A 108970-nucleotide genomic window follows, 5' to 3' on the forward strand; every position below is an offset into this window, starting at 1 on the left:
AATGGTGCTGGTGGACGACTGGGTGAGCGTTGGCTCGTGCAATTTCGACCACTGGAATTTGCGCTTTAACCTGGAGGCCAACCTGGAAGCGCTCGACCCAGAATTGACGGCAGCGGTGGTGGGCAGTTTCGAGGGTGATTTTGCCAAGAGCCAGGCGGTGAGCCTGGCGGCCTGGAAGGCGCGGCCACTGTGGCGGCGGGTGAAGCAGCGGGTGTGGGGCTGGATTGATCGGTTGGTGGTCAACCTGCTGGATCGGCGGGGGTAGGACACCCCCGCCTGCTGCTTAAAACTGCAGTGAATATTGCGCGGTGATGCTTTGGTCTCGCGTGCGCTCACCACGCTGCTGGGCAAAGCCCAGGTCGATCGCACTGTTAGGCGTCAGGTGCGCGGTGGCGCCCAGTTCCAGCCGGGTACTGAGTCGATCCAGCGGCGCGCCGCTGACACTCATGACTCGCCCGCCGTCCCAGGCAGCCTGGGTAGAAGGTTGCAGGTCACCGCTGGCACGGGTGTAAGCCAGGCCGCCGCGCACACTCAACCACGACGGGCCGATCTGCGCCTTGCCCAGGTCGAGGTTCACCCGCACACCGCCGGTGGCCAGGTTCACGCTTTCTTTCGAACGTTTGCCGCGCAGTGCCGTAATGCCGCCCCGCTCGGTGTAGCCTTCGCTGCGCTGTTGCACATTGGCCAGTTGCAGGTACGGCTGCCAATCCCAGAAGTCATGGCTGAACTTATAGTTGGCCTCGGCAAATGCCTGCACGGTGCGGCTGGCGTATTTGCCGGACAAGCGGTTTTCTACACCGGGAAAGCTGACGCGGCGTTTGGTCTCAATCTCATGTTGCGCATAGGCGATGCCGCCATACAGGCCAAAAGCATCCCACGTGTGACCCGCGTGCAGGCCCAACTGGTAGGTGTCGACACTTGCCTTTCCACGCGGTCCCGCCTTGACCTCGCTGCTACCGCTGCCGGCGACTACGCCAAGGCGTGTGCCTTGTTCCAGTTGGTGATCGAAGCCGACCAAAATCCCCGTGCTGCTGTGGGAGGTGCGCGAGGTGCCGTTATCACCCGCCAGTAGCCCGGACTGACGCGGCAGTTGTACCCATATGCCACGGTTCTCTGTGTGTGGCCCGGTAGCGCGATTGTCTTGTGCAAGGCGTTGACGGTCGAACACGGCCTGACGCAACACGCGGCTGTTCTCGATCAGCACCGCTTGGGTGCTGGCATGCAGTTCGCCGCTCAACTGGTCCAGGGCCGAAGGCGCCTGCTCGGGGAACAGCGAAGTCAGGCGTTGCAGCAGTGGGGAGGTCAAAGCGTCCGTGTCGGCGACGTTGGCGACGGCCCGCTGGTTGGCCGTTTCTGCCGCCGAAGCCAGTGAGCGGCCACGGCCGAATTCCACCAGCAGGCTATTGGCTTCTTTGACTTGCGACACGTTGAGGAAGGGCGAAAATTCGCGACGGTCAATCGCAGCAAATTCGCCGCTCAAGGCCGCGTTGGCCTGCAGGATGCTGTGGCGCTGGCCCAGGTAGTAGGTGTTGGGTTGTGCGCTGAGGTACAGCGTGCCGCCGTCGATTCTGGCTTGGTTGCTCACCTGCAGTTTTGCCGGCGCCGTTGGGGTTGTGAGGCCCGTCATCAGGGTTGAACCGGCGGCTTGCTGGTAGTCACCCTGCACGTTCAGGGCGCCGTTCAGACGCAGCGTGCCACCGTCGACTATGACATCGCCCTTGAGGTTGTTAGTGCCGTCCAGCTCCAGAATGCCTTGTTTAAGCGTGGCGCCGGCGAAGCTGTTATTGCCGCTCAGGCGCAGCCAACCGATACCGCTTTTTTCCAGGCGCCCGGGGCCGCTGATATCGTTGCGCCAATCGTCCCAGGCACCGCCTTGCCAGACAATTGCACCGCCGGCGGGTCGGTCCATGTTCACCAGGGTGTCGACGCGCAGCTGGCCGGGACCGTCTATGGCTTTTTTGAGGTTCATCAGGCCCCAGCCGTAGACGTCGTCCACGCCTGGTTCGCCAAGGTCGGTGGCGGTTGTGAGCAGCACGTCGCGGATTTGCGGGTTGTTGAGGTAGGGAAAGCGCTCCATCAGCAGTGCCAGGCCGCCGGTGACGTGGGGGGCGGCCATGGAGGTGCCGGAGCTTAGCGCATAACCTGAATCGGGTTTGTCACCGGTTACTGTGAAGCCGATGACATCACCGTCTGGGCCGTAGTGGTTTTCGGTTTGTATCGAACCGCTGACCCAGGACGAGTTGATATCTGTTCCGGGCGCGGCCAGGCACCAGTCTTTGCTGAAGCCGCAGCGCCTGGAATAATCGCTCAAGGTGAGCTCTTTAGTTAAGTTGACGACGGTCAACCAATAAGGCTCCAGCTCTGCAATGGCACGTGGCAGGTTGGGATGAAGCCCGGAGTTTGGCGCTTTTTGAGGTGATTCGTTGGCTGTGGTGACGTTGCCCGCTGACCATACTTGCAGGATCCCATACTTGATAGCGTTGTCTGCGATGGCCCTGAGTTCTGCATAAACCGGGGTTTGTGTGCCGCTTAATGCAATGTCCAGCTCTGCTGCATTTGCGGGCGAAAATGCGCTCCCCCAACTGTTATTGACAACACGTACATTCTGCTTGTGCAATTGGGCATAGACGGCGTCAACCGCGGCAACTGTCGGAAGGGGAAGCCTCAAAGCGCTTGTTATGGCAATCGGGCCTCCCAGATAGGTATTGCCGAACTTACGCACGGCACTCAAGTTGGCCGCGTAAGCTACACCATGGACCCCGGAGCCATCGCGATTGGCGAGTGCTGTACCGGCAACGTGAGTGCCATGCGCGTCGTAGGTCGTTCCAACAAATCCGAGATATTCATCAAGTTGCTCTCGGGTCAGGGTGCCATCGGCTATAGACTCTTCCAGGCCTGCTAATGCTTCAGGTGGCAATGAGTCTATAACGGTTACTGCGGCGCGATCACCTTCGGTGTAGAAGCAGCCATTTTCCAGCACGCTCCCGCTCATGCAGCCCGGGTCGGCCATCAGCACGCCGACAACTGGTTTCCCGGCAAACTCGCCATGGCGCAGGTCGGTTCCAGAGTCATAAATCCCCATTTGCACCCCTGCACCACTTAACCCTCGTGCATAAGCGTAATCGGCACCCACTGCGCCCAACCCCCAGTTACTCTTGAACTCTTCGCTGCGCCAACTGGCGGCGTTGTGCAGCCGGCCTTGTTCGGTGTAGCTGGCGGCTTCAACCGGCATTGCTGACAAGCACCCAAGCACACAGAGGGCGATAGCATTATGCTTGAATGATGATTGAGCGGGCGCTTTTGCGGCTGCCGCTCGGGCGTTTTTCGTGGGCAACATAGTCCACACACCTGCACATAAAATTGGGCTGACAGGGTGTGCGAGTACGCAGAGTGATTAATGTAGGAGTTGGCTTAGAGGGAAGGAGAAAGTTAACTGGTTGCTGATAAACGCGGGTTACTGCGATGCCCCCTCTTCACTCAAAGAGGGGGCCGTCGCTATTACAACAACTCGAACGTCTGCTGCTGCACATCCTGGGAGTCCAACCCGATCTGCACATTGAACTCGCCCGGTTCCGCCGCGAACTTGAGTTGAGTGTTGTAGAACTTCAAGTCTTCCTCGCTGATGGTGAAGTGCAAAGTGCGCTCTTCACCGGCCTTGAGCATGACTTTCTGGAAGTTCTTCAGCTCTTTAACCGGGCGGATCATCGAGCCGGCCACGTCCTGGATGTACAACTGCACTACGGTTTCGCCATCGACTTTACCGGTGTTCTTCACGGTGACGCTGGCATCAAGCTTGCCGGTCTTGTTCAGGGTGGTGGACGACAGCGCCATGTCCGACAGGCTGAACGTGGTGTAGCTCAAGCCATAACCGAACGGGAACAGCGGCCCGGTAACGTCATCGAAGTACTGCGAGGTGTAGTTGCCCGGCTTGCCTGGGGTGAACGGCCGGCCGATGCTCAGGTGGTTGTAGTAGGTCGGAATCTGCCCCACCGACCGTGGGAAGGTGATCGGCAGCTTGCCCGATGGGTTGTAGTCACCGAACAGCACGTCGGCGATGGCGTTGCCGCCTTCAGTGCCGGCAAACCAGGTTTCCAGGATCGCGTCAGCCTCTTTGTTTTCATCCACAATCGACAGCGGGCGGCCGTTCATCAGCACCAAGACCAGCGGTTTGCCGGTGGCTTTGAGCGCCTTGATCAGGTCGCGCTGGCTTTGCGGGATGTTCAGGTCGGTGCGGCTGGAAGACTCGTGGGACATGCCACGGGACTCGCCCACGGCGGCGACCACTACGTCGGCTGCCTTGGCGGCCTTGACCGCTTCGTCGATCATCACCTGGGCTGGGCGGGTGTCATCGACCACTTCCGGCGCATCGAAGTTGAGGAAGTTGAGGTAGTCGACCACGGCCTTGTCATTGGTGATGTTGGCGCCACGGGCGTAGATGATTTTGCCTTTGTCGCCGATTACAGCGTTCATGCCGTCCAGCAGCGTGACGGATTGTTCAGGCTTACCGGCGGCGGCCCAACTGCCCATCATGTCGATCGGTGCCTTGGCCAGCGGGCCTACCAGCGCGATGGTCGCGGATTTTTTCAGCGGCAGGGTGTCGTTGTGGTTTTTCAGCAAGACCTGGCTGCGGCGTGCAATATCGCGCGCATCGCTGCGGTGCAGGCGGCTGTCGGCATAGGTGTCGGCCGGGTCATCTTCGGCCTTGCCGATGCGCAGGTACGGGTCTTTGAACAGGCCCATGTCGTACTTGGCGCCGAGCACTTCGCGCACCGCATTGTCGATGTCGCTTTGCTCGATTTCGCCGGATTTGAGCAGGCCGGGCAATTCCTTGCCGTACAGCGAGTCGTTCATGCTCATGTCGATGCCGGCCTTGATCGCCAGCTTGGCAGCCTCACGCCCGTCCTTGGCCACGCCGTGCTTGATCAGCTCGAAGATCGCGCCATGGTCGCTCACGGCCAAACCTTTGAAGCCCCAGTCCTTGCGCAACAGGTCGTTCATCAGCCAGGTGTTGGCGGTGGCCGGTACGCCGTTGATCGAGTTGAGCGCCACCATCACGCCGCCGGAACCGGCCTTGATCGCCGCGTGGTACGGCGGCAGGTAGTCCTGGTACATCTTGACCGGGCTCATGTCGACCACGTTGTAGTCGCGACCGCCTTCCACCGCGCCATACAGGGCGAAGTGCTTGACGCTGGCCATGATGCTGTCGGCATTAGCCGGGCTTACGCCCTGGAAGGCCTTGACCATCACTTCGGCAATGCGTGAGACCAGGTAGGTGTCTTCACCAAAACCTTCGGAGGTGCGGCCCCAGCGCGGGTCGCGGGAAATGTCGACCATCGGCGCAAAGGTGATGTCGAGGCTGTCGGCAGCGGCTTCCTGGGCGGCGATGCGCCCGGAGCGGCCGATGGCGTCCATGTCCCAGCTGGAGGCCAGGGCCAGGCTGATCGGGAAGATGGTGCGGTGGCCGTGGATCACGTCATAGGCGAAGAACATCGGGATCTTCAACCGGCTGCGCATGGCCGCGTCCTGCATCGGACGGTTTTCCGGGCGGGTGATCGAGTTGAACGTGCCGCCGATGCGGCCGGCGGCGATTTCCTTGCGGATCAGCTCGCGGGGCATTTCCGGGCCGATGCTGATCAGGCGCAATTGGCCGATCTTTTCATCCAGAGTCATCTGCTTGAGCAGGTCGCTGACGAAGGCGTCCTTGTCTTTAAGCGCAGCAGGCTTTGTTTCTGCCCAGACGGGGTGGGTGGCCAGAGTGGCAACAAGGCCGAGCAAACACAGCTTTTTCATGAATATCCTTTTTCGGCTACTGCACAGCGAAAATGCGCTGGTCTGCCAAAATGTGGGGGAACCTATGTTGTTGTTCGAGTGTTATTGCAGTAAATGCACCACACTTGTGAACTCTTATTCGCGCTGGGCATCTTTTTAGCTGATTGGCTCGACGCAATCCAGTGGTGGCGGATTATGCCCCAAGCGCGCGGTTTATAGGGTTAGTCGTCACATTCCATCCAGATTGGGCAGGAGAAACACTATGCAAGCAGCACAACATTACCGCTGGGGCTTCAAGGCCGCGGCTTTGCTACTGATCAGCACGGTGCTGAGCGGTTGCGGCATCAACACCATTCCGACCCTGGACGAACAGGCCAAGGCGGCCTGGGGCCAGGTGCAGAACCAATACCAACGCCGCGCCGACCTGATTCCCAACCTGGTGGAAGTGGTCAAGGGCTATGCGGCCCATGAGCAAGACACCCTCACCGCTGTGATTGAGGCGCGGGCCAAGGCCACCTCGATCCAAGTGGATGCCAGCACCCTCGACAACCCCGAGAAGCTCAAGCAGTTCCAACAGGCTCAAGACGGTTTGAGCGGCGCACTCAGCCGTCTGATGGTGGTGTCCGAGCGTTACCCGGACCTCAAAGCCAACCAGAACTTCCTGGCGTTGCAGTCTCAGCTTGAAGGCACCGAAAACCGTATTGCCGTGGCCCGTCGCGACTTTATCCAGGCGGTGCAGGCTTACAACACCGAGATCCGCACCTTCCCCGGCCGCCTGTGGCATAGCGTGATGTACAGCGACTTGCCGATCCGCGCCACGTTTGAAGCCACCAGTGCCGACGCCGATAAAGCGCCGCAAGTGAAGTTCAAATAAGGCTTCTCTGAGGTGTCGATGCGTTTATTACGGATAGGCTTGGCGCTGTGGCTGCTGGCCTGCGTGGGCGTGGCCCAGGCGGCGCTGACCTTCCCGGCCTTGACCGGGCGGGTGGTGGACACCGCACAGATGATCGACCCGGCGGTACGTGCGCAGCTGACCCAGCAATTGCAGGCGCTGGAGCAAACTTCGGGTGACCAGATCGTGGTGGTCACTGTGCCTGACCTGCAGGGCGTGCCCATTGAGGACTACGGTTATCAATTGGGCCGCCAGTGGGGCATCGGCCAAAAGGGCAAGGACAACGGCGCGCTGTTGATCGTCGCCCGCGATGAGCGCAAATTGCGCATCGAAGTCGGCTATGGCCTCGAAGGCGTGCTGACCGATGCGCAGTCGTGGGTGATCATCAACCAGGTGATCGCGCCCAAGTTCAAGGCCGGTAATTACAGCCAGGGCATCAGCGACGGCGTTGCGGCCATGATTCAGGTGGTGGGCGGCGAGCCGCTGGCCGTGCCGGCGCATGTGGCGGATGCGAATTTTGCCAAGGATAATCCGGGGTTTTCCATCGGTTTGTTCATCCTGCTGATCGGCGTGTTGTGGCTGTGTAATCGGCTGGGGCTGCCCGTTGGCGCTATCCTGCTGGCGATTCTCAGCAGCAGTGGACGCGGCGGCGGTGGCGGGGGCGGCGGTGGTGGCTTCAGAGGCGGCGGCGGTGGTTTTGGCGGCGGTGGTGCCTCAGGTGGCTGGTAATGACAATAACTAGAACAGAGCATCTACAACCATGGCATTACTGACTGAACACGAGCAGCGCCAAGTCGCCGAAGCGATCGCACGCGTCGAAAAAACCACCGACGCCGAGCTGGTCACCGTGCTGGCCGCGCGCGCGGATGATTACGCCTATATCCCGCTGCTGTGGGCCAGCCTGGTCGCCTTGGTGGTACCTGGCATCGTGCACTACCTGTCGGGCTACCTGACCATGTACACCTTGCTGTTGGCGCAATGGGCGACCTTCATTGTGTTGTGCCTGGTGTTTCGCCTGCCCAAGGTCACCACCCGCCTGATTCCGCGTTCGGTACGCCACTGGCGTGCATCGAACCTGGCCCGTCGACAGTTCCTGGAGCAAAACCTGCACCACACGCTGGGCAGCACCGGCGTGCTGATTTTTGTCAGCGAGGCGGAGCGGTATGTGGAGATTCTGGTGGACGATGGTATTTCCAGGCACCTGGATGACAGCAGTTGGGATGAGATCGTCAAGGCATTCACCCAGCAGGTGAAGCAGGGGCAGACGCTGGCGGGGTTTATTGCCTGCATCGAAGCGTGTGGTGAATTGCTGAAGGTGCATGTGCCGGTGACGCAGACGCGTAATGAGCTGCCTAACCGCCTGATAGTGCTGGAATAGCTGCTTTTCTGTGGGAGCCGGGCTTGTGTGGGAGCTGGCTTGCCCTCCACATAAGTCAGTTTCCAGAGAAAAGTGATTCCCGCATTTGATTTGCGGCGGCTGAGCGACCGTTGATCAAATAACCCCGTGCCCTAAACCTTCATCCCCCCTAAAATGCCCGGCATTCTTTGCCCGAGGCGTTTTTGTTCATGTCTGTCACCGCTCAACCTGCCAGCCCTGCGCCGGATCATCACGCCCAGTTCATCGAACTGCTGAGCGCAAGCCTCGCGCAGAACGCGTTTATCAAGCTGGTGCTGGCCAAGTACGTCGGCGAAGAAGCCGAGTTGCAGCGGCTGATCATCAAGCAGGTCGTGGTCAAGGAGCAGGCGTGCCTGTCCTTTGTTTATCGCTACAAGACCCGCGACATTACCAAGAACTTCCCGCTGGCCGAAGGCGTGGCGGCAATTGCCGCGCTGCTGCCGGCGTCGTTCAAGAATGCGCACCTGTTGTCGATGACCGACGAAGCCCAGCTGGAATACAGCAAAAAGAACAAAAGCTCGCTGTTCAAAAGCAAGCCGCAGCAACTGCGCGAGGCGCCTTCTGCTGAGCATAACCGCGAGAAAAACCGCTTCCTCGACTTGAGCCGACCCTTCCTCGCGGACCTGGGCGTCACCGACGCCAAGCAGGCGCTGATCCCATCGATGTCGCGCAAATGGAAGCAGATCAACAAGTTCATCGAAGTGTTCAGCCATGCGCTGACCTCATCGCCGTTGAAGCTTGACCAGCCGGTGCGCGTGGCGGATTTCGGTTCGGGCAAGGGCTACCTGACGTTCGCCATTCACGATTACCTGCGCAACACCCTCAAGGCCGAGGGCGAAGTGACGGGTGTGGAATTGCGTGAAGACATGGTAACCCTGTGCAACACCGCCGCCGCACGCCTGGAGCATCCGGGGCTGGTGTTCAAGTGTGGTGATGTGCGCAGTGTGGCGCCCAGCGAACTGGATGTGATGATCGCCCTGCATGCCTGCGATATCGCCACCGACTACGCGATCCACACCGGCATCCGTTCCGGTGCGTCGATCATCATGTGCTCGCCGTGCTGCCACAAACAGATCCGCCTGCAGATCCAGAGCCCGGTGCTGCTCAAGCCGATGCTGCAGTACGGCCTGCACCTGGGCCAGCAAGCGGAAATGGTCACCGACAGCTTGCGTGCGTTGTTCCTGGAAGCCTGTGGCTACGAGACCAAGGTGTTCGAGTTCATCTCGCTGGAACACACCAACAAGAACAAGATGATTCTGGCGGTCAAGCGCACCGAGCCTGTGGACAATGCGCAACTGTTGGAAAAAATCCAGGAGCTGAAGGCGTTCTACCACATCAGCGAACACTGCCTGGAAACCCTGCTGCGCGCGGATGGCTTCTTGAACTGAATGCGGTCTCCTGTGGGAGCTGGCTTGCCTGCGATGGCATCACCTGGGTTTGCTGATAGACCGAGGTGTCTGCATCGCAGCGGTGCGACGATTCGACAAGCCAGCTCCCACACAAGCCGGTGCAGGCTGCACCGCCGTCTTGCGCCCGAGCATCACCGTAATGATCACGCCACACGCAAACACCCAGGTAATCGGCTCGATATGTTCACCAAAGAACAACGCCGAAAACGCGATGGTAAAGAAGATCTGCAACAGCTGAATCTGGCTGACCCGCGCAATGCCGCCCATGGCCAGCCCGGCGTACCAGGCGAAGAACCCCAAAAACTGCGAGAACAGCGATACATACCCAAACGCCCACCAGGTGCGCATGGAAATCGCGCCTTGATGCTGCGCCGCCAAGTACCACACCGGGCCGATCAATACTGGTGTCGACAGCACCAGCGCCCAGCAGATCACCTGCCAGCCGCCCATTTCCTTGGCCAACCGGCCGCCTTCGGCATACCCCAGGCCGCCCACGGCAATCGCGCCGAGCATCAGCAAATCGCCGGCCTGGATACTGCCCGCGCCAGTGATCAACGCATAACTCAGCACCAACGCACTGCCCAGCGCTGCGCAGGCCCAGAAGGCTTTTGACGGCCGCTCATGTGACAGCCACGCCGCATACAGTGCCACGCACAGCGGTTGCAAACCGTTGACCAGCGCGCCATGGGACGCCGGCAAGGTTTGCATGGCCCAGGCCGACAACACCGGGAAACCCAGGATCACCCCGGCAATCACCAGGCACAGACCGCGCACCTGGCGCCAGGTTGGCCAGCGCTCGCGTCGCCACAACAACAGCGCTGCTGCCGGGATCGCCGCGAACAAGGCGCGCCCGAGGCCATTGAGCAAGGGATGGATTTCCTGCACCACGATACGGGTGAAGGGCAAAGTCAGGCTGAAGATGACGACGCCCAGCAGGCCGAGGGCCATGCCGGTGTTTTCGCGCGAGCTCATGAGTGGGGACCAGAATCTGGAGGGCTTCAAGGGAAGCCCATCTAGCCACAACCCTCGCTGATTAAGGGCCTACAGCTGGTCGCAGATTTATCCGTACAGTTCCAATCGCTCTGTAGGCAGTGCCGCCGCCATCGCGGGCAAGCCCGGCTCCCACATTGGATCTCTATTGTCTGGCGGACCGAGATCTCCTGTGGGAGCTGGCTTGCCTGGGGTTGATCTCTATTGCCTGGTTGACCGAGATCTTCTGTGGGAGCTGGCTTGCCTGCGATGGCGTCACCCTGGTCTTTAGAAGAACCGCGTAATGCTGACCTTCGCATCGCGGCCCTTGGTGTAGGCACGATCACCGCTCAAGGCCGGGCGGAAGTTGTTGTTGAACAGGTTGTCCACGGTGAAGTTCACCTCGGTGCCTTTGAGGTAGGCCTGTTGCGGTTTCCATTTGGCGAACAGGCCTTGGGTGTTGTAGGCCTTGTTGCCGTACTGGTCGTAGAACAGGTCGCCCAAACTGCTGCCCGGGCCGCCGGAATATTTGTCACTCGGCAAGCGATCGGTCGCGCCAATGAACTGGCCCATCCAGCCCACCTGGGCATCCCAGGCCGGGATGTTGGTGCCCACTACCAGCACCCATTTGGTCGGTGGAATGTCACGTGCCGGTACATCCGGCCCCCACGGGTTGGTGTACGCGCCTTCGTGTTCACCCTTGGCGTAGGCGAACGACACCGAGCCGAACAGGTAGGTGGAGTTGTAGAAAGACTCCAGCTCAAAACCCTTGATGGTCAGGCCGCCGATGTTGCGGTAGTTGGACATCGCCCCAGGCGGGCAAGCGTTGGCAATGGTGCCGCCGTTGATGGCCTGGTTTTGGCAACCAACACCAGTGGCCTTGAAGATTTCGTCTTCGACTTTGTTGTGGAACAGTGTGGCGCGCACTTGCAGGTTGTCGTTCTGGGCGATCAGGTGGTCGAAGCTGGTGACGCCGCCCAACGTGATCGAGGTGATGCGTTCCGGGTCGAGGTCGACACTGGTGGCGGTGCGGCTGCCCAGGCCTTGCACTTCATATTGCTCGTCGATCACCGGCGCACGCCAAGTCTTGCTCCAGTTGGCGAACAGCCCCAGGTTCGGCGTGACGTTCCAGAACAGCGCCAGGCGCGGCGACCAGCCGGTGTAAGTGCGGTCGCTGTAATCGTGGCCGAAGGACGGATTCGGGTTGTTGTAGTACGGCGCGTCATTGCCTTCGCCACGGTTGCGCACATGGTCGTAGCGCAGCGACGGGGTGATGGTCACATCGCCCACGGTGACTGCGTCCTGGACAAAGAAACTGTTGGTGTCGACCTTGCCGTGGGGCATGAAACCCGGCTGGAAGTGCCCGTAGTTGTAGCGCGCGGTGTTGTAGGTGGTGCCGGGCATCCACATTTCGGTTTCGCGGATGTGCTTGCGGATTTGCCCGCCGACGGTCACCGCATGCTGCAAGGGGCCGGTGTCAAACAGGCTGACGTTGCGGATGTCGAGGTTCTTGTCGGTGTAGGCGGTGTCCATCTTGCGCCCGCCGGTGGCCAGTTGGAAAAACGCGGTGGCGTCGCGTTCGTCGGTCTGGTCGGTATTGGACTGGGAATATTTGACGGTCAGGTCGATCAGCGGGTTATTCACCGGCGTGTATTCGTACTTGCCTGACCAGGTGGTGTCAGTGGTGTCACGCTGGGCTAAAAAACGCTTCAGCGCGTTTTCGTAACCGTAGCGGTCGATGTTGGCCTGGGTCGGCGGCGTCGGGTAGCTGGCGGCGGAGAATGGTGTCCAGCGGTTGCTGTGGGAGCGCGAGTAAGACAGACCAACGCTGTGCTCCTCGGTGAAGTGGGCGTTGACCTTGAAGAGTTTGCCGTCCACATCCTGGGCACTGTTGGGCAGGCGCTGAGGGTTGACCGGGTATTCGTTGTTGTCGTTGGGCAGTTTGGCGGCCACCTTCATGTCGCCGCCGTCGCGCTGGGTCAGGTAGGCCAGCGCGTCGAAACGCCCGTCGTCGGTGCGGCCGTACACGGCACTGCTGTAGATCTGTTCGTGGTCATTGCTGGAGTAACCGTATTTGAGCATCGCGCCGCTGTTGCGACCGTCTTGCAGCAGGTCCGGGGCGTCCTTGGTGGTCATGTTGACCGTACCGCCAAAACCGCCGTTGCCGGTGAACGGTGAGTTGGGGCCTTTCTCGACCTCGATGCTCTTGATCAGCTCCGGCTCGATAAACACGGTGCCTTGCTGGTAGCGCTCAAAGCCGGTTTTGGTGGCGCCGTCGACGGTCATCGGCACGTCTTCGGCATCGCCGAAACCTCGAATATTGATGGTCTGGCCACCAGGTTTCAGTGAGCCGCCCTGGCTCACGCCGGGCAAGGTCTGCAACAGGCTGGGGATGTTGTTGGACTGGTAGCGGTCAATGTCGGCCTGGGTCATGGTCGAGCGGTTGACGGTGCTGGAGTCGACTTCGTTACCGGTGCCGATCACGCTGAGGGCATCCAGCTGGATGGCGCCGCTGTGGGTGGTCTTGCCCTCGTCGGGGCGCACCACGTAGGTGCTGCCGACTTTGATCAGGGTGAACTCGCCGTTTTTCAGCAGGCTGCGAATCGCCACTTCCGGGCTGAATTCACCATTGAGCGCCGGCGCCTGCACATGTTTGAGCAGTGTCTCATCGAACAACAGCTGGATTTTCGCCTGCTGCGCGACAAAGCTCAGGGACGTGGCCAGCGATTGGGCGGGCAGTTGCAGCCTGAGCGACTCGGCCTGGGCGTTGAGGCTCAAGGCCATGCAGCTGGCAATAAGGGTCGGTCGAAGAAACAGGTGCGGAGCGTGGCAAGGCGCGCGAAACATGAAATCCCCCGGGGTGGCTAAATAGCCAAAAGGTGTGCGTATCCAACACAGTCGGGAGGAAGACGGGGCAGCTGCAAAAAACCACACATGCGAATGCAAAATATTCTCAAGTGTGATGCTTGCAGGCCTTACTTGAGTGGTTCGATGCGGACAATGCCATCGGCCGAGGCCACGGTTTTAACCGGCAGCAGCGCGGGCAGGGCGCTGAGCAGGGCATCCGGGTCATTCACATCCAGATTGCCCGAGACCTTCAGTTGCGCCACGGCTTTGTTGACCTGCAAGGGCGCTTGAGGCCGGTAGAGGCTCAGTTCATCGATCAGGCTGGCCAACTCCCGATTGCGAAACGACAGGTGCCCACTGCGCCAGTCGGCCACTTCTTCGGTGGTGAGTGTCTGTTGCTGCACGGTGCCCTTGGCGTAGCTGTACGTGGCACGTTGCTGGGCGCTAAGCAACGCCACCGGGCTTTTGGCGTCCGGCTCGAAGGCGACCTGGCCGTGGGCGACGCTGACCACCAGTTGTTGCTGGCTGCGTCGCACGTCAAACCCGGTGCCGACCACCCGCACATTGGCCTCGCCGGCTTGCACGTAGAGCGGGCGCTCTTTGTCGGCGGCAACTTCGATAAAGACCTGGCCCTTGTCCAGGTGCAGGATGCGTTGATGCGCATTGAAGTCCACGCGCAGGTGGGTGTTGGCATTCACATACAGCGTGCTGCCGTCGGGCAAGGCGAGGGTGCGCATGCCTTTGGCGTGCCCGGCAATCTGGCTGTGGAACAGCGCGCGGGGTGCACCGATATTTGTCGTCAGCACGGCGCAGACCAGTGCGGCGGCCACGGCCAGAGCCGGGCGCATTATCGAGGGTTTACGCTTGGGCAGCGGTACGGGTTTATTCAGTTGCTGCAACTGGGCGAGGTCGTCCCACAGTTGTTCGAATTCGGCATAGGCACGGGCGTGGGCGGGCGTTGCCTGCCAGGCGGCAAAGGCTTTGCGCTCGGCCCGTGCTGCGCCATTACGGTTGCGGGCAAACCAGCTGGCGGCTTGGGCATCGATGGAGTCGCTCGCTTCGATGTCCAGGGCGTCGATGTCGCTCAGGCGGTTCATTCTGGCTGCTCCGTGCCGGGTTCTGATTGAAGGCGTCGCTTGCAATGCAGCAGGGCAAAAGCGATGTGCTTTTCTACCATGCTGGTCGAAATACCCATGCGCTCGGCGATCTGCGCCTGGCTCAAGCCTTCGAAGCGGTGCAGCATAAGGGCTTCTCGCCTGCGGGGCGAGAGTTCGGCGAGGACTTCTTTCAACCGTTCCAGGCGTTGCAGGCGCTGCGCGGCGGCCATGGGGTCGTTTTGTGCGTCGGTGACCGGCTCCGTGTCAGCGTTGGCCGGGTCGGAGTGAGCGCTTTGGCGTACCTTCTGTTTACGCCAGTGATCGCGCAACAGGTTGCGCGCCATTTGGAACAGAAACGCCCGTGGCTGCTCGACCTTGGCGCGGTCGCGGTAGTCCAGCCACTGGGTGAAGACATCCTGGGTCATGTCCGCCGCGTCGTTGGCGTTGTCCGTGCGCTTGCGCAGGAAATGCAGGATATCTGCATAAAACCCGCGAAAGGCATCGGCCGACAACGGGTCGGGCTTGGGACGAGACATGGATATCCTTCTTGAGGAAGCACGACGTAGATAAGTCGCGAATGATATCGAGAACTATTGTCATTTGTCTCTATGTAACGGGTTCATGGGTTCAAAAATGTGGGAGCTGGCTTGCCTGCGATAGCGACGATTCGACAAGCCAGCTCCCACAGGAGGCCGCGGTTTTAGCGCAGTAATGCTTTGAGCTGTTCGATCCCTGCCTCACCCAACGGGAACACCGGCAAGCGTGGATCGCCCACCTCCAGCCCGGTCAGCCGCAACCCGGCCTTGATCGTCGCGGGCAAACCGCCTTTGAGGATGAACTCCAGCAACGGCAACTGGCGATAGAACAGCTCCCGCGCCAGTGTCAGGTCATTGGCCAGCACCGCGTCATACAACTCCAGGTTCAGCTGCGGGATCAGGTTCGGCGCGGCCGTGCACCACCCCTTGGCACCCGCCGCGAAGGCTTCCAGCGCCAGCGGGTTGCAGCCGTTGTAGAACGGCACGTCGCTGTGGCGGCGCAACTGGTGCATGCGCTGAATATCGCCAGTGCTCTCCTTGACCATGGTCACGTTCGCCACCTGCTTGACGATGCGCAGGATCAAGTCCACCGACATGTCCGTGCCGCTGGTGGCCGGGTTGTTGTAAAGCATGATCGGCACGCCGATGCTGTCGCCAATCGCAGCGTAGTGGGCGAGGATTTCCGCTTCGCTGAGTTTCCAGTATGAGGCCGGCAGCACCATCACCACATCGGCGCCATTGGCTTCGGCATAACGGGCGCGACGCACGGCCTTGGCGGTGGTCAAGTCAGACACGCTGACAACAGTGGGTACGCGCCTGGCGATTTTCGCAAGGCTGTAGGCGCTGACCTCATCCCACTCCGCATCGCTCAAATACGCGCCTTCACCGGTACTGCCCAAAGGCGCGATGGCGTGTACGCCGCTGTCGATCAGACGGTCGATGGAGCGGCCGAGGGCGTCGAGGTCAATGCGCTGGCCGTCGGCGCTGAACGGGGTGATGGTGTAGCCGATGATGCCGTGAATAGTGGGGTTGGACATGGGAGGTCTCCGCTTGAAAAAGGGCAATCAGTTCAGGCAATCGGCGTGTTTGCGCAGGTTCTGCCGGGCGTAGTAGTTGAATGCGGCGCCATGGCGCTTGGGCTTGGAGATCCAGTCATGGGCCTCGCGACCCAGTTCCGGCAGGATCGGCTTGATAGTGCCCGCCGACATTGCCAGCAACTGCAACTTGGCCGCGCGCTCGATCAACTGCGCGATGACGCAGGCTTCCTCGATGCTTGCGCCGGTGGACAGCTGACCGTGGTGCGAGAGCAGGATTGCGCGCTTGTCGCCCAAAGCTCCTGTGATGATTTCGCCTTCTTCATTGCCCACCGGCACGCCCGGCCAGGCTTCCAGGAAGGCGCAATCTTCGTACAGCGGGCACAGGTCCATATGCGACACCTGCAGCGGCACTTCAAGCATCGACAGCGCGGCAATATGCGTGGGGTGCGTATGGATGATGCAGTTCACATCCGGCCGTCCACGGTAGACCCAGGTGTGAAAACGGTTGGCCGGGTTGGGAATGCCATGCCCCTCGAGTACTTCAAGGTCTTCGTTGACCAGTAACAGATTGCTGGCGGTGATTTCATCGAAACCCAGGCCCAGTTGCTGAGTGTAATAGGTGCCAGGCGTTGGTCCACGTGCGGTGATCTGCCCGGCCAGGCCGGAGTCGTGTCCGTGTTCGAACAGGATGCGGCAAGTGAGCGCCAGCTTTTGCCGGTCGGTCCACGTATTATCCGCCAGGCTGTTTTGCATCTGGATCAGTGCTTGCTTGACCAGTTGGTCTTTGGGAAGTGCTAATGTCTTGGCCATATCGGTGTCCTTTGGGTTAGAGCAAATGACACTAAAGATGCTGTATGACACTTTGTGTCATTGGCAAGCGTGATTCTGCCTTTTCTGCAGGGATTAACCGCAGCACATGTCTATCCGTTTGAAATTATTGAGAAAAAAACTTGGCGTAACCCTGGAGTCGCTGGCCGAAAAGTCCGGGATGACCAAGAGTTATCTGTCCAAGGTCGAGCGTGGGCTCAACACACCGTCGATTGCTGCCGCGCTGAAACTGGCCAAGGCGTTGAACGTGAAGGTCGAAGAACTGTTCAGCGAAGACAACGTCAGCCTCGACAGCTACAGCCTGGTGCGCAGCCACGAACGTCCGGACACCGCGCCGGGTTATGCCGTGTTGGCCCATCAGGTCAGCGAGCGCAGCCTGCTGCCGTTCATCATTTACCCGCCGGCAGAATTCACTGACAAGACCTTCAAGGAGCATCTGGGGGAGGAGTTTTTGTTTGTGCACGAAGGCCAGGTGGAAGTGGACTTCATGAACGAGCGGGTGATTCTGGAGCGGGGCGACGCGCTGCACTTCAATGCACAGAAACCTCACCGAATTCGCTCGGTGGGGCAGGTGCAGGCGCAGTTGCTGGTGGTGGTGCACAGCAGCGACGAGTGACTGTGTTCCCAGGTTGGAACACAGTCACTGTGGGAGCTGGCTTGCCTGCGATAGCGGTGGGCCAGTCAGTACTGTCTTAACTGACACACCGCTATCGCAGGCAAGCCAGCCCCCACAGTTGATCTTCGTTGTTCAGTGGATCAGCGTTCGACCGGCACGGACAACGCGGCATTACCCAACGGATGCGTACGCGCCGCAAAGAACTTCAGCTCCACGCCACTGCCGTCAAACAACTGCGAATACCGGCGCTTCTGCTGGCGGATAAACCCGTCACTGCGGCCCGACACCGAAATTGCCAGTGTCGTCAGTCTGGCCTGGCGAATCGCGTCCACCAAGTGGCTGTCCTGAGCCCCCAAGTCATGGCCGAAGATGCACAACGCGCCTTCATGACTCAGCAACTGCTCGTAGCAGAACGACAAGTAATCCGAACTGCGAATGGTCTTGAGCTTCTCCTCCACCTTGCCCTCGCTGACAAACAACGGCACATCGTCCAACGTCTTGATCGTGTTGTTTATTGCAAAGCTGCTGAGCAAGGTGCTCTCGGTGGTCGGCAATTTGCGCGCGGTGCCGTCGAGGTTGCGCACCAGGTGCAGGCCGCCGTGCAGGTAGAGGATGCGCGTGGCGTCGGTGCGGGTGTTGCGCAGGTCGAAGCTGGCGTCGGCGCTGCGGAACAGGTCATCAATGCCCGGCGTGTGCAAAATCGCCCAGTAGTTGAGCAAATCGTAATTGCTGGTGAACACCGTCGCGTAGCGCTTCAGTTCAGTGTTGATCGTCGCCAGTGTCGACGGCTGCACCAGGCGCCACGGAATATGCACGGCGTGGATGGTGTTGATCAGCGCTTCCTTGATTGCGTAGTAGCGGTTGCGCGGCGCCGCCGAGCTGACCGCCAGTGCCTTGTTGACCCGGCTGGTGGTCTTCAAGGCGCCCAGCGCTTGCTCGAAACTGCGGGTTTGCAGGGCGTCGAACACGCTGAGTTCGGATGGGCTCAGGGGCTTTTCTTCGACGGTGCGGGCGTTTTCGAACAGCGAGTCGTAGGCAAAGTCTTCCCAAATCGCACGGCTGGCGCCATTGCCGATCAGAATCCCATTGAAGTCGATGGCGCTGCGCAGTGCGCTCCAGTCTTCAAGGTGGGCGTCAATATCCTGGAAATCCTTCATTGCGGCGGGTCTACTCGAAATCGGCTGGGTGGTGACTTTATCATGAGCGGGCGTTGATCCTGATCAAGATGCGCCACGCGTTAGCGGTTGATTCTGTCGGCATACCGCCTCCGAGGATTGACCATGAGCAGCACCTTTTTTATTCCCGCCGTCAACATCATGGGCACCGACTGCCTCGACGAAGCCATGACAGCCATCCGCAACTACGGTTTTCGCAAGGCGCTGATCGTCACCGACGCCGGGCTGGCCAAGGCCGGCGTGGCCAGCATGATCGCCGAAAAGCTGGCGATGCAGGACATTGACTCGGTGATCTACGACGGCGCCAAGCCTAACCCCAATGTGGAGAACGTCGAGAAAGGCCTGGCGATGCTGGAGGCCACCGCCTGTGATTTTGTGGTGTCCCTGGGCGGCGGTTCGCCCCATGACTGCGCCAAGGGCATCGCGTTGTGCGCCACCAACGGCGGGCACATCGGCGACTATGAAGGTGTCGATCAGTCGAGCAAGCCGCAGTTACCGCTGGTGGCGATCAACACCACCGCCGGCACGGCCAGCGAGATGACCCGTTTTTGCATCATCACCGATGAAACCCGCCATGTGAAAATGGCCATCGTCGACCGCAATGTCACGCCGCTGCTGTCGGTCAACGACCCGACGCTGATGGTCGGCATGCCCAAGGGGCTGACGGCGGCCACTGGCATGGATGCGCTGACCCATGCGATCGAAGCCTATGTGTCGACGGCCGCCACGCCAATCACCGATGCCTGTGCGATCAAGGCCATGGAGCTGATCAGCGCCAACCTGCGTCTGGCGGTACGTGATGGCAGCGACAAAGCCGCGCGGGAAAACATGGCGTATGCGCAGTTCCTCGCCGGGATGGCCTTCAACAATGCCTCGCTGGGGTTTGTGCACGCCATGGCCCACCAACTCGGCGGCCTCTACGACCTGCCCCACGGCGTGTGCAACGCGGTGTTGCTGCCCCATGTGCAAAGCTTCAACGCCAGCGTGTGCGCCAAACGCTTGAGCGACGTGGCGCGCGCCTTGGGCGCCGATATCAAGGGTATTACTCCGGAAGAGGGCGCCCAGGCGGCCATCGTCGCTATTCGCGCCTTGGCCCATGACGTTGAGATCCCGGCCGGTTTGCGCGAATTGGGCGCCAAGTTGCAGGACATTCCGCTGCTGGCCACCAATGCGTTGAAGGATGCCTGCGGTCTGACCAACCCGCGCCGGGCGGATCAGCGACAAATTGAGGAGATATTTCGCAGCGCGTTCTAAAGGCGGCAGCTGCACGCCGCAAGCGTTAAGCTACAAGTTGAACGGTATTTAACTTGAGCATGAAGCTTGCGGCTTGCCGCTGAGGTCACCTGATGAGAGTTCTATTATTCGGCGCCACCGGCATGGTCGGCCAAGGCGTGCTGCGCGAGTGCCTGCTGGCCGCTGACGTGCAGGAAGTGGTCGCCGTGGGCCGCACGCCGCTGACCCAGGAACACGGCAAGCTGCACCAGGTGTTGCACAGCGACATGCTGGACTTCCAGCCGCTGGAAAACCTGCTGCAAGGCTTTGATGCATGCTTCTTCTGCCTCGGCGTGTCGTCGGCGGGCATGAATGAAGCCAAGTACACCCACCTCACCTATGACCTCACCCTGGTCGCCGCCAGCACCTTGGCGCGGCTCAATCCGCAGATGACCTTTATCTATGTGTCCGGCGCCGGCACCAACAGCTCCGAGGCGGGCAAGTCGATGTGGGCGCGGGTCAAGGGCAAGACCGAAAACGCCTTGCTGCGCTTGCCGTTCAAGGCGGTGTACCTGTTTCGGCCCGGGGTGATTCAGCCGTTGCATGGCGTGCGCTCGAAAACGCCGCTGTATCAATCGTTCTATACCGTGCTCGGGCCGCTGTTGTCGTTTTTTCGTCGGGTCAAACCGAGCTGGGTGGTGAGCACCGAGACCGTCGGCCTGGCGATGTTGGCGGCGGCGCGTCATGGCGCGCCGCAAGCCGTGGTGGAGCAGGCCGAGATCAATCGCCTGGCCAGCGAGCTGCGCTGATGCTGCACAAAAGCCTGGTGCGTCGCCTTGACCTGATCACTCTGCAACTGTTCGTTGCAGTGTTTGAAGAAGGCACGCTGACCCGCGCTGCGGCCCGTGAAGCCATCGCCGTGTCGGCAGCCAGCAAGCGCCTGATGGAGCTGGAGCAGGTATTGGGCGTGAGCCTGTTCGTGCGCCGTGCCAAGGGCATGGACCTGACTGCGGCGGGCGAAACATTGCTGCACCATGCGCGGCAGATGCTGTTCAACGTCGAGAAAATGGGCCTTGAACTGGGCGAACACAGCCACGGTGTGCGCGGTTATGTGCGCATGCTGGCGAATCTGTCGGCGATCATTCAGTTCCTTCCGGAAGACCTGCGCGACTTTTCCCAACGGCACCCCGAGGTCAAGACTGATCTGGAAGAGCGCCCCAGCAACGGCGTGGTCCAGGGCGTGCTGGACGGGGTGGCAGACCTGGGCATCTGCTCCAGCGACACTGATACCAAAGGCTTGCCCAGTGTGCTGTATCGCCATGACAAGCTGGTGGTGTTGATGCCGGCGGAGCATCCCTTGGCCGCACGCCAAACCCTGGCCTTCGAGGAAACCCTGGGCAGCGATTACGTGGGCCTGCACGCCGCCAGTTCGATCAACATGCGTACCCATGCCGCTGCGCGTGAGGCCGGCAAGATGCTGCGCCTGCGTATCCATGTGCCGGGGTTTGATGCGATGTGCCGGATGGTCCAGGCGAATATGGGCATCGGTATTTTGCCGCAAAAAGCCTATGAGCTGTTTGGTCGCGCGCTGGGGTTGCATGCGGTGCCGCTGACCGACACGTGGTCGGATCGCAGCTTGATTGTGGTGGTGCGTGATGAAGCGCAGTTGTCGCCGGTGAGCCGGTTGTTGTTTGACTACCTGCGCACGCCACTGACGTGAGGAAACCCTGTGGGCCTCATCGCGGGCAAGCCCGGCTCCCACAAGGGGCCGCATTCCTCCTGTGGGAGCCGGGCTTGCCCGCGATAGCGATCTGACTGACGCCGGCACCCAATAGCCGTTCGCATTTCGCGAACGCTCCTTGCCAACTGACGGTTGGATTTATCTTCCCTCTGTCCTCTAGCCTTGGCTGCGTATTCCAAGAACAAGAGGACCATCCCATGACAGCGCCATTGAGCGGTATCAAGGTGATTGAAATCGGCACGCTGATTGCCGCGCCGTTCGCTGCGCGGATGCTGGCCGAGTTCGGCGCCGAGGTGATCAAGATCGAAGCCATGGGCCAGGGCGACCCGCTTCGTAAATGGCGAAAGCTGCACGAAGGCACGTCGCTGTGGTGGTACCTGCAATCGCGTAACAAAAAGTCGCTCGCCCTGGACCTCAAGTCCCCGGAAGGCCTGGGGTTGATCAAGCAATTGCTGGGCGACGCCGACGTGCTGATCGAAAACCTGCGCCCTGGCGGCCTGGAGAAACTCGGCCTGGGTTGGGACGTGCTGCATGCGCTGAACCCCAAGCTGACTCTGGTGCGTATCTCCGGCTACGGCCAGACCGGGCCTTACCGCGATCGCCCAGGGTTTGGTGCGATCGGTGAGGCCATGGGCGGCATTCGCTACACCACCGGCAACCCCGACTCTCCGCCGGCGCGGGTTGGCGTCAGCCTGGGTGACTCTCTCGCCTCGTTGCACGCGGTGATCGGCGCGCTGATGTCGCTGCTGCGGGTCAAGACCGGGCAGGGCGAGGGGCAGGTTGTCGATGTGTCACTGGCCGAAAGTGTGTTCAACCTGATGGAAAGCCTGGTGCCCGAATACGACATGCTCGGCCATGTGCGTGAGCGCAGCGGCGGCGCCTTGCCGGGTATTGCGCCGTCCAACACCTACCTGACTGCCGACGGCGCCTATGTGGTGATCGCCGGCAACAGTGACCCGATCTACAAGCGCCTGATGCACACCATCGGCCGTGCCGACCTGGCTGAAGCGCCGGAGTTTGCCCACAACGACGGCCGCGCCGCCAACAGTGGCCTGCTCGATGCGGCCATTACCCACTGGACCAGCAGCCTGCCTATCGACCAGGTGCTCAGCGCGCTCGAAGCCGCCGAGGTGCCGGCCGGGCGCATTTACTCGGTGGCCGATATCGTCAGCGACCCGCACTACCAGGCGCGTGACATGCTGCTCAATGCCCAATTGCCCGGCGGCGTGTCGGTGAAGATGCCCGGCATTGTGCCCAAACTTTCTGAAACCCCCGGTGGTGTGAACTGGCAAGGCCCGACCCTGGGCCAGCACACCGATGACATCCTTGGCAGCCTGGGCCTTACCGGCGCCGATATCCAACGCCTGAAAACCGCGGGAGTGGTGCAATGATCACTGATTATTCTGACGCGCTGATCGTGCAGGAAGTGTCCCCGCGCGATGGCTTGCAGATCGAACCGACGTGGGTTGAAACCGCCGACAAGATCACGCTGATCAACGCGCTGGCGCAGGCCGGTTTTTCGCGAATCGAGGCGGGCTCGTTCGTGTCGCCCAAGGCCATTCCCGCGTTGCGTGATGGCGAGCAGGTGTTCCAGGGCATTGAGCGCCGGGCCGGTGTGATTTATGTGGCGCTGATCCCCAACCTCAAGGGCGCCCAGCGCGCCATCGAGTCGCGCGCCGATGAGCTGAACCTGGTGATGTCCGCCAGCCAGACCCACAACCTGGCGAATATGCGCATGCGTTGCGAGGCATCGTTGGCGGCGTTTGGCGATATCGTCAGCTTTGCCGCCGACCACCCGGTGCGGCTCAACGGCAGCATTGCCACCACCTTTGGCTGCCCGTTCGAAGGCAAGATCGATGAAGACCGCGTGCTGCAAATAGTCGACGCCTATCGCGAGTTGGGCATTCAGGGCATCACGTTGGCCGACACCACCGGCATGGCCAATCCGCGACAGGTCGAACGTTTGGTCAAGCGCGTGCTGCAACAGGTGCCGGCCAGCGATCTGACCCTGCATTTTCACAATACCCGTGGCCTGGGTTTGTGCAATGTGCTGGCCGCTTACGAGGCTGGAGCCCGCCGGTTTGACGCGGCATTGGGTGGCCTCGGCGGTTGCCCGTTTGCACCGGGCGCGTCAGGCAATATCTGCACCGAAGATTTGGTCAACCTCTGCGAAGAGGTCGGCATTCACACCGGCATCGACCTGCCGCACCTGTTGCAAATGTCCCGTCGCTTGCCGGCCTTGCTTGGGCATGAACTGCCCGGCCAAGTGGCCAAGGCCGGGCGCAATGGCGACCTGCACCCGCCACCGGCTTACATCGCCACGCTGTAACGCGCTACCAGACAACAAAAACAATCGGGCGCCTGTGAGCAGCCCGCTGGAGAGAAACCATGAGCACTAATACGTTAGAGGCCGGCGTGCGCCCGGCCGCTGAAATCGATGCCGAAAAAGCCCTGGTCAGCAAGGTCGCCTGGCGCCTGATGCCGCTGATCATGGTGTGCTACCTGTTCGCGTTTTTTGACCGCATCAACATCAGCTTCGCCAAGTTCCAGCTGCAAACCGACCTGAGCCTGAGCGACACCGCCTATGGCCTGGGCGCCGGCTTTTTTGTGGTGGGTTATGTGCTGTTCGAAGTGCCGAGCAACATGATGCTCTACAAGGTCGGTGCCCGCCGTTGGATCGCGCGCATCATGATGTCGTGGGGCCTGGCCACGGCGGCCATGGTGTTTGTCACCGCCGAATGGCAGTTCTATGGCCTGCGCTTCATCATCGGCGCAATGGAGGCGGGGTTTGCGCCTGGCGTGCTGTATTACCTGACGCTGTGGTTCCCGCAGCACTTTCGTGGGCGCATCACCTCGATGCTGTTCCTGGCCTCGGCCTTCGCCGGTTTAGTCGGCGCGCCATTTTCCGGCCTGGTGCTGGAACACCTCGACGGCGTACTGCAAATGCGCGGCTGGCACTGGCTGTTCCTGCTCGGCGGCTTGCCCTGCATCGGCCTGGGTTTTCTGGTGCTGACCTTGCTCAAGGACCGCATTGAAGACGCGCATTGGCTGACGCCTGCCGAGAAAACCCTGCTGTCGAGCCGCATCGCCAAGCATGAGCCGAACGCGCACGGTGGCTCGTTGCTCTCGGCGATCCGCATTCCAGGGTTTTTGATGCTTGGGTTTATCTACTTTCTGATCCAGGTGGCGTCTTACGGCCTCAACTTCTGGGCGCCACAGTTGATCCGCAGTGCCGGCACCCAGAGCCCGGTGATGATCGGCCTGCTCACCGCCATTCCCTATGTGTGCGGGGCGATCAGCATGGTGGTGATCGGGCGACTGTCGGACGCCACCGGTGAGCGCCGCAAGTTTGTCTGCGGCCTGGTGGTACTGGGCGCCATTGGCTTCTTCTGCGCCGGGATCTTTGCCGACCACACCACCTTCCTGATCATCGCCCTGGGCCTGTTGGGCGCGGGCATTATTGCCGCGATCCCGACCTTCTGGACGCTGCCGCCCAAGTTGCTGGCTGGCGCCGGTGCGGGTGCGGCCGGTGGCATTGCGGTGATCAACACCCTCGGGCAGTTCGGCGGTATTGTCAGCCCGGTGATGGTGGGGCGCATCAAGGACCTCACCGGCAGCACCACGCCGGCGCTGTATGTGATCGGCGTGTGTGCGCTGTTGGCGGCGGCGCTGCTGCTGTGGGGCTTGCCACAAAAACTGCGCACGCTCGACAGGGGCTGATCAGCCTGCCGTGGCAAGGGCGCGGGCCGGTGTGGCGCTGAACTGAATCAACACCACCCCGCCAATCAACAACAACGCCCCCAGCACGCGGGGCGTTGTCAGTTGGCGTTCCATCAGGCCGAACAGGCCAAAGTGATCGAGCAGCAGCGAAGCGAGAATCTGCCCGGCCATGGCCAGCGCAATAAACCCTGACGCGCCGAGCTTGGGCAGCAACATCAGCGCCAGCGAAATAAAGCACACGCCAAACGCGCCTCCGGCCCATATCCACAGCGGCGCCTTGGTGATAAAGGCCAGGCTCGGCAAGGGCAGGCGCAGCGCGATGATGACCGGCAGCAACACAATAATGCTCACCAGCAGTGACGCCAGCGTGGCCCACAACGGGTGCCCCAGCCCGCGCCCGAGGCTTGCGTTGATCGCACTCTGAAACGGCACCACCGCGCCGGCGATCACCGCCAGTGCCAACAGACCTACCCAATGCAACGTCGTCATCTCAGTTCTCCCAGAGGTTTTGCTGGACTCTAGGCTATTCGTCGCGCAAATTTAAATTCCAAGTTCTTATGCTGAGCATGCAGCTGATGAATGACCTGCGTCGCATCGACCTCAACCTGCTGGTGATCCTCGACGCCTTGCTCAGCGAGCAACACGTCACCCGCGCCGCCGAGCGCCTGCACCTGAGCCAGCCGGCGGTCAGCCATGCGCTGGCGCGCTTGCGTGATCTGCTTGGTGACCCATTGCTGGTGCGCCAGGGCGGTGCCTTGGTGCCGACCGCCCGCGCCCTGGAGCTGGCCGCGCCACTGGCCGAAGCCCTGGCCCAAGTGCAGGCGCTGCTGGCGCCCAACCGGTTTGATCCAGCATCGGCCAAGCGCCGGTTTCGTGTGGCGATGTCGGACTACAGCGCGGCGATTTTCCTGCCGGGGCTGGTCCGCACCTTGCGCCGTGAAGCGCCTGGCATCGACCTGCAAATCGTCCAGGCCAGCCGCGAAGGCATGGTCGATGGCGTGCTCAATGGTGACCTCGACCTGGCCGCCGGGGTGTTCCCCGACATGCCCGCCGAACTGCGCACCACGCCGTTATTCGAAGAGCATTACACCTGCCTGATTGACCGCGAAAGCCTGCCGAAAAACGGCGTGCTCGATCTGCCCGCTTACCTGTCGCGTCCGCATGTGTTGCTGGAAATGCGCGGCAGTGGCACCCCGGAGATCGAACGGGCGTTGACGGCAATTCGTGAGCGCCGGCATGTGGCGATCAGCCTGCCGCACTGGGGCGTGGCACCGCAGTTGATCCAGGGCACAGACCTGATTTTGACGGTGTCATCCAGAGGCTTGCTCAACATCGATCAGCAGCACCTGCTGGCTGTGCCGCCGCCGTTTCATATCCCTTCGTTTGCGTTTGAGTTGGCGTGGCATGCGCGGCGGGGCGGGGATTCGGGGTTGCAGTGGTTGATTGGGCAGGTGCAGGGTGTATTGTCCGTCTGAACCGTGGCTACCAGGAAGCGGGTGGCTGGCGGCGTGTATGAAAAATTCGCATCACCTGTAACCGGCCATCTCGAATACGGTAGGGAACGATATAGGGCCATCGGGGCACTACCCATTCGCGTGTGCCGGGCACTCTGCCTTCTTTGCCCATTGCCGGAAATTCAGCGACATGTTCAAGCCCGGTCAAGATCGCCTGCACGAACTCATGGGCAGCTTTCGGGTTTTCTTCGGCAATGTAGGCCGCTTCATCGTCAAGATTCCTGAGGGCAGCCCTCAGCCAATCAACCTGCATTGTTACGCCATTTATCGGCGACTGCTTTTACTTCGGCCGCTGTCGCAAAGTCGCCCGCATCAGCTTCTTTCAATGCTTTTTGAATTTCCTCTATTTGCCAGGCCTCACGCGTCAGGTATTCGCGTAATGCATCTACGGCTAGAAAGGATTTGCTGCGCCCTGTCGCCTTGGCGAGACTGGCAAGCGTGTCGGCGACGTCTTCCGGTATGCGTAGAGACATAACAGACATAAGAGCCTCGATGTAGTGATGTGTAGTGCAACATACTACATCGTCATCGCAAAAACGGTTTGCCCCGTTCGTCACTGGGTGAATAGATAAAAGGACATTCCATGCTCTGCGGCCTTAACCACCTGACCCTTGCCGTCACCGACCTGAACCGCAGCATCGGCTTCTACCATCAATTGTTGCAACTTCGGCTCGATGCGACCTGGGACGGCGGCGCCTATTTGTCCCTACCCGGTTTATGGCTGTGCTTGTCCCTCGACCCATTGCGCTCGCCAGAGCCTGCGGCTGAATACACGCACTACGCGTTTACCGCCGATACCGGTGATTTTGCGGCGCTGGTGGCGCGCCTGCGCGCTGCGCAGGTGCGGGAATGGCGCGACAACCGCAGTGAAGGCGCGTCGTTCTACTTTCTCGACCCCGATGGCCACAAGCTCGAAGCCCACGTCGGCGATCTGGCCTCACGTTTGCAGGCCTGTCGCGCCAAGCCTTATGCAGGAATGAAGTTTTACCCGTAGCGGCGGAACGTGCAGAATCGATCCACCTCATCACCGTCTATCAGAGTCGCGCCCATGACCCTATCCCTGCTGTTCGCCGTGCTTGCTTCGGGTTTTATCTATGGCATTACGCCCGGTCCGGGCGTGCTCGCCGTATTCGGTATCGGCGCTGCCCGTGGTCGCCGTGCCGGGGCGGGTTTTTTGTGCGGGCATTTGCTGGGTGACGTGGTGTGGTGCAGCACGGCGCTGATTGCCATCGTGGGCGCGCGGGAAGTGGGCAGCACAGCCTTTGATGCACTGGGCGTGCTCAGCGGTTTATACCTGTTCTGGCTCGGCTGGCGTGCGATCCGTACCCAGCGGCGCAGCAGCGATGCACCTCAGGACGCGGCGCGGCACCCGTTCTGGCACGGCATTGTGTTCGGTCTCACCAACCCCAAGGCTTACCCGGTGGCCGTGGCGACCTTCACCGCGTTGTTGTCCAGCCGTGCCGAGTTGCTGACGTGGGCGATGCTGCCGTCTTTGATCTTCCTGAGCTTTATCGGTGGCCTGCTGGCCTATGCCATTCTGATCGGCGTGGTCGGCGCCCAACGTGTGCGCACCGTGTATCAGCGCCATGAAATCCTTATCACCAAACTCTGTGGCGTGATGTTTATCGGCTTCGCCATCAATGCCCTGGCGCATGCGTTGCCGGGCCTGTTTGGCAGCAAACCGGCCTGATACAGCGACGACCGTTCGTCGCACTGGCGAGTTTTTTCTAAACCTTTGCCGCCCTGAAAATTCGAATTCAGGGCGGGGCGTCTGTTCCCGCACCTATTTTTGACCTGGAGGAACCCATCATGAGCCGCATGGCTATCCGGTTACGCACCGCCAGTTTCGCGATGCTGCTGGGCCTCGGCGCCAGCAATGCTTTCGCCCAGTCGCCTGCTGAATTCATCGAGCAGGCTTCGGCCAAAGGGATGGCCGATATTGAAACCAGTCGCATGGCCCACGCCAGAACCTCGTCCCAGGAAATCAAGGACTACACCATCGAGGTGATCAACGAACGCACCCAGGCCAACCAGCACCTGGCAGCCATCGCCAAGAAACTCGACTTGCCGGTGGCCCCGCGCGAGAAGATCGTCGATAAAGCCGAAACCTTGATGCCCGAACTCAAGGACGGCGACTCCTTCGACGCGGCCTACACCGCGCAACAGGTCAAGGAAAACGAAGACGCCATTGCCCTGTTCAAACAGGAAGGTGCGGCGTCGGATGTGCCGGAAATCAAAGCGCTGGTGGATGAAACGCTGCCCAAGTTGGAGGAGCGCCTGCAAAAGGCCCGTGCCTTGGCGTCGACCTATGGCAAAGGTCATCAAGGCGACGGTTGAGTCCGTCACTTGAGATAGAAAACGGCGGTTGGACTTTCTCCAACCGCCGTTTTTTTATGCCTGGTTCAGATCGGTTTTGTTGGTCACCGCATCGTCGACTACTTCGCCGCAACTGCTGTTGAGGCTGACATTGCCTGCGGCGCCGATGCTGCGGTATTCGCTGCGCAGTTTTTCCAGTTCCTTACGGTCCAGGCCATCGAGGCTCAGCACGGCGTTTTGCGCATCCTTGGAGACGCGCAGCAACTCGTCGATCTTGATATGCAGGATGTCGTTGTCGCGGTTTTGCGTGTTCTGGATCAGGAACACCATCAGGAAGGTGATGATGGTGGTCGAGGTATTGATGATCAGTTGCCAGGTGTCGTTGTAGTGGAAATATGGCCCGCTGAGGCTCCACAGGAAAATCAGTGCGACAGCCACGTAGAACGTGCGGGCACTGCCTGCCCAACGGGACAGAGATTGGGAGACTGCAGAGAATTTCATGACCGTTTTTCCTTGACCGGAGGGTGATGAAATTATGGACCGCAGGCCCGCTTCGAAATTTCTTTTTACATTTTAGGGTTAGAACAATGTCGTGCTTTTTCCTCCGGCTATCTTAGGAATTGGCCTACTGCGCCTTTGAATGGCGGGAGCAAGACTGGTTTTTTTATCCGGATGTTCTCCCATGCACGCTAACGCCGCCTGCGATTTGCCCACGCTCTACGGTAAAACCGAAGAGCATTTTTTTGCCGCGGTGTGCCCAACGCATCGTCGATACAGCGGCGGCATCAATGCTTACTTCACGGATGAGTATTTCAGCCCGTTCAATTTGTTGTTTATCCGGGTTGGCAGCACTTTGCTGGATAACGCTTTGGCCGCACCGCTGGAGCTTATCCGGCGTACCACGCAGGCAATACGCGTGGTGATCCATGAGGAACAGGTCGAAGCGTTGGGTGAGGTGTTTTTGGCACACGGCTTTAAGCCGGTCGAAAAGACCACCGCGATGGTGGGTGACCTGGCGTGCCTGGCGCCATGGGTGGGCGAGAGCGGTGTGCAGGTCCAGCTCACGCGGAACATGAACGATTGGGCTGAGCCCTTTGGCAGTGCGTTCATGAGGCTGCCCGAGGAGGTTGCGCGTTATCAGGTCCGCCACCAGCGGGCCCTGGACGCGGGTGAGGCGCTTTATCACTTCACCTTGTCCGATGAGGGGCAGGTAAGGTCTTCGCTGGTGCTGTCCCTGTGTGATGGCGAGGCCCGGCTTAGCGATATCGGCACACTCATGGGCTTGCGTGGCAGAGGGTACGCCACTCGATTGATCCATGCCGCTCTGCTGCACGCGTCGAGCCTCGGGGCCCTGCGATGCTTTCTAGAAGCCTCGCAGGGTGCCTTCGCGCTGTACCGGCAACTAGGTTTCGAACCTTTGTACGAGTGCCAGGCCTTTACCCGTGACGCCCTTGCAGACGCGTAATCAGAGGGCCAGCTTTGCCTGGCCGCGATCCTCAAGCGCCAGCAAATACTGCTTGGCCTCAAGCCCACCGGCAAACCCGGTCAGCCCGCCCGAAGCACCGATCACCCGGTGGCAGGGCGCGACGATCGAGATGGGGTTGCGGCCATTGGCTGCGCCTACCGCGCGCACGGCCTTGGGGTTGCCGATCTGCTGGGCAATCTGGCTGTAGCTGCGGGTTTCGCCGAAGGGGATGGTCAGCAGTGCCTGCCAGACTTGTTTTTGGAAATCGGTGCCGTCGAAGTCCAACGCCAGATCGAACTGATTGCGGGTGCCGGTAAAGTATTCCCGTAGCTGGCGCTCGGCTTCCAATAACACCGGGCTGTCGTCGGCTAGATGCAACTCGCCCAGACGCACGCGATTGGCGCGTTCTTTTTCCCACAGGATGGCGCTGAGTTTGCCGTTGCGCGCCACCAGGGTGAGCTGGCCGACGGGGGAAGGCATGAGCTTGTATTGGTAGGGCATGAGCGGGCTCCTTGACGATGTAGGGGGCCACTATCCACCTTGTGGGCGGTTGGGAAACCCAGTTTCTTGCGGTCAAATTCTACTGGGACTAAATGCTCCAGTGAATCCAGTTACCGGAACCATAGGCCCAAGCGACGAAATAGATGAACCAGACGATCGAGGGCGTCGACAGTGCTACCCATGAACCGAGGTTAAGTAGCGCAAGTGCGGTTGCGCAGAGTGTGATGCCTCGGCTGGCGTTCTGCCTTGAATACCAGACGCCATAGATGGATCCCGCCAGAGCCGCTATCGACGCCAGGCTCCTCAGGCCGAAAGGGATTGGCGTCAGCGGTAACAGCAGTGGAATGATCAATACCAGCCCCACCACCTTTCTAACGACTTGGCTCTCAGTTTTTTGTACAGGCACGCGCATTGGCTCTGCTCATGGGTAAGATATGTGCGCATTTTTAACGAAGGTCGTCTTCGTCGCTTTAGGAATTTGCTTAAGTCAATGTTCCTGTTGCAGAACCTTTAGTGCTGCCGATGCCAGAAAGCCGGAACGGCTTTTTTCTTCAGGATGATGCAACACGTATTCATCAATTCGATTCAGCAGGTAACCCGGCAGGGTGATATTGAGCTTCTGCGCTTTGCCCAGATATTTAGTGACATCAATATCAACCACGGCCCAAATGCAGCCGGCATATGCCTGGTTGGCCGCGTGCAGGGTGACTTTCTGAGCGGTGGGAATCGGCGCGCCATCCTCTGCAAGGATTTCAAAGTGCCCTTCGATCGCTTCGCGGGCCATGGCCATGGCGTCGTCCAGGTCGTCGCCGGCGGAGTAGCAGCCAGGAATATCCGGCACTTCCACACCCCAGGCGTGGTCCTCGTCACCGGTTGAAATTGCGATGGGGTAAAGCATGTCTATTGCTCTCCAGGGGCGCTCAGCTCAGCAGCGCCTGTTTCAAAATGCTCTTGGCGGTCTTGTCCAACAGGTCTTTCTTTGGATGAGGAATCGTCACCAACCCCGGTTTGGTCGGGTGTTTGAAGTGGTGGTGACTGCCTCGGGTGCGTACCAGGTACCAGCCATCCGCAACAATGTGACCTATCAAATATCGGCTATCCACAGCACCTCCTTGTGGTGTGTGTTGGTGGTGACTATAACCACTGAAAATAAATTATCAACACTCTACCTACCGACGGCTGACGACCGGCGTTTCGGTAAGTGCTGAATGAAGTGTATGAGCCTTTGAAAACGGCGTCTTAGAGAGGTATTGCGGGGATTTTCGAAGTGTTACTCGTTGTTTAAGACATGGGCGAGAACGGCGAGAAATGCGTCAGCCAACAGGCTTTTTCTGGTCGCAGGCGTCAGCACCAACAGCTGCGCACAGGCATCCACCTCGACCATGGGCTTATAGGTGATACCCTTGTTCATCAAGCTCTGCGTACATTCGGGCACCAATGCCACGCCTTGCCCGGCGGCCACCAACGCAATGATCGAAGTGATCTGCCGCCCGGTCGGCCCCGCACGCAGGGGCACGCCGTGGTGTCGGTACAACTGCTCGATCGACTGGTTCAACCCCGACCCGTAATCGGGCGGAAACAGAATCAGCGGGTAAGCACTGAGCTGCGCCAGGCTCACCTGCGTTTGGCCGGCTAACGGACTTTCACTGGAAACCGCCGCCCACAAGCGCTCCTCACCCAGCGACAGCGCTTGCACGGCCTGGCTTTGCGGCAGCAGACGACTCAGGCCGACATCCAGGCGCCCATCTGCCACCTGTGCCCCCAGGCTGCCGGAAGCGCACTCCACCAAGGTCAACTGCACATCGGGAAAACCCTGGGCGAAGGCCTGGATCGCCTGGCTGAACAGGTCCGACAGCGCGATCGAACTGACGTAACCCAAGGTCAGTTGCCCGGCGGTCCCGGCGGCCAATTTACCGGCGATTACCTGTGCCAGCTCCACCTGTTCCAACACGCTACGCGCATAGGGCAAGAACGAACGGCCCTGAGCGGTGAGGGAAACCGTGCGGCTGGTGCGATCAAACAACTTGAAGCCCAACTCCGTTTCCAGCGCCGAGATCTGCCGGGTCAACGGCGGCTGGGCCAGATGCAGGCGAAGGGCTGCGCGACCGAAGTGCAGTTCTTCGGCGACCGTCAGAAAGTAACGCAGCTTGCGTAGGTCGAGCATCCTGATCCCTGGGTATTGATCGGTTCGAATTCGGTATTGGTTTAAGACCCGCTGGCCATTCTATAAAGACCTCACAAAATAAAACGAGAGGTTTCATGAAACCGCGCCTGCATTGTGCCCGTCTTGCCCTGTTCCTGTGTGGCTGCGCGGCGTTTCTAAACCTGTATGCCACCCAGAGCATCCTGACCACGTTCGCCGAGCAGTTTCATATCAGCGCCAGGGCGGCGGGCTGGAGTATCACGGTCACCACCCTGGCGGTGGCAGTGACCGCGCCATTTGTCGGCCGGCTGACCGGGCGTTTCCAGCAGCGTACGGTCATCGCTGTGACCGCGCTGTTACTGGCCGTGCCCGCGCTGATGACCGCCTACGCCGGCAGCTTTGTCGAAGTGTTGGTGTGGCGCTTTGTGGAAGGCATGTTGATCCCGGTGGTGTTTGCCACCAGCGTGGCTTACATCGGCGACCGCTGGCACGGCGCCACGGTGACCGAAGTCACCAGCCTCTATGTGGCGGGCACCGTACTGGGCGGGTTCGCCGGGCGCTTCGTCACCGGCGTGATGACCGAATATGTCGGCTGGCGCGAGGCCTTTGAATTGTTGGCCGTATTGAGTCTGATGGTCGGTGGGTTCATTCAGTTTTTGCTGCCCGATAACCCGCCGCGAGTCGCACCGGTCAAGGCTGCTTCGTCAGGCGTTTTTCGCAAGCCATTGGTAGCTGCCTACGCCGTAGGGTTTTGTGTGTTGTTCTCCCAGGTTGCGGCATTTACCTACGCGGGACTCTACCTTGGCCTACCGCCTTTCAACCTCGGGCCTGCGGCCTTGGGCACGCTGTACATGGTGTTTCTGCTGGCCTTGATCGTGATCCCTATCGCCGGCCGCCTCAGCAAAGCGCGGCCCCACGCCGAGCTGCTAGCTGTGGCTGCCGTGCTGGGTATCAGTGGCTCGGCACTGACCCTGGCGCCGTCGCTGGGGTGCATCGTGGCGGGCCTGGCGCTCAGTTCGACCGGTGTCTTTCTCGCCCAGGCCGCCGCCAACGCGTTCATCAGTGCCACCGCGCAGGCCAACAAGGCAGGCGCCGTGGGCGTTTACCTCACCTGTTATTACCTGGGCGGCAGTTGTGGTGCCATCGTCCCCGCCTTGATGTGGGAGCGCTGGGGCTGGGCTGGGTGTGTAGCGCTGATTATCGGCTTTCAACTGCTGACGTTGCTGATCGCCCTGACGGGCTGGAAGCCCCTTAAACCTGAGTTGATCCAAGCATCATGACCGACACCAGCGCTGTGCCTGCCCGCGAAACCTCAAACCGCCGCCGCTCGCTGATCGCCGGGTGCGGCGCCCATGCCGTACACGATGGCCTCACGGATGTGATCTACGTGCTGCTGCCGATCTGGCAGGCACAGTTCGCTCTTTCCTACGCGCAGATCGGGCTGTTGCGCGGTGCCTATTCCGGGATGATGGCCGTGTTTCAGCTGATGGCCAGCCGCGCCGCCCGACGATGGGGGCGCATGCCGATGCTGGTGGGCGGCACGGCGCTTGCTGGCGTCGCTTATTTGTTGGTGGGGCAGGCCACTGGGCTGATCATGCTGCTATTGGCGTTGCTGTTAGGCGGTTTGGGCGCCAGCACCCAACACCCATTAGCCTCTTCGATGATTGCTGATGCTTATGAGGACGGCGGCGGGGTCAAGCAAGCCCTGTCCCAATACAACTTTTCCGGCGATATCGGCAAAACCCTGATCCCGGGGTTGGTCGGCTTGCTGCTCACCGTCATCAGTTGGCGCGCCAGTGCCACACTGTTGGGCTTGCTCGGCGTGGCGGCGGCGGGGTTGTTGTGGTGGCTAGTGCCTGCGCAAATGTCCGAAACCGCTTCTGTAAAAAAAGCCAAACCCCTCAGCGGAACCGGTTCCATTACCGGCCTGCGCGCCCTGATGCTTACCGGCACGCTCGACAGCGCCGTGCGCATGGGCTTTCTCACCTTCCTGCCGTTTCTGCTGCAAGCCAAGGGCGCGGGAACTGCCGGCATCGGCCTGGCGTTGACGCTGCTGTTTATCGGTGGCGCGTTCGGCAAATTGCTCTGCGGCTACCTCGGTGCCCGCATCGGCATGATGAAAACCGTATGGCTGACGGAAACCAGCACGGCGCTGCTGATCATAGCCGCCGTGTACCTGCCGCTGAATGGACTGATGGTGATGCTGCCGCTGCTGGGCCTGATGCTCAATGGCACTTCTTCAGTGCTGTACGGCGCCGTGCCGGACCTGGCGGCGGCGGGAAAACGCGAGCAAGCATTTGCGGTGTTCTACACCGGCACAATCGGCGGCGGCGCGCTGGCACCCGTGGTATTCGGTGGGGTGGGCGACGCGCTGGGTGTACCGGTGGCGGTGATGGTACTGGCGGGCATGTTGTTGGTGACGTTGCCGCTGGCGTGGGTGGTGCAGCGGGGGTGTGCGCCTCAAACAATCGAATAATTGCTGGTATGCCCAGGCCGAGCCAACAGATCAATGCCCAGTGAGTGAAGCACCTTCAGAACCGTTTCAAAACGCGGTTTTGCGCCCGGGGCAAATGCCTTGTACAAGCTCTCGCGTCCTACACCCGCATCAGTGGCGATTTTTGTCATGCCACGGGCTTTGGCGACGTAGCCTACGGCGCGAAGGAACTCTTCGTTGTCACCGTCAGCCAGCACCTGAGAAAGGTATTCGCTGATGGCCTCATCACTGTCGAGCAGCTCGGCCATATCAAATGTCGTCAGTGTTTGAGTCATGCTCAAATCTCCTTTGCTAATTTTTTTGCTCGCCGGATATCGGCTTCTTGTGAAGACTTGTCGCCACCTGCCAGCAAGATGACGACCTCCCTGCCGCGCAGGGTGAAATAAACGCGATAACCCGTACCCACGTCTATCCGCATCTCTGAAATACCGCCGCCCAGCATCTTGAAATCACCCAGATTTCCCACACTGGCTCGCTCGATACGTCGAGCAATAGTGATTTTGGCTCGCAGATCGCGGATTGCCGAGCACCATTGAGTGAAGGCTTGGGTTTGCTGGATCGAATAACGCACGGGGCCTCACAGAATCTCACTGTATCTACTTGGATACGGGTTGGCAAGAGACACGTCAGTGTCGAAGGCTGGGGAGAGTGATGCGAGGGCGTGCCGGTTTCAAACGTTCTTCAGGGTTTTCCTATTGCCAGAATTTACAGTCTGAAAGAGAACGGTACAGCGGTCCTGAATGTTGCGTTATTGCCTACACAACACACAGAATCGTCTGAGTTGTACGCCTTGGACGAGCGCTTTAAGGTTCGTCTGCCGCTGCCCATCAGCGGTCGGGTTTAGTAGCCCGATTTGATCAACGGCGTATGGCTGTCCTATCAGTCAGGCATCTCGATGTCTGTCCTCAATGGTGGCTGTACGCAGGGCACTTTCGGGTGCGCCGGTTTCGTTGATCCGCCGGTCTACTAACCTGCATACAGCCGCCACCCATTGTTTAGTAGCTCTGGAAGGTGGTCCTTACCGAGGATCAACAGATGTGTACTGACTCCTGTAACCCCACCGCGACCCTGTTCAGCGTCCGCCCCGAAGCCAACACTGAAGCCTTGCTCGCCAACGCCTACGAAACCATTGCCGGCGCGGGTGCCATGACCAACGAGTTCGCCGAAAGCCTGCCTTCTCAACATCGCTACCTGGCCTTGGCCATTCAGCAAATGATCGAACTGGGGCTGATGCTGGTAGAAGCGGCGCAAGACCGCGTGGACCGCGCCGCGTAGGTTTTTCACGCCCTGCAACAGGCTTGCCTTCCCAGGCCGCACATACCAAGGGGAAGGGGAGCCAGATACCCTGCATCGGAACCGGTCGCTCACGCATGAAGCCAAATTTAGAACATAAAAAAACCGGCCACCAAGGGCCGGTTTTTTGGTGCATCTCCCGCCAGAACCAACCTGACGCAAGACCAAAATCTGAGTGGAGCGGGTAGAGGGAATCGAACCCTCAACTAAAGCTTGGGAAGCTTTCGTTTTGCCACTAAACTATACCCGCTCAAAGCGGCTGACTTTGTACCAGATGTTCGCCGGGATTTGAAGTTTTTCTTCGAAAAATGTGTAAGTTGGGTTCATCAAGCTTGTGTGGGAGCTGGCTTGCCTGCGATTGCATCACCTGAGTGTGACTGGCACACCGCAGCGCCTGCATCGCGGGCAAGCCCGGCTCCCACATAAGCCGCCTTTCAGATAGCAAACGCATGCTGCGTCTGGCCCTGGTGATAACGCAACCGACTCACCTGGCGTTCTGGTTTCAAAAAGCCCACCACCGCATCCCGGCTGTCCCTGCAGGCCGCCTTGTGCTCCATGTCCAGAAAATGCCCGGTCGCCTGGATGGTGCTGAAGCTGCTGTTGGCCACGTGCTGGCCAAACAGCTTGGCATCCTCGGCGCTGGTGTATTCATCCCATTCGCCATTCAAAAACAGCACCGGAATGTCGATCTGCCTGGCGGCTTTTAGGTAGCACAGCCGGTCGCTGTTGAGCACGTGGCTGATGTGGAAGTGCATCTGCCCGTATTCATGCTCGGCCAGGCCGCTCACATGCTTGTAGTTGAAGCGCTTGAACAGTGACGGCAGGTGTTTGCCGATGGTGCTGTTGACCAGGTGGCCGACGCCGTGGCGGTCGAGGTTGCCGAGGTAGTCGACACCGCGTTCGAGGTAGTCGCGCATGGGGGTGTTGATCACCGGCGAGAACGAGCTGATCACGGCCTTTTCCACCCGGCGCGGGCGGTGGGCGAGGGCGACCAGGGCAGCGGCGCCGCCCCAGGAGAACGACAGCACGTGTTCGGCGCCGAAGTGTTCGATGAGTTCCAGCAGGATCTGGCCTTCGACTTCCTTGGTCAGCATGTGCTCATGACGGTTATGGATTTTGGAGCGGCCAGCGTAGGGCTGGTCGTACAAAACCATATTGAATTGCGGGTACAGGCTTTTCACGGTTTGAGCGAAGGATGCCGTGGTGGCCATGGAGCCGTTGACCAGGATGATGGTCTTTGCAGCAACGTCCGCGCAATAGAACTCCGTGTAAACCCGATACTGACCCTGTATATCCAACACAGCGATTTCTGGCCTCATGTCGTAAGACTCCTGGCAAGCGGGTAGGGCGCGCAGATCACTCTGCACGAGCTTTATGACAGGTAGGCATACGCCTGGAAGATGAGGCCCATGTCGGTCCGATAACGGCTGGCCGACGGGTGTTGTTATGGCGGGCTGTTTGCCTGGAACGCCCATAGATCAAGCGCGGGCGGGGCAAGGTGTTTCTTGGAGGTTATGGGGCGACTCGCCAGTCATAATTTGGCTGACGTCTTGATTCAAGCAGCACAGGCGCCAGCTCGCAAGGCGCCAAGCTGGTTTTTTGCCATCACCGGCTGAACGGTCGTCAGACCTGTCGGATCTCGTCGTCAGTCAGCGGCCGATAGTGGCCCGGCGCAAGGGCGTTATCCAGCACCAAAGGCCCCATCCGCTCACGGTGCAGGCCAATCACTTTATTATCAAAGTGCCCGAACATGCGCTTCACCTGGTGATAACGGCCTTCGATGATGCTCAGACGTGCGGTCCTGGGGCTGAGTAGCTCAAGTTCGGCGGGTTGAGTGGTGAGATCTTCAAAGGCGAAATACAGGCCAGCGGCAAAGGTGGCTGCATACTCAGGACCAATGTCCTGCTCGGTTTCAACGAGGTAAACCTTGGGCAGTTTGGTCTGGGGCTGTGTCAGGCGCCGCGACCATTGGCCGTCGTTGGTGATCAGCATCAGCCCGGTGGTGTTGAAGTCCAGACGGCCGGCGATGTGCAGCTCATGCGTGTCCGGTTCACTCAGCCAATCAAGCACGGTGGGATGCACCGGGTCGGCGGTAGCGCTCACGCAGCCTTGGGGTTTGTGCAGCATGAAATAACGCGCCGGTTTGCCGGCTTGCAGTACCTCATCATCGACACAGACGCGGCTGAATGCTCGCACTTCATGGTGTGGGTCGCTGACGGCCACGCCATCAACTGTCACCCGTCGCTCAACCAGCAGCACACGCACTTGTTGGCGATTGAAACGCGGCAGGTTGCTGAGGAAACGATCAACGCGCATTACGGCTGTTCAGCCCCACGCAATTGCGCATCTACCTGCGCACAGCGTGGGCACAGGCAGGCCTTATTGCGCAGTTCATCGGGCAGCGCTTCGAGTACCGCCGGGTCGATGGTGACGCTGTAGCACCAACAGGCTTGGTCGGCGGTGCGTGGGTCGGCCAGGGTGCAGTCGTTGCGGGCACCGCAGGCAGGGCAAAGGGTGGGTGTGGTCATGTCGGTTCGGGCTGTATCGCGCAGTTCCCTGCACGATACAGCCCCGCCCTACTATTGCAAGCTGCGCAGGTAGCCGCGCCAGCCGCCGAAGTGGCTGATGTCCACGGCGCCGGTCAAGCCGTAGGGCTCGCAGATGAAGCCGGTTTCCCAACGCCCGTCGGCCAGTTGCACCTTGCCCAGGCCCAAGGGGGCGGGGATACCGGTGAGGAAGGAGCCCAATTCGCGGCTCGGCAGCTCCCACACTTCCACCTCAATGGCCACGCCGCCTTCACTCACCCGCAACATGCCGGGGCGACAGGGTGGCCCACCGGCCAGCGCGAACAACTGATAGTCGGCCGAGCTGTGGGTGCGCTCCAGCAGACGCGCGCCACGCCGCACTAATTGGCCGTTAAGCGCCAGCCCCTGCAGGTGCGCGCCGCACACCACCAGCCGGGTAAAGTCATGACCTGCGCTGCCGACAGGCACAGGCAGCGACGTATCGTGCTGGCGCTGCAACGCATCCGCCACGCCCAACAGGTATTGGTCGGTGAACGCTCGGCCAAACAGCGTCACACCCCAAGGCAAACCGTTGTGCATAAAGCCGCTGGGCACGGCGACGGCGGCGTAATCCAGCAGGTTCATGAAGTTGGTGTAGTAGCCCAGCTCGGCGTTGCGCAGCACCGGTTCGGCGCGCAGTTCTTCCAGCGTCACCGGGCGGCCTATGGTCGGCGTCAGTACGCAGTCGAGGCCTTCAAGCATGCCATCGCACTGCGCTTTCAAGGCTTGCAGGCGGTACTGCGCACGGAAGGTCTGTACGCCGTTTACCGCTGGCGCTTTGGCCAGCACCGCACGAATCACCGGCAGCACGGCCTCGGGGTTCTGCTCCATCAGTTCACCGGCCACGCTGTAGCGTTCAGCCACCCACGGCCCTTCGTAGAGCAGGCGCGCGGCTTCCAGGAAGGGCGACAGGTCCAGCGTCACCGGCTCGCCACCCAGTGCAATCAAGCGGTCGATGGCCTGCGCAAACAACTGCGGGCCTTGCTCGCAGCCGAAGTACTCCAGGTCCTGCTCGCGCGGTACGCCAAAACGAAACGCGCGGGGTGCGCCAAACGCCGATGCATCATTCCACGCCGGGTTCGCTCGGCTGTACGCATCCAACGGATCGAGTTTGGCAGTCAGCGCCAGTAACTGGCTGGCCTCGCGCGCGGTGCGGGTAAAGGTGGTGACGCAATCCAGCGTGCGGCACGCCGGCACCACGCCGGCTGTGGAGATCAAGCCTTTGCTCGCCTTGAGCCCCACCAGGTTATTCAGCGCCGCCGGCACCCGCCCGGAACCGGCCGTGTCGGTGCCCAGGGCAAAACTCGCGACACCCAACGCGACGGCCAGTGACGACCCGGCGCTGGAACCGCCCGACGGATATTCCGGCAATACGCTGTTGGGGCACGCGCCATACGGCGAGCGGCTGCCATTGAGCCCGGTGGCGAACTGGTCGAGGTTGGTCTTGCCCACTGGCACCGCGCCCAAGGCGATCAACTGCTCGACAATGCTCGCGTTGCGCTGCGGCACATAGACGAACGCCGGGCACGCGGCGGTGGTGGGAATGCCAGCCAAGTCGATGTTGTCTTTGATCGCAAACGGTACGCCGAATAACGGCAACTCAGCCGGTTCGCGCGCGTCCAATGCGGCCAGGTACGGCTCCAGCTCCGCTTCGGTAAGCAAGTGGATAAACAGGTGATAATCGGGGTTCAAGTGCGCGGCTTTTTCGCGCAGGTGCAGCAGCACTTCACGGGGCGTGGTGTCGCCGCTCAGGTAGGCATTGCGCAGGTTGTCCAGTTGCAGATTCATGGCTTGTCCGCCTGTAGAAATAGAAGAGTCAGTCACGTTCGAGCACCACCACCCGTTGCCCGGCGCCGATGCCGCTGCCGGGTTGCACGGGGATCTCGCGCACGGTGCCGGCGAACGGCGCCACTACCGGGATTTCCATTTTCATCGACTCCAGAATCACCAGCACATCGCCAGCCGACACGCGCTCGCCGTTAGCCACCTGGACTTGCCAGAGGTTGCCGGCGATCGGGCTGTCGACACTGATTTGGTCGGCCTGCAACGGCGTGTCTGCACCTTGTGGTGCCGCGAGTTCTTCACTGTCGAAATGCGCTTGGCCACTGGCAATCCAGCGTTCACGCTCGGCATTGAAGGCGTGCTGCTGATGCTCACGAAACGCGCCAATGCTTGCGGCTTCGCGCGCGAGGAAATCCTGATACTGCGCGAGGTTCAACTGGCTGTGCTCGATGCTCAATTCAAAGCGCCCCAGCGGAAAGTCGCGCCGGATCTGCACCAGCTCATCAGCCGTCACCGGGTAAAAACGGATCTGGTCAAAGAACCGCAATAACCACGGCTTGCCATCAAACGCCGAGACCTCCCGGTAGCGGTTCCACATCTGCAAGGTGCGGCCCACAAACTGATAACCGCCCGGGCCTTCCATGCCGTACACGCACAAATAAGCGCCGCCAATGCCCACCGAATTCTCGGCGGTCCAGGTGCGCGCCGGGTTGTATTTGGTGGTCACCAGACGGTGGCGCGGGTCCAGCGGCGTGGCCACCGGAGCGCCGAGGTAGACGTCACCCAAGCCCATCACCAAGTAGCTGGCATCGAACACCGTGTGGCGCACCTCGTCGAGGTTGGCGAGGTCGTTGATGCGGCGAATGAACTCCAGGTTGCTCGGGCACCACGGCGCGTCCTTGCGCACGGTGGTCATGTATTTTTCGATCGCCAGCTGGCACGCCGGGTCGTCCCACGACAGCGGCAAGTGCACGATGCGCGAGGGCACTTGCAGGTTGGGGGTGGCGCACACGGCGGCCCATTGCGTGGTGATCAACGCCAGTAAACCAGCCAGCGGCAGTTGTTCGGGCTGGTAGTGGATTTGCAGGGAACGGATGCCTGGGGTCAGGTCGATGACACCTGGCAGGGCGAGAGTTTCCAGGGCTTGCATGAGTGCATGAGCACGAAAGCGCAGCACCAGGTCCAGCTCGGGGGCGCCGATTTCCAGCAGCAGGTGAGTGTCGCCGGCGAGGCGGGCGACGAGGCGGGTGTCGCCTTCACCCAACTCCAGCACCACAGGCGATCCGATCGTAAGTGGGCCACGGTCGATGTGGGAGCCGGGCTTGCCCGCGATGGCATCAATGTGGTCTGCCTGAGGTACCGAGTTGTCTGGATCGCAGGCAAGCCAGCTCCCACATTGATCCCATTTCAGGGCGAGGTCGCGGGCGGTTTTCAGGTTCACCGGTTCGAACCGCAGTTTGTCCCCGGCCTTGAGTTGCCCCAACTGCCAAAGGTCCGCCTCGATCACCGTCACCGGGCACACAAACCCGCCAAGGCTCGGCCCATCCGGCCCCAGGATCACCGGCATGTCCCCGGTGAAATCCACCGCGCCGATGGCATAGGGGTTGTCATGGATATTCGACGGATGCAGCCCCGCTTCGCCACCGTCCGTGCGCGCCCATAAAGGTTTTGGCCCGATCAGTCGCACGCCGGTGCGGCTGGAGTTGAAGTGCACTTCCCATTGGGTGGCGAAGAAGGTGTCGATGTATTCAGGCTTGAAGTATTCCGGCGCGCCGTGCGGGCCATAAATCACCCGCAGCGTGCGCACCGCAGGCAGGGGTTCAGCGATCAATTGCTGGCCGGCGTCGGCGTCTGTCAGTGGCAGCAAATGCAACACATCGCCAGCCCGTAAAGCGCGCCCGGCGTGCCCGCCGAACTGGCCGAGGGTGAAGGTGCTTTTGCTGCCCAGGTAATCTGGCACTTGCAACCCGCCGCGCAGGCACAGATAGCTGCGCGCACCGACACCTATGATGCTGCCAAGGCTCAACACCGCGCCTGCTTCAATCCGCAACGCGGTGTTCATCGGCACTGGTTGGTCATTCAGCAACAGCGTGATGGCTGCGCCGGTAACAGCGACGACCGCCGTGCAATTAAAGCGCAACAGCGGCCCATTCATGGTGATTTCCAGCGCCGCCGCGCCGTCGTCATTGCCCAGCAGGCGATTGCCCAGGCGCAGTGCGCGGCTGTCCATCGGCCCGGAGGGCGGCACACCGACGGCCCAGTAGCCGAGGCGGCCGGGGTAGTCCTGCACACTGGTTTGGGTGCCGGCGCTGAGCACTTCGAAGGTGCTGGCGCTGTAGACCAGGCCTTCCAGGCAACGCGTCCACGGGCGGCCGCTGGCAAACGGCGTGGCCAGCAGGATTTGGCGCAGGTAGTCGCGGTTGGTTTCCACGCCGTAGAGCTGGCTGTCGCTCAATGCCTGATGCAGATTCAGACGCGCCTGTTCGCGGGTCGGCGCCCACGTGATGAGCTTGGCGATCATCGGGTCGAAGTAGGGCGGTATCTCGCAACCGGCTTGCACCCAGGTGTCGATCCGCAAACCTTCAGCCGTCGGGAAATCCACACGGGTTAACAGGCCTGGGCTCGGCTGGAAATCCTTGCCTGGATCTTCCGCATACAGCCGCGCCTGAATCGCGTGGCCCTGAGGGTGCAGCTTCAATTCGCTCAACGCAGGTAGTTCACCCGCCGCCAATTGCACCATCCAGCGAACAAGGTCGACGCCCCAGACTTGTTCGGTGACGCCGTGTTCTACCTGCAGGCGCGTGTTCACTTCGAGGAAGTAGAAGCGGCCGTCAGCGCTGTCAAAGATGAACTCTACGGTGCCGGCGCTGCGGTAATTGACCGCCCTGGCCAGGGTGATGGCCGCCGTGCACAAGGCTTCGGCCATGCCGTCGGGCAGGTTCGGCGCGGGTGTTTCTTCGAGGACTTTCTGGTTGCGCCGTTGCACGGAACAGTCGCGCACGCCAAGGGCGATGACGTCGCCCAAACCGTCGCCGAACACCTGCACTTCCAGGTGGCGGGCGTGCTCGATGTATTTCTCGATAAACACACCGGCATCGCTGAAGTTGTTTTGCCCCAGGCGTTTGACCGCTTCAAAGGACTCACTCAGCTCTGTCGCATTGCGGCACACACGCATGCCGATGCCACCGCCGCCTGCGGTGCTTTTGAGCATGACTGGATAGCTCACGGTTTCGGCCGCCAGCAACGCTGTATCGAGGCTGTCGAGCAGCTCGGTGCCTTCCAATAATGGAATTTGATGGTGTTTGGCCAAGGCCCGCGCCGTGTGCTTGAGGCCGAATACGCGCAGCTGTTCGGGTGTCGGACCGACGAAGGCTATCCCCGCATTTTCACAGGCTTGGGCAAAGGCGGCGTTCTCTGAGAGAAAACCGTAGCCAGGATGAATCGCCTTGGCGCCACAGGCCTTGGCGGTGGCGAGGATTTTTTCGACTGCCAGGTAGGTGGCCGCCGCCGCGCCTTCGCCGAGGCTGTAGGCCTCGTCGGCTTGCTGGATATGCAGGCTGGCTGCGTCGGCTTCGGCGTATACGGCGATGCCTTTGACCTGCAGCTCGCGCAAGGTGCGCAGGATGCGGCAGGCGATGGCGCCACGGTTGGCGATCAAGAGTTTTTCGAACATGGCAAAACCCTGCGGGCCGTCCCGCAAAGTGAGGGAGCACTGCGGTCGTCCGCAGTGCCTGTGGTCAGTGTGGGAGCCGGGCTTGCCCGCGATGGCGGTAGGGCAGTCAGCTTATCGGTTGGCTGATGGACCGCTATCGCAGGCAAGCCAGCTCCCACAGTTGATCGCTAGTGTTTTCGGATGCATTGCCCGGCTCGGGACTGGCACAGGGCGAATAACCACTTACGCAGGCGTTTTATTTTCAGTTCCATACCAGTAACTCCGCAGCCGTCGGGTTGTAGCCATTGCATGGATTGTTCAGTTGCGGGCAGTTGGAGATCAGCACGATCACGTCCATCTGCGCACGCAGGTCGACGTACTTGCCGGGCGCGGAAATGCCGTCTTCAAAGGTCAGCCCGCCGTCGGCGGTGACCGGCACATTCATGAAGAAATTGATGTTCGGCCCGATGTCACCTTTACCCAGCCGACCGTCGTGGGCGCAGGCGCGCAGGTAGTTGTCGCGGCAGCTGTGCATGTAGCGTTTTTCCAGGGCGTAGCGCACGGTGTTGCTCTCTTGGGCACAGGCACCGCCGAGGGTGTCGTGGCGCCCGCAGGTGTCATCGACGATGGTCAGCATCGGCTGGCCAAGGTTGGAATACAGCACGCTGCCGGTGCTCAGGTACACGCGGTTTTGCCGGCGTAATGTGCGCTGTACGTCGTAGCGTTCCTTGGGGTTTTTGCGGCTGTAGAACAGCGTGTCGACGGCCTGGTTGCCCTCCAGGTCGAGGATGCGCAGGGTCTGCCCGGCCTTGACCTCCATCAGCCATGGCTCGCCAGCAGGAATGGTGGCGCGGTACACGGCTGCCTCGGGTTGTTTCAGTGCGATAGACATGGCAGTTCCTCAGGCGAACAGGCGGTCGGTGTTGATAAAGCCGCGCTCGTTTTCCGGGCGCGAAGTGCGGCAGTGTTCGGCGACACTGGAATCGGCGTTCATCCAGCTGAGTTTCAGCGGTTGCGGCGCGTAGTTCGGGTTGGGGTCCATCGGGTGTTGCAGCGCGGTCAGCACCACGAGTGTGTCCATCGGCGCGTAGAGTTCGATGTAGTCGCCGGCTTTGGAATTGCCCGGCACAAAGTGCAGGCCGCCGCCTTCGTCAACGCTGACCCGGCTGAACAGGTTGAGGGTCATCAGCAGGTCGCTAAGCCCCAACCCCCACTTGCCCAATTCCACCAGCAGGTTGTCGGTGCCGTTGCGAAAGAAGCCGTTGCGCAGCTCCTGATAACGGCCCTGGCCGTACTTTTCAGCGACCTCGGCGGCGCACAGCACGCCGCCGATGCTGTCGCTCCAGCCGCAGGTGTCGGCGGTGATGGCGGCCAGCACGCGGCCCATGTCCGAGTACAGGCAGTGGCCGCGGGTGAGTTTGGCGGTGTGTTGGCATTTGAGGCTGTCGGGCAGGTTCAGACGCTCGGTTTTTTCATTGGCATTGAGCAGGGTCAGGCTGACGTTGGCACCACCGCGAATATCCGTGAGGCGCAGCAGTTGGCCGCGCTTGAGCACAAAGGAGCGGTGGCCGCCGCCGGGTAGCATTTCTTCGGCGAAGGGTGGGAACAGTTGAATGGAATCGGTCATTTGCAAGTCGCTCCAAGTTCGGCGGCCAGCGCTTTGCGGCGCTCGCTGTTCAAAGGGATGTCGTAGGTGATGCGCGCGCCATAGGCGCCGGGGGCGTGGGGGTCGACACGGACTTTGTCGAACACCAGCAAGCGTGTGCCGAGGCTGAAACCTTCGCTGAGGTCGTGGGTGACCATGAACACCGTCAGCCGGGTTTCGCGCCATAGCGCCAGCAACAGCTGATGCATGTCTTTGCGAATGCCCGGGTCGAGGGCGCCGAAGGGTTCGTCCAGCAGCAACACGCGGGGTTTCATGATCAGGGCTTGGGCGATGGCCAGGCGTTGCTGCATGCCGCCGGAGAGCTGCGCCGGGTATTTGTCCAGTGCGTGGCCGAGGCCGACTTTTTGCAGCAGGGCGGCGGCCTGTTCCCGTGCGTCTTGTTTGGCTTTGCCGAACAGCCGTCCCAGCAGCGGCGAGCGCGGTAGCTCAAGGCCAAGCGCAACGTTGTCCAGCACCGTCAAATGCGGGAACACCGAGTAACGCTGGAACACCACGCCACGGCTGGCATCCGGCTCGCCGGCAAGTGGTTGGCCGTCCAGCAGGATCTGGCCTTTGCTCGCGGTTTCCTGGCCCAGTAACAAGCGCAGGAAGGTCGATTTGCCGCAGCCGGACGTGCCGACCAGGGTGCAAAACTCACCCTCATTGACGTGCAGGTTGAGCCCTTCCAACACCACCTGTTCGCCATAGCGCTGCCACACATTGTTGACGCTGATAAAACTCATGGCCGCGCTCCTTCGTACCAGGGGAACGCACGCCGTGTGAGGGTTTTGAGGCCCCAGTCCATCAGCCAGGCGAGCAGGGTGATCCACACCACGTAGGGCAAGATCACGTCCATCGCCAGGTAGCGGCGCACCAGGAAGATCCGGTAGCCGAGGCCGTCGGTGGAGGCGATGGCTTCGGCGGCGATCAGGAACAACCACGCCGAGCCGAGCATCAGCCGCAGCGAGATCAGCAGACGTGGCAGCAGTTGCGGTAGCACCACACGCAGCATCAGGGTCCAGGTGGAGGCGCCGAGGGTCTGTGCCTTGACCAGCAACTCGACGGGTATTTCCCGGGCGCGCTGTTCCAGGTCGCGCGCCAGGCACGGTGTTACACCGATGACGATCAGCATGACTTTGGACAACTCTCCCAGCCCAAACACGATGAACAGAATCGGCAGGATCGCCAGTGGCGGCACCATTGACAGCACCGTGAGCAGTGGCGACAACGGCGCGCCAAACAACGGCAGTGTGCCGGCGGCGATGCCCAGGCACAGGCCGGCGAGGGCGCTGATGCCCAAGCCGATCGCCAGGCGGCGCAGGCTGGAGGCGCTGTCTTGCCACAGCACATATTCACCGGTGCGCGTATCGGCGCTGAACGCCAGGCGTTTCACCGCGTCGCCCATTTGCGCGGCGCTGGGCAGCAGTTTGTCGTTGGGGTTATCCGCCAGGCGCTCGGCCGAGCCTACAAAGTAGGCGAACAGCAGCAGGGCGAACGGCAGCAGCACCAACAGCAGGCGGCTGGAGCGTTCCGGGTGACGGTTGATCAGGCGCATGGCCGGGTCCTCTTACAGCGTGCCGTCGGCGGCCATCTGCACGTAGCTGGGGTCGAAATGCAGCTTGAGGTTGGCGGTGTCGCCGCTGGTGATGCCATTGGCGAAGCTCATGCCCACGGCGCTGGCGTCCCTGGCCCCTTCGCCGAGCAGGCCGTGTTCAAACGAGAACTCGGCGACCTTGCGCAGGGTGGCGGGCAGTTGCGCGCTGGTGGCGAACGCCAGCGCTTCCTTGGGCGTGGCGAACAGCTTGGTGGTGTCCAGTTGCGCCTGGAAACCCTTGAGGTCGGTGCCGGAGGCCTTGGCCATATGTTCAAGCGCCGCGGTGCTGGCAGCGTTTTTGGCGTTCATCAGCGCGACCACTTCAAACCAGGCGCCGGTCAGCGCTTTGCCCAGGGCCGGGTTGTCTTTGAGGGTTTGGGTGTTGACCACCATCATGTCCATGATTTCGCCGGGCACTTTGCTGGAGTCGAACACTTGGGTGACGCCCGGTTTAGCCTTGATCTCGGAGAGCATCGGGTTCCAGGTGGTCACGGCTTGCACCTGGTCGGTGTTGAAGGCCGCGGCGATGTCGGCGTCGGAGGTGTTGACGACTTTGAGGTCTTTTTCGGTGAGATCAGCGGATTCCAGGGCGCGGGCGAGCAGGTAGTGAGACACCGAGAGTTCCACCAGGTTGACGTTCATGCCCTTGAGGTCGGCCACGGTCTTGCCGGTGCCCTTGATCACCACGCCATCATTGCCGTTGGAAAAGTCGCTGACCACCAGCGCGGTGCTGTCCACACCACCGGCGGCGGGAATGGTCAGGGCGTCCATGTTGGTCATGGTGCAGCCGTCGAACTGGCCAGCGGTGTATTGGTTGATGGACTCGACATAGTCATTGAGCTGCACCATGTCGATCTTGATGCCGTACTTCTTGGCCCACTTGTCGAGGATGCCTTGGCTGCCGGCGTATTCCCACGGCATCCAGCCGGCATAGATAGTCCAGCACACACTGAAGTGGTCTTTGGTCGCGGCTTGGGTTTGAAAGCTCAGCACGGCGGCGAAGGCGGCGGCGAGCAGGGCGGGTAAACGGATTGTGGGCATGGGGCTTCTCCAGTTGAACATGGGCGAGCAGGAGCAACGCGGCACCGTGAACGGTGGCTTGTCTCCCGGGCTTTTATCCCGCCGTGTAACCTCAACTGGAGGTCGCCAACTCTCGGACCAGCCACTCGCTTTTCAAGCGAGCCGGAACCCTAGTCGGCCATTGCAAATTGTGGTGCCGCGAACCTGTGATGAATCCTGCACGGGAGAGGCAAAGCGAGAGTCGTGCCAACTGGGCCAGAGGCCCGGTTTACGGCCGGGCGTGGCGGGGAAGAGGGGTATGCGTGCGCCACTCGGGTGCGTTGGCGCACTGCAATGAGGCGGTTACAACCGGAACTTGCTGACCAGCACGTTGAATGAGGTGGCCAAGCGGGACAGGTCCTGGCTGGAGGCGTTGGTCTGGTTGGCACCGGCAGCGGTCTGGGTCGACAGGTCCTGGATGTTGAGGAGGTTGCGGTCCACTTCGCGGGCTACCTGCGCCTGCTCTTCCGACGCGGAGGCGATCACCAGGTTGCGTTCGTTGATCTTCGCCACGCTGGCGGTGATGCGTTCCAGGGCTTCGCCGGCGTTTTGCGCCAGGGTTTGGGTGTTGTTGGCCCAGGTCAGGCTTTTGTTCATGGCTGCCACGGCGTCATCGGCGCCGACCTGCACTTCGCCGATCATTTTTTCGATATCGACGGTGGAGGTCTGGGTGCGATGGGCCAGCGCGCGGACTTCATCGGCCACCACCGCAAAACCACGGCCTTGCTCACCCGCGCGTGCGGCTTCGATGGCGGCGTTAAGGGCCAGCAGGTTGGTCTGGTCGGCGATACCGCGGATCACGTCGATCACCTTGCCGATCTCGCGCACCTGGCTGGCCAGGTCGGCCACCGATTGTGTCGAATCGTTGATCTCGACCACCATCGAACTCATACCGGACACGGCCTGCGCCACCTGCTCACGGCCTTCCTCCGCTTCAGTGGTGGCCTGGCGCGAGGCTTCGGAGGTCGACACCGCATTGCTTGCCACTTCATCCACCGCCGCCGTCATCTGGTTGACGGCAGTGGCGGCTTGCTGGATTTCGTCATTCTGGCGCGTGAGGCCACGGCTGCTTTCGTCGGTGACCGCACTGAGTTCTTCAGCGGCGGAGGCGAGCTGGTCGGCGGCGTTGGCGATTTCCACCAGCGTGCTTTTCAGCCCGCCCTGCATGTCGGCCAATGCCATCAACAATTTTCCGGCTTCGTCAGTACGGTCGGTGATGATGGCTTGGGTCAGGTCACCCTTGGCAATGCGTTGGGCGCTCTCGACGGCCTGGGCGATAGGGCGGGTGATCAGGCGGGTGATCAGCACGCCAATGATGAGGGCGATGATGAAGGCCAGCACGATGCCGCTGATCATCCAGGTCAACGCGCTGCTGCGTAGGTCGGCGGCGGCGGCGGCGCCTTCCTGGATCTGGCGGTTGTTGGAATCGATAATCACACGGATCAGCTCGCGCGCCTGACGGAACAGCTCATTGTTGGTGCTGTTGAGCTGAGCGCGCGCCTGCTCGAGCTGGCCGCCGTTCATCATCGCGACGATGCGCTCGGAGTTGCTGATGTAGGTGGGCCAGATCTGGTCGAGCTTGTCACCGGCTGCCCGTTCGTCGTCTGCCAGCGGCGTGGCGCGGTAGGTGGCGTAGGCGCTCTGGCTGCGTTTGAGTTCGTTGGCGATGTCCTGGGTCACGCGGTCGCGGTCCTGGGCGGAGACGTCGCCCTTGCTGGCGTCCAGCAAACGGTACAGACCACGGTTGTGGGCGACCAGACCATTGAGCGTACTTGCCGTGTTGCTGACGGAAACCAGGTTGTTGGAGAACGTGAGTTCCAATGCGCTGGAAAGGCGCACGACGCTTTTGATACCCAGCAGGCCAACCCCGAGGGTGACCAGTGCGCACAGTAGGAATGAAAGCAGCAGCTTGGTTGAAATTTTCATGACTCTAATCCGGCGATATTGGCGAGGGGCGCACGATAGAGCCTCCCTGGCCATGTGCGATGTCATAGTGGCATCATCGCAATCGACAAGGTTCCGGGCCAGCAAAATTTACTGAATCGATAAAGTAACTTGATAGTTACCGGGATGCGCAACGGATCGTATCGACCGCCTACGGTCATGTATCAAGTTGTTACCAAAACGCACCAGATCTGGTTTTCGATGTCCGATACTGTGTCATTCGGCGAAAGCCGGGTGCCGCCCTCCCGCGTCGCTGGAGGTGCTCTTCCGCGGTCCAGGAGGCCGCCATGTATCGACGACTGCTGCTCAGCGCTTTACTCGGTCTTACCCTTTCTGCTTGTGTGCCCTACTACGATGGAGGCGGTAGCTACTATCGATCCGAGGTCTACACCGCGCCGGCGCCGGCGTATTACTACGGCGGTGGCACGTACTATTCGGCGCCACGTTATTACGCACCGGCTCCGCGCTATTACGCCCCCGCACCGCGTTACTACTCGGCGCCGCGTTATTACCAACCGGCCCCGCGCTACTACCCCTCGGGCCCAAGGGGCGGTTACCGGCCTTATCCGAACCAGGGTTGGGGCGATCACGGCGGCAGAGGCGGGCACGGTCGGGGTGGCGATCATGGAGGTGGCCGCGGCGGTCACCGCTGACAGGCCTTGAATGCAAACGGCGCAGGAAGCGCCGTTTTTTGTGGGCGACACTTTTCAGTAATCGGACAAATCCGCCAGCGGATGCCGGCCTTCCCACACCTTGTTGAAATGCGCCTGCACCACCGCGTCCGGGATCGTATTGATATCCGGCCAGTGCCAATGGGGCGTCTGGTCCTTGTCGATCAAGCGCGCCCGCACGCCTTCGGCAAACTCCGGGTAACGGCAGCAATTGAGGCTCAGTGTGTATTCCATCTGGAACACCTCGGCCAACGACAGGTGCCGCGCCCGCTGGATCTGCTCCCACACCAGGTGCGCGGTCAGCGGGCAGCCTTCACTCAGGTTTTTGCCGGCGCGGCTGAACAGCGGGTCGGCGTGCTCACGTAACGGGCTCAAGGCGCGCCAGGCACAGCGCACATCAGCCACATCCAGCCATTCGTCGATCTGCGCACGGCGCGGCAGCCATTGCGCTTCGGGTTGCTGGTCGACGGCTTCCTGGGCGAGCGCCTTGAGCAGGCTGTTGAGCTGCATCGCGGTTTGTTCCTGCCAGTTCAATTGCAGCAGGCCATCTATCAACGCTTCCTGCTGGTCATCGCGCAGGAAACGGTCTGCCAGGCCCAGGTCCAACGCATCGCGGCCGTTGATATGGGCGCCGGTGAGGCCAAGGAATAACCCCAGCTTGCCCGGTAACCGCGACAGGAACCAACTGGCCCCCACATCCGGGTACAGGCCGATGCTGATCTCGGGCATGGCCAGGCGGCTGCTCGGTGTGACGATACGCACCGAAGCGCTCTGCAGCAGGCCCATACCACCGCCGAGCACATAACCGTGCCCCCAGCAGATCAGCGGTTTGGGGTAGGTGTGCAGGCGGTAGTCGAGGCGGTATTCAGCGGCGAAGAACTGCGCGGCCAGGGCGGGCACTTCGCCGGGGAGTTCACGGCAGGCCTGGGCCAGGCTGCGGACTTCGCCACCGGCGCAAAAGGCTTTGGGGCCATTGCCGCGCAGCAGTACACACACGATATTCGGGTCTTTGGCCCAGGCCTCCAGGCGTTCGTCCAAGGCCAGGATCATGGGCAGGGACAGTGCGTTGAGGGATTTTTCCGCGTCCAGGCTGGCGATGGCGAGGCGGGCACCGTCGCTGCCGGTCAGCTCTTCGAAGTGCAGGTTCATCGTGACCTCAATCGAGAAAGTGAAGGTTCAGTATGAACGCTTCAAAGGAAAGTGCCGATGATGTGTCAGATCAATTGACAAGCGGGGTCGGCTTTCCTAGGGTTCGCCCATTCTTTTTTACACGATGAACACACCATGACCGAAGGCGACCGCATCAAACTCGAACCCAGCTGGAAACACGCCCTGCGGGATGAGTTCGACAAGCCCTACATGGCCGAACTACGCGAGTTCCTGCGCCAGGAACATGCCGCCGGCAAAGAGATTTACCCGCCTGGCCCGTTGATTTTCAACGCGCTCAATTCAACGCCTTTGGACAAGGTCAAGGTGGTGATCCTCGGCCAGGACCCGTACCACGGCCCCGGCCAGGCTCATGGCTTGTGCTTCTCGGTACAACCGGGCGTGCCAACGCCGCCGTCGCTGGTCAATATCTACAAAGAACTCAAGCGCGACCTGAACATCGACATTCCCAACCACGGCTGCCTGCAAAGCTGGGCCGAACAGGGCGTGCTGATGCTCAACACCACCATGACCGTGGAGCGCGCGAATGCCAATGCCCACGCGGGCAAGGGCTGGCAGTTCTTTACCGATCGTGTGATCGAAGTGGTCAGCGAGCACCAGCCGCACCTGGTGTTCCTGTTGTGGGGCGCCCATGCGCAAGGCAAGCAAAAGCTGGTGGATGCGACCAAGCACCTGGTGCTGACCTCGGTGCACCCGTCGCCGCTGTCGGCGTATCGCGGGTTTTTGGGGTGTGGGCACTTCGGTCGTACCAACAAGTTTCTTGAGCAGAATGGCGAGACGCCGATTGAGTGGCGGTTGCCGCCACTCTAAAGGTTAGTCACAAACTAATGTGGGAGCTGGCTTGCCTGCGATGACGGTCTGTCAGCCGATACATTTATTGACTGAACCACCGCTATCGCAGGCAAGCCAGCTCCCACATTGGAATTTTTTGAAGGCTTAGATTTTTTCCGGCTGACGATTCCAGTGCCTGAACAACGGCTCAGCCAAAAACAGCACAAACAACAAGCGCATTACCTGCATTGCCGTTACCAAAGGCACCGACAGCTGCAAAGTCTCTGCCGTGAGGCTCATTTCGGCAATGCCGCCCGGCATCATGCCCAGGGTGAGTGAGCGCAAATCCAGCTGCGTCAGCGCGCTCAAGCCCACCGCCGCCAACGTCGCAAGCGCCATGGTCAAGGCGGTGCCGATCAAGGTACGGCCCATGAACGACGGCGCACGACGGAAGAACTGACGGTTGAAGTGGCAGCCCAGGCCGCTGCCGATCAGCCACTGGCCGATCTGGCTGCCGCCGTCCGGCAGGCCGTAATGCAAGTCCCAGACAACACTGGCAGTCGCGCTGACCAACAGTGGCCCGAACAACCACGGGTTTGGCTGACGTAAACGCTGCCAGCCCCAGGCCACCAGCGCGCCCAGCGGGAACAGCAGCGCCAGCCAACCCCAACTCACTGGCGCCGGGTGAAACTGCGGCGTGCCGCCTTCGAGCAAGTACTTGAAGATCGCCGGCACACACAGCACCACCACCAGCACACGCAAACTTTGCCCCGCTGCGACACGGCTGAGCACTGCGCCATTACGGGCGCCGAGGTTGACCATTTCACCGGAACCGCCCGGCATGCTGGAGAAAAACGCGGTGGCGCGGTCTTCGCCGCTGCGGCGCATCAACCACACGCCGACCACGCTCGACAGGCTGGTGATCAGCGCACCGAAGAAAATCAGGCCGAAGTGGCTCATCACTTGCTCGATCACCACCGGCGTGAAGTGCAGCCCTATGCCGATGCCTACGACCCATTGGCCACATTTGCGTCCGCCGGGAATCTCCGCCAACTGCCACGGCGTGAGGCAACGCACCAGGATGATCGCCAGCAACGAGCCGACCATATAGGGCAAAGGCCAGCCGACGAGGCTGGCCAGGTAACCGCCGGCCAGGCCGACCAGCGGTGTTGCCCACCATTGTTTAAAGGTGACCTCAGACATCGGCCAGGGCGCGACGCTGTTGGGCACGTTTACGCCAGATACGCAGCAGCGGCACGAACAACATGATCGCCGTCAGTACCCACACGCCAAAGGTGATCGGGCTGGACCAGAGGATTTCCAGCGCGCCGTTGGAGATCGACAGCGCGCGGCGCAGGTTCTGCTCCATCAGGCCACCGAGGATAAAGCCCAGCAGTACCGGCGACAGCGGGAAGTCCAGCTTGCGCAGGATGTAACCGAAGATGCCGATGCCGACCATCAGGAACAGGTCGAAGGTGGTGGCGTGAACCGCGTACACACCGATGGCGGTGATGATGGCGATCACCGGCACCAGCGCCCAGTTCGGTACGGCGAGGATGCGCGTGAAGATGCGGATCATCGGGATGTTGAGGATCACCAGCATGATGTTGGCGACAAACAACGAAGCGATCAGGCCCCAGACGATGTCCGGCTGTTGTTGGAACAGCAGCGGGCCGGGGGTGATGTTGTACAGCGACAGGGCGCCGATCATCACTGCGGTGGTGCCAGAACCTGGCACGCCGAGAGTCAACATGGGGACCAGAGCGCCACAAGCGGCCGCGCCGATCGCAGTTTCCGGTGCAGCCAGACCGCGTTTGTCACCTTTACCGAATTCGCCCGAGGCGCCGGCGATGCGCTTCTCGGTCATGTAGGCCACGGCACTGGCCAAAGTCGCGCCGGCACCCGGCAAGACACCCATGATAAAGCCGAGCACGCCGCAACGAATGTTCACGACAAACACTGATGCGGCTTCCTTGACATTGAACATCATGCGCCCAGTGGCTTTCACGGCTTCCTGGCCACGGTGGGTTTTTTCCAGCAGCAACAGGATTTCGCTGATGGAGAACAGGCCCAGTACCAACACCACAAACTGGATGCCGTCGGTGAGGTGGATGTTGTCGCCGGTAAAACGGTACACGCCGCTGTTGGCATCGATGCCCACGGCCGAGAGGAACAGGCCGATCAGCGCTGCAACAAACGTCTTCAGCGGTTTGTCACCGGCCATGCCGCCCAGGCAGACAATCGCGAACACCATCAGTACGAAATATTCCGCCGGGCCGAAGGCAATCGCCCATTTGGCCAGCAGCGGCGCAAACAGCACCATGCCGCAGGTGGCGATAAACGCGCCGATGAACGAACTCCATGCCGACAGCGACAACGCCACACCGGCCAGGCCTTTGCGGGCCATCGGGTAGCCGTCGAGGGTAGTCATTACGGTAGAAGCTTCGCCCGGGATGTTGAGCAGGATCGAGCTGATACGGCCGCCGTATTCGCAGCCCAGGTACACGGCCGCGAGCAGGATCAGCGCCGATTCCGGCGGCAGGCCCAACGCGAACGCGATGGGGATCAACAAGGCCACGCCGTTGATCGGGCCCAGGCCTGGCAACAGGCCGACCACGGTGCCGATCAAGGTGCCACACAGCGCGGTCACCAGGTTGTAAGGGGTCAGTGCAACGCCGAAGCCCTGGCCCAAATAGCTGAACGTATCCATATCAGTTCTCCAGAACTTCAAGCAGGCCGAGGGGCAGCGGTACATCCATGGCCTTGTCGAACAGCAGGTACAGGCCGATAGCCATGAGGGTGACGATCACTACGCTGGGCAACCAGCGGCCGCCATACAGGCGTGCCATCGGAATACCGATCAACATGCTGCTGAGGATGAAACCCAAGGGCTCGAAAGTGCCGGCGAACACGATCAGCAGCGCGACGCAAAGGCTGATCTTGATCAGGGTTTCGCGGTCCAGCGCGGGTTCTTCTTCGGTGTGCTTGGTTGGCTGCGGGCGAAAGATCATGTAGATCAGGCCCAGGCTCATCAGGCCGAGCATCAGCAGCGGAAAGGCACGTGGGCCGACCGGCTCGTAGGAAAACGCCGCCTGATACGGCCAGGCCATCAGTGCCAGGCCGGCGCAGACCAGCAGCATCACCGAGGCGAAAATGCGTTGTAAGAGCATGTGGAACTCCTGGGCCGCGCCGCCCGTTAAAGAGGGCGCAGCCGTGCAAAAGAGGGGCGATTACTGGATCAGGCCGAACTCTTTGGCCAGCACTTTGTAGTCAGCCACCTGTTTCTTCACGTAGGTGTCCAGCTCCGGGCCGGTCATGGCAAACGGGAACAGCTCGCGCTGGTCACGCAGCTTGGCGAACTCTTCGGAGGCCAGCAGTTTGTCGAACGCTTCTTTCCACCAGGCGTAGTCGGCATCGCTGACTTTTGGCCCAAGGTAGAAACCGCGGACCACTGGCCAGACGATGTCGTAGCCTTGCTCTTTGGCGGTCGGAATGTTCTTCATTTCCGGCTCGTCCAGGCGCTCTTCGGCGAACACCGCTAGCAGGCGCATGTCACCGCTGAGGATGTGCGGCATGGAGTCGGAGATGTCGGTGCTGCCCACCTGGATGTGGCCGCCGAGCAGGGCGGTGGCGATTTCACCGCCGCCTTCGAGGGCGACATAACGCAGTTCGCGCGGGTTGATGCCGGCGGCCTTGGCGATCAGGGCGGTTTGCATCCAGTCCTGGCTGCCTACGGTGCCGCCGGAACCGATCACCACGCTGCCCGGATCTTTCTTCAAGGCTTTGACGAGATCGTCGAGGGTCTTGTAGGGCGAATCGCTTTTCACTGCGATGGCACCGTAGCTGGTGCCGACCGCTGCCAACCAACGCACGGCGCTTTCATCAAAACGGCCGAACTTGCCCTGGGCCAGGTTCAACAGCGAACCGCTGGACCAGGCCACCAGTGTGCCGCCGTCCGCTGGGCGCTGTGCTACCACCGCGTTATAGGCCACCGCGCCCACGCCGCCGGGCATGTAGGTCACACGCATCGGTTTACTCAGCAGCTTCTCATTGACCAACGCGCTTTGCGCCAGTTTGCAGGTCAGGTCAAAACCACCGCCGGGGGAGGCTGGGGCGATGCATTCCGGGCGTTTGGGTTCGTCGGCGGCCAGCAGTTGGCCGGCGAACAACATGCAGCCGGCGGCGAGGGCCAATTTACGCAGTGAATAGGTCATTTGAATCTCCGTCTTGTTGTTATTTAGGGGCTACTACCAAAGTGCGACGCTATAGCTGACCAGCACGCGTACTTCATCCGCATCACGGGCCGAGTAGTTGGAGCGGTACGTGGCGTTACGCAGGCGAAACGCGACATCCTTGAACGTGCCGCTTTGCACGATGTAGCGGATCTCGCTGTTGCGCTCCCACTCCTTGCCGGTCTCGCCGTTCTTGAGCTTGATGTTGTCACCCGACAGGTAACGGCTCATGAAGCTCAGACCGGGAATGCCCAGCTTGGCGAAATCGTAGTCGTAGCGCGCTTGCCAGGAGCGTTCTTCGGCGCCGGCAAAGTCGTTGATCTGTACGAAGTTGACCAGGTACGGGTCGGCCCCATCCACATACGGAAAGGCGCTGTCGCCGGACATGTGCTGGTAGCCGGCGCTGAGCTTATGGCCATTGAGGGCATAGCTGAACAGGCCGTTGAGGGATCTGTTGTCGATCTTGCCGCCATGGGCCGCGCCCGTGTCATCACTGATGGCCAGGCGCAGGTCGGTGCCGAAGGTGCCGGGGCCGAGTGGGCGCGAGGCCACCAGGCCGAGGAAGTGCTGGCGGTACACGTCATCGAGTTGGGCGAAGTGGTAACTGCCGGTGATCTTGTCGGCGAGCTTGTAGTCAACGCCGCCGAAGTTGAAGTGCTTGCCGGTAGCCCCGCTGACGAAACGGCTGTTCTTGTTATTGAGGGCGATTTCTTCGTAGTCGGTGGAATCGCGGTCTTTGGCTTTGTCCAGGCGGCCGCCGGTAAACACCAGGTTCTTGAATTCTTTGGAGGTCAGCAAGCCACCGTTGAAGGTCTGCGGCAGGATGCGGCCGTCGTTGGGCTTGAGGGTCGGCAGTTCGGGGATCAGCGCACCGATCTTGAGTTCGGTGGCGGAGATCTTTACTTTGCCGGTCAGGCCGAGTTTGGCGTAGTCGTCGACAGCGCGGCCGTTGTCAGTGGGCAGCAAGCCAGAACCTGTGCGGTCGGGGCTGGAGTCGAGCTTGACCCCAAGCATGCCCAGCGCGTCCACACCAAAGCCGACGGTGCCGTCGGTGTAGCCCGATTGCAGGTTGAGCATGAAGCCCTGAGCCCATTCGTCGCGCTTGGATTGCTGCGCGCTGGTGCCGTCGCGAAAGTCGCGGTTGAAGTACATATTGCGGGTTTCCAGGGTCGCGCTACTGTCTTCAAAGAAGGCAGCCTGGGCAAGCGGCGAAAAGCCGGCAAGGGCGGTGGCACTGGCAAGGGCGGTCTTGGCAAGACGGGAAAAACGGACAGGCGGGCAAGCCTGGGGCTGGGTCGACAGCATCGTGGTGTACTCCGTTATTGTTCTTATTTTGGCGAAAACGCTTCGAGGCGTTTTTCGATCGCTACGGATCAGGTAGCTCGGCGGGCATTACCCACCGTTGCTGGATGCTAAAGGGCGAAGCTTTCACTAACCTTTCAGCTGCCTTTCAATGTTTTCGGGCTTCACAGGGCAGGCGGCGCCTGTAAACTGCCCGCCAAAGCGTGGCGTCGACCATGCCCGAACGAGGTGAAAATCCATGCGTGTCCTCTTGGTTGAAGACCATCTGCAACTCGCCGAAAGTGTTGCCCAAGCGCTCAAGAGCACGGGTTTGACCGTCGACGTACTGCACGACGGCGTGGCCGCGGACCTGGCCTTGAGCAGCGAGGAATATGCGGTGGTGATCCTCGATGTGGGGCTGCCGCGCATGGATGGTTTTGAGGTGTTGGCGCGTCTGCGGGCGCGTGGGAAAAATCTGCCAGTGTTGATGTTGACGGCGCGCAGTGATGTAAAGGACCGTGTGCATGGCCTGAACCTGGGCGCTGATGACTACCTGGCCAAGCCCTTCGAGTTGACCGAGCTGGAAGCGCGAGTCAAGGCGCTGCTGCGCCGCAGCGTGCTGGGCGGCGAGCGTCAGCAGGCGTGCGGCGTGCTGGTCTACGACCTGGATACCCGGCGTTTCACCGTGGGCGGCGAGCTGATGACGCTGACCTCCCGCGAGCAGGCGGTGCTCGAGGCGTTGATCGCGCGGCCCGGCCGCGTGATGAGCAAGGAGCAACTGGCCTCCCAGGTGTTCGGCCTGGACGAGGAAGCCAGCCCCGACGCGATTGAAATCTACGTGCACCGCCTGCGCAAGAAACTCGACGGCCAGCCCATCGCCATCGTGACCTTCCGTGGCCTTGGCTATTTGCTGGAAGCCCGTGATGCATAAGCCCAGCAGCCTGCGCTGGCGGCTGCTGTGGAACCTGGCGCTGCTGCTGGTGGTGCTGATGCTCGCCAGCGGCATGAGTGCTTACTGGAATGGCCGCGAAGCTGCCGACACCGCCTATGACCGCACTTTGCTGGCTTCTGCGCGCACCATCGCCGCCGGGTTGACCCAGGTGGACGGCACCCTGAGTGCCAATGTGCCGTATGTGGCGCTGGATACCTTCGCTTACGACAGTGCCGGGCGGATCTATTATCAGGTCAATGACATCGACCGAAAATTGATCTCCGGCTACGAAAACCTCCCTGGCCCACCGCCGGGCACGCCGCGCACCGATGATTACCCGGCGTTAGCGCGGTTCTACAACGCCATGTACCAGGGCCAGCATGTGCGGGTGGTCAGCCTGCTCAAGGCGGTGTCAGAGCCGAACATGAACGGCATGGCGGAAATTCGCGTGGCGGAAACTGACGAAGCCCGCGAGAGCATGGCTCGCAGCCTGATGGCCGACACTTTGCTGCGCCTGGGCATGCTGGCGGTCGGTGCGTTATTGCTGGTGTGGTTTGCCGTGAGTGCGGCACTGCGCCCGCTGGAACGCCTGCGCACCGCCGTGGAAGAACGCCAGCCCGACGACTTGCGCCCGCTGCCGCTGGTGGAGGTGCAGCATGAGTTCGGCCCGTTAGTGCGCTCGCTTAATCATTTCACCGAGCGCTTGCGCGGCCAGTTCGAGCGCCAGGCGCAGTTTATCGCCGACGCCGCCCACGAATTGCGCACCCCGCTGGCGGCGCTCAAGGCCCGGCTTGAGCTGGGCCTGCGCAGCAGCGACCCGGCGACGTGGCGCAGTACCTTGGAAACCGCAGCCCAAGGCACCGACCGTCTGACCCACTTGGCCAACCAATTGCTGTCCCTGGCACGCATCGAAAACGGCGCGCGGGCGATTGCCGAGGGCGGTGCGCAATTGCTTGACCTCAGCCAGCTGGCGCGGGAACTCGGCATGGCCATGGCGCCGCTGGCCCACGCGCGGGGCGTTGCCCTGGCATTGGAGGCGGACGAACCGGTGTGGCTGCGCGGTGAGCCGACCTTGCTGAATGAACTGCTGAGCAACCTGGTGGATAACGCCCTGGCCCACACCCCATCGGGCGGGAACGTGATTCTGCGGGTGACCGCGCCGGCGATCCTGGAAGTTGAAGATGACGGCCCAGGCATCCCGCTGGATGAGCGGGACCGGGTTTTCGAACGTTTCTACCGCCGCAGCCAGCAGGGCATGGGCTCGGGCTTGGGGCTGGCGATTGTCGGCGAGATCTGCCGGGCGCATTTGGCGCAGATCAGCCTGCATGATGGTGAATTGGCGGGGTTGAAGGTGCGGGTGAGTTTTATCGCGGGGTAGTCAATAGAACATCGAGCGCGCTTCATCCAGCTCGGCACGCAATGTTTCGCTGTAGGGGTCGATGCGCAGCTTCTTGAGCGCCGGCAGGCTGGTAACGTCTACGTTGGCCGATGGATGCGCGGTGCCTCGGTGGCAATACAGTGCGGCGATTTGCACCACGTCGATGTAGTCCAGGCTTGGGGAGTCACGCTCCAAATCCAGGTACTGCCCCGGCAGCTTGGCCAGCATTTCCGGGAAATCCCACACACCCAGCAGTTTGTCACCCAGCAACGGGTGAATACTGTCGATGACATGGTTGAGGCTGACCGGGTCGGCCAACAGCTCGTAACGGTCTTCGGCGTAGGTGAGGATCGGCAGCACGCCAATCTGATGCACCAGCCCGCCGAGGGCGGCCTGGTCCGGCTTGAGGTGGCTGTGGTTGCGGCACAGGGCATAACTCACGCCCGCCACTTCCAGGCTGCGGCGCCACACTTCGCGCATTTTCAGTTCGACGACTTCGGAGCGGGCGTGGAAGATCTGTTCCATGACCAGACCGATGGCCAGGTTGCTGCTGTAGTTGGTGCCCAGCCGCGTGATGGCGGTATGCAGATCAGTGACTTCCTGGGTTGCGCGTAGCAGCGGGCTGTTCACCACTTTGATCAGGCGCGCCGACAGCGCGGTATCGCGACCGATCACTTTGCTCAAGTGGCTGATGCTGATCTCCGGGTCTTCCGCGGCCTGACGAATGTTCAAGGCCACTTCCGGTAATGTCGGCAGAACCAGGTCATCGTTGTCGATGGCCGTTACCAAAGCCTGTTGGACTTTTTCCGCCAGCTTGTTCATTCATGCTCTCTAGGGTGTTGCAAAAAGGTGCGGCGATTAACGCTGGATCTCTTTATCTCGATCCAGTAGGTACGGCAGGTCGAGCAGTTGTAAGCCGGGGCCTTCCAGGGTGCCGACGTGCACATCGCCGCTGTCGGCAGCTTCGGCTTGCAGCACGGCCAGAAGTTCAATGGAATGGTCAGCTTTTGCCGCGATGACGACTTCGCCGATCGCGCTGTTATGGTTGGGCGAGAACAGCGGAGTGCCTGGCTCGGGCAATTGCGCCGCATTGAGGCTCAGGCGATACAGGCGACGCTTGAGTTTGCCCAGGTACTGCATGCGCGCGACGATTTCCTGGCCGGTGTAGCAGCCTTTTTTGAAGCTGACGCCGCCTACGGCCTGCAGGTTAAGCATCTGCGGGATAAACAGTTCGCGGGTCTGCGGCATGACCTGGCCGATGCCGGCTCGGATCTGGCCGAGCAACCAGTCATTCAAGTCAGCTTGTTGCAGTTGGCTGGCCAATTGCTGGCGTACGCCTTCGGCGTGTTCGGCAGGCACCCAGAGTTCGGCGCGGTTCTGGGAGACACGAATGGCAATCAATGTGTCGGTGCGCACCACGCTGTCGGTTTCAGTTGGCAGCTCAAGGCCAAGGGTGGCCAGGGTTTGATCCGCATTCGACAGGCCAAAGCGTGCCCAGGCGGCGCTTTCGTCGGTGAGTTTGGATTTGGAGAACACCGCGTATTTCTTCAGGTCTGCCAGTTGCGGTTCGAGCAGCTCAGTGGCCATGGCCAGCAACACGCCGTCACCTTGCAGCAGGATGCGAAAACTCGACTGCATGCGGCCTTTTTGCGTACAACGCGCGCCAAGGCTGGCCTGGGTGTCGCTCAGGTAATTGAGGTTGCAGGTCAGTTGCCCTTGCAGGAACTTGGCGGCGTCGGAGCCGCGGACGGCAAGGACGCCTTCGTGTGTCAGGGGGCAGAAAAATGCAGAGTCGGCCATGGGTCTTCGCAGGTCAAAAAGTCATGCGTGCATCATAGAGGGGCGCCCGGCAAATGGATAGTTTCCGTATGGGGCGACCAAAGCCGAGTGTTCCGCTGCCGTCGGGCCTGTATACTTGCGCGCTATTTGAGGAGCAGTCCATGGTCGAAGATGTAGAAATCAACCGCCTCTACTGGCACAGCCGCCGTGGCATGCTGGAGTTGGATGTGTTGCTGGTGCCGTTCACCAGAGAGGTGTACTCGACACTCGATAAGGTGGACCGCGACCTCTATGAGAGGTTGCTGACGTGCGAAGATCAGGACATGTTCGGCTGGTTCATGGAGCGCGCCGAATCTGACGATCCGGAGCTGCAGCGCATGGTTCGCAAGATTCTGGATCGTGTCCAGCCCAAGTAATCGCTTCGAATGCCGCTGGCAGGCCTCTCGGCTGTTGCTGGCGGCGTATCTGTTTGCCCAGGCGTTCGCGCTGGGTGCCTTGTTGATTATTGATTTGCCCTTCGCAAGCCTCGGCATTCTGGTGTGCCTGGCCCATGCCGCCTGGGTGTTGCCGCGTCATATTCTGCTGACTCACCGTTCGTCGATTCGTGGCCTGCGCCGTGACGAAGATGGCTGGCAATTGTTCAGTGCCGAGCGCGGCTGGCACAGCGTACAGCTGCGTCCGGACAGCCTGGCGTTGCCGCTGATCGTGGTGCTGCGCTATCGGGTGCAGGGCGAGTGGTGGGTGCGTTCGGTCTGTGTGCCGATGGATTCGCAGGTCGCCGATGTGCACCGACGCCTGCGGGTGCGCTTGAAGTTCAGTCGCCGTAGGTGGCTGGCACCAGAATAGTGTCGCGGGCTTCGGGCAGCATCTGCGGGTAGTCGAGGGTGTAATGCAGGCCGCGGCTTTCCTTGCGTTCCATGGCTGAGCGGATCATCAACTCGGCAACCTGGGCCAGGTTGCGCAACTCGATCAGGTCGCGGCTGACTTTGTAGTTGCTGTAGAACTCGTCGATTTCGTCCAGTAGCAAACGCACGCGGTGTTGAGCCCGTGCCAGGCGCTTATTGGTGCGCACAATGCCTACGTAGTCCCACATGAAGCGCCGCAGTTCGTCCCAGTTGTGGGCGATGATCACGTCTTCGTCGGAGTCGGTCACCTGGCTGGCGTCCCAGCGCGGCAGGGCAGCGGGCACCGGGATGCGGGGTAGCTGTTCAAGGATGTCGGTGGCCGCCGAGCGTGCGTAGACGAAACATTCGAGTAGCGAGTTGCTGGCCATGCGATTGGCGCCGTGCAGGCCGGTGAAGCTGGTTTCGCCGATCGCATACAGGCCGGGCACGTCGGTGCGACCGTGTTGGTCGACCATCACGCCACCGCAAGTGTAGTGCGCGGCCGGGACCACCGGGATCGGGCCTTTGGTGATATCGATGTTGAACGCCAGGCAGCGCTCATAGACGGTGGGAAAGTGCGTCTTGATGAAGGCTTCGGGTTTGTGGCTGATGTCGAGGTAGACGCAGTCGATGCCCAGGCGCTTCATTTCGTGGTCGATGGCGCGGGCCACGATATCCCGTGGCGCCAGTTCGGCGCGGGGGTCGAAGCGCTGCATGAAGCGCTCGCCGTTGGGAAGTTTCAGGTGCGCACCTTCACCGCGCAGGGCTTCGGTGATGAGGAAGCTCTTGGCTTGCGGGTGATACAGGCAGGTGGGGTGGAACTGGTTGAATTCCAGATTGGCCACCCGACAGCCTGAACGCCAGGCCATGGCGATACCGTCACCGCAGGCGCCGTCGGGGTTGCTGGTATAGAGGTAGACCTTGGCGGCACCGCCTGAGGCCAGGATGGTGAAGCGTGCGCCGTAGGTGTCCACTTCGCCACTGGCGCGGTTGAGCACGTAGGCGCCGAGGCAGCGTTCGCCGTCCAGGCCCAGGCGCTTTTCGGTGATCAGGTCGACGGCGACGCGTTGCTCCAGCAATTCGATGTTGGGGCGTTGGCGGGCTTGCTCGAGCAGGGTCTTGAAGATGGCGGCGCCAGTAGCATCGGCGGCGTGGATGATGCGGCGATGGCTGTGGCCACCTTCGCGGGTCAGGTGGAACTCGAATCCGCCGTCATCGCTGCCCGCGTGTTCGTCGCGGGTGAACGGCACGCCCTGGTCGATCAGCCATTGGATGGCTTCGCGGCTATGCTCGACGGTGAAGCGCACCGCGTCCTCGTTGCACAGGCCGCCGCCGGCGTTAAGGGTGTCTTCGACGTGGGATTGCACTGTGTCGGTGTCGTCCAGTACCGCGGCGACACCGCCTTGGGCCCAGAATGTCGAGCCATTGGCCAGGTCGCCCTTGCTCAGGACCGCAATGCGCAGGTGGCTGGGGAGGGTGAGTGCCAGGCTCAAGCCGGCCGCACCGCTACCGATCACCAGAACATCGTGTTGAAACTGTTGGCTCATTTGAAGGATTCCGCAAAAAGCGATCCAAAGGGCTGGCGCAAACAGGACGCCTGGATCGGCGAATCAAAGGGTCACACGGGCCACTAGTATATAGAGGGGGGGAGCGGCACAATAGCCGGGCATTCGTGGCAATGTGAAATTACGGTGCACAGCTGGGGTCATATGGGCCGGCTATTGAGATGGGAACTTTTTGCATGAGCCCCGACTCAATAGCAGGTTGCCCGAAAGCTGGGAAAACGTTGAGTTTATTGGCCCGTCGGGAGCATTGGACGCGTCAGAAAACCGGCGACAAGATTATTCGCGCAGCCGGCCTAGCCCGTGCTGCGTTTTTCGTGTGTGCCAAATCAGTGCATGCCGGAAACTTGCTTGGAGGGGGAGAACTTTTGCGAGAAGTCCTAGTCTATGTTTGCAAGCCTGATCGTTTAGTTATGCAAGCCTCCTGCGAGTACAACGAGGAGTGTTCATGCTAACCCAGGAAGAGGATCAGCAGCTGGTCGAGCGCGTTCAACGTGGCGACAAGCGAGCATTTGATCTGCTAGTGCTGAAATACCAGCACAAAATTCTCGGGTTGATCGTGCGGTTTGTGCACGACACCCATGAAGCGCAGGACGTTGCACAGGAAGCCTTTATCAAGGCGTACCGTGCACTTGGCAATTTTCGCGGTGATAGTGCGTTTTACACGTGGCTGTACCGCATCGCCATTAACACGGCGAAGAACTATCTGGTGTCTCGCGGCCGCCGCCCACCGGACAGTGATGTAAGTTCAGAAGATGCAGAATTTTACGATGGTGATCACGGCCTCAAAGATCTCGAGTCGCCGGAACGTGCTTTGCTGCGCGACGAGATCGAAGGCACCGTTCATCGCACTATTCAGCAACTGCCAGAAGATTTGCGTACGGCGTTAACTTTACGTGAATTCGATGGTCTCAGTTACGAAGACATTGCGAGCGTCATGCAGTGTCCGGTGGGGACTGTAAGGTCACGGATTTTCCGGGCCCGGGAAGCCATCGACAAAGCCTTGCAACCGTTGTTGCAGGAAAACTAAAGACAGCGGCGACAGCCAAGAGAGGAACCGCCATGAGTCGTGATGCCCTGCAGGAATCGCTGTCCGCAGTGATGGATAACGAAGCGGATGAACTGGAACTTCGTCGAGTGCTCAACGCATTTGATGATGCCGAAACCCGTGATACCTGGTCTCGTTACCAAGTCGCTCGGGCGGTGATGCACAAGGATCTTTTAATCCCTCGTCTGGATATTGCTGCGGCCGTTTCTGCCGCGTTGGCCGATGAAGCCGTTCCGGCAAAAGCTGCTCGTGGTCCATGGCGTAGCCTGGGTCGCCTGGCAGTAGCTGCCTCGGTGACTGTTGCCGTGTTGGCCGGTGTTCGCCTGTACAACCAGGACGAAATTGCCGGTGCCGAACTGGCCCAGCAGACTCAGCAACCGGTCATGGCCGGTCCGCAAGTCAAAGGCCCAGCGGTACTGGCCGGCTACAAGGAAAGCTCTGATGCCACCGGCCCTATGGCCAACGGCGTACTTCAAGGGCAATCCGGCTGGCAGGACCAGCGTCTTCCAGGCTACCTGCGCCAACACGCACAGGAATCGGCCTTGAAAGGCACTGAAAGCGCTCTGCCATACGCTCGTGCAGCCAGCCTGGAAAACCGCTAAACCGCTAAGGGGCCCTATGCGCGCCATACCGCTCCTTACGCTTTTGCTCAGTGGTTGTTTTGCACTATCCGCCCATGCCGACGAAGCCCAAGACTGGCTGACTCGACTTGGGCGTGCAGAACAGCAGCAAAGCTTTGCAGGTACGTTCGTCTACGAGCGTAACGGCAGTTTCTCTACCCATGACATCTGGCATCGCGTCCAAGACGGTCACGTCCGCGAGCGGCTGTTGCAACTCGACGGCTCTGCCCAGGAACTGGTGCGCGTAGATGGACGCACGCAGTGTGTCAGTGGCACCTTGGTTGCCGGCCTTGGCAACTCGCCTGATGCGCCTTCGCGCGCTCTGGATCCGCAAAAACTAACTCAATTCTACGAACTGGCCGTCATTGGCAAATCTCGCGTGGCCGGTCGGAATGCGGTGATTGTGTCGATTACTCCCCGTGATCAATACCGATATGGCTTTGAGTTGTACCTGGATCGTGAAACCGCGCTGCCGCTAAAGTCCCTGTTACTCAATGAGCAGGGTCAGTTGTTGGAGCGCTTTCAGTTCACTCGACTGAACACTTCGGCTGCGCCATCAGATCGTGACTTACTGCCCAGCAGCGAATGCTCACCTGTGGCTGTTTCCAGCACCAAAGCACCCGAGGTGCCCGCCACCCACGCATGGCATCTGGACTGGTTGCCTCCAGGTTTTCAGCTCACCAACAGCGTCTCGCGAAAAGATACTCAGACCCACGCCACTGTCGACAGTCTGATGTACGACGACGGGCTTGCACGTTTCTCAGTGTTTCTTGAGTCCACCGACGGTGCGAGTGTGAGCGAAACACGCACGCAGCTTGGCCCAACTGTGGCCGTGTCGCGCCGTCTGAACACGGTCGATGGCGAAGTCATGGTGACGGTTGTAGGCGAAATCCCCATCGGCACCGCCGAACGCATCGCGCTGTCGGTGCGCGGCGAAAAGACCGCCGCCAAGCCATGAGTCGTTAATCCTATGTTCATCCTGACCTTTCAATGTGAGCCTTTGCGCGGTTGGGGGCTGAAAGCATGAAATTTCTGGATCAGTATTTTCACTTGCAAAAAATCCCCATGTTTTTTATAGGTCAGAGCTTGTCGGCTCTGACCTTATTTTGTTCGCGGAACAAAAATGCCGGTCGAAGTTTTCGGCGTTTCTTGAACCCTGTCGCTCAACCCTGCTCGTCGTAACGGGAGCTGTATGTCGATACCACGTTTGAAGTCTTACCTAACCATAGTCGCCACGGTATTGGTGCTGGGTCAGGCAGTGTCCGCGCAAGCGGCCGAACTGCCTGACTTCACCCAATTGGTGGAGCAGGCTTCGCCTGCCGTGGTGAATATCAGTACCACGCAGAAGCTGCCGGATCGCAAAGTCTCGAACCAGCAGATGCCTGACCTGGAAGGCTTGCCGCCCATGCTGCGCGAGTTCTTTGAGCGCGGTATGCCGCAACAACGCTCCCCGCGTGGCGGCGGTGGCGGGCAGCGTGAGGCGCAGTCCCTGGGCTCGGGCTTCATTATTTCGCCAGACGGCTACATCCTCACCAATAACCATGTGATTGCCGACGCTGACGAAATTCTCGTGCGCCTGGCCGACCGCAGTGAGTTGAAAGCCAAGCTGGTGGGCACCGATCCGCGTTCCGACGTGGCTTTGCTGAAAATCGAAGGTAAAGACCTGCCCGTACTGAAACTGGGTAAATCCCAGGACCTTAAAGCCGGGCAATGGGTGGTTGCGATCGGTTCACCGTTTGGTTTCGACCATACCGTGACCCAGGGTATCGTCAGCGCCATCGGTCGCAGCCTGCCAAATGAAAACTACGTACCGTTCATCCAGACCGACGTGCCGATCAACCCGGGTAACTCCGGTGGTCCGCTGTTCAACCTGGCGGGCGAAGTGGTGGGGATCAACTCGCAGATCTACACCCGTTCCGGTGGTTTCATGGGCGTGTCCTTCGCCATCCCGATCGACGTGGCCATGGACGTTTCCAACCAGCTCAAAAGCGGCGGCAAAGTCAGCCGTGGCTGGTTGGGTGTGGTGATCCAGGAAGTGAACAAAGACCTGGCTGAATCGTTCGGCCTCGACAAGCCGGCCGGTGCCTTGGTCGCGCAGATTCAGGACGACGGCCCGGCTGCCAAGGGCGGCCTGCAAGTGGGCGACGTGATCCTGAGCATGAATGGCCAGCCGATCGTCATGTCCGCCGACCTGCCGCATCTGGTAGGCGCTCTGAAAGCCGGCAGCAAAGCCAAGCTGGAAGTGATTCGTGACGGCAAGCGCCAGACCGTTGAGCTGACCGTCGGCGCGATCCCGGAAGAGGGTGCAACCCTGGACGCACTGGGCAACGCCAAGCCAGGCGTTGAGCGCAGCAGCAATCGCTTGGGCATTGCCGTGGTTGAGTTGACCGACGAGCAGAAGAAGAGCTTCGACCTCAAGAGCGGTGTTGTGATCAAAGAAGTCCAGGACGGCCCAGCCGCCTTGATCGGCCTGCAGCCGGGCGACGTGATCACCCACCTGAACAACCAGGCGATCAACTCCACCAAGGAATTCACCGACATCGCCAAAGCGTTGCCGAAGAATCGCTCGGTGTCGATGCGCGTGCTGCGTCAGGGCCGTGCAAGCTTCATCACCTTCAAGCTGGCCGAGTAATCCGCTAGCTCAATAAAAAGCCCCGCTTTCGGTTACCGAAAGCGGGGCTTTTTTGTGGGCGATGGTTTTAGCTCATCATCCCTTTCACCAAGCGTTCCTGTTCGATCAGCTCACGCTGGCGCGCGTCGATACGCGAGGACAGTGGGAAGTTGTTGCCGGCCCGGCGCTTGGCAAAGTCCAATTGCTGAATGGCCTGCTTGAAGTCACCCACCAAAGCAAAGTACTCGGCGCGCGCCTGATGCAGACCAATGATATTGCCGGACAGGCCGCGAGTCTCTGCCACCTGGTACCACACATCCGGATCATCGGGGCGCGACTTGAGCAACCCGTCCAATGCCTTTTCAGCATCGGCCGTACGGTTCTGCTTGAGCAGCACATCTATGCGAATCTGATTCAGCGGATAGCTGCCGGGGTACTGGGCCAGCATCCGATCAGTACGTTGCTGGGCATCCGGCAGGCGGTTGCTGTCGATATCCAACTCGATCTGCGCCAGGTTGTAGGTAATGTCGTTGGGCGCCTTGGCCAGCAGCGGCTGCAAGCTTTCCCGCGCCTCTTTGAACTGGGTACCCTTGATCTGCGCGATGGCCAGGCCATAACGCGCTATATCGTTTTTCGGGTTCTCGTCCAATTGCGCCTGGAAGCGCTTGGCGGCCAGCCCCGGCGTGTCTTCGTATTGCAGCTGCACCCGTGCGCGAATCAGTTGGTAGCGCAAGCTGTCTTCCTTGCCGCCCTGCTTGGCTTGTTCGGCACGGTTGCGGGTGTCGGCGATCCGCGACTCGGTCACCGGGTGAGTCAGCAAAAACTCCGGTGGCTTGGCATCGAAACGGTATTGGCGCATCAGGCGTTCGAACATCGTCGGCATGGAGCGTGGGTCGTAACCGGCTTTTTCCAGGTTGAGGATGCCGATACGGTCAGCCTCTTGTTCGTTCTGGCGCGAAAACCTGCGCTGTTCCTGGATAGCTGCCGCCTGGCTGCCCGCAATCGCGGCAATGCCAGCATCACCTGCACCCGCTGCCGCCGCGATAATGCCGCCGAGCAGGGCGGCCATCATCGGAATCTGCATGCGCGACTGCGCTTCCACACCTCGCGCGAAGTGACGTTGGGACAGGTGAGCCAATTCGTGAGCGAGTACCGAGGCATATTCGCCTTCAGTCTGAGCATTCAGGAACAATCCGCCGTTAACCCCTACAATCCCGCCGGGTGCGGCAAAGGCGTTGAGTTGCGGGCTGTCGATGAGGATGAACTCCAGGCGTCGGTCATTCACCTGGCTGGTCTCCACCAGCTTGTACACGCTGGTTTCGACGTAATCCTTGAGCTGCGGGTCATTGAGTTGCGAGACCTGGCCTCGCAGGTAGGCCAGCCATGCGCGGCCCAGTTGGAATTCCTGTTGCGGCGAGACAATGGCAGAACTGGCGTCGCCGAGTGACGGCAGGTCGTCAGCGAAGGCCGGAGAGGCCAGCAGGCAAGCCAGCGTCAGCAGGGTAGGGCGCAAAAAAGTCATGCACAAAGCCTTTCGACAAAGAGCTTACTGTAGCCGGACACTGAGCTTCGGACCAGATATTCTAAGCACTCCAAACGCATGCCCGGAGCAAACCGATGACCAACGCTGTAGCCTTTGACGCCGAACTCGATGCCAGTGGCCTCAATTGCCCGCTGCCCCTGCTCAAGGCCAAGCTGGAACTCAACCGCTTGGCCAGCGGTGCCGTGCTCAAGGTGATCGCCACGGACGCAGGCTCCCAGCGCGATTTTCGCACCTTTGCCAAGCTGGCCGGGCACACCCTGCTGCACGAAGAAGATGCCGCCGGTGTGTACCGTTACTGGTTGCGCAAGGCCTGAACTGTTCGCCCCCACCGCCCGAGGTTGATTGATGTTCAAAGTGTTACGAGACTGGATTCAGCGCTATTTTTCCGATGAAGAAGCGGTGGTGCTGGCCGTCCTGCTATTCCTGGCTTTTACCGCCGTGCTCACCTTGGGCGGCATGCTGGCGCCAGTATTGGCGGGTATGGTGCTGGCCTACCTGATGCAAGGTTTGGTCACTACCCTGGAACGTCTGCGTTTGCCCGGCGGTGTGGCGGTAGGGCTGGTCTTTGCCCTGTTCATGGGGCTGTTGGTGGTGTTTATCGTCGTGGTGCTGCCATTGCTGTGGCATCAGTTGATCACCTTGTTCAACGAGTTGCCGGGCATGCTCGCCAAGTGGCAATCGCTGTTGCTGCTGTTGCCGGAGCGTTATCCACACCTGGTATCGGACGAGCAGGTGTTGCAGGCCATTGAAGTGGCGCGCGGCGAGATCGGAAAGTTCGGACAATGGGCGCTGACTTTTTCCCTGTCCAGCCTGCCGCTCCTGGTCAACATCATGATCTACCTGGTGCTGGTGCCGATCCTGGTGTTTTTCTTCCTCAAAGACCGCGCAATGATCGGCCGCTGGGTCAGCGGCTACCTGCCGCGTGAACGGGCGCTGATCACCCGAGTGGCCGAGGAAATGAACCGGCAGATTGCCAACTATATTCGCGGCAAGGTCATTGAGATTGTGATCTGTGGCGGCGTCACCTACATCGCGTTTGTCGCGCTCGGGCTGAACTACGCGGCGCTGCTCGCCTTGCTGGTGGGTGTATCGGTGGTAGTGCCGTATGTGGGCGCGGTGGTGGTGACCGTGCCGGTGATGTTGATCGCGTTGTTCCAGTGGGGCTGGAGCGACCAGTTCATCTACCTGATGGCGGTGTACGGGATTATCCAGACCCTGGATGGCAACGTGCTGGTGCCGCTGCTGTTCTCGGAGGCCGTCAACCTGCACCCGGTGGCGATTATCTGCGCGGTGCTGTTGTTTGGAGGGCTGTGGGGGTTTTGGGGCGTGTTCTTTGCAATCCCGCTGGCGACGCTGTTCAAGGCCGTACTGGATGCGTGGCCGCGGCAAGAGCCGGTGGTTGCACCTTTGTTGTAGCAGCAACCTTATTGTGGCGAGGGGGCTTGCTCCCTTTGGGTTGCATAGCGGCCCCGTAAAAGCCGGAGCGCTTCGCACTCCAGCGCGAGCAAGCTCGCTCGCCACAACAAGCTCGCTCGCCACAGCAGGGTCAAGCTTTATTCAATGCCTGTGCCGCCGCCAACACCGCATCCACATGGCCCGGCACTTTCACACCTCGCCATTCCTGACGCAGCACGCCATCCCTGTCGATCAGGAACGTGCTGCGGTCCACGCCCAGGTATTCCTTGCCATACAGCTTCTTCAGCTTGATCACATCAAACAGCTGGCAAACCGCTTCGTCCTTGTCGCAGATCAGCTCGAAGGGGAATTCCTGCTTGGCCTTGAAGTTCTCGTGGGACTTCACGCTGTCTCGCGACAAGCCAAACACTTCGGTATTGGCAGCCTTGAACGCGGCGTACTGGTCACGAAAACCCTGACCCTCGGTGGTGCAACCCGGGGTGCTGTCCTTTGGGTAGAAGTAGATCACCACTTGCTTGCCCTTGAGGGCTGCAAGGCTGAACGTCTGGCCGCTGGTGGCCTGGGCTTCGAAATCGGCCACGGGTTTGTCGATGGCTACCGGCATAGGTACTTCCTTACATTGGGTTCTGTGGGCGCCATGGCTCGATCAGTGCGTCGAGGTTCAGGGCATCGGCGAAATCCAGGAATTGGTCACGCAGCCAACTGATCTGCACGCCGGCCGGCAAGGTCACGGTGAACGTGGCGTTGAGCATGGTGCCGCCTGTTTGCGGGGCCTGGTAGGTGTCGCAGGTCAGGTTTTCCAGCTCGACGTTGTGGTCGATGAAAAACTGGCACAGCTCATTGACGATGTCCGAGCGGTAGGCCGAGCTGACATACGCTACATAAGGCAGGGCCTGCGGGCGGTTTTCCAGGGCGGCGCTGCGCACGACGTTGACGGTGAAGTTGTGCTTCTTGGCCAGGCCCGGCAGGCCGGTTTCGAGGCGCGCCAGGGCGTCCCAGCTGCCGGAGATCTGCAGCACCAACGCGCTGCACTCGCCGTGGCGGGTGAGGCGGGAGGTCACGACGGCGCAGCGGTTCTCATGGCTGGCGCGGCACAGGACGTTGGTCAGCTCCATGGGGTTGGCGCCGAGGGCACTGATAACAAGGAATTGTTCGCGAACTGTGGGGGTGGACATGCAGCCTTCCTAAAGCGATGAGCGGTCGATACCGTGTGGGCCGTATCGATCAAAGGATGAAGGGTAGCGAAAACCATCGCCAAGGGCTAGGAGGTGGCGTTTTCATTACGCGATCGGTCTGATTTCAGCGTGCTTCAAGCCGCGCTTTGGCCCAATGATGGCATTGCCCGTCGTTTAGTTACCCCAGAACGCATCCTCAGGCGGTACTTCGCTTGTACAAGCATCTTGGCGCCAGTACCATTACGGCTCTCTTTTTCCGGCAGGAGCGGTTGCATGATTGCGGGCAGTATGGTGGCACTGGTCACACCCATGGATGCACAAGGTCATCTCGACTGGGACAGCCTTGGCAAACTGGTGGACTTCCACCTGCAAGAAGGCACCAACGCCATCGTGGCGGTCGGCACCACAGGTGAATCGGCCACCCTTGATGTGGAAGAACACATCCAGGTCATCGAGTTCGTGGTCAAGCGCGTGGCGGGCCGCATTGCCGTAATCGCCGGCACAGGCGCCAACTCGACGCGTGAAGCGATCGAGCTGACCAAGAACGCCAAGAAAGCCGGCGCCGATGCCTGCCTGCTGGTAACCCCGTACTACAACAAGCCGACCCAGGAAGGCTTGTACCAGCACTTCAAGGCCATCGCCGAAGCCGTCGACATCCCGCAGATCCTCTACAACGTTCCTGGCCGCACGGCCTGTGACATGAAGGCCGAGACCGTGATCCGCCTGTCCACCGTGCCGAACATTATCGGCATCAAGGAAGCTACCGGCGACCTGCAGCGCGCCAAGGACATCCTGGCCGGCGTGAGCAGCGACTTCCTGGTGTATTCCGGTGACGACGCCACGGCGGTCGAGCTGATCCTGCTGGGCGGCAAAGGCAACATCTCGGTGACCGCCAACGTCGCGCCACGCGCCATGAGCGACATGTGCGCCGCCGCCATCGCCGGTGACGCCGTAAAAGCCCGTGCGATCCATGAGCAACTGATGCCGCTCAACAAGACACTGTTTATTGAATCCAACCCTATTCCCGTGAAATGGGCGCTGTTTGAGATGGGCTTGATGCCGGACGGTATCCGTCTGCCGCTCACCCGGCTCAGCGAAGCCTGTCACGAACCGCTGCGACAGGCCCTGCGCCAGTCCGGCGTCCTGGTTTAATTGAGGAAGCACTACGCATGAAGCGATTGGCCGGACTTTCCGCACTTGCCTTGATTATCTCCAGCACCAGTGGCTGCGGTTGGGTATGGGGCCCGGAAGGCTACTTCCGTGACCGCGGCAGCGATTACCTGGAAGCCCAAGCAACCAAACCGATGCAACTTCCGCCGGACGTCAACGTCGCCAAGCGCCTTGACCCGTTGTTGCCGATTCCGCGCAACGTCGCCGATGACACCACCAAGGGCGAGTACGTAGTGCCACGCCCGCAGCCGATCTCGGCCGTGGCGGACACCAGCGACTACAGCCTGCAAAAGAGCGGCGACAACCGCTGGATCATGGCCCAACGCCCACCGGCTGAAGTCTGGCCAGTGGCGGTGCAGTTCTTCCAGGACAACGGTTTCAGCATTGATCAACAACGCCCGCAAACCGGTGAGTTCACCACGGCATGGCAGCACGGCAGCGAACTGTCCGCCAGCATGGCCAAGCGCCTGCAGGCGAGCGGTGTAGCGCCCGACAGCGAAGCCCGTGTGCGTGTGCGCATCGAGCCAGGCGTGCAGCGCAATACCAGTGAAGTCTACGTGGTGAGCGCCGAGCGTCCTGCCGGCAGCACTGCCAACGTCGATTTCACCCCGCGTTCGGTCAACATGGGCGTAGACGCCGCGTTGGTCGACGAGATGCTGGCCAGCATGAGCCGTATCTCCGAGAAGGGCGGTTCGGTTTCCCTGCTCGCCGCCGGTAACTTCGACACGCCTAACCGTGTCAGCCTCACCGAAGACGGCAGCGGCAACGTGGTGCTCACCCTGGGTGAAGACCTCGACCGTGCCTGGGCCAGTGTTGGCCGTGCGTTGGAGCAAGGTCCATGGCGCGTTGAAGACATCAACCGCAGCCTGGGCCTGTACTACATCAACGTAGCGGAAAAGGCCGAGAAGAAAGACGACGAGCCAGGTTTCTTCGGCAAGTTGTTTGGCAGCAAGCCGACCAAGGAAGAGATCGAAACCCGTGCCGAGCGTTACCAGGTTCGTTTGAGCAAGGTGGGCGAGAGCGTGCAAGTGACCGTCGAGAAGAACATCAACACCGTTGCGCCGGCTGAAACAGCGCGCAAAGTGTTGGGCGTGATTCAGGACAACCTGGGCTGACCCGATGCGTTTTGCCGTTCTCGGCAGCGGTAGCCAAGGGAACGGCACGCTGGTCGCACATGACGACACGTATGTGCTGGTGGATTGTGGTTTCTCGTTAAAAGAAACCGAGCGGCGCCTGCTGCGCCTGGGGGTTCACCCCTCGCAGCTGAGCGCAATTGTGGTGACCCACGAACATGCCGACCACGTGCATGGCGTGGGTTTGCTGTCTCGGCGCTACAATCTTCCGGTGTACCTGAGTCGCGGCACCTTGCGCGGGATGCGCAAACCCATAGAACCCGCAGGCTTCCTGGCCGGTGGCGAGACGCTGCAGGTCGGTGCGTTGAGCATCGACGTAGTTGCCGTAGCGCACGACGCCCAGGAACCGACGCAGTATGTATTCAGTGGCGGTCAGCGGCGTTTCGGCGTGCTCACCGACCTGGGCTCCTACTGCTCCAAGGTGCTGGACGGTTACCGTGACCTCGATGCCTTGATGATCGAGTCCAACCACTGCCGCGACCTGCTGGCACGTGGTCATTACCCCTACTTTCTCAAGCAGCGGGTAGGCGGCGAGCTGGGACATTTGAACAACCACCAGGCGGCGTACCTGGTGTATGAGTTGGGCTGGCAAGACTTGCAACACCTGGTCCTGGCCCACCTGAGCAGCAAGAACAACCTGCCTGCGCTTGCGCGGCAATGTTTTGTCGACACCCTCGGGTGCGACCCGGACTGGCTGCAACTGGCCGATCAAGATTCAGGGCTCGACTGGCGACACATCGCCTAGCCCACCATTTAGCAAGCGGAGCCCATCATGGAAAAACGTGAAGAACTCTACCGCGGCAAAGCCAAGTCGGTATACAAGACCGACGACGCCAACCGCCTGATCCTGCTGTTTCGCAACGACACCTCGGCGTTCGACGGCAAGCGCATCGAACAGCTTGATCGCAAAGGCATGGTGAACAACAAGTTCAACGCCTTCATCATGCAAAAACTCGAAGCGGCCGGCATTCCGACCCAATTCGACAAACTGCTGGGCGACAACGAGTGCCTGGTCAAGAAGCTCGACATGATCCCGGTTGAATGCGTCGTGCGTAACTACGCCGCCGGCAGCCTGGTCAAGCGTTTGGGCGTGGAAGAGGGCCTCAAGCTCAACCCTTACACGTTTGAACTGTTCCTGAAGGACGACGCCAAGGGCGACCCGTTCATCAACGAATCCCACGTCGTGGCATTCGGCTGGGGCACCGCTGAGCAACTGGTACGCATGAAAGAGTTGTCCCTCAAGGTCAACGACGTGCTGAGCAAGCTGTTCGACGACGCAGGCCTGCTGCTGGTCGACTTCAAACTCGAGTTCGGCGTGTTCCACGACGGCACCATCGTCCTGGGCGACGAATTCAGCCCGGACGGCTGCCGCCTGTGGGACAAAGCCACCAAGAAAAAGATGGACAAAGACCGCTTCCGCCAAGGCCTCGGTGACGTCATCGAAGCCTACGAAGAAGTCGCCAACCGTCTCGGCGTACCGCTGTAACCGACGCAAGCATCTGATAGCACGGAAAAAAATCGCTTTTTTGGTTTGCTTTCGCGAAACACACTGTTATGATGCGCGCCGTTGGAGAGATGCCAGAGTGGCCGAATGGGACGGATTCGAAATCCGTTGTACCTTCACCGGTACCTAGGGTTCGAATCCCTATCTCTCCGCCATTATTGAATAACGAAAAACCCCCGATAACTTAATTGTTGTTGGGGGTTTTTTGTTTGGGGCAGAAATGTCGAGGCGATTTCTGCTACGGTCATTCATCAGATGACACGTGGAGCGCAACATGAACGTTGAGCAAGTGTTGGCTCACTTATTGGCCGGTATTCCTGATCTGATCGCGGTTTATGTCTTTGGCAGTCAGGCGACAGGCGAGGCACATGCTGACAGCGATCTGGACTTGGCAGTGCTTGTTGCGGGCTCTGTGGATCCGCTGCTGTTGTGGCGGTTAGCTGGAGAGCTTGCTGACATTGTGGCGGTGCCCGTTGATTTACTCGACCTGCGGGCGGCGTCCACCGTCATGCAATATCAAGTCATAACAACAGGGCGCAGGCTCTGGAACAAGGACAGCCAAGCAGGTATTTTCGAGAGTTACATCCTCAGCGAAAAAACCGAGCTGGACACTGCAAGGGCAGGGTTGCTGGCCGATATCCAGAAGGAAGGGAAAGTGCATGGTCGATGATGTGCTCATCAACAAAGCGTCGAGCATTGAGCGTTGTGTCGCTCGCGCTCGCGAGGAATACGACAAGAACCCCACCAGTTTCGCTACTGATTTCACCCGTCAGGATGCGGCGATTCTTAATATTCAGCGTGCGTGTGAGGCCGCTCTGGATATGGGGCAGCATCTAATTCGACGTGAACGACTGGGTGTTCCTCAGGGTGCTCGAGACGTGTTTGAGTTGCTGTCACGAGGCGGTTGGGTCCAATCGTCTCTGCTGACCAACCTGAAAAACATGGTCGGTTTCCGCAATATCGCAGTGCATGAGTATCAAACGCTTCAGTTGCCGATCACTGTTGCAATCATCACTCAGCATTTAGGTGATTTTCTGGCATTTAGCGCATTTATCCTGACTAAGGATGCAGGGCAGTCAGCGGTTGTCGCAGATACTGGGTTCATTTGAACGAGCTTGACTTGGTCCCCCTGGGCTTTCTGTCCAAGCGCAATATTGCGAAGGATGTCAGATCTACTGCTAGCTCAAACGCTCGCCCGCTTTCCGATAAGCCTGCTCACGCTCCCGTTTATCAATGGCCACCACCACCACGGTGATTTCCAGATCGATCACCTGATAAACCAGCCTGTAACCGCTGCTACGTAGCTTGATTTTGTAGCAGTCGGGCAGGTCATGCAGGCGATTGGCTTCAATACGTGGGTTGTTCAGGATGGCCACCAGCTTCTTCTTGAGCTGCTGACGAATGGTGTCGCCGAGCTTTTGCCACTCCTTCAATGCACGCGCATCGAAATCAAGGCTATAGGTCATCTATAGAAACCTTTACCCGTTGAGGCGATGCCAATCGTTCCCGGACGGTGGCCATCAACGCTTCATCTTCCTCAGTCATCAGAACGGGCTTGAAAGGTAGCTGGCCGCGATCCGCCACGTATTGCAGGGCCTGGCGCATCAGTTCGGAAGGCGTAACGCCGAGCTTTTCCAGTTCGAGATAGGCGCGCGCTTTCAGGTCGTCATCGATACGGATGCTTATAGTCGCCATGGGAAAAATCCTCGTGTAATGACGTTGGTCATTACATTGGATCAAGAGGGGCTTATTGGCAAGCCTGTCGGGATGTATGGCGTTCGCATACTCCCTTGTTAGCGCGTCACAATGTCCATGTGTCATAGAGGCTCCTCAGCACACCAGCGATCTTTTTTAGGCTAGCCCAGGGGCTTGGGTACACAAGCTTCATTTTGGGAACACTCATTACTGAGCATTTCCAAAAGCGTGATTCCCGGTGGCATTGGCTCTGCAGCTATCATGGGCCTCGCGCAATTGATCGAGAATGCTCAGGCATTGGTCGACGCTGCACTTGAGCGTCATGCCCAACGGATAAACCAGGCAACTATCCCTCTACCCCTGAAACAAAAAAAGCCTGCCGAGCTCAATGCTCAGCAGGCTTTTTAGTGGTTAACGAGTCGTATCAGCCAGGCTGCGCCGCCAAGCTATTACTCACATTACGCCCCAACACCAGTACGGTCACAAATCCAAGCCCCACCAGCGCCGTGGCCAGGCTCAAGAGCATTGCGCTGCCCATTTGGTCCACGATCCGGCCGCCAAAGAATGAACCCAGGGCGATGATCACTTGGAACAGGGCAACGAACAGCGGCATGCCGCGTTCGACGTCTTTCGGTGCGACCACAAACATCCAGATACTCGCGCAGGCCGGGAAGGCGCCGAAGGCGAAGCCCCAGAGTGCGATCAGCATCGCGGCGCCGGTCATGCCGGTGGCGAAGTGAGGGAACAGCGCGGTGCTGGTGCCGATCATCAGCGCGACCAGCAGCAGGGTGTGACGTACGCTGCGGTTGGCGGCGAAACCGGCAAAGACGTTGCCCATCACGCCGGCCACGCCATACAGCAGCAACAGAGAGCCGATGGTCGGTCCGTCGAAGCCGGAACTGTTTTTGAAGAACGGCGCGACATAGGTGTAGGCAGCAAAGTGCGCCAGGCCGATCAGCAGCACGGCGATCAAGCCGACCCGCGCTTGTGGGTTGATAAACAAGGCCGGCAGGTCACGGATCTGGATGGCCTTTTCCGGGGTGAGTCGCGGCAGCAGGAACACCTGCGCCAGCAGCACCGGCACGCCGACAATCGCGGTCACCAGGAAGGTCATGCGCCAGCCCATCAGGCCACTGAGCCAGGTGCCGACGGGTACGCCCAGCACGGTGGCCAGGGTCACGCCCATCATGATGATCGAGGTAGCCTTCGCTACGCCTACGCCCTTGGGCGCCAAGCGGCCGCTGAGGGCAATGGCCGTGGCCCAGAAGCCGCCGATGCTGATGCCGAGCAGGACACGGCCGAACAGCAGCAGGCTGAAGTCGCTGGCGTAGGCCACTACCGTGTTGGCGATGATCATGATCAGCGTCAGGCCGATCAGCAGGTAACGACGGTCCATGCCGCCAATGATCACCGACAGCAACGGCGCGGCGAGGGCGGCCATGATGCCGGGCAGGGTCACCATCAGGCCGGCGTGACCGGCACTGATGCCCAGGTCGCTGGCGACGTCATTGAGCACGCCCACCGGTAGAAACTCACTGGTTACCAGGGCGAAAGCGCCTACGGCGACCGAGAGAATCGCCAGCCACTGCTGTTTGACACTTTGTTGATTATGTTCGGGACGGCCGCTGTGGGCCTGGCTGGGGCTTGGCATAGTGTCGGTTCCAGAAGGAATGTCGCCTGAAGCCAGGCGAAGGGGAGGGAAAGTGGAGGCGATTATAGGAACCGGTGCTGGCAATCACACAGGCGCTCGTTTCGATAATAACCATCAGTGCAATCGATTCGACGCTCTGGGACGGCCTTGATGGTCGGTGAGCCAGCCTGCTATGGCAAGTAGCCTTGTGGCGAGCAGGCTTTTTGTGGCGAGCAGGCTTGCCCTGCGTTGGGCTGCGTAGCGGCCCTAAAACCTGCCACCGTGATCCCCCCCTGACACTCGGCGCCTGGGATGGGGCGGCTTCGCCGCCCAACGCAGGGCAAGCCTGCTCGCCACAACAAGCCTGCTTGCTACATCAAGGACAACAGGCCTGCTTGCCACAGTGACAGTGTTTAGGGTTGAGCGGCGGTCTCTGCGGTCGTATTTGTACTCTGCGCGGTCATCTGGTCATGGAGTTTGCGGGCAACGCCCAAACGCGAGAGCTTGGTCAAAATACAGAAGACCGCACATATCGACAGGCAGGCAATGAACAGCAAAAAGCCTTTTTGCTCTTTCAACCCGGTTTTTACATTTTCACCATAAGTGGGCGAAAGAAATAGCGTGCAAATGGTATTGATGGTGCTTTCCGAGAAGTCCTCGTTATAGAACTTTTCCAGTGCCGTTGGTGATTTGCACTCGTCCACAGACAGCGTTTCGCTGGGCCAGAAGTGGAATTTGGCGTTGTTTTCCGACAGATAGAAAGACGGCACATCCGTGGCTTTTTTCAAGGACACCATCAGGTAGCTGGAGTCGGCCAATGGCGGCGTGATGCTGATAATCGCCAGGAAAAAGGCGCCCAACCCCAAAAACCAATTACGCTTGAAGGGGGTGATCATTGCCTCTTTAAGCGATAACTGAGTGAAGTCTTTCCAGTCAATGTACTTTCTGATCCTGGCCACATCGTTGTAACTGAAGTTGTTATCAGTGATCCACTTATCCGCCTGCCGCGCGTGTTCCAGGTTTTGCGCGGGGATATTGAATTCGAACCGATAATATTCAACTTCGCGCAGGTCTTTGCGGGTGGCTTCATATTTTGGGTTTTCAAACGTGGTCGAGCCACCGAAGAACCGCCACATCAAGTCACGCAGAAAAATCAGCGAGCCTGAGCGCGAGTAGATATATAAAACCAGCGCACATATTGCCAGGCCACTGAGCAGCCCGACGATGGCGGCATAGTTTTGAAACGTCCATGTGACGATATTATCGTTGAGTACAGGTTGGGACATGCAGGGTCATCCTTGAAGGGTTATTAGAGCGGCGCGTCAGCGAAGTTGTTGTGACTGGCCGGGCGAAAATCTAATAAAAACAAGACGACTTTTCAAACATTATCATTGCGTTGAACTTCGAACTGGGCGGGTACTACAAAACGCTGGAATCTTTCTTACGTGGTTTAAAAACAAAGGCTACAGCCAGTTCGTTGCGAACGGATATTTAACTCACTATCTTCTGACTACGAGACGTTCACTCGTAGGCTTTCCCCTCAAACGCAAAGGAAATGCACCATGAGCAAAAACACCAAAAAGACCTCCAGCACCCTGGCGACGTTGGCCGCCGAAACCTTGAATAATCCAAACGCCTCGGCCATAGCCAAGAGCCTGGCTGCGTCGGCGCTGTCCCAGACCGGTACTGATAAGCAGACGAGTGCACACATGGAGGAAAAGGCCGGCAAAGCCCTTCAAAGCGATAAATGCAGTGAGGAAACCAAGTCCTTGGCGGCCTCAGTCCTGTCCCAAGCCAACAAAGAGCGGGGAAACTGAGTCATAAAAACCGCATAAAAACGCCCCGTCGTTGAATCAGCGACGGGGCTTCTTGGTTTCCCGATCAGCAAAAATTATTTGCCCCCCACCGAATAACTTTCGCCACTGCGGTGTTCACTTCACAGACCACCCAGGAAACGCCTATGAACACAGCATCCGACCGCTACGACCGCCTGACCCGCAGCTTCCACTGGCTGACCGCCGCCGTGGTGATCTTCATGTTTGCCAGTGCGCATATCTGGGAAAACCTGGAGAAGGGCACACCGCTGCGCAAGGGCCTGCAAGCGCTGCATATCTCTTTAGGTATCGTCATGGCGCTGTTGATTGCCGCGCGGATTGTGTGGCGTATGTTCGGCGGCAATCGGCCCAAGGCCGACAGTCACCCGGCGCTTAACCTGCTGGCGAAATTGGCGCATGGTTGCCTGTACCTGTTGCTGGTGTCGCAGATTGTGTTGGGCTTCCTGTTTCGCTGGGCTCAAGGTGAGCCCTTCAATTTTTTCGGACTGTTTGCCGTGCCCGCGCCTTTTGTGATCGATCATGCCTGGCGGGGCACCTTGGGCGGCCTGCATAACAATGTGGCCTGGGCGATCATCCTGCTGGCGGGCGTGCATGCCATAGCTGCGCTCTGGCATCACTACGTGCTGGGCGACAGCACCTTGCGCCGGATGTTGCCGGGCGCACGCAATGCGCATTAACAGTGATGTTTCCTCCCTATCATTACGGAGTAAGACAACCATGAAGGCTCGCCACGAACACCCTGTCACCTACCGCACCGCGCTGGTCTTCGGCGCTTGCCTGGCCGCCGCTTTGCTCGCAGGCCAGGCCCACGCCTCCGGCGATGAGTCGGCCCCGCCCAAGCCCAACTGCCCCAAGGGCCAGGTCTGGGACACCAAGACCGGCAAGTGCGTGCTGCAAACCAGCAAGGCCACCTCCGACGCCGACCGCACCGATTACGCCTACCGCCTGGCCAAGGACGGGCGCTTTGATGAGGCGCTGGCCTTGCTCGACACTCTGCAAAATCCCAACACCGCCAAGGCCCTCAACTATCGCGGCTACGCCACGCGCAAGCTGGGGCGCACCGATGAGGGCATCGGTTATTACCTCAAGTCGGTTGCACTCGACCCCAACTACGCACAGGTTCGCGAGTACCTGGGCGAGGCCTATGTGATCAAGGGCCGGGTCGACCTGGCGCAAGAGCAACTGGTGAAAATCAAAGCCTTGTGCAGTACCACCTGCGAAGAATACGAAGACCTGGCCGCAGCCATCGCCGCAGCGCCACAGGCTTGAACGCCGTGAACCTGTCCGCAGGAGGCAGCCATCGTTCGGGACGCTGAGTTTCGCCGCGAGTTGGGCCAATTGTTGCCACGCTTGTGGCGATACGGTTGGGTGTTGTCGCGGCAAAAGCACCTGGCCGAAGATCTGGTGCAAGCCACCTGCGTAAGGGCCTTGGAGCGTGCCGGGCAATTCGTGGCCGGCACGCGCCTGGATCGCTGGTTGCTGGCGATCATGCACTCGATCTGGCTCAACGAACTGCGCTCGCAACGGGTGCGCCAAGGGCAGGGGTTTGTTGATGCCGAGCAGGTGCTGTCGTTTGATGGCGAGCGCCAGGCGCAGGAACAGATACTGGCCGCACAAGTGATCAAGCGCGTTAACGGTTTGCCCGAAGCGCAGCGCGAAACCGTGTTTCTGGCGTATGTCGAAGGGCTTTCATACAAGGAAATTGCCGAAATCCTGCAGATACCTATCGGCACGGTGATGAGCCGGTTGGCGGCCGCCCGCATTAAGCTGGCCGAAGCCGCCTCCCCAACAGCCCGGCAGGATAAAGCCAACGGAGAACGGCGATGAGCCACACTGACACACCGTCCGATGAGCAGTTATCGGCTTATCTGGATGGCGAACTGAGCGCAGACCAACATCAACGGATCGCCGACCAGGCCAGCGCTGACCCGGCGCTTGCCGCACGCCTGGACGCATTGCGCTGCGCTGACTTGCCGTTCAAGGCCGCCTTCGACACGGTGCTGGAACACGCCCCGACTGAACGCCTGCACGCAATGCTCAACGCCTTGCCACCGGCGCCGCCCCAAGCCTGGAGCCGGCGGCGTTTTCTTGCCGTGGCTGCGAGTTTCGCAGTAGCTGGCGTGGCGGCCGATCGCCTGTTCTTGGGGTGGCAACGTACTGAACCCGGCCAAGGCTGGCGGGCCTCGGTGGCCGAATACATGGCCTTGTATACGCCCCAGACCCTGGAAAACCTCAGCCTCGACCCGGCCTCCCACACGGCCCAGTTGACCGCCGTGGGCGCACTACTGGGCGTGTCGTTATCGCCTGAGTCCGTGAGCCTGCCTGGCGCCGAATTCCGACGGGCGCAGATCCTCGACTATGACGGCGTGTTGATCGGTCAACTCACCTACCTCGACCCACGCCACGGGCCTTTGGCACTGTGCATCACCGCCAGTAAAAAGGGCATGCAGCCGTTGGCCAGCGAACAGCGCCGAGGCCTGAACGTGGTGTATTGGGCCAACCCTGCGCATGCTTTTATGCTGATTGGGAGAAACCCGGTTGAGGATTTGCAGCACATGGCCATTGGTGTCGAGAGCCGCTTGCCGGCCTGACCTCGGTGAGTCGTCGTCCGCAGCGCGTCGCCGTGCTCGACACCGACCTGCACCACGGTCAAGGTTTCCAGGAGATTTTCTACGAGCGGGACGACGTGCTGTATGTGTCCATCCACGGCGCCCGTGAAGCCGTGTTCTTCGACAAGCTCGAACTGGCCCTGCGGCGCTGAAGGACTTTTCGGCGGATGCGCTGGTGTTGTCCCTGGGCTTTGAAATTTGCGAGCTGGACCCGCAAAGCAAAGTCGCGGTGACGCGCGTCTGGCGAGAGGTGGTGTCGCGATAGAAGATGTCCTGTTGATTTTATGACAGGTTCGCGAGCATTCAAATTGGCCCGTACTGCAAAATTTTTTAAGGCGACAGCGTGCGAGTCTCAGGCGTCAACTCCAACACCCGATTCCTCCCGCCTTCCGCCAGCAGATAAGTGCCTCGATTCGTCGGCACAATTGACTGCGGCGCCTTCAGGAACGACAAAATCGTCTGTTGCCGCCCCTGTTTATCAATGAGCAGCAATCTTGCTCGGTGCGTCGAATCTTCATTCACCCACAGCCCGCGCTCATCGCACATCAAGAACGTGGGTTTGTTCAAGCCTGCCAGCACCACCGGATCGCTGCCGTCGTCGGTCAGTTCGCGCACCACGCCTTTTTTCTTTTCGGTGTAGAGCATTCGGCCGTCGGTGCAACGGGTGATGGACTCGCCTTCGTGCAGCTTGTCGCGTATGACAGTCAGCGATTGGTCACTCCAGCGGTAACGCAAAAGTCGCCCGTTGTCTTTGCGGTCTTCGATGGCGTAGAGGTCGTCGCCCTCGACCCACAGGCCTTGCACGTTTTCGCCGCGAAACAACTCGGTCACCACGCCGTCCTTGAGAAAGCTGACCGGGGCGTCGCCGGTTTCCTGGCTGAACACCCAACCGCCATGGGTGGCGAACATGCCATCGGGCTTGGACAGGCTGCCCACCACCACGTCACGTCGCCCGTCGGGATGGATACGCACGATGCTGCCTTTGGCGTCATTGAGTTCCTGGCTGATCATCAGCGAGCCATCCGGCATGGGCATCAATGAGGCGGCTTTGGGCACGTCACTGTGCACGGTTTGCACGCTCCAGCCGGTCGCCGCGCTGACGGGGTAGAAGCTTTGCCAGGCGAAAAAGCCCAGGGTCGCAACAGCCAGCAAGCCGGTCAGGCTTAACACCCAGCGCAAAGGTCGGCGCGGGTTTGGGGTGTCAGTCATTTTTTCTTCCTTGTTTTTGGGCACGCCATCGGTGGGCGTGAGGCCTGCTCTCACCCGTGATTCTGAAATTGAGCGGCGTAATCCTGGCCGCCGTAAAACACGCCCAGGATCGACACGGTTTCAGTCTCGGCGGCCACGCTGAATGCGATGGCGGTGGTGTGCCGGTAATGGGTGATGCGCAAGGCAGGCAGCAGGTCGTTACGGCATTTACCGCGCAATGGAAACACACTGAGGCTGTCGCAGTAGCTGATGATGTTGTCGATAAAACGTGCTGCAGCATCGGGGGCTTCGGTTTTGCTGATGTAGTCTTCAAGGGCGTCCAGTTGGGCTAACGCCTCAGGCGCAAAGGCTACCGTATAGCTCACGGTTTTTCTGTACCGGTTCGCTGGCGTTTGGCTGCCATGTGTTCGCGAACCTGCTCGGTGGAGAGCGCTCGGCCAGGGGCTGCCTCGAGAGCGGCGGCGGCGGGGATCACCTGGTCGCGCAACCAGTCTTCCATGGCGCGATCACGGGCCATCAGCGCCCTGAGGCCGTCGCGTATCACTTCACTTTCGCTCGCATATTCACCGGAGGTGACCTTGGCTTTGACCAGGGCGGCCATCTCGAGTGGCAAGGTAATGCTCATTTGCTGGGTTGAGCGCATGTCGAAGCCTGCGGACAGTGGGTAGGATTCAATCCTACTCGACCATTGGCGTGTTGCAAGGAGCAACTGACCGATGTCGGTATCCGGCGTCTCATCGTCGATCCAAAATAGGTAGGGGTTCTGGCAGGTTTCCATGAGCGTTTCTCTCTCCTGTTGAGTAACTCAGGCTGCAAGTATTGACGCTTTTCAGCGACTGCGTGGCGCCACTCAGCCAATAACGCACTGATATGTATGACTTCATATTTGTAGCAAGGTTATTAACGCCAACCGTCCCTGCACGCATGGCGCCTTACCACCGGCCATACGATAATGCCCCCCAAATCGACCACACTGGCCCATCCCCCGTGATCATCAACTTCGACCTCAACGACCTCCAAGCCTTCCGCGCCGTGGTAGACAAGGGCAGTTTTCGCGGCGCCGCCGAGGCCATCCGCATCTCACAGCCAGCCCTGAGCCGGCGTATCGAAAAACTTGAATCGGCCCTCGACGTCAAGCTGTTCGAGCGCACCACCCGGCGGGTCAGCCTGACCATGGTCGGGCGCGCGTTTCTGCCTCAGGTGGAGCGCATTCTCGACGACCTCGACATCGCCTTGATGGGTATCAGTAACGTCGCCTCCACGCGCATGGGCAACGTGACCATCGCCTGCGTGCCGTCCACCGCGTATTACTTCATGCCCCACGTGATCTCCGAATTTCACAAGCTATACCCGAAGATTCGCCTGCGTGTGCTGGATGCCAGCGCCGGTGAGGTGTGCAATGCGGTGGAAAGCGGTGAGGCGGATTTCGGCGTGAGTTTCAGCGGCAGCCTGGCCGATGAAGTGGAGTTCGAGTTGCTGTTCCAGGAGCGCTATGTGCTGGCCTGCCGCCGTGACCATGAGTTGGCCGAACGCGACAGCGTAAGCTGGGCCGAAGCCTACGAGCACGACTACATCACCGTCGACAAAACGTCGGGCAACCGCTTCCTGCTGGACCAGGCTTTGCGCGGCGTGCGGGTGAAAAAGCCGAGTATCTGCGAGACCCACCACGTGACCACCATGATCGGGCTGGTGGAGGCGGGGCTGGGCGTGGCGATGGTACCGTCGATTGCGATGCCGGCGTGCGAACACCCGATTCTGGTGAGTGTGCCGCTGATCGAGCCGCAGGTGATGCGCCATGTGGGCTTGATAAAACGCCGCGGGCGGACATTGCCGCCAGCGGCGCTGGAGTTGGAGCGGTTGGTGCGCGAGATGCCGTTTCGGTCAGTGTGAAACCGAGTCCAGGCCGGTGGATTGCACCACCGGTTGCGCTTCGGGCGAGGCCAGGAACTGCAGCAACGCCTTGGCCTGGGCCGGGTGTTCGGCGTTGACCGGAATGCCCGCCGCAAAGCGCGTAACCGACTGCACGTCTTCCGGGATCTTGCCCACGTAGGTCACGCCCGGCACCGGCAACAATTCCGCCACTTGCTGCAGGCCCACCTCGTAATCACCCTTGGCGACCACTGACGCCACCGGGATGCGTTCGATCATGCTGCCCTTGGCGGGCATGCCGAGCTTCTTGAACAGCTCCTTCTCGACATACACACCGCTGGCGCTGTCCGAATACGCCACGGACTTGGCCTGGCTCAGCACTGCCTTCAGCTCGGCATCGGTGCCGATCGCAGGTTTGGCTGCGCCGGCTTTGACCACCAGGCCGATGCGCGAATCCGCCAGTTCCACACGGGACGCCGGGTCGACCTTGCCTTGTTTGATCAAGTCATCCAGGGCATAGCCGACCATGATCACCACATCGGCGTGTTCGCCACGGGCCAGGCGGTTGGGGATCGCCTCCGGCGCCTTGCCCATCGACGGGCCGAGGATGGTGTCCAGGGTGTCGCCGCTGTGCTCGGCATATTGCGGGCCGAGCAGTTTATAGGCGGCGGTGAAACCGCCGGAGGTCATCACCTTGAGCTGTTCGGCCTGGGCCGTCAGCGCCAGGGCGCCGAGGGCCAGGGCCGTCAGGGTTTTCAATAGCGTCTTCATTACACCGCCCCCTGCATGACTTGGCCACGCGTGTTGGCACGTCGGTACAGCGCCAGGGTCGAGCACAGCGCGCACAACGCGGCAAACATCATCCAATAGGCCGGCGAGGCTTTGTCGCCAGTGATGTGAATGAACCACGTGGAGATCGCCGGCGTGAAGCCACCGAAGATCGCCGTTGCCAGGCTATAGGCCAGGGAGAAGCCCGCCACACGCACTTCCACCGGCATGATTTCGGTCAGCGCCGGGATCATCGCGCCGTTGTACATGCCGTACAGGAACGAGAACCACAGCAGGGTTTCGAGCATATGCGCAAAGCTTGGCGCACTGACCACGAACGACAGCGCCGGGTAGGCAGTGATCACGGTCAGGGCGGTCATTGCGACCAGCACCGGCTTGCGGCCAAAGCGGTCACTCAGGGTGCCGCCGATCGGCAGCCAGACAAAGTTCGACACGGCCACCAGCAAGGTCACCAGCAGGGCGTCGGAGGTGCTCAGTTGCAGCACGGTCTTGCCGAAGGTCGGCGCGTATACCGTGATCAAGTAGAACGCGGTGGTGGTCATGGCCACCATCAGCATGCCGCCGATCACCACACTCCAGTTTTTCACCAGGGTCGCCAGCACTTCGCGCATGGTCGGGCGATGCTTGCGGTTGGCGAACTCTTCGGTTTCCTGCAAGTTGCGACGCAGCACGAAGATGAACGGGATGATCACGCAGCCGAGGGCGAACGGAATGCGCCAGCCCCAATCGGCAACGACCGAGGGTTCCATCCACACATTCAGGCCGTAGCCCAGTGCGGCGGCCACTACGATGGAGATCTGTTGGCTGCCCGACTGCCAACTGGTGTAGAAGCCTTTGCGGCCTGGCGTAGCCATTTCAGACAGGTAAACCGACACACCGCCCAGTTCTGCGCCAGCCGAGAAGCCTTGCAGCAGGCGGCCCAGCAGCACCAGCAACGGCGCCCACAGGCCAATGGTCTGGTACCCCGGCACGAGCACGATCAGCAACGTACCGCTGGCCATGATCGACAGGGTCACGATCAAGCCTTTGCGACGACCGACGTCATCGATATAGGCACCCAGGATAATCGCGCCCAGGGGCCGCATCAGGAAGCCCGCACCGAACACGGCGAAGGTCATCATTAATGACGCAAACTCATTAGCGGCGGGGAAGAACGCGGCAGCGATATAGGTGGCGTAGAAGCCGAACAGAAAGAAGTCGAACTGTTCGAGGAAGTTGCCCGAAGTAACGCGGAATACCGCACCAACTTTCGAGCGGGCAGAGTCGGGCCGGGAAGGGCTAGTCATGGTTTTGTGTCTCCAGCGTTCTTTTTAAAGTGCTTGTTTCGCTTAAGACCGCGGATAGTGGCTGACACATTTAGAAATGATAAGTGAGTAATTTGGATGCATTGATGCGTTTTGGCTATCAATCAGCAGGTCCGCCAAAATCTCACTGCTGTTCTATGCTTCAGAAGTGACCAATTTCTTATGGAAGGGAGGTGCGTATGGGTGACGAGCACAAACGTCAGGACGAGCCGGAGCACGAGCAGGCCCGGCGGCAACGCGAAGAAGACAAGCCGCAGACCTGGAAACATCCGGACGACGGCACCGAGCTGTCCGAGCGCGATCAGGAGCGACCGCTCAAGCCGTGAATTCCAAGGCGATGATGATCAAACTGTGGGAGCTGGCTTGCCTGCGATGGCGGCGGGTCAGTCTCTACATCTGTGCCTGACACACCGCTATCGCAGGCAAGCCAGCTCCCACAATGTTTCTGTGTTCAGCCCACTATCGGCGTACACAACTCCACCAGCGTGCCATCCGGGCAGCGCACATAAGACACCACTTGCCCCCAGGGCTTGGTGCTCGGTGGCGACAGCTCCTTCGCACCGTGTAACAGCGCCTTGGCATGGGCGACGAATACATCCTCGGTGACAAACCCCACCTCCATCCCCAGCGGTTTTCGGGAGGCGTGCGCCTCGACGTGCCCGCCGTCGAAGTTCATTTCGCCCAGTTCATGCGCGGCAAACGACAGCGTGGTGTCCCCCGTTTCCAGCTCGCCATAAGTGCCGGATTCATGCAAAAACCGGCGACTGAACCCAAAGGCTGCTTCAAAGAATGCCAGTGACGCGGCAACGTCGGGCACATAGATAATGGTGTAGGCGAATTTCAAGATAGGCAGTCCTTGCAGAAAAAGTGACAGTTCATGAAGCCAATACTGAGATAGGAAAACCCCACGCCAGCACCCAATAGGCCACTGCCGCGGCCAGGCATAAGCCAATAAACACCCGCGTCAGTGTCCTGACGGTAGGGTTGGCAATGAACCGGACGACCCAGAGGCAGAGCCCGGCCACGACCATGGCCAAGGCAATAATGACCAGCACGATGGCGTTCCTTTGACCTTCAAGCGCTGATTTATAGTCCCAAAGGCGCCGGATGAACAGTGTTCACATAGACGCAGCCCCGCGGGCTTTCTAAACTGCGGCTTGTCTTGGGGAAAGGGGCAGGCGCCGATGAATCGCAATGAATTACGCAAGGCCGACATCAACCTGATGGTGGTCTTCGAAGCACTGATGCTCGAGCGCAATGTGACGCGGGTGGCAGAGAAGCTGTTTCTCGGCCAGCCGACCATCAGTTCGGCGCTCAACCGCTTGCGCACCTTGTTCAACGACCCACTGTTTATTCGCGTCGGCCACCGCATGGAGCCCACCGCGCGGGCCGAGGAGATTATCCAGCACCTGTCGCCGGCCCTGGACTCTTTGTCGTCGGCCTTGAGCCTGACCCACGATTTCGACCCGACCCAAAGCACCATGACCTTCCGCATCGGCCTGTCCGATGACGTCGAGTTCGGCCTGCTGCCGCCGCTGCTGCGGGCCTTGCGTCAGGAAGCGCCGTTGGTGGTGTTCGTGGTGCAACACGTCGATTACTGGCGCATCCCCGACCTGCTGGCTTCCGGCGATATCACCGTGGGCATCACCCAGACCCGCGGCCTGCCGGCCAATGCCAAGCGCAAGTTGTTACGGCATATTCGCCCCTGCCTGTTGCGCGCTGACGCCTCGGACACACCGCTGACCCTTGACGAATATTGCGCCCGTCCCCACGTGCTGGTGTCTCACACCGCCAACGTGTCGGGGTTTGCCGACGAGTGGCTGGCCGAGATTGGTCGCAAGCGCCACGTGGTGCTGTCCGTACCTCAGTACAGCGCATTGCCGGCGTTGCTCGCCGGCACCGACATGATCGCCAGCCTGCCGGATTACACCGCCCATGCCATGGCCGCCGGCGGCAACCTGTTTTGCGAGCCGTTCCCGTTCGAAACCCCGACCCTGGACCTGTCCATGGTCTGGCTCAGCCACGTCGACACGGACCCTGCCGAACGTTGGATGCGTTCACGGCTGGAAGCGTTCATGAGTGAACGCGACAGGCTGCCGGTAATCGCGGAAAAATCTTGAGATAAGCCTTCAGGGAGATCCACCGATGACTTCATCCCGTTCTTTGCTGCGTGGGCGCGGCAGTCATGACAGCGGCAAGGTGGGCATGGTCGAGCTGTTTTTCGACCTGGTGTTCGTGTTCGCCGTGACCCAGTTGTCCCACTCGCTGCTGGCCCACCTGAGCCTCGGCGGCGCGGTGCAGGTGGCGCTGATGATGGTCGCGGTGTGGTGGGTGTGGATCTTCACCTCGTGGATCACCAACTGGCTGGACCCGGAAAAAATCCCTATCCGCATCGGCTTGTTCGGCTTGATGGTCGCCGGCTTGTTGCTGTCTTCATCAATCCCCAAAGCCTTTACCGATCGCGGCCTGTTGTTCGCCGGCGCTTACGTCTTCATGCAGGTGGGCCGCACGCTGTTTGCGTTGTGGGCCGTTCGCGGCGAGTCGCTGAACATGACCCGCAACTTCCAGCGGATCCTGGCGTGGATGCTGTGTTCCGGGGTGTTCTGGCTCACCGGCGGCCTGCTCGAAGGCGAGCAACGCCTGGCTTTCTGGGCGCTGGCGCTGCTGATAGAACTGATATCGCCGTCGGTGTTTTTCTGGGTGCCAGGGCTTGGGCGCTCGACCCTGGCGGACTGGAATGTCGAAGGCAACCACATGGCCGAGCGTTGCGGCCTGTTTGTGATTATCGCCCTGGGTGAATCCTTGCTGGTGACCGGCGCCACGTTCGCCGAGTTGCCGTGGAGCGTCGAAGGCCTGGGTGCTTTCCTGGTGGCCGTGGTGGGCAGTATTGCGCTGTGGTGGATCTATTTCGACAGCGGCGCCGAGCGCGCCCATCACCGGATTGCCAGCTCCGCCGACCCCGGCCGCCAGGCGCGTATCGCCTACACCTATCTGCATGTGCTGATCGTCGCCGGGATCATCGTCAGCGCGGTGGCCGACGAACTGGTGCTGGTGCATCCAGGGCATGCCAGCCAGGCGGGCGTGCTGGCGATGATTGCCGGGCCGTTTTTGTTTTTGCTCGGCAGTGCGTTGTTCAAGTGGGTGATGAGTGACCGACCGTTGCCACCGCTCTCGCACCTGGGCGGGCTGCTGATGTTGCTGGTGCTGTTGCCGCTGGGGTTGCAGCATATGTTTTCGGCGCTGGCGCTGGGCGCGTTGACCACGGCGGTGTTGGTGATCGTGGCGTTCTGGGAAAATCGTTCGCTGCGGGGGCTGACCGAAGTTTCACATTGAAATCGGTCTGCCTTCGTTCAACTGCATGCTATATGTAGGTTTCTTTTCAAGCCCACTCGGAGCTTTTCATGCCGCACCTGCACCTGGAATACACCGCCAACCTGACCGGCCTTGCCGTCGAGAAAACCCTGCTGCGCCTGAACAACGTGCTGATGGCGTCCGGGCAGTTCGGTTCCGAGTTCGATATCAAGAGCCGCGCAATCAAGGTCGAGAGTTTCCAGGTGGGCACTTCCCTCAGCCCGCGCGGTTTTATTGCGGTAAAGCTCTCGCTGCTCAGCGGGCGCTCACCGCAGGTCAAGCAGCAGTTGTCGGAAAGCTTGTTGGCGGCCCTGCAGGACGCGGCTGAGTGGCCGGCCGATCTGCAGGTTCAACTCAGTGTGCAGTTGATGGACATGGATCGTGATTCCTACAGCAAAGTCGCTATCGGCTAAGGGTTACAACAAGCATTGATCGGCGCACACCTTGACGATCTGCTCGCGAAACCAGGTATTGGCGCTGTCCTGGCCACTGGTTTCATTCCACTGCATGTCCAGGGTAAACCCCGGCAACCCGTTCGGCGCTTCGCAATGGCCGAACACGGTGGCCGGGGCCAGCAGCTTTTGCACGCGACGGGGCAGGGTGACGATAAAGTCGGTGCCACTGATCATCTTCAAGGCGGCGCTGTAGCTGTTGGCACGGGCAATCACCTGGCGCTTGTGAGCCTGGCGTGCCAGCCAGCCGTCGATCATGTTGGTGTCGGAGGTCCAGGGCGCGGGGAACACGTGGCGCCGTTCGACAAACGATTGCAGGCTGAAGGCCGGCTCGCGCGGCGTGGCGCGTTTATCAAACACACACACTAAATCGTCTTCCAGCAGCATCTGGGTCTTGAAGTCTTTGTGGGCACGGTGAAAGTGCGGGCCGAAGCAAATCACCAGGTCGAGACGGCCTTCGCGCAGGTCCTCGGCGGGCAGCTCGGTTTCCAGCTTTTGCACATTGATGATCACCGGCAAGTCGGCTTGGTCGAAGTTCTTCAACAGGCGTGGCAGGATCAGTTGCTCGAAGTATTCCGGGGCACAGACATTGAAGGTCACCGCCTGCTGCGTCGGGTCGAAGGCCTGGCTGCCGGCATGGCACAGGTTGATGCTTTCAAGGATCTTCTGCACGTGTTCGTACATGGTTGTGGCCTTGTACGTCGGGCGCATGCCGGCCCGCGTGTTGATAAACAGCTCATCCTCAAAACTGGTGCGCAGCTTCTTCAGGCTGTAGCTCACGGTTGACTGACTGACGAACAGCGTCTCGGACACATCGGTAACGCTGCTCTGGTCATAGACGGCGATAAACACCATCAAGTCCTGCATATCAAGCTTTCTGAGCAAGTTACTGTTTAGCATCGGTTTCGTCCGTAAACCCTTTGTACCGAACTCAGTACAAGACTGGCAAAAGCTTAACGGAACGGTCGTACCAATAGAAAGCGCTGTAGGGCGTTTCTATGTTTGGTGTGGGACATAAAATGTTGGCAATACGACGTCAGTGAATATGTCGGCTGTAATGCTTTGGGTTCAAGCGTGTGACGATCAGCACAGTGACCACCAGGCCACAGCAGGTCGAGGGGTTGCGGGCTGAAGATGACTGATCGTTCCCACGCTCCGCGTGGGAACGCAGCCCAGGACGCTCCGCGTCCCAAGAGCGGACGCGGAGCGTCCATTGAGGCATTCCCACGCGGAGCGTGGGAACGATCATCAGCTCCCACAGGGGACCGTGGTGTCAGCTAGCGCGAATCACGTGCTTGATCTCCTGAAACGCCGCCAACCCCCACGGCCCCAGCTCGCGGCCGATACTGCTCTGCTTGTAGCCGCCCCATGCCGTCTGCGGGAAGATCACCTGCGGTGCGTTGATCCACACCAGGCCCGCCTGCAAGGCATTGGCCACGCGTTCGGCGGCTTCGGCATTGGCGCTCACCACACTGGCGACCAGGCCGAAATCGCTGTCGTTAGCCAGGGCGATGGCCTCGGCTTCAGTGGTAAAACGTCGTACACACAGCACCGGGCCGAAGATCTCTTCATTCCACAAGGCGCTGCCTGATGGCACGTCGGTAAACACTGTCGGGCGAATGAAAAAGCCTTTTTCCAGATCAGCCGGGCGATCGCCGCCGCACAACAAGCGCGCGCCTTGGTCGATACCACGCTGGATATGCCCCAGCACCCGCTGATACTGCGCACGGTTGATCAGCGCGCCCATCTCCACATCCTCGGCAAACGGGTCGGCCACGCGAATCCCTTCAGCCCGCGCCTGCAAACGCTGCAGGAATTCATCCGCCAGGTTGTCGGCTACCAACACGCGACTGGTGGCCGAACAGATCTGCCCGGCATTGAAAAAACCACCGCCACAGGCCAGCTCCACTGCTAGGTCGAGGTCGGCATCGGCCAGCACCAGCAATGAGGATTTGCCGCCCAGTTCCAGGCTCACACCCTTGATGGTTTCGGCGGCGCGCTGCATCACCTGCACGCCCACCGCATTGCTGCCGGTAAAGGAAATTTTCGCCACGCGACGGTCCGCAGCCAGCGGCGCACCGACCGCCAGCCCCGTGCCACACACCAGGTTAAACACACCCGCCGGGAAGCCTGCTTCGGCAATAATCCGCGCCAATTGCAACTCCGCCAGGGGCGTGACTTCCGACGGCTTAAGCACCACGCAGCAACCGGCCGCTAACGCGGGGGCAAGCTTCCAGGCGGTGGTCACCATCGGGAAGTTCCACGGCACGATCAAACCCACCACGCCACAGGGTTCGCGGCGCATGCGTGCGCTGAAATCGTCGCTGGGCAATGCCACCTTGCAGTCTTGACCTGCGTCCATCGCGTCGCAGATTCCCGCGTAGTATTCGAAGGTGGCGATCACGTCATCCACATCAATACTCGCTTCAAACAGCGGCTTGCCGTTGTTGCTCGACTGCAACTGCATCAGTTGTTCACGCTGCTCGCTCACACCTTGGGCGACCTTGCGCAACAGGGCGCCGCGATCACGGCCACTGCTTTTCGACCAGTCGACAAAAGCCGCGCTGGCTGCGTCGACCGCCAGTTCCACTGCTGAGGCATCGCCCACGCTGACATGGGCCAAGGTCGCTTCGGTAGCCGGGTTGATCACCTCCAGCACCTCGTGGCCCGCCTGCCATTGGCCGTTGATAAACACACCGTTCAAGACTGCGCTCATACCGTCACCTCCTGCATCCAGAGCCCTTGGTTGATTTCAATCAGTGTCGGCCCCTGGCGATCCGCGGCGGCGCGCAACGCGCTGCGCAATTGCTCGACGCCCTGGATACTTTCTACGGCGCAACCCAAGGCCTTGGCTACGCCGATAAAGTCCGGGGTGTAGATGTCCACACCGACCGGTTCGATGGCGCGGTTGAGCATGTATTTCTTGATCTCTTCATAGCCCTGGTTATTCCACAGCAGCACAATCACTGGCACCTGCGCCTCTACCGCGCTGGCCAGTTCCGGCAGGGAAAATTGCAGGCCGCCGTCGCCGATCAGGCACACCACCGGCTGGCCGTCACCTCGGCCCAGCCAGGCACCGACTGCAGCGGGCAGGGCGTAGCCCAAGGTGCCGTAGCCGGTGGAGGAGTTGAACCAGCGGCGTGGGTGGTCAAGATTCAGTGTCAGGTTGCCGCTGTACACCGGCTGGGTGGAGTCGCCCACCAGCACGGCGTTGGGCAGCGCTTGCAGCACGGTGTTGAGGAACAGGGTTTGTGCGCGGGTGGCAGCGTCCCAGTTGGGCGCCAGTTCGGCCCACAAACGCGCGACTCGTTCAGCGCCCCAATCGCGGTTGCGGGCAGGCAATGGGGTTTTATCCAATTCGGCGAGCAAGGCGTCGGCGGCTATCTGTGCATCGGCTACCAGTGCCACGTGCGGCGGGTAGTTGCGTACAGTCTGGTCGGGGTCGATGTCGATACGCAGCAGTGCGCCGGGGATCTCGAAGCCGCCGGCGAAGGTCACGTCGTAGTCGGTTTCTGCCAGCTCTGTGCCGATGGCCAGCACTACGTCGGCTTCAGCGACCAGCGCACGGGTGGCGACCAGGGTTTGCGTCGAGCCGATCAGCAGCGGGTGGGTCGATGCCAGCATGCCTTTGGCATTGATGGTCAGCGCCACCGGCGCGCCGAGGATGTCGGCCAGGCGCGTCAGCTCTGGCGCGGCATCGATGGCACCGCCACCGGCCAGGATCAGCGGGCGTTTGGCCGCTGCGAGCAATTGGCTCATCTGCTTGACCGCCGACGGCGACGCACCGGCGCGGGCAACGCTGACCGGCTCGCTGCCCAGCAACGCGTCGGCATTCTCCACCAGCACATCCAGCGGGATTTCGATATGCACCGGGCGTGGTCGCCCCGCCTGGAACAACGCAAACGCCCGCGCCAGCACGCCAGGCAACTCCGCCGCCGACATCAACGTGTGGGAGAACGCCGCCACGCCGGCGATCATCGCGCTCTGGTTCGGCAGCTCATGCAGTTTGCCGCGCCCGCCGCCCAATTGGCTGCGCGACTGCACGCTGGAAATCACCAGCATCGGGATCGAGTCGGCGTAGGCCTGGCCCATGGCAGTGGTGATATTGGTCATGCCCGGGCCGGTGATGATGAAGCACACGCCGGGTTTGCCGCTGGTGCGTGCATACCCGTCGGCCATGAAGCCGGCGCCCTGTTCGTGGCGCGGGGTGACATGGCGGATGCCGGAATGCGCCAGGCCGCGATACAGCTCAACGGTGTGTACGCCGGGAATGCCGAACACCTGGTCCACGCCGTAGCTTTCCAGGAGGTTGACCAATACTTCGCCGCAGGTCGCCATACATGTCGCTCTTGTTATGGATTCGAGGCGCTATTGGAGCGGCTGGCCCGTAGCGGCAACAATCGATAAAAAGTCATACTAGCCATGTCCCCACGTCATGGCTCACGCACGATGAAACGCCTTCCGCCGCTGCCTGCGCTGCACACGTTTTGGGTCACTGCCCAGTGCTGCAACTTCACCCGCGCCGCCGAGCAACTGCACATCACCCAGGGCGCAGTGAGCCGCCAGATTGCCGGCCTGGAAAGCCATTTGGGTTACGCCCTGTTTCAGCGCCAGGCACGGGGCTTGAGCCTGACCGAAGAAGGCCGCGAGTGGTCACTGCGTGCGCAGCAAGTATTCGGCCTGATCGGTGACGCGGTGGAGCAGATCGGCAGCCGCCGCGCGACCCTGCAACTCAAGGCCTCCACCTGCGTGATGCGCTGGCTGCTGCCGCGCCTGTTGCAATGGCAGAAGGAGCGCCCGGATGTGCCGGTGGAACTCACCACCACCGTGGCCTATACCGTGGACTTTCGTCGTGAGCAATTTGATGCGGCGGTGATCTATGCGCCCATCGCCGAGCAGTCGGCTGAGGCACGGCACCTGTTTGATGAGCAACTTACGCCAGTGTGCGCACCGGCGCTGCTCGGCGCTTTGGATACCCCGGCAGACTTGCAGCAACAAGTGCTGCTGCACCCCACGCGGGACGAGCGGGATTGGGCGTTGTGGTTAAAGGCGGCGAATACGCGGTTGAGCAACCTGGCCCAGGGGCATCATTTCGAGACGCTGGACCTGGCCATGACGGTGGCGTCACAAGGCTCAGGTGTGGCGATTGGCGACAGTGCGCTGATTGGTGAGGATGTGAAAGCCGGGCGGCTGGCGACGCCGTTTGAACTGCGGGTGCCGACGGGGATGGGCTATTACCTGGTGTACCCGCCGGGGATTGAGCCGTCGGCTGGGCTGCAAGCGTTGATGGCGTGGCTGGTGAGCGAGGCACACCAGTCTTAACACTGAGTATCCAACTGTGGGAACCGGGTTTGTGTGGGAGCTGGCTTGCCTGCGATGCGGGCAACTCGGTCTATCTGTTAAACCGAGCTGATGCCATCGCAGGCAAGCCAGCTCCCACACAAGCCAGTTCCCTCAGAGTCAGTAACCGACGGTGAAGCGTTGGCGCGAGTGCTTCGGCGATTCCACTTCGTCGATCAGGGCGATGGCAAAGTCAGCAAAACTGATCCAGCTACGGCCCTCGGCGCTTACCAGCAGATCATCCTGGCCCAGACGGAATTTCCCGGTGCGCGCGGTTTCAACAAACTCCGCCGATGGCGACAGGAAGGTCCAATCCAGTTCTTTTTCCTGACGCAGCACGTCGAGAAACTCAGCCCCGGCGCTGGCTTCGGCTTTGTATTCAGCCGGGAAACCCTCGCTGTCGATCACTCGACTGCCACCTGGCAACAACAGCGAACCCGCACCGCCCACCACCAGCAGGCGTTTCACGCCGGCTTTTTTTACCGGGCCGATCACGGCGCTGGCGGGCAGGGTGGCGAAGTGCGCCGCACTGATCACCACGTCGTTGCCGCTCACTGCTTGCTGCAAGGCCGTTGCATCAAGGGCGTCGACCTTTTTAACGGTAAGGCCTGGGCGTGCGGCCAGCGTGTCGGTGTTACGCGCAATGGCAGTAACGGTATGCCCACGACGCAGCGCTTCTTCCAGCAGTTGGCTACCGGCACGGCCGGTGGCACCAATGATTGCAATCTTGCTCATGACGTTCTCCAGTACGTTAGGGTTTAAAACCAATCACCACTTCATTTCGCCCTTGGCGACTTTGGCACCCAGTTCCAGGCTGCTTTCGTCTTTAAGGTTCGGGTAACGCTTTTTCATCGCCGCGATCAGCGCAGTCGAATCCTTGGCCTTGGCGGTCTCGATATCGAAGGCCTTGATGTAGTCGGCGGTAAAGGCCACGGACTGCACGGTCGGTGTGCCCAGGTAGTGGCCAGGGATCACGGTGGCCGGTTTCAGGTCCTGGATACGTTGCAGGGTGGCCAGCCAGTCGGTGTGGGATTTGGCGGTTTGCGTGTCGGCCATCCACACGTGGGTGTTTTCAAACACCACGACGCCACCGACGACCGCCTTGATCGAGGGGATCCACACAAAGGTGCGCTCAGGTTGCGGACCGTCCAGGCCGATCACTTCCAGGCTTTTGCCTTCCAGCGTCAGGGTATGGCCCTGCAACACCTGCGGGATGATGGCTTTGCTTGGCTTGTCGGCGCCGAGTTTCGGGCTCCAGAACGCGATTTTTTGCTCGACGGTGGCCTTGATATGGTCCACCACCGGCTGGGTGGCCAGCACTTTGGCGTCGGGGAACGCGGCGGTCAGGGTGTCGAGGCCGAAGTAGAAGTCCGGGTCGCCGTCGCTGACGTAGATGGTGGTGAGGTGTTTGCCGCTGCTGCGGATTTTCTGCACCAGTTGCTCGGCTTGGGTCTTGCCGAACTGGGCGTTGACCAGGATGAGGTCTTTTTCACCGCTGACCAGTACCGAGCTGACCGGCATCATGGCCGAGGTGCCAGGGTTGTAGGCATCCAGCTTCAGGTCGGCAGCCGCAGCATGGGCAGCGAACGCCAGGGCGGCCGAAGCCAGGGCAAATCGTTTAAGTACCGAGATCATGTGCAGCTCCAGCAGCAGGTAAGTGATGCACAGAGCTTAGTTGCACCAAACACAACAAAAAATGCGATGCTTGGACATAGTTTGTTTCTAAAAGCGTGCAAATCATGGATCGTCTTCAAGCAATGCGGGTGTTTGTCACGGTAGTTGACCTGGGCAGCCAGTCCGCCGCCGCCGATCAGTTGGACCTGTCGCGGCCGGTGGTCTCGCGCTATCTGGCTGAACTTGAGGATTGGGTCGGTGCGCGCTTGATGCATCGCACCACGCGCAAGCTCAGCCTCACCGCGGCCGGCAGTGAAACGCTGCCGCGCTGCCGGCAAATGCTGGAGCTGTGCAGTGACATACAGGCGGCCGTCAGTGAGCCGGATGAAGCGCCGCGTGGCCAGTTGCGCCTGAGTGTCAGCAGCTCATTCGGCCAGGCGCAGTTGGCGGATGCCGTGGCCGAATTCGTCAAGCGCTTCCCGTTGGTCAGCATCGACCTGCAGATGCTCGACCGCACGGTAAACCTGGTGGATGAGCGTATCGACCTGGCCATCCGCACCAGCTTTGAGCTGGACCCCAACCTGATCGCGCGCAAGCTCACGCTGTGTCGCTCGGTGATCTGCGCGTCACCGGCGTACCTGCTGGAACACCCGCAGCCTCGGCAAGTCCACGACTTGGCGGAGCACAACTGCCTGACGCATTCTTACTTCGGCAAAAGCCTGTGGCACTTCACCGAGAACGGCGAAGCAGTCTCGGTGGCGGTGCAGGGCAATATCACCGCCAACGAGGCCACGACCTTGCTGCGGGTGACGCTGGCGGGCGCCGGGGTGGCGCGGCTGCCCAGTTATCAGGCGGGGGACTACATCCGCAGTGGCGAATTGATCCGGCTGCTGCCCGAGGCTGAGCCGCAGCAAATGAACGTCTACGCCGTGTATGCCTCGCGTAAACACATGCCGTTGGCGTTGCGCAGCCTGCTGGATTTTCTGGTGCTGCGGTTCCCGGAAGAGCCGGTGTGGGATATCGGTCTGTAAAGCCGACATAAAGATGTTGAATGACGCCCAATAATGGCAACTCGCCCTGACTGACCTATGCTTTAAACAGCACCGAGTCGATCTATTCAGAGGTGTGCCATGACCCTAAAAATTAGAAAGTACCTGATGATTTTCATCCTGTGCGCGTTGGCTACCGCGCTGTACGGCACGGCCGCCTATCGGGTTGAACAGACCCGTATGCAACCGACCTTTGCGATCAGTTGCCATCAGGATCTGTGTGTGCCGCGTACCGGTAGTTTCAGCGCGCTCAGGTAGGCTGTGATCGTTCCCACGCTCCGCGTGGTAATGCAGCCCAGGACGCTCCGCGTCCCGCGTCAATCCGCCTTCAGCTGCTCGCGAAACGCCTTGGGCGAAAACCCCACCCGGCGGCGGAACAGCCGGGAGAAGTTGGTCGGGTCGGAAAACCCCAACACCTCCGACATTTCATTGATGGTCATGCTGGTGTAGGTCAGCAAGCGCTTGGCTTCCAGCAACTGGCGGTCATGCATGATCTGCAAGGCAGGCTGGCCACCCAATTCCCTGCACGTACCGTTCAGGTGTGAGACCGAGATACCCAGCTTGTGCGCCAGGTCTTCAATCTTCGGGTGTTCGCGGTAATGCTGCTCGACCAACTGCGTAAAGCGCCGAAAATATTCACGCCCACGCGGCGCGCGCGGATGGCGGCGCTGGATCGCCTGGCGGCTGATCCACACCAGCAGCACGCTGACCAGGGCATGCATCATCATGTCGCGGGCCGGTTGTTCATCGGCGTACTCATCCTGCAGTCGGGCGAACAGGCTGTTGAGGTAATCGCTGTCCTTGCCGGCGGGGTAATTGCCCAGGGCCTGCAAACCGTCCACCGTCGCGCCCAACTGTGTCTGCAAATGGCTGACCAGCGGCGCGGCCAGCGTCAGGATAAAACCTTCCACATCTTCAGAAAACCGAAACCCGTGTACACACAACGGCGGCAGCACCTGCAAGGTGGCTTCGCTGAGGGTAGTACGCTGGCCTTCGATTTCCAGCTGCGCCTGGCCTCTGTGTACGTACAGCAACTGGCACAGGTCCGCGTGCCGGTGGGGTTGGATTTCCCACTGGTATTCCCGGCTCCGTCGGGAAATGGTTTCACAGTGCAACAAATCCGGAGTCGGCCATTGCTGACTTTCTCCGTAAAGCTTGAAGACCGGAATCGCGGTACTGGCAGTTTTGGTCATGGTTTCAATCCGATACTCAGGATAGTGGTGCGGTAATCGCCCCAATTGGCAAAAAGCGCAGGCTTTGTCTCAGTTTTCACCTTCTTATGGCGGCCACTCAAGTGAAAAATGATCAGCAACAGGATGAATGACAACTCTTTCACCCTATCCGTTCGGGTGAAGCTTGCGAGCCATAAAAATAATGAAAACGCTGAAAACCCAAGTCGCCATTATTGGCGCCGGTCCCTCCGGATTGCTGCTCGGCCAACTGCTGCATAACGCTGGTATCCAGACCCTGATTCTAGAGCGCCAGAGCGCCGATTACGTGCAAGGCCGTATCCGCGCCGGTGTGCTGGAACAAGGCATGGTCGACCTGCTGCGCGAGGCGGGCGTCAGCCGACGCATGGACACCGAAGGCCTGGTGCATGACGGCTTTGAGTTGGCACTCAATGGCCAACTGACCCATATCGACCTCAAAGGCTTGACCGGCGGTCAGTCGGTGATGATCTACGGCCAGACCGAAGTCACCCGCGACCTGATGGCCGCCCGCGAGGCTGCCGGGGCTGTGACACTGTACGAAGCGCGCGACGTGCAGCCCCATGACCTTAAAACTGATCGGCCCTGGCTCACCTTCGAACATGCCGGCGAAACCTATCGCCTGGACTGCGACTACATCGCCGGGTGCGACGGTTTCCACGGGGTGGCGCGCCAGGCGATTCCGCCTGAGGCGTTGCAGGTGTTCGAGCGCGTCTATCCGTTCGGCTGGCTGGGCATCCTCGCCGATACACCGCCGGTGCATGACGAGCTGGTGTATGCCAAACATTCGCGTGGCTTTGCGTTGTGCAGCATGCGTTCGCCGACCCGCAGCCGCTATTACCTGCAGGTGCCGGTCGATGAGCCTCTGGATGATTGGTCGGATGAGCGTTTCTGGGCCGAGCTGAAAACCCGCCTGCCCAGCCAGTTGGCCGAGCAACTGGTCACCGGGCCGTCAATCGAAAAAAGCATCGCGCCGCTGCGCAGCTTTGTGGTGGAGCCGATGCAGTACGGGCGCCTGTTCCTGCTCGGTGACGCCGCGCATATCGTGCCGCCCACCGGCGCCAAAGGCTTGAACCTGGCGGCCAGTGATGTGAGCACGCTGTTTCGGATCATGCTCAGGGTGTACCGCGAGGGCCGCGTGGACTTGCTGGAAAAATACTCGGCCATCTGCCTGCGCCGGGTGTGGAAGGCCGAGCGGTTTTCCTGGTGGATGACCTCGATGTTGCACCAGTTCCCGGACGCCGACGGCTTCAGCCAGCGAATTGCCGAGAGCGAGCTTGAGTATTTCATCCATTCGCAGGCGGGGCGCAAAACCATCGCAGAAAATTACGTCGGACTTCCTTACGAAGCTATCGAGTAGCCTGCTATCGTATCCAGCATTCCCGCAGGCTCTTCCTTGCCTGCGGGCCTTGCTCGAAGGTTCTGCCGTGACCAGCCTCAACCAACCCGCTCAGCCCGTTCCTGCCGTTCGCAGTGTGCTCGCCGCCTTGATGCTGGCGATTTTCCTCGGCGCCCTGGACCAGACCATTGTCGCCGTGTCCATGCCGGCGATTTCCGCGCAGTTTCACGATGTAAACCTGCTGGCCTGGGTGATCTCCGGCTACATGGTGGCGATGACCGTGGCCGTACCGATCTACGGCAAGCTCGGCGACCTGTACGGGCGCCGGCCGATGATGTTGATCGGCATGGGTGTGTTCACCCTGGCCTCGCTGTTTTGCGGCATGGCGCAAAGCATGGAGCAGTTGGTGCTGGCGCGGATTCTCCAGGGCATCGGTGCCGGCGGGATGATCTCGGTCAGCCAGGCGATCATTGGCGACATCATCGCGCCCCGTGAGCGTGGGCGTTACCAGGGCTATTTCAGCAGCATGTACGCGGTGGCCAGTGTGGCCGGGCCAGTGCTGGGCGGCTACATGACCGAATACCTGTCGTGGCGTTGGGTGTTTTTGATCAACCTGCCGCTGGGCGCCGGCGCCTGGTATGTGGCGCACCGCACACTGGTAGGGCTGCCGGTGCCGCAGCGCAAGCCGATTATCGATTACCTCGGCACCGTGCTGATGATCATCGGCCTGACCGCCTTGCTGCTGGGCATCACCGAAATCGGCCAGGGCCATCATTGGCGTGACGAGCAAGTACTGGGGCTGTTGGCCTGCGCGTTGGTGGCCTTGACGGTGTTCGTGTGGCACGAACGCCGGGCGCGCGAGCCATTGTTGCCGATGCACCTGTTCGCCAATCGCAGCGCAGTGCTGTGCTGGTGCACGATTTTCTTCACCAGCTTCCAGGCGATTTCCCTGACGGTGTTGATGCCGTTGCGTTATCAGACGGTGACCGGCTCGGGGGCCGACAGCGCCGCCTTGCACTTGCTGCCATTGGCCATGGGCTTGCCGATGGGGGCCTATTTCGCCGGGCGCATGACCTCGGTGACCGGGCGTTATAAACCGATGATCCTCACCGGCGCATGCTTGAGCCCGCTGGCGATTCTCGGCATGGCCTACAGCGCGCCGCAGGCGGTGGAGCTTACGGCGGTGTTTATGCTGCTGTGCGGGATTGCGGCGGGGATGCAGTTTCCGACGTCCCTGGTGGGTACACAGAACTCGGTGGAGCAGCGCGACATTGGCGTGGCCACCAGCACGACTAACCTGTTCCGCTCGTTGGGCGGGGCGGTCGGTGTGGCGTGCATGTCGGCACTGCTGTTGGCGTTGTTGCAGGATTCCAGCTTTGCGCATTTGGCCAGCGGCGCGCTGGGGGCTGAAGGCAGTTCCGGCAACGTGTTGCTCGACGGCCTCAACGCCGCGCCGGGGCCTGCGCAGGATGCCTTGCGCGGGGAGCTGGCGGTGACATTCCGGCATTTGCTGATGGTGAGTGCGGCGGTGTCGTTGCTGGGGTTGGCGGCGGCCATTGCGATGCCCAATCGTGTGCTGCGTGGGCGTGAAGACAAAGCACGTTAACTGACACAACGATGATCAAACTGTGGGAGCAGGCAAGCCAGCTCCCACAATGGATTGCATTCCAACTCAGATCAGGGGCTGTAGTACCCAACCGCCACCATAAAATGCCCGGCCTTGCGCACGTACGCATGCTTGTTCTCAACCTTGTCGGTCACCGGGTTCTTCCAGCGGTACTTGTATTCGCCCTGATCCTGCTCGGCCATCAGCTTCAGAATGGGTTCACCCACCGGCTTGCCATCCGGGTCTTTGATCTTGCGAAAGTCGGTATTGACCAGTCGCAAGTTGGTGCCATGCGCCACATACCGCCCGGTGTTCAGATCGACCACAAACACATACAAATCATCCTGCAGAAACCCGCCCTGCAATGAATTGATCGCCTTGAGCGTGCCTGCCTCATCCTTGACCAGCGCCTTCACAGCCTTGTTGCGCAACGCTCGGGCCTGTTCCGGAGTGGCCCTTGGCAGGTAGTAACCCACCGCCAGGATGCGTTCACCCACGCGCTGATAAAACACGTGCTTGTGCTCAACCTTGCCGTCGTTCCAGTTCTGCCAGCGGTAGTCGGCTTGTTGGATGCCCTGGCCTTCGGGCACGGTCAGCGCCTGTTTGAACGAAGCTTGCAGGTCTGGCCCGAGCACCTCGGACACATCACGGCCGATCAATGCAGAGGAAGGCCCGCCGCTGGCTAACAACACGCCCTTGGTGTCGACCACGAACACATAGCGGTCATGGTCGATAAACTCACCCTGGCGGCTGAACGCGGCGAAGGCTTTGTCGCCGTTGCTTTGGAAGTAAGTCACAGCCTTTTCCAGTAGAGCCTTGGCGGCCCGAGCGTCCTCATCCTGAGTGGTCGCGTGCACCTGGCTGAACCCCAACAGCAGCAGGCAGGTGAGTCGGAGCAATCCCTTCATTACCGATCCCTCGTTATGGTTGATGTGAGCACAGCGTAGACGGCTCCTGCTCAGGGCGCCGCCAGCCACTGATTGACGATGCCTTCATACACCCCGGTGGCCATGCTCAGGTGCAGCCACTGGTCGACGTAGCTTTTCCACGCCACATCATCGCGGGGCAGCAGGAAGGCCTTTTCGCTGTATTGCATCTGCCGCTCGGGGTTGACCGCACACAGCCCAGGTTTCTGTTTTTGCTGGAAGCGCGCTTCGCTGGCGTCGGTGATCATCACGTCGGCTTTGCCCGCCAGCAGTTCGTCGAAAATCGTCACGTTGTCATGCAGGCGGATTTGCGCCTTGGCCAGGTGGGCGCGGGCAAACACCTCGTTGGTGCCGCCCGCCGGCTCGATCACACGCACCTGCGGCTGGTTGATCTGCTCGACGCTCTGGTAGCGCTGTACATCGGCGCAGCGCACCAGCGGGATCTTGCCATCGACGCCGAGAGGCTGGCTGAAGAAGGCTTTTTTCTGGCGTTCCAACGACACCGAAATACCGCCCACCGCGATGTCGCAGCGCTGGGCGAGGAAGTCCGGCATCAGGGTTTTCCAGGTAGTGGGCACCCATTTGATGTTGGCGTTGAGGCTCTTGGCCAGGGACTCGGCCATGGCGATATCAATGCCTTCGTAGCGCCCATCGGCACGCAGCGAGGTGTAGGGCTTGTAGTCGCCGGTGGTGCAGACGGTGAGGGTGCCGTTTTGCAGCACCTCGTCCAGGCGTGAATCGGCCAGGGCGTGGGTGGCCACGCTTGCCAGTAAACAGAAGGCCAGGGGAGCTTTCATGCGGTCAAATCCTTGGGGCATGCTCGGGTCGCCATTATTTCCAGCTATGCGCAGGGATGGCAATTGTTTAGCCAGGCTGCAACCAAACTCCGTCAACCCTGAATTGAACAACCTTTGTGGGCGTGTGACGCTGCCGGGCATCTACCTCACTGTGAATCTCGCATGGACGGCTCCCCTGACACTCACCTCGCGACACTGCCGTCCGCGCTGGCCTTCTGGGCCTTGTTCCACTGCCGACACGCGCGCCCACCGGATACCTTTC

The 108970-nt window shown here is 60.5% G+C and carries 115 protein-coding genes, 2 tRNA genes, 1 pseudogene and 1 riboswitch (1 of these 119 cut by a window edge); of the genes and pseudogenes, 55 read left to right on the forward strand and 63 right to left on the reverse strand.

Features of this window, described 5'->3' with window-relative positions; genetic code table 11:
• Nucleotides 1–265 carry the end of a phosphatidylserine/phosphatidylglycerophosphate/cardiolipin synthase family protein gene (locus HBO41_RS06055; RefSeq protein WP_099548607.1) on the forward strand. 893 nt of this gene lie to the left of the window's left edge, so only the last 265 of its 1158 coding nucleotides appear in the window; its start codon lies beyond the left edge, outside the window; its stop codon occupies nt 263–265.
• Between the two features lie 18 nt (nt 266–283).
• Here HBO41_RS06055 and HBO41_RS06060 read toward each other — a convergent pair whose 3' ends face one another.
• Nucleotides 284–3232 (reverse strand): S8 family serine peptidase, encoded by a 2949-nt coding sequence (locus HBO41_RS06060; protein ID WP_169985452.1) that lies wholly within the window; start codon nt 3230–3232, stop codon nt 284–286.
• Between the two features lie 266 nt (nt 3233–3498).
• The gene (gene bglX / locus HBO41_RS06065; RefSeq protein WP_169985454.1) at nt 3499–5790 is read right to left on the reverse strand and encodes a beta-glucosidase BglX; all 2292 of its coding nucleotides are present in this window, start codon (nt 5788–5790) and stop codon (nt 3499–3501) included.
• Between the two features lie 241 nt (nt 5791–6031).
• On the opposite strand from bglX, the gene HBO41_RS06070 reads away from it, so the two are divergent.
• From HBO41_RS06070 to HBO41_RS06085, 4 genes are all read left to right on the forward strand, one after another.
• Nucleotides 6032–6643: a LemA family protein gene (locus tag HBO41_RS06070; RefSeq protein WP_017137266.1), complete on the forward strand. Its 612-nt coding sequence runs from the start codon at nt 6032–6034 to the stop codon at nt 6641–6643.
• A gap of 18 nt (nt 6644–6661) precedes the next feature.
• Entirely contained in the window at nt 6662–7390 is a 729-nt protein-coding gene (locus HBO41_RS06075; RefSeq protein WP_026013717.1) for a YgcG family protein, read from the forward strand.
• Nucleotides 7391–7421: 31 nt separating this feature from the next.
• Nucleotides 7422–8039 (forward strand): TPM domain-containing protein, encoded by a 618-nt coding sequence (locus HBO41_RS06080; protein ID WP_099548608.1) that lies wholly within the window; start codon nt 7422–7424, stop codon nt 8037–8039.
• Between the two features lie 188 nt (nt 8040–8227).
• On the forward strand, nt 8228–9445 hold the full coding sequence (locus HBO41_RS06085) for an SAM-dependent methyltransferase (protein ID WP_169985456.1): 1218 nt from the start codon (nt 8228–8230) through the stop codon (nt 9443–9445).
• Nucleotides 9446–9484: 39 nt separating this feature from the next.
• Here HBO41_RS06085 and HBO41_RS06090 read toward each other — a convergent pair whose 3' ends face one another.
• The 6 genes from HBO41_RS06090 to HBO41_RS06115 form a co-directional block, all read right to left on the reverse strand.
• Entirely contained in the window at nt 9485–10438 is a 954-nt protein-coding gene (locus HBO41_RS06090) for a DMT family transporter (protein ID WP_017137270.1), read from the reverse strand.
• 285 nt (nt 10439–10723) lie between these two features.
• A complete protein-coding gene (locus HBO41_RS06095; RefSeq protein WP_169985458.1) occupies nt 10724–13282 on the reverse strand; it encodes a TonB-dependent receptor in 2559 nt (852 codons plus the stop codon).
• 128 nt (nt 13283–13410) lie between these two features.
• Nucleotides 13411–14379 carry a FecR domain-containing protein gene (locus tag HBO41_RS06100; protein WP_169985460.1) on the reverse strand — a complete coding sequence of 323 codons (969 nt, stop codon included), beginning with the start codon at nt 14377–14379 and terminating at the stop codon, nt 13411–13413.
• Nucleotides 14376–14915, reverse strand: a complete 540-nt coding sequence (locus HBO41_RS06105; RefSeq protein WP_169985462.1) for an RNA polymerase sigma factor — start codon at nt 14913–14915, stop codon at nt 14376–14378. Before HBO41_RS06105 ends, HBO41_RS06100 begins: the two co-directional genes overlap by 4 nt.
• Before the next feature lie 164 nt (nt 14916–15079).
• Nucleotides 15080–15952 carry a dihydrodipicolinate synthase family protein gene (locus HBO41_RS06110; RefSeq protein WP_169985464.1) on the reverse strand — a complete coding sequence of 291 codons (873 nt, stop codon included), beginning with the start codon at nt 15950–15952 and terminating at the stop codon, nt 15080–15082.
• Between the two features lie 27 nt (nt 15953–15979).
• On the reverse strand, nt 15980–16762 hold the full coding sequence (locus tag HBO41_RS06115) for an aldolase (RefSeq protein ID WP_169985466.1): 783 nt from the start codon (nt 16760–16762) through the stop codon (nt 15980–15982).
• A 106-nt stretch (nt 16763–16868) separates the two neighbouring features.
• Here HBO41_RS06115 and HBO41_RS06120 point away from each other — a divergent pair, with 106 nt between their 5' ends.
• Complete coding sequence (locus HBO41_RS06120; protein WP_058421756.1) at nt 16869–17396, forward strand: helix-turn-helix domain-containing protein; 528 nt, start codon at nt 16869–16871, stop codon at nt 17394–17396.
• Between the two features lie 140 nt (nt 17397–17536).
• Here HBO41_RS06120 and HBO41_RS06125 read toward each other — a convergent pair whose 3' ends face one another.
• Complete coding sequence (locus HBO41_RS06125; protein WP_099548612.1) at nt 17537–18553, reverse strand: DUF4917 family protein; 1017 nt, start codon at nt 18551–18553, stop codon at nt 17537–17539.
• A gap of 123 nt (nt 18554–18676) precedes the next feature.
• Between HBO41_RS06125 and yiaY the strand changes: the two genes are divergently transcribed.
• The 6 genes from yiaY (at nt 18677) to HBO41_RS06155 (ending at nt 25244) form a co-directional block, all read left to right on the forward strand.
• On the forward strand, nt 18677–19825 hold the full coding sequence (gene yiaY, locus HBO41_RS06130; RefSeq protein ID WP_017137278.1) for an L-threonine dehydrogenase: 1149 nt from the start codon (nt 18677–18679) through the stop codon (nt 19823–19825).
• Nucleotides 19826–19917: 92 nt separating this feature from the next.
• Entirely contained in the window at nt 19918–20592 is a 675-nt protein-coding gene (locus HBO41_RS06135) for an NAD(P)H-binding protein (RefSeq protein WP_169985468.1), read from the forward strand.
• A complete protein-coding gene (locus tag HBO41_RS06140; RefSeq protein ID WP_017137280.1) occupies nt 20592–21503 on the forward strand; it encodes a LysR family transcriptional regulator in 912 nt (303 codons plus the stop codon). The genes HBO41_RS06135 and HBO41_RS06140 overlap by 1 nt, the downstream gene beginning before the upstream one ends.
• A 218-nt stretch (nt 21504–21721) precedes the next feature.
• Nucleotides 21722–22915 (forward strand): CaiB/BaiF CoA-transferase family protein, encoded by a 1194-nt coding sequence (locus HBO41_RS06145; protein WP_169985470.1) that lies wholly within the window; start codon nt 21722–21724, stop codon nt 22913–22915.
• Nucleotides 22912–23853, forward strand: a complete 942-nt coding sequence (locus tag HBO41_RS06150) for a hydroxymethylglutaryl-CoA lyase (protein ID WP_017137282.1) — start codon at nt 22912–22914, stop codon at nt 23851–23853. The genes HBO41_RS06145 and HBO41_RS06150 overlap by 4 nt, the downstream gene beginning before the upstream one ends.
• A gap of 59 nt (nt 23854–23912) precedes the next feature.
• Nucleotides 23913–25244, forward strand: a complete 1332-nt coding sequence (locus HBO41_RS06155; protein ID WP_169985472.1) for an MFS transporter — start codon at nt 23913–23915, stop codon at nt 25242–25244.
• On the opposite strand, the gene HBO41_RS06160 is transcribed toward HBO41_RS06155, so the two are convergent.
• Nucleotides 25245–25733, reverse strand: a complete 489-nt coding sequence (locus HBO41_RS06160) for a DMT family transporter (RefSeq protein WP_169985474.1) — start codon at nt 25731–25733, stop codon at nt 25245–25247.
• 77 nt (nt 25734–25810) lie between these two features.
• Here HBO41_RS06160 and HBO41_RS06165 point away from each other — a divergent pair, with 77 nt between their 5' ends.
• On the forward strand, nt 25811–26719 hold the full coding sequence (locus HBO41_RS06165; RefSeq protein WP_026013718.1) for a LysR family transcriptional regulator: 909 nt from the start codon (nt 25811–25813) through the stop codon (nt 26717–26719).
• Nucleotides 26720–26726: 7 nt separating this feature from the next.
• On the opposite strand, the gene HBO41_RS06170 is transcribed toward HBO41_RS06165, so the two are convergent.
• Together HBO41_RS06170 and HBO41_RS06175 are read right to left on the reverse strand one after the other, a co-directional pair.
• Nucleotides 26727–27011, reverse strand: a complete 285-nt coding sequence (locus HBO41_RS06170; RefSeq protein WP_017137286.1) for a type II toxin-antitoxin system RelE/ParE family toxin — start codon at nt 27009–27011, stop codon at nt 26727–26729.
• Complete coding sequence (locus tag HBO41_RS06175) at nt 27001–27240, reverse strand: CopG family ribbon-helix-helix protein (protein ID WP_017137287.1); 240 nt, start codon at nt 27238–27240, stop codon at nt 27001–27003. The genes HBO41_RS06170 and HBO41_RS06175 overlap by 11 nt, the downstream gene beginning before the upstream one ends.
• Nucleotides 27241–27341: 101 nt before the next feature.
• Between HBO41_RS06175 and fos the strand changes: the two genes are divergently transcribed.
• From fos to HBO41_RS06190, 3 genes are all read left to right on the forward strand, one after another.
• Nucleotides 27342–27752: a fosfomycin resistance glutathione transferase gene (gene fos / locus HBO41_RS06180; protein WP_017137288.1), complete on the forward strand. Its 411-nt coding sequence runs from the start codon at nt 27342–27344 to the stop codon at nt 27750–27752.
• Nucleotides 27753–27806: 54 nt separating this feature from the next.
• On the forward strand, nt 27807–28448 hold the full coding sequence (locus HBO41_RS06185) for a LysE family translocator (RefSeq protein ID WP_169985477.1): 642 nt from the start codon (nt 27807–27809) through the stop codon (nt 28446–28448).
• Between the two features lie 119 nt (nt 28449–28567).
• Nucleotides 28568–29095, forward strand: a complete 528-nt coding sequence (locus HBO41_RS06190) for a DUF4142 domain-containing protein (RefSeq protein ID WP_017137290.1) — start codon at nt 28568–28570, stop codon at nt 29093–29095.
• 54 nt (nt 29096–29149) lie between these two features.
• Here HBO41_RS06190 and HBO41_RS06195 read toward each other — a convergent pair whose 3' ends face one another.
• A complete protein-coding gene (locus HBO41_RS06195) occupies nt 29150–29575 on the reverse strand; it encodes a low affinity iron permease family protein (RefSeq protein ID WP_017137291.1) in 426 nt (141 codons plus the stop codon).
• A gap of 181 nt (nt 29576–29756) precedes the next feature.
• Between HBO41_RS06195 and HBO41_RS06200 the strand changes: the two genes are divergently transcribed.
• Nucleotides 29757–30539 (forward strand): GNAT family N-acetyltransferase, encoded by a 783-nt coding sequence (locus HBO41_RS06200; RefSeq protein WP_169985479.1) that lies wholly within the window; start codon nt 29757–29759, stop codon nt 30537–30539.
• On the opposite strand, the gene HBO41_RS06205 is transcribed toward HBO41_RS06200, so the two are convergent.
• The 5 genes from HBO41_RS06205 to HBO41_RS06225 form a co-directional block, all read right to left on the reverse strand.
• Entirely contained in the window at nt 30540–31040 is a 501-nt protein-coding gene (locus HBO41_RS06205; RefSeq protein ID WP_017137293.1) for a methylated-DNA--[protein]-cysteine S-methyltransferase, read from the reverse strand.
• Between the two features lie 88 nt (nt 31041–31128).
• Nucleotides 31129–31452: a hypothetical protein gene (locus HBO41_RS06210; RefSeq protein WP_017137294.1), complete on the reverse strand. Its 324-nt coding sequence runs from the start codon at nt 31450–31452 to the stop codon at nt 31129–31131.
• A gap of 75 nt (nt 31453–31527) precedes the next feature.
• Nucleotides 31528–31938, reverse strand: coding sequence for a type II toxin-antitoxin system HicB family antitoxin (locus tag HBO41_RS06215; protein ID WP_169985481.1), 411 nt, complete (start codon nt 31936–31938; stop codon nt 31528–31530).
• Between the two features lie 22 nt (nt 31939–31960).
• The gene (locus tag HBO41_RS06220) at nt 31961–32143 is read right to left on the reverse strand and encodes a type II toxin-antitoxin system HicA family toxin (RefSeq protein ID WP_017736377.1); all 183 of its coding nucleotides are present in this window, start codon (nt 32141–32143) and stop codon (nt 31961–31963) included.
• A gap of 167 nt (nt 32144–32310) precedes the next feature.
• Nucleotides 32311–33204, reverse strand: a complete 894-nt coding sequence (locus HBO41_RS06225) for a LysR family transcriptional regulator (protein ID WP_169985484.1) — start codon at nt 33202–33204, stop codon at nt 32311–32313.
• Between the two features lie 95 nt (nt 33205–33299).
• On the opposite strand from HBO41_RS06225, the gene HBO41_RS06230 reads away from it, so the two are divergent.
• Together HBO41_RS06230 and HBO41_RS06235 are read left to right on the forward strand one after the other, a co-directional pair.
• Nucleotides 33300–34463: an MFS transporter gene (locus HBO41_RS06230; protein WP_017137298.1), complete on the forward strand. Its 1164-nt coding sequence runs from the start codon at nt 33300–33302 to the stop codon at nt 34461–34463.
• Nucleotides 34460–35659 (forward strand): MFS transporter, encoded by a 1200-nt coding sequence (locus HBO41_RS06235; RefSeq protein ID WP_169985487.1) that lies wholly within the window; start codon nt 34460–34462, stop codon nt 35657–35659. Before HBO41_RS06230 ends, HBO41_RS06235 begins: the two co-directional genes overlap by 4 nt.
• Here HBO41_RS06235 and HBO41_RS06240 read toward each other — a convergent pair.
• Nucleotides 35644–35952: an addiction module antidote protein gene (locus tag HBO41_RS06240; RefSeq protein WP_017137300.1), complete on the reverse strand. Its 309-nt coding sequence runs from the start codon at nt 35950–35952 to the stop codon at nt 35644–35646. The genes HBO41_RS06235 and HBO41_RS06240 overlap by 16 nt on opposite strands.
• A 2-nt stretch (nt 35953–35954) precedes the next feature.
• A complete protein-coding gene (locus HBO41_RS06245) occupies nt 35955–36248 on the reverse strand; it encodes a type II toxin-antitoxin system RelE/ParE family toxin (protein ID WP_169985489.1) in 294 nt (97 codons plus the stop codon).
• Between the two features lie 464 nt (nt 36249–36712).
• On the opposite strand from HBO41_RS06245, the gene HBO41_RS06250 reads away from it, so the two are divergent.
• The gene (locus HBO41_RS06250; protein WP_017137302.1) at nt 36713–36952 is read left to right on the forward strand and encodes a DUF6124 family protein; all 240 of its coding nucleotides are present in this window, start codon (nt 36713–36715) and stop codon (nt 36950–36952) included.
• Between the two features lie 194 nt (nt 36953–37146).
• On the opposite strand, the gene HBO41_RS06255 is transcribed toward HBO41_RS06250, so the two are convergent.
• The 12 genes from HBO41_RS06255 to HBO41_RS06310 all read right to left on the reverse strand — a co-directional run bounded on the left by HBO41_RS06255 (nt 37147) and on the right by HBO41_RS06310 (nt 51192).
• A tRNA-Gly gene (locus tag HBO41_RS06255) sits at nt 37147–37220 on the reverse strand.
• A gap of 184 nt (nt 37221–37404) precedes the next feature.
• Nucleotides 37405–38289 carry an alpha/beta fold hydrolase gene (locus HBO41_RS06260; RefSeq protein ID WP_169985492.1) on the reverse strand — a complete coding sequence of 295 codons (885 nt, stop codon included), beginning with the start codon at nt 38287–38289 and terminating at the stop codon, nt 37405–37407.
• Between the two features lie 304 nt (nt 38290–38593).
• Nucleotides 38594–39286 (reverse strand): pseudouridine synthase, encoded by a 693-nt coding sequence (locus HBO41_RS06265; RefSeq protein ID WP_017137304.1) that lies wholly within the window; start codon nt 39284–39286, stop codon nt 38594–38596.
• Nucleotides 39286–39498 carry a cysteine-rich CWC family protein gene (locus tag HBO41_RS06270; RefSeq protein ID WP_017137305.1) on the reverse strand — a complete coding sequence of 71 codons (213 nt, stop codon included), beginning with the start codon at nt 39496–39498 and terminating at the stop codon, nt 39286–39288. Before HBO41_RS06270 ends, HBO41_RS06265 begins: the two co-directional genes overlap by 1 nt.
• Before the next feature lie 51 nt (nt 39499–39549).
• The gene (gene atzF / locus HBO41_RS06275) at nt 39550–41322 is read right to left on the reverse strand and encodes an allophanate hydrolase (RefSeq protein WP_099548627.1); all 1773 of its coding nucleotides are present in this window, start codon (nt 41320–41322) and stop codon (nt 39550–39552) included.
• A gap of 28 nt (nt 41323–41350) precedes the next feature.
• Nucleotides 41351–44989, reverse strand: coding sequence for an urea carboxylase (gene uca, locus HBO41_RS06280; protein ID WP_169985495.1), 3639 nt, complete (start codon nt 44987–44989; stop codon nt 41351–41353).
• Between the two features lie 241 nt (nt 44990–45230).
• Nucleotides 45231–45860, reverse strand: a complete 630-nt coding sequence (locus tag HBO41_RS06285; protein WP_138453787.1) for an urea amidolyase associated protein UAAP2 — start codon at nt 45858–45860, stop codon at nt 45231–45233.
• 9 nt (nt 45861–45869) lie between these two features.
• A complete protein-coding gene (locus tag HBO41_RS06290; RefSeq protein WP_138453786.1) occupies nt 45870–46595 on the reverse strand; it encodes an urea amidolyase associated protein UAAP1 in 726 nt (241 codons plus the stop codon).
• Nucleotides 46592–47356 (reverse strand): ABC transporter ATP-binding protein, encoded by a 765-nt coding sequence (locus tag HBO41_RS06295; protein WP_099548630.1) that lies wholly within the window; start codon nt 47354–47356, stop codon nt 46592–46594. Before HBO41_RS06295 ends, HBO41_RS06290 begins: the two co-directional genes overlap by 4 nt.
• Nucleotides 47353–48168 carry an ABC transporter permease gene (locus tag HBO41_RS06300; protein ID WP_017137311.1) on the reverse strand — a complete coding sequence of 272 codons (816 nt, stop codon included), beginning with the start codon at nt 48166–48168 and terminating at the stop codon, nt 47353–47355. The genes HBO41_RS06295 and HBO41_RS06300 overlap by 4 nt, the downstream gene beginning before the upstream one ends.
• 12 nt (nt 48169–48180) lie before the next feature.
• A complete protein-coding gene (locus tag HBO41_RS06305; RefSeq protein ID WP_017137312.1) occupies nt 48181–49248 on the reverse strand; it encodes a putative urea ABC transporter substrate-binding protein in 1068 nt (355 codons plus the stop codon).
• Nucleotides 49249–49308: 60 nt separating this feature from the next.
• A riboswitch (guanidine-I (ykkC/yxkD leader) is annotated at nt 49309–49412 on the reverse strand.
• 157 nt (nt 49413–49569) lie between these two features.
• The gene (locus HBO41_RS06310; RefSeq protein WP_099548632.1) at nt 49570–51192 is read right to left on the reverse strand and encodes a methyl-accepting chemotaxis protein; all 1623 of its coding nucleotides are present in this window, start codon (nt 51190–51192) and stop codon (nt 49570–49572) included.
• A 305-nt stretch (nt 51193–51497) separates the two neighbouring features.
• Between HBO41_RS06310 and HBO41_RS29455 the strand changes: the two genes are divergently transcribed.
• A complete protein-coding gene (locus tag HBO41_RS29455) occupies nt 51498–51863 on the forward strand; it encodes a hypothetical protein (protein ID WP_017137314.1) in 366 nt (121 codons plus the stop codon).
• 54 nt (nt 51864–51917) lie between these two features.
• Here HBO41_RS29455 and HBO41_RS06315 read toward each other — a convergent pair whose 3' ends face one another.
• A complete protein-coding gene (locus HBO41_RS06315; protein ID WP_169985497.1) occupies nt 51918–53030 on the reverse strand; it encodes an enoyl-CoA hydratase/isomerase family protein in 1113 nt (370 codons plus the stop codon).
• Nucleotides 53031–53165: 135 nt separating this feature from the next.
• On the opposite strand from HBO41_RS06315, the gene ung reads away from it, so the two are divergent.
• Nucleotides 53166–53858 (forward strand): uracil-DNA glycosylase, encoded by a 693-nt coding sequence (gene ung / locus HBO41_RS06320; protein ID WP_169985500.1) that lies wholly within the window; start codon nt 53166–53168, stop codon nt 53856–53858.
• A gap of 126 nt (nt 53859–53984) precedes the next feature.
• On the opposite strand, the gene HBO41_RS06325 is transcribed toward ung, so the two are convergent.
• From HBO41_RS06325 to HBO41_RS06345, 5 genes are read right to left on the reverse strand one after another with little or no spacing between them, the layout of a single operon-like run.
• Nucleotides 53985–55022 (reverse strand): AbrB family transcriptional regulator, encoded by a 1038-nt coding sequence (locus HBO41_RS06325; RefSeq protein WP_026013720.1) that lies wholly within the window; start codon nt 55020–55022, stop codon nt 53985–53987.
• Nucleotides 55015–56529 carry a tripartite tricarboxylate transporter permease gene (locus HBO41_RS06330; RefSeq protein ID WP_017137318.1) on the reverse strand — a complete coding sequence of 505 codons (1515 nt, stop codon included), beginning with the start codon at nt 56527–56529 and terminating at the stop codon, nt 55015–55017. The genes HBO41_RS06325 and HBO41_RS06330 overlap by 8 nt, the downstream gene beginning before the upstream one ends.
• Nucleotide 56530: 1 nt before the next feature.
• Nucleotides 56531–56989, reverse strand: coding sequence for a tripartite tricarboxylate transporter TctB family protein (locus HBO41_RS06335; RefSeq protein WP_099548634.1), 459 nt, complete (start codon nt 56987–56989; stop codon nt 56531–56533).
• 60 nt (nt 56990–57049) lie between these two features.
• Nucleotides 57050–58033 carry a tripartite tricarboxylate transporter substrate binding protein gene (locus HBO41_RS06340; RefSeq protein ID WP_017137320.1) on the reverse strand — a complete coding sequence of 328 codons (984 nt, stop codon included), beginning with the start codon at nt 58031–58033 and terminating at the stop codon, nt 57050–57052.
• Nucleotides 58034–58066: 33 nt separating this feature from the next.
• Entirely contained in the window at nt 58067–59356 is a 1290-nt protein-coding gene (locus tag HBO41_RS06345) for an OprD family porin (RefSeq protein WP_099548635.1), read from the reverse strand.
• Between the two features lie 235 nt (nt 59357–59591).
• Between HBO41_RS06345 and HBO41_RS06350 the strand changes: the two genes are divergently transcribed.
• Both HBO41_RS06350 and HBO41_RS06355 read left to right on the forward strand, forming a co-directional pair.
• A complete protein-coding gene (locus HBO41_RS06350; RefSeq protein WP_017137322.1) occupies nt 59592–60263 on the forward strand; it encodes a response regulator in 672 nt (223 codons plus the stop codon).
• Nucleotides 60256–61641, forward strand: coding sequence for a sensor histidine kinase (locus tag HBO41_RS06355; RefSeq protein ID WP_017137323.1), 1386 nt, complete (start codon nt 60256–60258; stop codon nt 61639–61641). Before HBO41_RS06350 ends, HBO41_RS06355 begins: the two co-directional genes overlap by 8 nt.
• On the opposite strand, the gene HBO41_RS06360 is transcribed toward HBO41_RS06355, so the two are convergent.
• Together HBO41_RS06360 and HBO41_RS06365 are read right to left on the reverse strand one after the other, a co-directional pair.
• The gene (locus tag HBO41_RS06360) at nt 61642–62463 is read right to left on the reverse strand and encodes an HDOD domain-containing protein (protein ID WP_169985503.1); all 822 of its coding nucleotides are present in this window, start codon (nt 62461–62463) and stop codon (nt 61642–61644) included.
• A gap of 36 nt (nt 62464–62499) precedes the next feature.
• A complete protein-coding gene (locus tag HBO41_RS06365) occupies nt 62500–63441 on the reverse strand; it encodes a folate-binding protein YgfZ (protein WP_099548636.1) in 942 nt (313 codons plus the stop codon).
• A gap of 140 nt (nt 63442–63581) precedes the next feature.
• On the opposite strand from HBO41_RS06365, the gene HBO41_RS06370 reads away from it, so the two are divergent.
• Both HBO41_RS06370 and HBO41_RS06375 read left to right on the forward strand, forming a co-directional pair.
• Nucleotides 63582–63836, forward strand: coding sequence for a succinate dehydrogenase assembly factor 2 (locus HBO41_RS06370; RefSeq protein WP_169985506.1), 255 nt, complete (start codon nt 63582–63584; stop codon nt 63834–63836).
• Entirely contained in the window at nt 63820–64266 is a 447-nt protein-coding gene (locus tag HBO41_RS06375) for a hypothetical protein (RefSeq protein ID WP_169985508.1), read from the forward strand. The genes HBO41_RS06370 and HBO41_RS06375 overlap by 17 nt, the downstream gene beginning before the upstream one ends.
• On the opposite strand, the gene nadB is transcribed toward HBO41_RS06375, so the two are convergent.
• Entirely contained in the window at nt 64235–65851 is a 1617-nt protein-coding gene (gene nadB, locus HBO41_RS06380; RefSeq protein ID WP_017137328.1) for an L-aspartate oxidase, read from the reverse strand. The genes HBO41_RS06375 and nadB overlap by 32 nt on opposite strands.
• A 463-nt stretch (nt 65852–66314) precedes the next feature.
• Between nadB and rpoE the strand changes: the two genes are divergently transcribed.
• The 4 genes from rpoE to HBO41_RS06400 all read left to right on the forward strand — a co-directional run bounded on the left by rpoE (nt 66315) and on the right by HBO41_RS06400 (nt 70166).
• Nucleotides 66315–66896, forward strand: a complete 582-nt coding sequence (gene rpoE / locus HBO41_RS06385) for an RNA polymerase sigma factor RpoE (RefSeq protein ID WP_003172477.1) — start codon at nt 66315–66317, stop codon at nt 66894–66896.
• Between the two features lie 32 nt (nt 66897–66928).
• The gene (locus tag HBO41_RS06390) at nt 66929–67516 is read left to right on the forward strand and encodes a sigma-E factor negative regulatory protein (RefSeq protein ID WP_034096393.1); all 588 of its coding nucleotides are present in this window, start codon (nt 66929–66931) and stop codon (nt 67514–67516) included.
• 16 nt (nt 67517–67532) lie between these two features.
• Nucleotides 67533–68492 carry a MucB/RseB C-terminal domain-containing protein gene (locus tag HBO41_RS06395; RefSeq protein WP_169985510.1) on the forward strand — a complete coding sequence of 320 codons (960 nt, stop codon included), beginning with the start codon at nt 67533–67535 and terminating at the stop codon, nt 68490–68492.
• A 234-nt stretch (nt 68493–68726) separates the two neighbouring features.
• A complete protein-coding gene (locus HBO41_RS06400; RefSeq protein WP_017137331.1) occupies nt 68727–70166 on the forward strand; it encodes a DegQ family serine endoprotease in 1440 nt (479 codons plus the stop codon).
• Between the two features lie 67 nt (nt 70167–70233).
• Here HBO41_RS06400 and HBO41_RS06405 read toward each other — a convergent pair whose 3' ends face one another.
• Nucleotides 70234–71667, reverse strand: a complete 1434-nt coding sequence (locus tag HBO41_RS06405; protein WP_017137332.1) for a M48 family metalloprotease — start codon at nt 71665–71667, stop codon at nt 70234–70236.
• Nucleotides 71668–71762: 95 nt separating this feature from the next.
• Between HBO41_RS06405 and HBO41_RS06410 the strand changes: the two genes are divergently transcribed.
• Both HBO41_RS06410 and HBO41_RS06415 read left to right on the forward strand, forming a co-directional pair.
• Entirely contained in the window at nt 71763–72002 is a 240-nt protein-coding gene (locus tag HBO41_RS06410) for a sulfurtransferase TusA family protein (RefSeq protein ID WP_017137333.1), read from the forward strand.
• 31 nt (nt 72003–72033) lie between these two features.
• Nucleotides 72034–73104 carry an AI-2E family transporter gene (locus HBO41_RS06415; protein WP_017137334.1) on the forward strand — a complete coding sequence of 357 codons (1071 nt, stop codon included), beginning with the start codon at nt 72034–72036 and terminating at the stop codon, nt 73102–73104.
• A gap of 130 nt (nt 73105–73234) precedes the next feature.
• On the opposite strand, the gene HBO41_RS06420 is transcribed toward HBO41_RS06415, so the two are convergent.
• Nucleotides 73235–73708 (reverse strand): peroxiredoxin, encoded by a 474-nt coding sequence (locus tag HBO41_RS06420; RefSeq protein WP_169985512.1) that lies wholly within the window; start codon nt 73706–73708, stop codon nt 73235–73237.
• A gap of 10 nt (nt 73709–73718) precedes the next feature.
• Nucleotides 73719–74279, reverse strand: a complete 561-nt coding sequence (locus tag HBO41_RS06425) for a glycine cleavage system protein R (protein ID WP_017137336.1) — start codon at nt 74277–74279, stop codon at nt 73719–73721.
• A gap of 273 nt (nt 74280–74552) precedes the next feature.
• On the opposite strand from HBO41_RS06425, the gene dapA reads away from it, so the two are divergent.
• The 7 genes from dapA to hepT all read left to right on the forward strand — a co-directional run bounded on the left by dapA (nt 74553) and on the right by hepT (nt 79195).
• Entirely contained in the window at nt 74553–75431 is an 879-nt protein-coding gene (gene dapA, locus HBO41_RS06430; RefSeq protein WP_017137337.1) for a 4-hydroxy-tetrahydrodipicolinate synthase, read from the forward strand.
• Nucleotides 75432–75448: 17 nt separating this feature from the next.
• Nucleotides 75449–76564 (forward strand): outer membrane protein assembly factor BamC, encoded by a 1116-nt coding sequence (gene bamC / locus HBO41_RS06435; protein ID WP_017137338.1) that lies wholly within the window; start codon nt 75449–75451, stop codon nt 76562–76564.
• 4 nt (nt 76565–76568) lie between these two features.
• The gene (locus HBO41_RS06440) at nt 76569–77327 is read left to right on the forward strand and encodes an MBL fold metallo-hydrolase (protein ID WP_169985514.1); all 759 of its coding nucleotides are present in this window, start codon (nt 76569–76571) and stop codon (nt 77325–77327) included.
• A 27-nt stretch (nt 77328–77354) separates the two neighbouring features.
• On the forward strand, nt 77355–78068 hold the full coding sequence (purC, locus tag HBO41_RS06445) for a phosphoribosylaminoimidazolesuccinocarboxamide synthase (RefSeq protein ID WP_017137340.1): 714 nt from the start codon (nt 77355–77357) through the stop codon (nt 78066–78068).
• Nucleotides 78069–78151: 83 nt separating this feature from the next.
• A tRNA-Ser gene (locus tag HBO41_RS06450) sits at nt 78152–78241 on the forward strand.
• A 119-nt stretch (nt 78242–78360) separates the two neighbouring features.
• Complete coding sequence (mntA, locus tag HBO41_RS06455; protein WP_017137341.1) at nt 78361–78756, forward strand: type VII toxin-antitoxin system MntA family adenylyltransferase antitoxin; 396 nt, start codon at nt 78361–78363, stop codon at nt 78754–78756.
• Nucleotides 78746–79195 carry a type VII toxin-antitoxin system HepT family RNase toxin gene (hepT, locus tag HBO41_RS06460; protein WP_017137342.1) on the forward strand — a complete coding sequence of 150 codons (450 nt, stop codon included), beginning with the start codon at nt 78746–78748 and terminating at the stop codon, nt 79193–79195. The genes mntA and hepT overlap by 11 nt, the downstream gene beginning before the upstream one ends.
• A gap of 69 nt (nt 79196–79264) precedes the next feature.
• On the opposite strand, the gene HBO41_RS06465 is transcribed toward hepT, so the two are convergent.
• The 4 genes from HBO41_RS06465 to HBO41_RS06480 form a co-directional block, all read right to left on the reverse strand.
• Nucleotides 79265–79552, reverse strand: a complete 288-nt coding sequence (locus HBO41_RS06465) for a type II toxin-antitoxin system RelE/ParE family toxin (RefSeq protein ID WP_169985516.1) — start codon at nt 79550–79552, stop codon at nt 79265–79267.
• Nucleotides 79542–79781 carry a type II toxin-antitoxin system RelB/DinJ family antitoxin gene (locus HBO41_RS06470; RefSeq protein ID WP_026013721.1) on the reverse strand — a complete coding sequence of 80 codons (240 nt, stop codon included), beginning with the start codon at nt 79779–79781 and terminating at the stop codon, nt 79542–79544. Before HBO41_RS06470 ends, HBO41_RS06465 begins: the two co-directional genes overlap by 11 nt.
• 424 nt (nt 79782–80205) lie before the next feature.
• Nucleotides 80206–81432 (reverse strand): MFS transporter, encoded by a 1227-nt coding sequence (locus tag HBO41_RS06475; RefSeq protein WP_017137346.1) that lies wholly within the window; start codon nt 81430–81432, stop codon nt 80206–80208.
• A 392-nt stretch (nt 81433–81824) separates the two neighbouring features.
• A complete protein-coding gene (locus tag HBO41_RS06480; protein WP_017137347.1) occupies nt 81825–82697 on the reverse strand; it encodes a DUF6216 family protein in 873 nt (290 codons plus the stop codon).
• A 276-nt stretch (nt 82698–82973) separates the two neighbouring features.
• Between HBO41_RS06480 and HBO41_RS06485 the strand changes: the two genes are divergently transcribed.
• The 6 genes and pseudogenes from HBO41_RS06485 to HBO41_RS29665 form a co-directional block, all read left to right on the forward strand.
• Nucleotides 82974–83228, forward strand: a complete 255-nt coding sequence (locus HBO41_RS06485) for a hypothetical protein (protein ID WP_169985518.1) — start codon at nt 82974–82976, stop codon at nt 83226–83228.
• A gap of 143 nt (nt 83229–83371) precedes the next feature.
• Complete coding sequence (locus HBO41_RS06490; protein ID WP_169985520.1) at nt 83372–83923, forward strand: cytochrome b; 552 nt, start codon at nt 83372–83374, stop codon at nt 83921–83923.
• Nucleotides 83924–83963: 40 nt separating this feature from the next.
• The gene (locus tag HBO41_RS06495) at nt 83964–84515 is read left to right on the forward strand and encodes a tetratricopeptide repeat protein (RefSeq protein WP_017137350.1); all 552 of its coding nucleotides are present in this window, start codon (nt 83964–83966) and stop codon (nt 84513–84515) included.
• Between the two features lie 60 nt (nt 84516–84575).
• Nucleotides 84576–85073, forward strand: a complete 498-nt coding sequence (locus HBO41_RS06500) for an RNA polymerase sigma factor (protein WP_017137351.1) — start codon at nt 84576–84578, stop codon at nt 85071–85073.
• The gene (locus tag HBO41_RS06505) at nt 85070–85837 is read left to right on the forward strand and encodes an anti-sigma factor (RefSeq protein WP_099548646.1); all 768 of its coding nucleotides are present in this window, start codon (nt 85070–85072) and stop codon (nt 85835–85837) included. Before HBO41_RS06500 ends, HBO41_RS06505 begins: the two co-directional genes overlap by 4 nt.
• Before the next feature lie 20 nt (nt 85838–85857).
• Nucleotides 85858–86093: pseudogene (locus HBO41_RS29665) on the forward strand (histone deacetylase family protein); the annotation flags it as partial.
• Nucleotides 86094–86185: 92 nt separating this feature from the next.
• On the opposite strand, the gene HBO41_RS06515 reads toward HBO41_RS29665, so the two are convergent.
• Genes HBO41_RS06515 through HBO41_RS06525 form a run of 3 tightly spaced genes read right to left on the reverse strand, consistent with a single transcriptional unit; the run spans nt 86186 to nt 87707 of the window.
• Complete coding sequence (locus HBO41_RS06515) at nt 86186–87064, reverse strand: hypothetical protein (protein WP_017137354.1); 879 nt, start codon at nt 87062–87064, stop codon at nt 86186–86188.
• 50 nt (nt 87065–87114) lie between these two features.
• Nucleotides 87115–87429 (reverse strand): type II toxin-antitoxin system RelE/ParE family toxin, encoded by a 315-nt coding sequence (locus HBO41_RS06520; protein WP_099548647.1) that lies wholly within the window; start codon nt 87427–87429, stop codon nt 87115–87117.
• Nucleotides 87426–87707 (reverse strand): type II toxin-antitoxin system ParD family antitoxin, encoded by a 282-nt coding sequence (locus HBO41_RS06525; RefSeq protein WP_026013723.1) that lies wholly within the window; start codon nt 87705–87707, stop codon nt 87426–87428. Before HBO41_RS06525 ends, HBO41_RS06520 begins: the two co-directional genes overlap by 4 nt.
• 344 nt (nt 87708–88051) lie before the next feature.
• Between HBO41_RS06525 and HBO41_RS06530 the strand changes: the two genes are divergently transcribed.
• Complete coding sequence (locus HBO41_RS06530; RefSeq protein ID WP_017137357.1) at nt 88052–88954, forward strand: LysR family transcriptional regulator; 903 nt, start codon at nt 88052–88054, stop codon at nt 88952–88954.
• On the opposite strand, the gene HBO41_RS06535 is transcribed toward HBO41_RS06530, so the two are convergent.
• On the reverse strand, nt 88946–89704 hold the full coding sequence (locus tag HBO41_RS06535) for a substrate-binding domain-containing protein (protein WP_017137358.1): 759 nt from the start codon (nt 89702–89704) through the stop codon (nt 88946–88948). The genes HBO41_RS06530 and HBO41_RS06535 overlap by 9 nt on opposite strands.
• The gene (locus HBO41_RS06540) at nt 89704–91008 is read right to left on the reverse strand and encodes an MFS transporter (protein WP_017137359.1); all 1305 of its coding nucleotides are present in this window, start codon (nt 91006–91008) and stop codon (nt 89704–89706) included. The genes HBO41_RS06535 and HBO41_RS06540 overlap by 1 nt, the downstream gene beginning before the upstream one ends.
• A 191-nt stretch (nt 91009–91199) precedes the next feature.
• Here HBO41_RS06540 and HBO41_RS06545 point away from each other — a divergent pair, with 191 nt between their 5' ends.
• A complete protein-coding gene (locus HBO41_RS06545; protein WP_157786503.1) occupies nt 91200–91352 on the forward strand; it encodes a hypothetical protein in 153 nt (50 codons plus the stop codon).
• 125 nt (nt 91353–91477) lie between these two features.
• Here HBO41_RS06545 and HBO41_RS06550 read toward each other — a convergent pair whose 3' ends face one another.
• Nucleotides 91478–91870 carry a VOC family protein gene (locus HBO41_RS06550; protein WP_017137361.1) on the reverse strand — a complete coding sequence of 131 codons (393 nt, stop codon included), beginning with the start codon at nt 91868–91870 and terminating at the stop codon, nt 91478–91480.
• A gap of 31 nt (nt 91871–91901) precedes the next feature.
• Nucleotides 91902–92081, reverse strand: coding sequence for a hypothetical protein (locus tag HBO41_RS06555; protein WP_017137362.1), 180 nt, complete (start codon nt 92079–92081; stop codon nt 91902–91904).
• A 129-nt stretch (nt 92082–92210) separates the two neighbouring features.
• On the opposite strand from HBO41_RS06555, the gene HBO41_RS06560 reads away from it, so the two are divergent.
• From HBO41_RS06560 to HBO41_RS06570, 3 genes are all read left to right on the forward strand, one after another.
• Nucleotides 92211–93146, forward strand: a complete 936-nt coding sequence (locus tag HBO41_RS06560; RefSeq protein WP_017137363.1) for a LysR substrate-binding domain-containing protein — start codon at nt 92211–92213, stop codon at nt 93144–93146.
• 25 nt (nt 93147–93171) lie between these two features.
• Nucleotides 93172–94359: a low temperature requirement protein A gene (locus HBO41_RS06565; protein ID WP_169985522.1), complete on the forward strand. Its 1188-nt coding sequence runs from the start codon at nt 93172–93174 to the stop codon at nt 94357–94359.
• 68 nt (nt 94360–94427) lie between these two features.
• Nucleotides 94428–94790, forward strand: coding sequence for a 5-carboxymethyl-2-hydroxymuconate Delta-isomerase (locus tag HBO41_RS06570; protein ID WP_099548650.1), 363 nt, complete (start codon nt 94428–94430; stop codon nt 94788–94790).
• Between the two features lie 3 nt (nt 94791–94793).
• Here HBO41_RS06570 and HBO41_RS06575 read toward each other — a convergent pair whose 3' ends face one another.
• The 3 genes from HBO41_RS06575 to HBO41_RS06585 all read right to left on the reverse strand — a co-directional run bounded on the left by HBO41_RS06575 (nt 94794) and on the right by HBO41_RS06585 (nt 99167).
• The gene (locus HBO41_RS06575) at nt 94794–95729 is read right to left on the reverse strand and encodes a LysR family transcriptional regulator (protein WP_099548651.1); all 936 of its coding nucleotides are present in this window, start codon (nt 95727–95729) and stop codon (nt 94794–94796) included.
• A gap of 373 nt (nt 95730–96102) precedes the next feature.
• On the reverse strand, nt 96103–97545 hold the full coding sequence (locus HBO41_RS06580; RefSeq protein WP_099548652.1) for an aldehyde dehydrogenase family protein: 1443 nt from the start codon (nt 97543–97545) through the stop codon (nt 96103–96105).
• Nucleotides 97542–99167 (reverse strand): 5-guanidino-2-oxopentanoate decarboxylase, encoded by a 1626-nt coding sequence (locus HBO41_RS06585; protein WP_169985524.1) that lies wholly within the window; start codon nt 99165–99167, stop codon nt 97542–97544. Before HBO41_RS06585 ends, HBO41_RS06580 begins: the two co-directional genes overlap by 4 nt.
• A gap of 111 nt (nt 99168–99278) precedes the next feature.
• Between HBO41_RS06585 and HBO41_RS06590 the strand changes: the two genes are divergently transcribed.
• Nucleotides 99279–100151, forward strand: a complete 873-nt coding sequence (locus tag HBO41_RS06590) for a LysR substrate-binding domain-containing protein (RefSeq protein ID WP_099548654.1) — start codon at nt 99279–99281, stop codon at nt 100149–100151.
• A 138-nt stretch (nt 100152–100289) separates the two neighbouring features.
• Here the strand turns inward: HBO41_RS06590 and HBO41_RS06595 are convergent, their stop codons facing one another.
• Together HBO41_RS06595 and HBO41_RS06600 are read right to left on the reverse strand one after the other, a co-directional pair.
• Nucleotides 100290–100904, reverse strand: a complete 615-nt coding sequence (locus tag HBO41_RS06595) for an NAD(P)-dependent oxidoreductase (protein ID WP_169985526.1) — start codon at nt 100902–100904, stop codon at nt 100290–100292.
• Nucleotides 100905–100937: 33 nt separating this feature from the next.
• Complete coding sequence (locus tag HBO41_RS06600; RefSeq protein WP_017137371.1) at nt 100938–101804, reverse strand: MBL fold metallo-hydrolase; 867 nt, start codon at nt 101802–101804, stop codon at nt 100938–100940.
• Nucleotides 101805–101908: 104 nt separating this feature from the next.
• Here HBO41_RS06600 and HBO41_RS06605 point away from each other — a divergent pair, with 104 nt between their 5' ends.
• Both HBO41_RS06605 and HBO41_RS06610 read left to right on the forward strand, forming a co-directional pair.
• Nucleotides 101909–102814 carry a LysR family transcriptional regulator gene (locus HBO41_RS06605; protein ID WP_017137372.1) on the forward strand — a complete coding sequence of 302 codons (906 nt, stop codon included), beginning with the start codon at nt 101909–101911 and terminating at the stop codon, nt 102812–102814.
• Nucleotides 102815–102913: 99 nt separating this feature from the next.
• Entirely contained in the window at nt 102914–103090 is a 177-nt protein-coding gene (locus HBO41_RS06610) for a hypothetical protein (protein ID WP_017137373.1), read from the forward strand.
• 59 nt (nt 103091–103149) lie between these two features.
• Here the strand turns inward: HBO41_RS06610 and HBO41_RS06615 are convergent, their stop codons facing one another.
• Complete coding sequence (locus tag HBO41_RS06615) at nt 103150–104025, reverse strand: helix-turn-helix domain-containing protein (protein WP_017137374.1); 876 nt, start codon at nt 104023–104025, stop codon at nt 103150–103152.
• A gap of 190 nt (nt 104026–104215) precedes the next feature.
• Here HBO41_RS06615 and pobA point away from each other — a divergent pair, with 190 nt between their 5' ends.
• Both pobA and HBO41_RS06625 read left to right on the forward strand, forming a co-directional pair.
• Nucleotides 104216–105400 carry a 4-hydroxybenzoate 3-monooxygenase gene (gene pobA, locus HBO41_RS06620; protein ID WP_169985853.1) on the forward strand — a complete coding sequence of 395 codons (1185 nt, stop codon included), beginning with the start codon at nt 104216–104218 and terminating at the stop codon, nt 105398–105400.
• 67 nt (nt 105401–105467) lie between these two features.
• The gene (locus tag HBO41_RS06625) at nt 105468–106985 is read left to right on the forward strand and encodes an MDR family MFS transporter (RefSeq protein WP_169985528.1); all 1518 of its coding nucleotides are present in this window, start codon (nt 105468–105470) and stop codon (nt 106983–106985) included.
• A gap of 71 nt (nt 106986–107056) precedes the next feature.
• Here the strand turns inward: HBO41_RS06625 and HBO41_RS06630 are convergent, their stop codons facing one another.
• Together HBO41_RS06630 and HBO41_RS06635 are read right to left on the reverse strand one after the other, a co-directional pair.
• Nucleotides 107057–107893, reverse strand: coding sequence for a cache domain-containing protein (locus HBO41_RS06630; protein ID WP_017137378.1), 837 nt, complete (start codon nt 107891–107893; stop codon nt 107057–107059).
• A 50-nt stretch (nt 107894–107943) separates the two neighbouring features.
• The gene (locus HBO41_RS06635; RefSeq protein WP_169985530.1) at nt 107944–108708 is read right to left on the reverse strand and encodes a transporter substrate-binding domain-containing protein; all 765 of its coding nucleotides are present in this window, start codon (nt 108706–108708) and stop codon (nt 107944–107946) included.
• Nucleotides 108709–108970 lie beyond the last annotated feature (262 nt).

Origin of the sequence: Pseudomonas sp. WS 5146, from assembly GCF_012985495.1 — a bacterium.
Classification (GTDB): Bacteria; Pseudomonadota; Gammaproteobacteria; order Pseudomonadales; family Pseudomonadaceae; genus Aquipseudomonas; species Aquipseudomonas edaphica.

Excerpts from the sequence above, each read along its gene's own strand:
- HBO41_RS06120 (WP_058421756.1), top strand. The coding sequence starts at position 16,869 with ATGTCTATCCGTTTGAAATTATTGAGAAAAAAACTTGGCGTAACCCTG.
- HBO41_RS06325 (WP_026013720.1), bottom strand. The coding sequence starts at position 55,022 with ATGTCTGAGGTCACCTTTAAACAATGGTGGGCAACACCGCTGGTCGGC.
- HBO41_RS06580 (WP_099548652.1), bottom strand. The coding sequence starts at position 97,545 with ATGAGCGCAGTCTTGAACGGTGTGTTTATCAACGGCCAATGGCAGGCG.
- yiaY (WP_017137278.1), top strand. The coding sequence starts at position 18,677 with ATGAGCAGCACCTTTTTTATTCCCGCCGTCAACATCATGGGCACCGAC.
- HBO41_RS06565 (WP_169985522.1), top strand. The coding sequence starts at position 93,172 with ATGACTTCATCCCGTTCTTTGCTGCGTGGGCGCGGCAGTCATGACAGC.
- HBO41_RS06560 (WP_017137363.1), top strand. The coding sequence starts at position 92,211 with ATGAATCGCAATGAATTACGCAAGGCCGACATCAACCTGATGGTGGTC.
- dapA (WP_017137337.1), top strand. The coding sequence starts at position 74,553 with ATGATTGCGGGCAGTATGGTGGCACTGGTCACACCCATGGATGCACAA.
- HBO41_RS06300 (WP_017137311.1), bottom strand. The coding sequence starts at position 48,168 with ATGCGCCTGATCAACCGTCACCCGGAACGCTCCAGCCGCCTGCTGTTG.
- HBO41_RS06305 (WP_017137312.1), bottom strand. The coding sequence starts at position 49,248 with ATGCCCACAATCCGTTTACCCGCCCTGCTCGCCGCCGCCTTCGCCGCC.
- HBO41_RS06470 (WP_026013721.1), bottom strand. The coding sequence starts at position 79,781 with ATGGCGACTATAAGCATCCGTATCGATGACGACCTGAAAGCGCGCGCC.
- HBO41_RS06265 (WP_017137304.1), bottom strand. The coding sequence starts at position 39,286 with ATGCGCGTTGATCGTTTCCTCAGCAACCTGCCGCGTTTCAATCGCCAA.
- nadB (WP_017137328.1), bottom strand. The coding sequence starts at position 65,851 with ATGAGCCAACAGTTTCAACACGATGTTCTGGTGATCGGTAGCGGTGCG.
- HBO41_RS06365 (WP_099548636.1), bottom strand. The coding sequence starts at position 63,441 with ATGGCCGACTCTGCATTTTTCTGCCCCCTGACACACGAAGGCGTCCTT.
- HBO41_RS06135 (WP_169985468.1), top strand. The coding sequence starts at position 19,918 with ATGAGAGTTCTATTATTCGGCGCCACCGGCATGGTCGGCCAAGGCGTG.
- HBO41_RS06575 (WP_099548651.1), bottom strand. The coding sequence starts at position 95,729 with ATGCTAAACAGTAACTTGCTCAGAAAGCTTGATATGCAGGACTTGATG.
- atzF (WP_099548627.1), bottom strand. The coding sequence starts at position 41,322 with ATGAATCTGCAACTGGACAACCTGCGCAATGCCTACCTGAGCGGCGAC.
- HBO41_RS06165 (WP_026013718.1), top strand. The coding sequence starts at position 25,811 with ATGCAGCTGATGAATGACCTGCGTCGCATCGACCTCAACCTGCTGGTG.
- HBO41_RS06140 (WP_017137280.1), top strand. The coding sequence starts at position 20,592 with ATGCTGCACAAAAGCCTGGTGCGTCGCCTTGACCTGATCACTCTGCAA.
- HBO41_RS06395 (WP_169985510.1), top strand. The coding sequence starts at position 67,533 with ATGCGCGCCATACCGCTCCTTACGCTTTTGCTCAGTGGTTGTTTTGCA.
- mntA (WP_017137341.1), top strand. The coding sequence starts at position 78,361 with ATGAACGTTGAGCAAGTGTTGGCTCACTTATTGGCCGGTATTCCTGAT.
- ung (WP_169985500.1), top strand. The coding sequence starts at position 53,166 with ATGACCGAAGGCGACCGCATCAAACTCGAACCCAGCTGGAAACACGCC.
- HBO41_RS06295 (WP_099548630.1), bottom strand. The coding sequence starts at position 47,356 with ATGAGTTTTATCAGCGTCAACAATGTGTGGCAGCGCTATGGCGAACAG.
- HBO41_RS06080 (WP_099548608.1), top strand. The coding sequence starts at position 7,422 with ATGGCATTACTGACTGAACACGAGCAGCGCCAAGTCGCCGAAGCGATC.
- purC (WP_017137340.1), top strand. The coding sequence starts at position 77,355 with ATGGAAAAACGTGAAGAACTCTACCGCGGCAAAGCCAAGTCGGTATAC.
- HBO41_RS06600 (WP_017137371.1), bottom strand. The coding sequence starts at position 101,804 with ATGATCTCGGTACTTAAACGATTTGCCCTGGCTTCGGCCGCCCTGGCG.
- HBO41_RS06370 (WP_169985506.1), top strand. The coding sequence starts at position 63,582 with ATGGTCGAAGATGTAGAAATCAACCGCCTCTACTGGCACAGCCGCCGT.
- HBO41_RS06095 (WP_169985458.1), bottom strand. The coding sequence starts at position 13,282 with ATGTTTCGCGCGCCTTGCCACGCTCCGCACCTGTTTCTTCGACCGACC.
- bglX (WP_169985454.1), bottom strand. The coding sequence starts at position 5,790 with ATGAAAAAGCTGTGTTTGCTCGGCCTTGTTGCCACTCTGGCCACCCAC.
- HBO41_RS06335 (WP_099548634.1), bottom strand. The coding sequence starts at position 56,989 with ATGCTCTTACAACGCATTTTCGCCTCGGTGATGCTGCTGGTCTGCGCC.
- HBO41_RS06185 (WP_169985477.1), top strand. The coding sequence starts at position 27,807 with ATGACCCTATCCCTGCTGTTCGCCGTGCTTGCTTCGGGTTTTATCTAT.
- HBO41_RS06190 (WP_017137290.1), top strand. The coding sequence starts at position 28,568 with ATGAGCCGCATGGCTATCCGGTTACGCACCGCCAGTTTCGCGATGCTG.
- HBO41_RS06240 (WP_017137300.1), bottom strand. The coding sequence starts at position 35,952 with ATGACTCAAACACTGACGACATTTGATATGGCCGAGCTGCTCGACAGT.
- HBO41_RS06405 (WP_017137332.1), bottom strand. The coding sequence starts at position 71,667 with ATGACTTTTTTGCGCCCTACCCTGCTGACGCTGGCTTGCCTGCTGGCC.
- HBO41_RS06605 (WP_017137372.1), top strand. The coding sequence starts at position 101,909 with ATGGATCGTCTTCAAGCAATGCGGGTGTTTGTCACGGTAGTTGACCTG.
- HBO41_RS06515 (WP_017137354.1), bottom strand. The coding sequence starts at position 87,064 with ATGACTGACACCCCAAACCCGCGCCGACCTTTGCGCTGGGTGTTAAGC.
- HBO41_RS06170 (WP_017137286.1), bottom strand. The coding sequence starts at position 27,011 with ATGCAGGTTGATTGGCTGAGGGCTGCCCTCAGGAATCTTGACGATGAA.
- HBO41_RS06630 (WP_017137378.1), bottom strand. The coding sequence starts at position 107,893 with ATGAAGGGATTGCTCCGACTCACCTGCCTGCTGCTGTTGGGGTTCAGC.
- HBO41_RS06250 (WP_017137302.1), top strand. The coding sequence starts at position 36,713 with ATGTGTACTGACTCCTGTAACCCCACCGCGACCCTGTTCAGCGTCCGC.
- rpoE (WP_003172477.1), top strand. The coding sequence starts at position 66,315 with ATGCTAACCCAGGAAGAGGATCAGCAGCTGGTCGAGCGCGTTCAACGT.
- HBO41_RS06060 (WP_169985452.1), bottom strand. The coding sequence starts at position 3,232 with ATGCCGGTTGAAGCCGCCAGCTACACCGAACAAGGCCGGCTGCACAAC.
- HBO41_RS06105 (WP_169985462.1), bottom strand. The coding sequence starts at position 14,915 with ATGTCTCGTCCCAAGCCCGACCCGTTGTCGGCCGATGCCTTTCGCGGG.
- HBO41_RS06525 (WP_026013723.1), bottom strand. The coding sequence starts at position 87,707 with ATGCGCTCAACCCAGCAAATGAGCATTACCTTGCCACTCGAGATGGCC.
- HBO41_RS06495 (WP_017137350.1), top strand. The coding sequence starts at position 83,964 with ATGAAGGCTCGCCACGAACACCCTGTCACCTACCGCACCGCGCTGGTC.
- HBO41_RS06355 (WP_017137323.1), top strand. The coding sequence starts at position 60,256 with ATGCATAAGCCCAGCAGCCTGCGCTGGCGGCTGCTGTGGAACCTGGCG.
- HBO41_RS06340 (WP_017137320.1), bottom strand. The coding sequence starts at position 58,033 with ATGACCTATTCACTGCGTAAATTGGCCCTCGCCGCCGGCTGCATGTTG.
- HBO41_RS06115 (WP_169985466.1), bottom strand. The coding sequence starts at position 16,762 with ATGGCCAAGACATTAGCACTTCCCAAAGACCAACTGGTCAAGCAAGCA.
- HBO41_RS06160 (WP_169985474.1), bottom strand. The coding sequence starts at position 25,733 with ATGACGACGTTGCATTGGGTAGGTCTGTTGGCACTGGCGGTGATCGCC.
- HBO41_RS06270 (WP_017137305.1), bottom strand. The coding sequence starts at position 39,498 with ATGACCACACCCACCCTTTGCCCTGCCTGCGGTGCCCGCAACGACTGC.
- HBO41_RS06590 (WP_099548654.1), top strand. The coding sequence starts at position 99,279 with ATGAAACGCCTTCCGCCGCTGCCTGCGCTGCACACGTTTTGGGTCACT.
- HBO41_RS06100 (WP_169985460.1), bottom strand. The coding sequence starts at position 14,379 with ATGAACCGCCTGAGCGACATCGACGCCCTGGACATCGAAGCGAGCGAC.
- HBO41_RS06285 (WP_138453787.1), bottom strand. The coding sequence starts at position 45,860 with ATGTCTATCGCACTGAAACAACCCGAGGCAGCCGTGTACCGCGCCACC.
- HBO41_RS06070 (WP_017137266.1), top strand. The coding sequence starts at position 6,032 with ATGCAAGCAGCACAACATTACCGCTGGGGCTTCAAGGCCGCGGCTTTG.
- HBO41_RS06205 (WP_017137293.1), bottom strand. The coding sequence starts at position 31,040 with ATGCCCTACCAATACAAGCTCATGCCTTCCCCCGTCGGCCAGCTCACC.
- HBO41_RS06090 (WP_017137270.1), bottom strand. The coding sequence starts at position 10,438 with ATGAGCTCGCGCGAAAACACCGGCATGGCCCTCGGCCTGCTGGGCGTC.
- HBO41_RS06610 (WP_017137373.1), top strand. The coding sequence starts at position 102,914 with ATGACCCTAAAAATTAGAAAGTACCTGATGATTTTCATCCTGTGCGCG.
- HBO41_RS06465 (WP_169985516.1), bottom strand. The coding sequence starts at position 79,552 with ATGACCTATAGCCTTGATTTCGATGCGCGTGCATTGAAGGAGTGGCAA.
- hepT (WP_017137342.1), top strand. The coding sequence starts at position 78,746 with ATGGTCGATGATGTGCTCATCAACAAAGCGTCGAGCATTGAGCGTTGT.
- HBO41_RS06595 (WP_169985526.1), bottom strand. The coding sequence starts at position 100,904 with ATGAGCAAGATTGCAATCATTGGTGCCACCGGCCGTGCCGGTAGCCAA.
- HBO41_RS06505 (WP_099548646.1), top strand. The coding sequence starts at position 85,070 with ATGAGCCACACTGACACACCGTCCGATGAGCAGTTATCGGCTTATCTG.
- HBO41_RS06125 (WP_099548612.1), bottom strand. The coding sequence starts at position 18,553 with ATGAAGGATTTCCAGGATATTGACGCCCACCTTGAAGACTGGAGCGCA.
- HBO41_RS06350 (WP_017137322.1), top strand. The coding sequence starts at position 59,592 with ATGCGTGTCCTCTTGGTTGAAGACCATCTGCAACTCGCCGAAAGTGTT.
- uca (WP_169985495.1), bottom strand. The coding sequence starts at position 44,989 with ATGTTCGAAAAACTCTTGATCGCCAACCGTGGCGCCATCGCCTGCCGC.
- HBO41_RS06315 (WP_169985497.1), bottom strand. The coding sequence starts at position 53,030 with ATGAACCTGCACTTCGAAGAGCTGACCGGCAGCGACGGTGCCCGCCTC.
- HBO41_RS06475 (WP_017137346.1), bottom strand. The coding sequence starts at position 81,432 with ATGCCAAGCCCCAGCCAGGCCCACAGCGGCCGTCCCGAACATAATCAA.
- HBO41_RS06230 (WP_017137298.1), top strand. The coding sequence starts at position 33,300 with ATGAAACCGCGCCTGCATTGTGCCCGTCTTGCCCTGTTCCTGTGTGGC.
- HBO41_RS06290 (WP_138453786.1), bottom strand. The coding sequence starts at position 46,595 with ATGACCGATTCCATTCAACTGTTCCCACCCTTCGCCGAAGAAATGCTA.
- HBO41_RS06175 (WP_017137287.1), bottom strand. The coding sequence starts at position 27,240 with ATGTCTGTTATGTCTCTACGCATACCGGAAGACGTCGCCGACACGCTT.
- HBO41_RS06235 (WP_169985487.1), top strand. The coding sequence starts at position 34,460 with ATGACCGACACCAGCGCTGTGCCTGCCCGCGAAACCTCAAACCGCCGC.
- HBO41_RS06425 (WP_017137336.1), bottom strand. The coding sequence starts at position 74,279 with ATGTCCACCCCCACAGTTCGCGAACAATTCCTTGTTATCAGTGCCCTC.
- HBO41_RS06535 (WP_017137358.1), bottom strand. The coding sequence starts at position 89,704 with ATGAAGACGCTATTGAAAACCCTGACGGCCCTGGCCCTCGGCGCCCTG.
- HBO41_RS06085 (WP_169985456.1), top strand. The coding sequence starts at position 8,228 with ATGTCTGTCACCGCTCAACCTGCCAGCCCTGCGCCGGATCATCACGCC.
- fos (WP_017137288.1), top strand. The coding sequence starts at position 27,342 with ATGCTCTGCGGCCTTAACCACCTGACCCTTGCCGTCACCGACCTGAAC.
- HBO41_RS06480 (WP_017137347.1), bottom strand. The coding sequence starts at position 82,697 with ATGTCCCAACCTGTACTCAACGATAATATCGTCACATGGACGTTTCAA.
- HBO41_RS06570 (WP_099548650.1), top strand. The coding sequence starts at position 94,428 with ATGCCGCACCTGCACCTGGAATACACCGCCAACCTGACCGGCCTTGCC.
- HBO41_RS06310 (WP_099548632.1), bottom strand. The coding sequence starts at position 51,192 with ATGAAAATTTCAACCAAGCTGCTGCTTTCATTCCTACTGTGCGCACTG.
- HBO41_RS06360 (WP_169985503.1), bottom strand. The coding sequence starts at position 62,463 with ATGAACAAGCTGGCGGAAAAAGTCCAACAGGCTTTGGTAACGGCCATC.
- HBO41_RS06150 (WP_017137282.1), top strand. The coding sequence starts at position 22,912 with ATGATCACTGATTATTCTGACGCGCTGATCGTGCAGGAAGTGTCCCCG.
- HBO41_RS06195 (WP_017137291.1), bottom strand. The coding sequence starts at position 29,575 with ATGAAATTCTCTGCAGTCTCCCAATCTCTGTCCCGTTGGGCAGGCAGT.
- HBO41_RS06390 (WP_034096393.1), top strand. The coding sequence starts at position 66,929 with ATGAGTCGTGATGCCCTGCAGGAATCGCTGTCCGCAGTGATGGATAAC.
- HBO41_RS06345 (WP_099548635.1), bottom strand. The coding sequence starts at position 59,356 with ATGCTGTCGACCCAGCCCCAGGCTTGCCCGCCTGTCCGTTTTTCCCGT.
- HBO41_RS06585 (WP_169985524.1), bottom strand. The coding sequence starts at position 99,167 with ATGGCGACCTGCGGCGAAGTATTGGTCAACCTCCTGGAAAGCTACGGC.
- HBO41_RS06420 (WP_169985512.1), bottom strand. The coding sequence starts at position 73,708 with ATGCCGGTAGCCATCGACAAACCCGTGGCCGATTTCGAAGCCCAGGCC.
- HBO41_RS06415 (WP_017137334.1), top strand. The coding sequence starts at position 72,034 with ATGTTCAAAGTGTTACGAGACTGGATTCAGCGCTATTTTTCCGATGAA.
- HBO41_RS06260 (WP_169985492.1), bottom strand. The coding sequence starts at position 38,289 with ATGAGGCCAGAAATCGCTGTGTTGGATATACAGGGTCAGTATCGGGTT.
- HBO41_RS06440 (WP_169985514.1), top strand. The coding sequence starts at position 76,569 with ATGCGTTTTGCCGTTCTCGGCAGCGGTAGCCAAGGGAACGGCACGCTG.
- HBO41_RS06225 (WP_169985484.1), bottom strand. The coding sequence starts at position 33,204 with ATGCTCGACCTACGCAAGCTGCGTTACTTTCTGACGGTCGCCGAAGAA.
- HBO41_RS06485 (WP_169985518.1), top strand. The coding sequence starts at position 82,974 with ATGAGCAAAAACACCAAAAAGACCTCCAGCACCCTGGCGACGTTGGCC.
- HBO41_RS06540 (WP_017137359.1), bottom strand. The coding sequence starts at position 91,008 with ATGACTAGCCCTTCCCGGCCCGACTCTGCCCGCTCGAAAGTTGGTGCG.
- HBO41_RS06215 (WP_169985481.1), bottom strand. The coding sequence starts at position 31,938 with ATGCTTTACCCCATCGCAATTTCAACCGGTGACGAGGACCACGCCTGG.
- HBO41_RS06410 (WP_017137333.1), top strand. The coding sequence starts at position 71,763 with ATGACCAACGCTGTAGCCTTTGACGCCGAACTCGATGCCAGTGGCCTC.
- HBO41_RS06155 (WP_169985472.1), top strand. The coding sequence starts at position 23,913 with ATGAGCACTAATACGTTAGAGGCCGGCGTGCGCCCGGCCGCTGAAATC.
- HBO41_RS06075 (WP_026013717.1), top strand. The coding sequence starts at position 6,662 with ATGCGTTTATTACGGATAGGCTTGGCGCTGTGGCTGCTGGCCTGCGTG.
- HBO41_RS29455 (WP_017137314.1), top strand. The coding sequence starts at position 51,498 with ATGTATCGACGACTGCTGCTCAGCGCTTTACTCGGTCTTACCCTTTCT.
- HBO41_RS06615 (WP_017137374.1), bottom strand. The coding sequence starts at position 104,025 with ATGACCAAAACTGCCAGTACCGCGATTCCGGTCTTCAAGCTTTACGGA.
- HBO41_RS06210 (WP_017137294.1), bottom strand. The coding sequence starts at position 31,452 with ATGCGCGTGCCTGTACAAAAAACTGAGAGCCAAGTCGTTAGAAAGGTG.
- HBO41_RS06330 (WP_017137318.1), bottom strand. The coding sequence starts at position 56,529 with ATGGATACGTTCAGCTATTTGGGCCAGGGCTTCGGCGTTGCACTGACC.
- HBO41_RS06110 (WP_169985464.1), bottom strand. The coding sequence starts at position 15,952 with ATGTCCAACCCCACTATTCACGGCATCATCGGCTACACCATCACCCCG.
- HBO41_RS06400 (WP_017137331.1), top strand. The coding sequence starts at position 68,727 with ATGTCGATACCACGTTTGAAGTCTTACCTAACCATAGTCGCCACGGTA.
- HBO41_RS06200 (WP_169985479.1), top strand. The coding sequence starts at position 29,757 with ATGCACGCTAACGCCGCCTGCGATTTGCCCACGCTCTACGGTAAAACC.
- bamC (WP_017137338.1), top strand. The coding sequence starts at position 75,449 with ATGAAGCGATTGGCCGGACTTTCCGCACTTGCCTTGATTATCTCCAGC.
- HBO41_RS06145 (WP_169985470.1), top strand. The coding sequence starts at position 21,722 with ATGACAGCGCCATTGAGCGGTATCAAGGTGATTGAAATCGGCACGCTG.
- HBO41_RS06635 (WP_169985530.1), bottom strand. The coding sequence starts at position 108,708 with ATGAAAGCTCCCCTGGCCTTCTGTTTACTGGCAAGCGTGGCCACCCAC.
- HBO41_RS06490 (WP_169985520.1), top strand. The coding sequence starts at position 83,372 with ATGAACACAGCATCCGACCGCTACGACCGCCTGACCCGCAGCTTCCAC.